The sequence below is a fragment of the Streptomyces sp. NBC_01497 genome (genome assembly GCF_036250695.1).
Taxonomy (GTDB): Bacteria; Actinomycetota; Actinomycetes; order Streptomycetales; family Streptomycetaceae; genus Streptomyces.
Window position 1 is genome coordinate 230,687 of the sequence record NZ_CP109427.1, and the last position, 115,343, is coordinate 346,029.

The 115,343-nt window shown below is 69.3% G+C and carries 96 protein-coding genes and 6 pseudogenes (2 of these 102 running past the window's edge); 50 read left to right on the forward strand and 52 right to left on the reverse strand.

What is annotated here, in order from left to right:
* Together OG310_RS01115 and OG310_RS01120 are read right to left on the reverse strand one after the other, a co-directional pair.
* Positions 1–780 carry the 5' portion of an esterase-like activity of phytase family protein gene (locus OG310_RS01115; protein WP_329453968.1) on the reverse strand. Its footprint begins 402 nt before the window's first position, so the window shows 780 of its 1,182 coding nt (coding positions 1–780); its start codon is at positions 778–780; the stop codon falls past the left edge of the window.
* Positions 781–1,222: 442 nt separating this feature from the next.
* Positions 1,223–1,690, reverse strand: a complete 468-nt coding sequence (locus OG310_RS01120) for a hypothetical protein (RefSeq protein WP_329453969.1) — start codon at positions 1,688–1,690, stop codon at positions 1,223–1,225.
* An 897-nt stretch (positions 1,691–2,587) separates the two neighbouring features.
* Here OG310_RS01120 and OG310_RS01125 point away from each other — a divergent pair.
* The 4 genes from OG310_RS01125 (at position 2,588) to OG310_RS01140 (ending at position 5,686) form a co-directional block, all read left to right on the forward strand.
* Positions 2,588–3,016 (forward strand): substrate-binding domain-containing protein, encoded by a 429-nt coding sequence (locus tag OG310_RS01125; protein ID WP_329453970.1) that lies wholly within the window; start codon positions 2,588–2,590, stop codon positions 3,014–3,016.
* A 209-nt stretch (positions 3,017–3,225) separates the two neighbouring features.
* Complete coding sequence (locus OG310_RS01130; RefSeq protein WP_329459981.1) at positions 3,226–3,894, forward strand: alpha/beta hydrolase; 669 nt, start codon at positions 3,226–3,228, stop codon at positions 3,892–3,894.
* A 239-nt stretch (positions 3,895–4,133) separates the two neighbouring features.
* Positions 4,134–4,664: a sigma factor gene (locus OG310_RS01135; RefSeq protein ID WP_329453971.1), complete on the forward strand. Its 531-nt coding sequence runs from the start codon at positions 4,134–4,136 to the stop codon at positions 4,662–4,664.
* Between the two features lie 68 nt (positions 4,665–4,732).
* Entirely contained in the window at positions 4,733–5,686 is a 954-nt protein-coding gene (locus OG310_RS01140; RefSeq protein WP_329453972.1) for a phosphotransferase family protein, read from the forward strand.
* Positions 5,687–6,125: 439 nt separating this feature from the next.
* Here the strand turns inward: OG310_RS01140 and OG310_RS01145 are convergent, their stop codons facing one another.
* The 4 genes and pseudogenes from OG310_RS01145 to OG310_RS01165 all read right to left on the reverse strand — a co-directional run bounded on the left by OG310_RS01145 (position 6,126) and on the right by OG310_RS01165 (position 10,447).
* Positions 6,126–6,380 (reverse strand): hypothetical protein, encoded by a 255-nt coding sequence (locus OG310_RS01145; protein WP_329453973.1) that lies wholly within the window; start codon positions 6,378–6,380, stop codon positions 6,126–6,128.
* Between the two features lie 686 nt (positions 6,381–7,066).
* Entirely contained in the window at positions 7,067–7,882 is an 816-nt protein-coding gene (locus tag OG310_RS01155) for an alpha/beta fold hydrolase (protein ID WP_329453974.1), read from the reverse strand.
* 494 nt (positions 7,883–8,376) lie between these two features.
* A pseudogene (locus OG310_RS01160) lies at positions 8,377–9,299 on the reverse strand (aldo/keto reductase).
* A gap of 140 nt (positions 9,300–9,439) precedes the next feature.
* On the reverse strand, positions 9,440–10,447 hold the full coding sequence (locus OG310_RS01165) for an aldo/keto reductase (RefSeq protein WP_443078518.1): 1,008 nt from the start codon (positions 10,445–10,447) through the stop codon (positions 9,440–9,442).
* A gap of 180 nt (positions 10,448–10,627) precedes the next feature.
* On the opposite strand from OG310_RS01165, the pseudogene OG310_RS01170 reads away from it, so the two are divergent.
* Positions 10,628–10,831: pseudogene (locus tag OG310_RS01170) on the forward strand (transcriptional regulator); the annotation flags it as partial.
* A gap of 186 nt (positions 10,832–11,017) precedes the next feature.
* Positions 11,018–11,425: a universal stress protein gene (locus tag OG310_RS01175; protein WP_329453976.1), complete on the forward strand. Its 408-nt coding sequence runs from the start codon at positions 11,018–11,020 to the stop codon at positions 11,423–11,425.
* A 335-nt stretch (positions 11,426–11,760) separates the two neighbouring features.
* Here OG310_RS01175 and OG310_RS01180 read toward each other — a convergent pair whose 3' ends face one another.
* The 5 genes from OG310_RS01180 to OG310_RS01200 all read right to left on the reverse strand — a co-directional run bounded on the left by OG310_RS01180 (position 11,761) and on the right by OG310_RS01200 (position 17,810).
* On the reverse strand, positions 11,761–12,705 hold the full coding sequence (locus tag OG310_RS01180; protein ID WP_329453977.1) for a C45 family peptidase: 945 nt from the start codon (positions 12,703–12,705) through the stop codon (positions 11,761–11,763).
* Positions 12,706–12,864: 159 nt separating this feature from the next.
* The gene (locus tag OG310_RS01185) at positions 12,865–13,854 is read right to left on the reverse strand and encodes a polysaccharide deacetylase family protein (RefSeq protein ID WP_329453978.1); all 990 of its coding nucleotides are present in this window, start codon (positions 13,852–13,854) and stop codon (positions 12,865–12,867) included.
* Positions 13,855–13,992: 138 nt separating this feature from the next.
* Complete coding sequence (locus OG310_RS01190; protein WP_329453979.1) at positions 13,993–14,988, reverse strand: glycoside hydrolase family 11 protein; 996 nt, start codon at positions 14,986–14,988, stop codon at positions 13,993–13,995.
* Between the two features lie 999 nt (positions 14,989–15,987).
* Entirely contained in the window at positions 15,988–17,253 is a 1,266-nt protein-coding gene (locus OG310_RS01195) for an MFS transporter (protein ID WP_329459982.1), read from the reverse strand.
* 17 nt (positions 17,254–17,270) lie between these two features.
* Complete coding sequence (locus tag OG310_RS01200; RefSeq protein WP_329453980.1) at positions 17,271–17,810, reverse strand: ArsR/SmtB family transcription factor; 540 nt, start codon at positions 17,808–17,810, stop codon at positions 17,271–17,273.
* 604 nt (positions 17,811–18,414) lie between these two features.
* Between OG310_RS01200 and OG310_RS01205 the strand changes: the two genes are divergently transcribed.
* The 3 genes from OG310_RS01205 (at position 18,415) to OG310_RS01215 (ending at position 21,080) form a co-directional block, all read left to right on the forward strand.
* On the forward strand, positions 18,415–19,053 hold the full coding sequence (locus OG310_RS01205; RefSeq protein WP_329453981.1) for a maleylpyruvate isomerase family mycothiol-dependent enzyme: 639 nt from the start codon (positions 18,415–18,417) through the stop codon (positions 19,051–19,053).
* A gap of 405 nt (positions 19,054–19,458) precedes the next feature.
* Positions 19,459–20,025 carry a hypothetical protein gene (locus tag OG310_RS01210; protein ID WP_329453982.1) on the forward strand — a complete coding sequence of 189 codons (567 nt, stop codon included), beginning with the start codon at positions 19,459–19,461 and terminating at the stop codon, positions 20,023–20,025.
* 284 nt (positions 20,026–20,309) lie between these two features.
* The gene (locus OG310_RS01215) at positions 20,310–21,080 is read left to right on the forward strand and encodes an SDR family oxidoreductase (RefSeq protein WP_329453983.1); all 771 of its coding nucleotides are present in this window, start codon (positions 20,310–20,312) and stop codon (positions 21,078–21,080) included.
* A 60-nt stretch (positions 21,081–21,140) separates the two neighbouring features.
* On the opposite strand, the pseudogene OG310_RS38440 reads toward OG310_RS01215, so the two are convergent.
* The 4 genes and pseudogenes from OG310_RS38440 to OG310_RS01230 all read right to left on the reverse strand — a co-directional run.
* Positions 21,141–21,671, reverse strand: a pseudogene (locus OG310_RS38440) (DUF5996 family protein); the annotation flags it as partial.
* A gap of 214 nt (positions 21,672–21,885) precedes the next feature.
* On the reverse strand, positions 21,886–22,983 hold the full coding sequence (locus OG310_RS01220; protein ID WP_329453984.1) for a CU044_5270 family protein: 1,098 nt from the start codon (positions 22,981–22,983) through the stop codon (positions 21,886–21,888).
* Entirely contained in the window at positions 22,980–23,594 is a 615-nt protein-coding gene (locus OG310_RS01225; protein ID WP_329453985.1) for an RNA polymerase sigma factor, read from the reverse strand. Before OG310_RS01225 ends, OG310_RS01220 begins: the two co-directional genes overlap by 4 nt.
* A gap of 245 nt (positions 23,595–23,839) precedes the next feature.
* Entirely contained in the window at positions 23,840–23,986 is a 147-nt protein-coding gene (locus tag OG310_RS01230; RefSeq protein ID WP_329453986.1) for a hypothetical protein, read from the reverse strand.
* A gap of 224 nt (positions 23,987–24,210) precedes the next feature.
* On the opposite strand from OG310_RS01230, the gene OG310_RS01235 reads away from it, so the two are divergent.
* A complete protein-coding gene (locus tag OG310_RS01235; RefSeq protein WP_329453987.1) occupies positions 24,211–25,308 on the forward strand; it encodes a hypothetical protein in 1,098 nt (365 codons plus the stop codon).
* A 297-nt stretch (positions 25,309–25,605) separates the two neighbouring features.
* Here the strand turns inward: OG310_RS01235 and OG310_RS01240 are convergent, their stop codons facing one another.
* Entirely contained in the window at positions 25,606–28,596 is a 2,991-nt protein-coding gene (locus tag OG310_RS01240) for a hypothetical protein (protein ID WP_329453988.1), read from the reverse strand.
* Between the two features lie 621 nt (positions 28,597–29,217).
* Here OG310_RS01240 and OG310_RS01245 point away from each other — a divergent pair.
* Together OG310_RS01245 and OG310_RS01250 are read left to right on the forward strand one after the other, a co-directional pair.
* Entirely contained in the window at positions 29,218–29,406 is a 189-nt protein-coding gene (locus OG310_RS01245) for a hypothetical protein (protein WP_329453989.1), read from the forward strand.
* Positions 29,407–29,878: 472 nt separating this feature from the next.
* Positions 29,879–31,981 (forward strand): SpoIIE family protein phosphatase, encoded by a 2,103-nt coding sequence (locus tag OG310_RS01250; protein ID WP_329453990.1) that lies wholly within the window; start codon positions 29,879–29,881, stop codon positions 31,979–31,981.
* An 896-nt stretch (positions 31,982–32,877) separates the two neighbouring features.
* Here OG310_RS01250 and OG310_RS01255 read toward each other — a convergent pair.
* A complete protein-coding gene (locus OG310_RS01255; RefSeq protein WP_329453991.1) occupies positions 32,878–34,647 on the reverse strand; it encodes a helix-turn-helix domain-containing protein in 1,770 nt (589 codons plus the stop codon).
* Between the two features lie 586 nt (positions 34,648–35,233).
* Between OG310_RS01255 and dnaK the strand changes: the two genes are divergently transcribed.
* The 9 genes from dnaK to OG310_RS01300 all read left to right on the forward strand — a co-directional run bounded on the left by dnaK (position 35,234) and on the right by OG310_RS01300 (position 45,983).
* Positions 35,234–37,144 (forward strand): molecular chaperone DnaK, encoded by a 1,911-nt coding sequence (dnaK, locus tag OG310_RS01260; RefSeq protein ID WP_329453992.1) that lies wholly within the window; start codon positions 35,234–35,236, stop codon positions 37,142–37,144.
* A gap of 9 nt (positions 37,145–37,153) precedes the next feature.
* Positions 37,154–37,747 (forward strand): nucleotide exchange factor GrpE, encoded by a 594-nt coding sequence (locus tag OG310_RS01265; protein ID WP_329453993.1) that lies wholly within the window; start codon positions 37,154–37,156, stop codon positions 37,745–37,747.
* 6 nt (positions 37,748–37,753) lie between these two features.
* Positions 37,754–38,707, forward strand: a complete 954-nt coding sequence (locus OG310_RS01270) for a J domain-containing protein (RefSeq protein WP_329453994.1) — start codon at positions 37,754–37,756, stop codon at positions 38,705–38,707.
* The gene (locus OG310_RS01275) at positions 38,704–39,078 is read left to right on the forward strand and encodes a chaperone modulator CbpM (protein ID WP_329453995.1); all 375 of its coding nucleotides are present in this window, start codon (positions 38,704–38,706) and stop codon (positions 39,076–39,078) included. Before OG310_RS01270 ends, OG310_RS01275 begins: the two co-directional genes overlap by 4 nt.
* Positions 39,069–41,708, forward strand: coding sequence for an ATP-dependent chaperone ClpB (gene clpB / locus OG310_RS01280; protein WP_329453996.1), 2,640 nt, complete (start codon positions 39,069–39,071; stop codon positions 41,706–41,708). The genes OG310_RS01275 and clpB overlap by 10 nt, the downstream gene beginning before the upstream one ends.
* Positions 41,705–42,163 (forward strand): thioredoxin, encoded by a 459-nt coding sequence (trxA, locus tag OG310_RS01285; protein WP_329453997.1) that lies wholly within the window; start codon positions 41,705–41,707, stop codon positions 42,161–42,163. Before clpB ends, trxA begins: the two co-directional genes overlap by 4 nt.
* A 285-nt stretch (positions 42,164–42,448) precedes the next feature.
* The gene (locus tag OG310_RS01290) at positions 42,449–42,712 is read left to right on the forward strand and encodes a UBP-type zinc finger domain-containing protein (protein WP_329453998.1); all 264 of its coding nucleotides are present in this window, start codon (positions 42,449–42,451) and stop codon (positions 42,710–42,712) included.
* Positions 42,712–44,466, forward strand: coding sequence for an FAD-dependent oxidoreductase (locus tag OG310_RS01295; RefSeq protein WP_329459983.1), 1,755 nt, complete (start codon positions 42,712–42,714; stop codon positions 44,464–44,466). Before OG310_RS01290 ends, OG310_RS01295 begins: the two co-directional genes overlap by 1 nt.
* Before the next feature lie 371 nt (positions 44,467–44,837).
* Complete coding sequence (locus OG310_RS01300; RefSeq protein WP_329453999.1) at positions 44,838–45,983, forward strand: acetate/propionate family kinase; 1,146 nt, start codon at positions 44,838–44,840, stop codon at positions 45,981–45,983.
* A 183-nt stretch (positions 45,984–46,166) separates the two neighbouring features.
* On the opposite strand, the gene OG310_RS01305 is transcribed toward OG310_RS01300, so the two are convergent.
* Together OG310_RS01305 and OG310_RS01310 are read right to left on the reverse strand one after the other, a co-directional pair.
* Entirely contained in the window at positions 46,167–46,787 is a 621-nt protein-coding gene (locus tag OG310_RS01305; RefSeq protein ID WP_329454000.1) for a hypothetical protein, read from the reverse strand.
* A gap of 1,122 nt (positions 46,788–47,909) precedes the next feature.
* Positions 47,910–48,359, reverse strand: coding sequence for a DUF1931 family protein (locus OG310_RS01310; RefSeq protein WP_329454001.1), 450 nt, complete (start codon positions 48,357–48,359; stop codon positions 47,910–47,912).
* A gap of 640 nt (positions 48,360–48,999) precedes the next feature.
* On the opposite strand from OG310_RS01310, the gene OG310_RS01315 reads away from it, so the two are divergent.
* The 5 genes and pseudogenes from OG310_RS01315 (at position 49,000) to OG310_RS01335 (ending at position 55,274) form a co-directional block, all read left to right on the forward strand.
* A complete protein-coding gene (locus tag OG310_RS01315; RefSeq protein WP_329454002.1) occupies positions 49,000–49,155 on the forward strand; it encodes a hypothetical protein in 156 nt (51 codons plus the stop codon).
* Positions 49,156–49,267: 112 nt separating this feature from the next.
* Positions 49,268–49,808, forward strand: a pseudogene (locus OG310_RS01320) (transposase); the annotation flags it as partial.
* Between the two features lie 410 nt (positions 49,809–50,218).
* Positions 50,219–51,160 (forward strand): ABC transporter ATP-binding protein, encoded by a 942-nt coding sequence (locus tag OG310_RS01325; RefSeq protein ID WP_329454003.1) that lies wholly within the window; start codon positions 50,219–50,221, stop codon positions 51,158–51,160.
* Positions 51,157–52,518, forward strand: coding sequence for an ABC transporter permease (locus OG310_RS01330; protein WP_329454004.1), 1,362 nt, complete (start codon positions 51,157–51,159; stop codon positions 52,516–52,518). Before OG310_RS01325 ends, OG310_RS01330 begins: the two co-directional genes overlap by 4 nt.
* A 2-nt stretch (positions 52,519–52,520) precedes the next feature.
* Positions 52,521–55,274 carry a phosphoesterase gene (locus tag OG310_RS01335; protein WP_329454005.1) on the forward strand — a complete coding sequence of 918 codons (2,754 nt, stop codon included), beginning with the start codon at positions 52,521–52,523 and terminating at the stop codon, positions 55,272–55,274.
* A gap of 660 nt (positions 55,275–55,934) precedes the next feature.
* Here OG310_RS01335 and rpsN read toward each other — a convergent pair.
* Together rpsN and rpmB are read right to left on the reverse strand one after the other, a co-directional pair.
* Positions 55,935–56,240, reverse strand: coding sequence for a 30S ribosomal protein S14 (gene rpsN / locus OG310_RS01340; protein WP_329454006.1), 306 nt, complete (start codon positions 56,238–56,240; stop codon positions 55,935–55,937).
* Positions 56,240–56,476, reverse strand: coding sequence for a 50S ribosomal protein L28 (rpmB, locus tag OG310_RS01345; protein ID WP_329454007.1), 237 nt, complete (start codon positions 56,474–56,476; stop codon positions 56,240–56,242). The genes rpsN and rpmB overlap by 1 nt, the downstream gene beginning before the upstream one ends.
* Before the next feature lie 66 nt (positions 56,477–56,542).
* On the opposite strand from rpmB, the gene rpmG reads away from it, so the two are divergent.
* From rpmG to OG310_RS01395, 9 genes are all read left to right on the forward strand, one after another.
* The gene (gene rpmG, locus OG310_RS01350; protein ID WP_329454008.1) at positions 56,543–56,707 is read left to right on the forward strand and encodes a 50S ribosomal protein L33; all 165 of its coding nucleotides are present in this window, start codon (positions 56,543–56,545) and stop codon (positions 56,705–56,707) included.
* A 68-nt stretch (positions 56,708–56,775) separates the two neighbouring features.
* Positions 56,776–57,033, forward strand: coding sequence for a type B 50S ribosomal protein L31 (locus OG310_RS01355; RefSeq protein ID WP_329454009.1), 258 nt, complete (start codon positions 56,776–56,778; stop codon positions 57,031–57,033).
* Complete coding sequence (locus OG310_RS01360) at positions 57,030–58,181, forward strand: GTP-binding protein (protein WP_329454010.1); 1,152 nt, start codon at positions 57,030–57,032, stop codon at positions 58,179–58,181. The genes OG310_RS01355 and OG310_RS01360 overlap by 4 nt, the downstream gene beginning before the upstream one ends.
* Positions 58,182–58,209: 28 nt before the next feature.
* Entirely contained in the window at positions 58,210–58,446 is a 237-nt protein-coding gene (gene rpsR, locus OG310_RS01365; RefSeq protein WP_329454011.1) for a 30S ribosomal protein S18, read from the forward strand.
* Between the two features lie 42 nt (positions 58,447–58,488).
* A complete protein-coding gene (gene rpmF / locus OG310_RS01370) occupies positions 58,489–58,659 on the forward strand; it encodes a 50S ribosomal protein L32 (RefSeq protein ID WP_329454012.1) in 171 nt (56 codons plus the stop codon).
* A gap of 6 nt (positions 58,660–58,665) precedes the next feature.
* Positions 58,666–58,869, forward strand: coding sequence for a GTP-binding protein (locus tag OG310_RS38445; RefSeq protein ID WP_443078520.1), 204 nt, complete (start codon positions 58,666–58,668; stop codon positions 58,867–58,869).
* A 577-nt stretch (positions 58,870–59,446) separates the two neighbouring features.
* Positions 59,447–60,019, forward strand: a complete 573-nt coding sequence (locus OG310_RS01380) for a GNAT family N-acetyltransferase (RefSeq protein ID WP_329454013.1) — start codon at positions 59,447–59,449, stop codon at positions 60,017–60,019.
* An 839-nt stretch (positions 60,020–60,858) separates the two neighbouring features.
* Positions 60,859–61,860, forward strand: a complete 1,002-nt coding sequence (locus tag OG310_RS01385; RefSeq protein WP_329454014.1) for an aldo/keto reductase family protein — start codon at positions 60,859–60,861, stop codon at positions 61,858–61,860.
* A gap of 268 nt (positions 61,861–62,128) precedes the next feature.
* Positions 62,129–62,530 carry a GNAT family N-acetyltransferase gene (locus OG310_RS01395; RefSeq protein ID WP_443078521.1) on the forward strand — a complete coding sequence of 134 codons (402 nt, stop codon included), beginning with the start codon at positions 62,129–62,131 and terminating at the stop codon, positions 62,528–62,530.
* Between the two features lie 332 nt (positions 62,531–62,862).
* Here the strand turns inward: OG310_RS01395 and OG310_RS01400 are convergent, their stop codons facing one another.
* Together OG310_RS01400 and OG310_RS01405 are read right to left on the reverse strand one after the other, a co-directional pair.
* Positions 62,863–63,345, reverse strand: a complete 483-nt coding sequence (locus OG310_RS01400; RefSeq protein WP_329454015.1) for a DUF6314 family protein — start codon at positions 63,343–63,345, stop codon at positions 62,863–62,865.
* Positions 63,346–63,745: 400 nt separating this feature from the next.
* Complete coding sequence (locus OG310_RS01405; protein WP_329454016.1) at positions 63,746–64,141, reverse strand: winged helix-turn-helix transcriptional regulator; 396 nt, start codon at positions 64,139–64,141, stop codon at positions 63,746–63,748.
* Between the two features lie 158 nt (positions 64,142–64,299).
* Between OG310_RS01405 and OG310_RS01410 the strand changes: the two genes are divergently transcribed.
* Complete coding sequence (locus OG310_RS01410) at positions 64,300–65,031, forward strand: alpha/beta hydrolase (RefSeq protein ID WP_329454017.1); 732 nt, start codon at positions 64,300–64,302, stop codon at positions 65,029–65,031.
* A gap of 302 nt (positions 65,032–65,333) precedes the next feature.
* Here OG310_RS01410 and OG310_RS01415 read toward each other — a convergent pair.
* A pseudogene (locus tag OG310_RS01415) lies at positions 65,334–65,593 on the reverse strand (transposase); the annotation flags it as partial.
* A gap of 253 nt (positions 65,594–65,846) precedes the next feature.
* A complete protein-coding gene (locus tag OG310_RS01420; RefSeq protein ID WP_329459986.1) occupies positions 65,847–68,003 on the reverse strand; it encodes a SpoIIE family protein phosphatase in 2,157 nt (718 codons plus the stop codon).
* A 318-nt stretch (positions 68,004–68,321) separates the two neighbouring features.
* On the opposite strand from OG310_RS01420, the gene OG310_RS01425 reads away from it, so the two are divergent.
* Entirely contained in the window at positions 68,322–68,807 is a 486-nt protein-coding gene (locus OG310_RS01425) for a MarR family winged helix-turn-helix transcriptional regulator (RefSeq protein WP_329454018.1), read from the forward strand.
* An 831-nt stretch (positions 68,808–69,638) separates the two neighbouring features.
* Positions 69,639–70,484, forward strand: coding sequence for an SAM-dependent methyltransferase (locus tag OG310_RS01430; protein ID WP_329454019.1), 846 nt, complete (start codon positions 69,639–69,641; stop codon positions 70,482–70,484).
* A 683-nt stretch (positions 70,485–71,167) separates the two neighbouring features.
* On the opposite strand, the gene OG310_RS01435 is transcribed toward OG310_RS01430, so the two are convergent.
* From OG310_RS01435 to OG310_RS38450, 3 genes are all read right to left on the reverse strand, one after another.
* Positions 71,168–71,719: a YciI family protein gene (locus OG310_RS01435; RefSeq protein WP_329454020.1), complete on the reverse strand. Its 552-nt coding sequence runs from the start codon at positions 71,717–71,719 to the stop codon at positions 71,168–71,170.
* Between the two features lie 42 nt (positions 71,720–71,761).
* Positions 71,762–71,947, reverse strand: coding sequence for a hypothetical protein (locus OG310_RS01440; RefSeq protein WP_329454021.1), 186 nt, complete (start codon positions 71,945–71,947; stop codon positions 71,762–71,764).
* Positions 71,948–72,340: 393 nt separating this feature from the next.
* Positions 72,341–73,861 carry a protein kinase domain-containing protein gene (locus OG310_RS38450; protein WP_443078522.1) on the reverse strand — a complete coding sequence of 507 codons (1,521 nt, stop codon included), beginning with the start codon at positions 73,859–73,861 and terminating at the stop codon, positions 72,341–72,343.
* A gap of 478 nt (positions 73,862–74,339) precedes the next feature.
* Here OG310_RS38450 and OG310_RS01445 point away from each other — a divergent pair, with 478 nt between their 5' ends.
* Positions 74,340–75,218 carry a SigB/SigF/SigG family RNA polymerase sigma factor gene (locus OG310_RS01445; protein ID WP_443078523.1) on the forward strand — a complete coding sequence of 293 codons (879 nt, stop codon included), beginning with the start codon at positions 74,340–74,342 and terminating at the stop codon, positions 75,216–75,218.
* A 382-nt stretch (positions 75,219–75,600) separates the two neighbouring features.
* Here OG310_RS01445 and OG310_RS01450 read toward each other — a convergent pair whose 3' ends face one another.
* A complete protein-coding gene (locus OG310_RS01450; RefSeq protein ID WP_329454023.1) occupies positions 75,601–75,774 on the reverse strand; it encodes a hydrophobic protein in 174 nt (57 codons plus the stop codon).
* A 167-nt stretch (positions 75,775–75,941) separates the two neighbouring features.
* Here OG310_RS01450 and OG310_RS01455 point away from each other — a divergent pair, with 167 nt between their 5' ends.
* Positions 75,942–76,598, forward strand: a complete 657-nt coding sequence (locus tag OG310_RS01455; RefSeq protein ID WP_329454024.1) for a hypothetical protein — start codon at positions 75,942–75,944, stop codon at positions 76,596–76,598.
* Positions 76,599–77,102: 504 nt separating this feature from the next.
* Here the strand turns inward: OG310_RS01455 and OG310_RS01460 are convergent.
* Entirely contained in the window at positions 77,103–77,525 is a 423-nt protein-coding gene (locus OG310_RS01460) for a hypothetical protein (protein ID WP_329454025.1), read from the reverse strand.
* 345 nt (positions 77,526–77,870) lie between these two features.
* Between OG310_RS01460 and OG310_RS01465 the strand changes: the two genes are divergently transcribed.
* Entirely contained in the window at positions 77,871–78,035 is a 165-nt protein-coding gene (locus tag OG310_RS01465) for an alpha/beta fold hydrolase (protein ID WP_329454026.1), read from the forward strand.
* A 739-nt stretch (positions 78,036–78,774) separates the two neighbouring features.
* The gene (locus OG310_RS01470; protein ID WP_329454027.1) at positions 78,775–79,059 is read left to right on the forward strand and encodes a hypothetical protein; all 285 of its coding nucleotides are present in this window, start codon (positions 78,775–78,777) and stop codon (positions 79,057–79,059) included.
* Positions 79,060–79,179: 120 nt separating this feature from the next.
* On the opposite strand, the gene OG310_RS38455 is transcribed toward OG310_RS01470, so the two are convergent.
* The gene (locus tag OG310_RS38455) at positions 79,180–79,665 is read right to left on the reverse strand and encodes an FAD:protein FMN transferase (RefSeq protein ID WP_443078524.1); all 486 of its coding nucleotides are present in this window, start codon (positions 79,663–79,665) and stop codon (positions 79,180–79,182) included.
* Positions 79,666–79,850: 185 nt separating this feature from the next.
* Between OG310_RS38455 and OG310_RS01475 the strand changes: the two are divergent.
* Positions 79,851–80,101, forward strand: a pseudogene (locus OG310_RS01475) (histidine kinase dimerization/phospho-acceptor domain-containing protein); the annotation flags it as partial.
* Between the two features lie 771 nt (positions 80,102–80,872).
* Here the strand turns inward: OG310_RS01475 and OG310_RS01480 are convergent.
* The 3 genes from OG310_RS01480 to OG310_RS01490 all read right to left on the reverse strand — a co-directional run bounded on the left by OG310_RS01480 (position 80,873) and on the right by OG310_RS01490 (position 86,056).
* Positions 80,873–82,192 (reverse strand): ammonium transporter, encoded by a 1,320-nt coding sequence (locus OG310_RS01480; protein WP_329454028.1) that lies wholly within the window; start codon positions 82,190–82,192, stop codon positions 80,873–80,875.
* 499 nt (positions 82,193–82,691) lie between these two features.
* Positions 82,692–84,029 carry an MFS transporter gene (locus OG310_RS01485; RefSeq protein ID WP_329454029.1) on the reverse strand — a complete coding sequence of 446 codons (1,338 nt, stop codon included), beginning with the start codon at positions 84,027–84,029 and terminating at the stop codon, positions 82,692–82,694.
* A 608-nt stretch (positions 84,030–84,637) separates the two neighbouring features.
* Positions 84,638–86,056 carry a DEAD/DEAH box helicase gene (locus OG310_RS01490; protein WP_329454030.1) on the reverse strand — a complete coding sequence of 473 codons (1,419 nt, stop codon included), beginning with the start codon at positions 86,054–86,056 and terminating at the stop codon, positions 84,638–84,640.
* A gap of 531 nt (positions 86,057–86,587) precedes the next feature.
* Here OG310_RS01490 and OG310_RS01495 point away from each other — a divergent pair.
* Positions 86,588–87,406 carry an SAM-dependent methyltransferase gene (locus tag OG310_RS01495; protein WP_329454031.1) on the forward strand — a complete coding sequence of 273 codons (819 nt, stop codon included), beginning with the start codon at positions 86,588–86,590 and terminating at the stop codon, positions 87,404–87,406.
* A gap of 259 nt (positions 87,407–87,665) precedes the next feature.
* Here OG310_RS01495 and OG310_RS01500 read toward each other — a convergent pair whose 3' ends face one another.
* Together OG310_RS01500 and OG310_RS01505 are read right to left on the reverse strand one after the other, a co-directional pair.
* Positions 87,666–88,484, reverse strand: coding sequence for a DUF3152 domain-containing protein (locus tag OG310_RS01500; protein ID WP_329454032.1), 819 nt, complete (start codon positions 88,482–88,484; stop codon positions 87,666–87,668).
* Between the two features lie 1,390 nt (positions 88,485–89,874).
* Positions 89,875–92,241: a glycoside hydrolase family 3 N-terminal domain-containing protein gene (locus OG310_RS01505; RefSeq protein ID WP_329454033.1), complete on the reverse strand. Its 2,367-nt coding sequence runs from the start codon at positions 92,239–92,241 to the stop codon at positions 89,875–89,877.
* 147 nt (positions 92,242–92,388) lie between these two features.
* On the opposite strand from OG310_RS01505, the gene OG310_RS01510 reads away from it, so the two are divergent.
* From OG310_RS01510 to OG310_RS01525, 4 genes are all read left to right on the forward strand, one after another.
* Positions 92,389–92,988, forward strand: coding sequence for a TetR/AcrR family transcriptional regulator (locus tag OG310_RS01510; RefSeq protein WP_329454034.1), 600 nt, complete (start codon positions 92,389–92,391; stop codon positions 92,986–92,988).
* Positions 92,989–93,420: 432 nt separating this feature from the next.
* Positions 93,421–93,954: a PadR family transcriptional regulator gene (locus OG310_RS01515; protein WP_329454035.1), complete on the forward strand. Its 534-nt coding sequence runs from the start codon at positions 93,421–93,423 to the stop codon at positions 93,952–93,954.
* Positions 93,951–94,652, forward strand: coding sequence for an ABC transporter ATP-binding protein (locus OG310_RS01520; protein WP_329454036.1), 702 nt, complete (start codon positions 93,951–93,953; stop codon positions 94,650–94,652). Before OG310_RS01515 ends, OG310_RS01520 begins: the two co-directional genes overlap by 4 nt.
* Positions 94,649–95,980 carry an ABC transporter permease gene (locus tag OG310_RS01525; RefSeq protein WP_329454037.1) on the forward strand — a complete coding sequence of 444 codons (1,332 nt, stop codon included), beginning with the start codon at positions 94,649–94,651 and terminating at the stop codon, positions 95,978–95,980. Before OG310_RS01520 ends, OG310_RS01525 begins: the two co-directional genes overlap by 4 nt.
* Positions 95,981–96,175: 195 nt before the next feature.
* Here OG310_RS01525 and OG310_RS01530 read toward each other — a convergent pair whose 3' ends face one another.
* The 15 genes from OG310_RS01530 to OG310_RS01600 form a co-directional block, all read right to left on the reverse strand.
* Positions 96,176–96,340 (reverse strand): hypothetical protein, encoded by a 165-nt coding sequence (locus OG310_RS01530; protein WP_329454038.1) that lies wholly within the window; start codon positions 96,338–96,340, stop codon positions 96,176–96,178.
* 3 nt (positions 96,341–96,343) lie between these two features.
* Positions 96,344–99,511: a discoidin domain-containing protein gene (locus OG310_RS01535; protein ID WP_329454039.1), complete on the reverse strand. Its 3,168-nt coding sequence runs from the start codon at positions 99,509–99,511 to the stop codon at positions 96,344–96,346.
* Between the two features lie 687 nt (positions 99,512–100,198).
* Positions 100,199–101,473, reverse strand: coding sequence for a sulfate adenylyltransferase subunit 1 (locus OG310_RS01540; protein ID WP_329454040.1), 1,275 nt, complete (start codon positions 101,471–101,473; stop codon positions 100,199–100,201).
* Positions 101,474–101,668: 195 nt separating this feature from the next.
* Positions 101,669–102,634, reverse strand: coding sequence for a sulfate adenylyltransferase subunit CysD (cysD, locus tag OG310_RS01545; RefSeq protein ID WP_329454041.1), 966 nt, complete (start codon positions 102,632–102,634; stop codon positions 101,669–101,671).
* Positions 102,631–103,209, reverse strand: a complete 579-nt coding sequence (cysC, locus tag OG310_RS01550; RefSeq protein WP_329454042.1) for an adenylyl-sulfate kinase — start codon at positions 103,207–103,209, stop codon at positions 102,631–102,633. The genes cysD and cysC overlap by 4 nt, the downstream gene beginning before the upstream one ends.
* On the reverse strand, positions 103,199–104,368 hold the full coding sequence (locus OG310_RS01555; protein WP_329454043.1) for a M20/M25/M40 family metallo-hydrolase: 1,170 nt from the start codon (positions 104,366–104,368) through the stop codon (positions 103,199–103,201). The genes cysC and OG310_RS01555 overlap by 11 nt, the downstream gene beginning before the upstream one ends.
* The gene (locus OG310_RS01560; RefSeq protein ID WP_329454044.1) at positions 104,365–105,402 is read right to left on the reverse strand and encodes a [LysW]-aminoadipate kinase; all 1,038 of its coding nucleotides are present in this window, start codon (positions 105,400–105,402) and stop codon (positions 104,365–104,367) included. Before OG310_RS01560 ends, OG310_RS01555 begins: the two co-directional genes overlap by 4 nt.
* Positions 105,403–105,496: 94 nt before the next feature.
* Positions 105,497–106,522: an N-acetyl-gamma-glutamyl-phosphate reductase gene (argC, locus tag OG310_RS01565; protein WP_329454045.1), complete on the reverse strand. Its 1,026-nt coding sequence runs from the start codon at positions 106,520–106,522 to the stop codon at positions 105,497–105,499.
* Positions 106,519–107,385: a RimK family alpha-L-glutamate ligase gene (locus tag OG310_RS01570; RefSeq protein ID WP_329454046.1), complete on the reverse strand. Its 867-nt coding sequence runs from the start codon at positions 107,383–107,385 to the stop codon at positions 106,519–106,521. Before OG310_RS01570 ends, argC begins: the two co-directional genes overlap by 4 nt.
* 4 nt (positions 107,386–107,389) lie before the next feature.
* On the reverse strand, positions 107,390–107,566 hold the full coding sequence (locus tag OG310_RS01575; protein ID WP_329454047.1) for a lysine biosynthesis protein LysW: 177 nt from the start codon (positions 107,564–107,566) through the stop codon (positions 107,390–107,392).
* A gap of 157 nt (positions 107,567–107,723) precedes the next feature.
* Positions 107,724–108,818, reverse strand: a complete 1,095-nt coding sequence (locus tag OG310_RS01580; protein ID WP_329454048.1) for a transketolase family protein — start codon at positions 108,816–108,818, stop codon at positions 107,724–107,726.
* A complete protein-coding gene (locus tag OG310_RS01585; RefSeq protein ID WP_329454049.1) occupies positions 108,815–109,717 on the reverse strand; it encodes a transketolase in 903 nt (300 codons plus the stop codon). Before OG310_RS01585 ends, OG310_RS01580 begins: the two co-directional genes overlap by 4 nt.
* A complete protein-coding gene (locus OG310_RS01590) occupies positions 109,714–111,048 on the reverse strand; it encodes a DegT/DnrJ/EryC1/StrS family aminotransferase (protein WP_329454050.1) in 1,335 nt (444 codons plus the stop codon). Before OG310_RS01590 ends, OG310_RS01585 begins: the two co-directional genes overlap by 4 nt.
* 58 nt (positions 111,049–111,106) lie before the next feature.
* A complete protein-coding gene (locus OG310_RS01595; RefSeq protein ID WP_329454051.1) occupies positions 111,107–112,144 on the reverse strand; it encodes a BtrH N-terminal domain-containing protein in 1,038 nt (345 codons plus the stop codon).
* On the reverse strand, positions 112,134–112,856 hold the full coding sequence (locus OG310_RS01600; protein ID WP_329454052.1) for a hypothetical protein: 723 nt from the start codon (positions 112,854–112,856) through the stop codon (positions 112,134–112,136). The genes OG310_RS01595 and OG310_RS01600 overlap by 11 nt, the downstream gene beginning before the upstream one ends.
* 432 nt (positions 112,857–113,288) lie before the next feature.
* Between OG310_RS01600 and OG310_RS01605 the strand changes: the two genes are divergently transcribed.
* Together OG310_RS01605 and OG310_RS01610 are read left to right on the forward strand one after the other, a co-directional pair.
* Positions 113,289–114,017 carry a sulfotransferase family protein gene (locus OG310_RS01605; protein ID WP_329454053.1) on the forward strand — a complete coding sequence of 243 codons (729 nt, stop codon included), beginning with the start codon at positions 113,289–113,291 and terminating at the stop codon, positions 114,015–114,017.
* A gap of 78 nt (positions 114,018–114,095) precedes the next feature.
* Positions 114,096–115,199: a DMT family transporter gene (locus OG310_RS01610; protein WP_329454054.1), complete on the forward strand. Its 1,104-nt coding sequence runs from the start codon at positions 114,096–114,098 to the stop codon at positions 115,197–115,199.
* 16 nt (positions 115,200–115,215) lie between these two features.
* Here the strand turns inward: OG310_RS01610 and OG310_RS01615 are convergent, their stop codons facing one another.
* Positions 115,216–115,343, reverse strand: partial view of a response regulator transcription factor gene (locus tag OG310_RS01615; RefSeq protein WP_329454055.1) — the 3' end only. It continues 526 nt past the right edge of the window; the window shows 128 of its 654 coding nt (coding positions 527–654); the start codon falls outside the window, past its right edge; the stop codon is at positions 115,216–115,218.

Consider the following 115,343-nt stretch of genomic DNA (forward strand, 5'->3'; position numbering starts at 1 on the left):
CAGCGGGTAGGCGAACTGCCCCAGGACGTCTCCCTTCCGGTTCTGCCGCGTCACGCGGACCAGCGCACCGTGTTCCACTGTGGGCTCCGGGCCGTCCTGGAGCAGCGGGCCCTCGACGGCGCTCGTCAGCACGCGGTTCTTGTCGCCGAACGTGATCGCCTCGACCGCCTTGTTCCGGCGGAGGCCCCGATCACCCGTGGTGTAGACGTAGTTGGGCGGCAGTGGCAGCTGGCCGTGGTACGCACCGGAGCGGCCGGCGAACTGGATCGACGGCTGAATCAGCGGCTGGCCGGGCGACGTCGGCCGGTCGCCCTCCTGCGCCCACCAGTACCGGCAGCTGAGCGGGTCCACCCGCACCTCCTCCGGGTCCACGACCTTGCCGTCGCCGGCACTTGCCGGTGGATAGACGGACCCGTCCGGCTGGAGGAACGGGTGGGTGCCGGTGAAGTCGACGGAGTGCACACCGGCGCCGTCCACCCTGATCTTCGCCGTGTAGAAGCGCGCGGGCTGGAGGTTCGAGCGGTCGTCGCTGATCACCACGTACTGGCCCGTGCACGGGTCACGGTCGATGCCGGACAGCCCGCCGACCGTGGTGTCCTGGAAGGTGAGGCCGCGCGGGACGATCTTCTCGCCCAGCAGCCGGACGTTCACGGCCGCGGACGACACGGCGGGGCCGGGCCGGGCGGGGGTACCGCTCGCCTGGGCCGCCACCGCGGGGGCCATCGCCGCCACCAGTGCCAGGGCCGCGACGGACGCCCGGGGGATCAAGGAGAGTTTCATGTAAGCGATCTTGGCCCGCGTACCCACCGAGCGCAGTCACCCACACGCGTGACGTCGTCACGCAACCGAGTGACCTGGGGGCGGAGCAACAAGGGGGCGGGCCTCTGCCACGCGCTCACAGGCCCCGACGGGAGGCACCGATGGTGTGGCTGTCGGCGGATGAATGGCCAGGTGTACGGCCTGACGCACCGTCGGCCTCCGCCCGCTCTCGTGACCCGAATCGTGGGCGAGAACGCTGCCAGGGAGCCGGCCGGCAGGCGCCGGCGGACGTTGCCCCGGCGGCCGGCAACCCCGCTCCGAAGGCTCCTCGGCCGCCGGAGCCCACGCGTTACTGGTCGAGCGTGGGCCGTCGGTGCCCTGCCATCAACGGGATCAGTGCACCCCGGAGCGGGCCACGGGAGCGACCCGGCCCCGGGGGGCACACGAACTTCCCGACCCTACGTCACAGGAATTTACCGGAGGCATTGTTGTTCTGCATTTTCGCATTCAAGTCGCCGAACCGCCCCGGGCCGAAGTCCTGGCATGCCACGGAGCAGCTGTAGCCGCTGTTGTAGTACACGCGATAGGTTTGGGTTTCGTTCCAGTTGTCCACGAAGGCGGCGTTGTTCTTGACGCTCAGCCCGGCTCCCTCGCCACCGTAGTATCCGGCGTAGAACTGCCATCCGGATCCGTAATTGGAGATGTTGGCGGCCGTTTCGAATTCCGCGCCGTAGTCCGCCCTGCCATTACTGGCGGTATGGGTCACGGCATATTCCTGGCTGTGATAGTAGATGCATACGAAGCCGGGGTCGCTGCACGCAGTCGAGTTCGCCGAGTTGGGCGCGGCGGAGGCGGAAGGGGCCGTCGCCAGAGCCGTCGCGACGAGGCCGGCCGCCGCGACGGCGATCGAAGTGATCCTTTTCATGCGCATGGCGCCATCCCCCGTTAGGTCCGTTGTGCGTCGAGCGTCTGCTTGACGCCGGATCGCGGTTCTCACGAACCGCTTCGCGCGCTCATACGCTAGAGGAGGTGCACGACCCGAAGTAACCCCCCGTACAGCTGAGTTCGCCGGTGATTGGCATGGCCGCGTCGACCGTTGCCGGGCCACGCTTCCGTCACCGCCCCGGGTCGACCGGCGAGGAGGCGGCCGTCCCGCCGCGTCGGACCGCCCGTCGCTCCGGGGGCGGGAGCGAGGAGTCGGTCGGTCGGTCGGTCGGTCGGTCGGTCGGTCGGTCGGTCGGTCGGTCGGTCGGTCGGTCGGTCGGTCGGTCGGTCGGTCGGTGCGGGTGTACCTCGCCCCGGCCGGCTGTCAAGCGCCTGACCGGTCTCGGACGCACCGGCATCGCCCCATGTCACGGGCCCGTGCCTCCGTGCGGCAGCCCCCCTCCCGGGACCTGCCGGACGAGGAACTGCTGACCCGGGCCGGGCACGCACTCTCGGGCGGGCACGTGCACTTCTGCGACCGGAGCGAGGCGTGGGGCCGCCGTGCCGCACACTCGGCGGCGCGGACGGCGCCCGGCACCGACACCTGCTTTGCCGCGACGGCCAGATCGCCCGGGGCTCTCGGACACCCGGCGCGAGGAGGGTGTCCGCGTGCCGGAGGACACCGCCGTCGTCGGCTACGGCAACTGGGACACCACGGCCCTCGCCTCCCGCCCGTCGCTGACCACGATCGTCGTCCGCGTCGAGCGATACGCGCTCCGGAGGAGTTCGTCGCCTGCCAGCACTTCAACGTCGAGGGGCAACCAGCAGGCCGCGGCCACGCTGCTCGGGCAGGGCGGGACCGGCAACGTGGCGTCGCTTGCCCTCGCCCAGGCCTGGACCGTAGTTGACGCGCCCCTGGTCCTCGACGACGAGCAGCAGCTCGCGGGACCATGCGACCGCGCCCACCCTGCCGCCGGTCGGGCCCGCGTGGCGGACTACACCGACGACGAGATCGGGGGCGGCGGCCCCTACGACTTGCGCGCCGCGGACCGGGAGCGACGAGATGGCCTTCGGCGCCTACCGTGCGGCGCGCCGCGCCGGGCTGAGCGTGCCGAAGGACCTCTCGGTCGTCGGCTACGACGACTCCCCCGTGCTCGACTTCATCGGACCAGCGTTCACGACGGTCCGGCAGCCGATCGAGCGCATCGCGGAGAACGTGGGACGGATCGTCACCTCGCTGATCGCGAACCGGCCCGTGAGCGCGGAGGAAACCCTCATCGAGCCCGAGTTGCGGCTCCGGGGCTCCACCGCTCCGGTGCCCGGCCGGGCCTGAGCCGGATCGGCGCGAACTCCGACTGCTCGCCCGATCCTCGCAAGGGTGCGTCAGGCTCCCTCGTGAGCATGGCCGAACCCCCACGATCAGCCGAACATGATGCTGTCCGTGCCAGTCGCTCGACGGCACGACACCGCCATGACCGATGATTCTCGTCGGTCATGGCGGTCTTCATGTTCCACCGACACAAGAGAATGCGAGGGGTGGCGATGTTCGTCCTGATTCCCGGGGCCGGGGGTGCGGCCTGGTACTGGCATCGCGTGGTGACCGAGCTGGAAGCCAGGGGGTACGAGGCGGTCGCCGTCGAACTGCCCGGCGCCGACAAGTCCGTGGGGCTGCCGCAATACACGGACGCTGTGGTGGACGCGATCGGCGACCGCGATGACGTGGTGCTGGTCGCCCAGTCGATGGGCGGCTTCACCGCGCCGATGGTCTGCGCCCGCGTGCACGTGGATCTTCTCGTGCTCGTCAACGCGATGATCCCGCTGCCGGGCGAAACCCCCGGGCAGTGGTGGGACAACACCGGATGGTCGGCAGCCCGCATCGCCGCAGCCGAAGCGGGCGGGTACAGCACGGAGTTCGATCTGCCCACCTATTTCCTCCACGACGTGCCGGCCGAGGTCGCCGCCGCCGGGGCCGCGCACGAATCTCCCGAGGCCGACCTCGCGTTCAGTCAGCCCTGCGGCATCGAACAGTGGCCGGAGCCGACCACCCGCGTGCTCACTGCGGCCGATGACCGCTTCTTCCCCGCGGAGTTCCAGCGCCGGGTGGCCCGTGACCGCCTCGGGATCAACGCCGACGCGATGCCCGGCGGTCACCTGGTCGCCCTGTCGCGGCCCGTCGACCTCGTCGACCGGCTGATCGCGTACACGCGCTGACGAACGCCGGATGATGCCTCCTGCCCGACGGCGCCCCAGCACCCCACTTCTCCCGGGCGGAGGACTTGCCGCGGGGCCCGGGGGTACCCCGGGCCGGTTCATCCGGCCCCGAGTGTGCCGAGCGGCGCCGCCCTTGGCCATGCGGACTTCGGTCGCGTGACCCTCCTCCTCCCACTGCGGGCGGGCAGCAGGTGTGCCCGCTTCCACCTCGGGGAGGGGCCACGGGAAGGGAGGAGCGAATGGGTCCGGATCTGGCGACCGAGCGCAGTCCGCGCGCTGAGAATGAGCGTGCCCGAGCCCGCCGGGGTCCGAAACGGCTGCCCCGGCTCCGTCCTCGCCGGTCGGCCGTACTGTCCCACGGCGCCCTCCTCCTCACGGGAAACCGCGAGGCGGCGGGAGACCCGGTGCAGGAGACCCCGGAGCGGGCCTGCCGCGAGTGGCGCAGCACAGCCGCCAAGAACGCACCCGACGCCTATGTGCGGCGCATCACGGTGAACCTGGCGAACGACCGGTGGAGAAGGCTCTGTCGCACGGTCCCCACCCAGGACGGGACGCCGGGCGACGACTACGGGCAGGTGTACGCCCGGGACCAGTTGGTCCGGGCCTTCCAGAGACTGCCGATACGCAGGCGGACGGGCGTGGTGCTGCGGTACTTCCACGACCTTTCGGACGACGGGATCACGGCCGCCCTCAGGCACGGCACCATCCGGCTGCCTGAACGGTGTGCGCGGCAGCTACGAGACGTGCCGTCGAAGGCGACCGAGGAATAGAGCAGGGTCGCTGTCACGCCGACGAAACCCTTTTGCGCGTGACGTCGTCCAGATGATGGGGTGGCACGGTGAGCAACCACGATGAGGCGGCCGCCCTCCGCCCGTTGACACTGGCGTGGGTGAACCGGCACCTGAAGCTCGGCGAACGGATCGTCGGGATCGAGGCGCTGCACGGCGGCATCACCGCCGAAATGCGGCGGCTCACCATCGGCACGCGGGACGGAGGCACCCGTAACCTGGTGCTGCGGACCTTCGTCAACGTGGAGCACGCCGAGGACTGGCTGAACAGGGAGGTCGGCGCCCTGACCCTGCTCCCGGGGACCGGCGTGCCGGCCCCTGGACTGGTCGCGGTGGATCCGACCGCCGCGCATTGCGAGTATCCGTCGCTCCTTATGACACATCTGGCGGGCCGGACAGTCCTCGACGATGAGGGATTGGAGGCACGCGTTCCACTGCTGGCCCGTCAACTCGCGGCGATTCACGCGGTGCTTCCCGCCGCACGACCCCGGAAGTACGTGGCGTTGACGACCGCCGATACGGTCGTGGTCCCGCAGGGCGCCGACGCGGCGGCGTGGGCCGCGGCGATCGATGTGATCCGCGAGCCCGCGCCGCCCTTTGAGGGGCGGTTCCTGCACCGGGACTTCCAGCCCGGCAACGTGCTGTTCGACGTGCCGCCTTCAAGGCCGGCAGGTGCCCGGATCACCGGCGTCGTCGACTGGGCGGCGGCCTCCTGGGGCCCTGCGGATCTCGATGTGGCGCACTGCTCCGTCAATCTCGCGCTACTGCACGGCCCGGAGTGGGGTCTGCGGTTCCCTGAGGCGTATGAGGAGGCCGGCGGGGTGCTGGCCGCGACCGCGAACGAGCGGCTGTACTGGCAGGTGCGCGACGGGCTGGCGTCCTCAGAAGAAGTGCGACAGGTATCGCAGCCATGGCGGGAGGCGGGCAGGACGGACTTGACGACGCGAGCCGTGGAGGGGCGACTGGATGACTACGTCTCCGCCCTGATGAACACGCTGGGCTGAGCAGGCAGCCTGGTGCACGGCCCCGGCCGCGAACCGCCATTGCCTGTGCCCATCCTCGATCGGAACAGCCCATCCCCCGCCGTGGCTGCTCCCCAAGATCCTTGCCAGAACCGAGTTACGGTCCTGGTCCAACTTCTGTGGAACTCTCGCTATCTATAACTAGTGGGGCGTTATGCCCCTTTTTTGCGAGTCGTTGACAGGCAGGTCTATCTGGGATCATGCCCGCTTGGACTTCGACCTCACTCCACCGAGACCGGCATTGGTCCGTTGCGGATCGGTATGCCTCACCACGGGGCCAACACGGCAGTGGATTCACTACGCGATCTCTCTGCCGCTGTGAGCCGGTGCGGCCCTCGTGCCCCGCGCCCCGTCCACGTCCCTGCCCCTGCCCCTGCCCCTGCCCCTACCTCCGTCCCCCGTCCCCCGTCCCCGCACAGCGTTACCGCCATCCCGTCTTCGGGATCACATCACCGGCCTCTGGGCTCCGTGGACGTACCAGACGCCGCAGCTCGGACCGCGCCGTCGGTGCCGACGAAACGGTCGTCCAGTACGGGTGCCACCACAGCCGTGCGGACAGGAGCAGCAGGCGCCGGCGCAGGCCCGTGGGGTCGATGGGGAGTGGCGCAGCGAGCGCCTCGTAGGTGGCGTTGAAGGCGTACTGCGTCTGCACCAGGTCGTCGGGGAAGTTGTCCATCACTGCATTAGATCGCTTGTTCGAATTTTCTGTCACCTCGGACACGCAACCGCCCGACCAGCCCTGCTCTGCTCCGCCCGACTGCGACCGACGTCGGGCCAGATCCTGATCACGGCGCAGGTTCGTGATCCGATGGGGGCGCGGGAGCTGCAGGGCAGCGAGGTTCACGACTGTCGCGCCGGACCAGACGGCCCCTCGGGACCGCGACGCACGAGCCCCGACCGCCGGCCACACCGACCTGAGCCGGCGCCGCTCAGCGGCCTCCCGGGAACCAGTGCCTAGGTCTGCGTGGAAGGCCGGTACCGCCCACCGGTGCCGCCGCTCCCTTGAGGCCATGCCGGGCTCCAAGTCGCGCCGGTTTCCGGGGCGCCGGCCCGGCCCCGGGGCCGGGGCTGTGTTGCGGCCCTGCCTTGCTGACCCGCTCGAACATCGCTTTCCGCGACACTGCCCCGGCGCCCCGCTGCCGGGCCGCTACGGCATACCCGGCCCCGCCCGCCTCGGCCTCGATCTCCCGCAGCATGTGCGAGAACACCCGCCATCGAAGGCCCACCTGCCAAAACGCGTGTACAAGGTCTGCCACGAGCCGTACCGGTCCGGCGCATCCCGCCAGGCTGTTCCCTACGCAGCTTCCACACGATCCCGTTCGGGACCAGCCGGTCACCCGATCGCGGCCGACCAGCGCTGAGCTACGACGTGGCCGGGCCGCGTCCTGGGGCGGCATTCGCCGCGGCGCGCCGAACGGGCAGCATCGTCTCGGCCGCGTGGTCTCCCAGGTGTTCCAGGATCAACTGATTGACCAGCGCGGGCTTCTCCAACGGAACCAGGTGCGAGGCTCCCGGCACCACGGCCAGCCGGGCGTCCGGGATCGCGTCATAGAGGTCGGCCGTGTGCCGCAGCGTCATCATGTCGTCGTCTCCGACCATGACGAGGGTGGGGCAGCCGACACGAGCCAACTCATCAACGGACAAGGTGGGTTGCGTGCGCCACATGTCGAGGATCTTCCCCGCCACCACGGGCCAGTGGTCCGGACCGTCAGGAGTCACCGCCTCGTACATCTCGCGGAACAAGGCGAGGTCCGTGCTCTCCGGAGCCATGTCGTCGAGCATGGACGGCTCCACCCAGGACTCCGCCGCAGGACGGAAGTTGGTCCCGACGACCACGCTCTTCCGCACGAGGTCGTGCCGGGCGATCGCGACCAGCAGGGCAACGATCGCCCCATCGCTCCATCCCACCAGGTGGGCGGGCCCGCCGACCACCGATTCGAGGAAGTCCACGGTGTCCTGCGCCATGTCCTCGTAAGAGAGAGGCCCTTGGACGTCGGGCGTGTGCCCGTGCCCGCGACGCTCCGGCAGGAACACGCGGTGATCCACGGCGAGATCGCCCCGCTGGGCCCCCCACGTCTCGTTCGTGCAGAACCCGCCGTGCAGCAGAACGACCGGCTCCCCAGCCCCCGCACTCTCATACCAGGTCGTGACGCCCGGTAGTGCCACGTAGTCGCCCATGCCGCCAGGCCCTTCCGTCGCGCCCGTCCGTCCTCAGTTTCCACCCCCGCCCGACGCCCTGCAATGCGACGGGACCCGCGCCGGCGGGTGCCGCGGCGTCCCACCCAACGGACAGCCTGTCCGGCGGCGGCACCGACCCTGGGCGGACACGGTGAATGCGTCCTTGCCGTACCGGACACCGCCACCTCGCCCCCGATCCAGGGCGCCGGCCTCCCACGCCTTCGTCGAGGAGCCACCCTTGGCCGGCCGCGCGGCCTCCATCTGGTGCGCGCACAGGTGACGGCCCCGCTCGCCGGACCGGTTGCGCGGTTGCTGCTCGGCGATTTCCCTCACCCGCCCTCAGACCCCGCACGGCAAGTCCGCGGCCCATCCATCGACCGACTGGGCCACCGGCCTCCTCCCGCACGTGAGCGCCGCGAAGATCGGCGACGTCTGGCACCTCGCCCGTCCGACGTGGCATCGGACAGCGGAAGGTTCCGGGCGGGAAGAGACCCTCAGAAATATGTCGGCATGCGCGGGACGTACGGCTCTTCCAACGAACGGACCCTCTTCGTCGGTGAGCGTGATGTCGAGCGCGGCGGCGGCATCGGCCAGGTGGTGGGGTTTCGTGGCGCCCACGATCGGCGCCGAGACGACGGGGTTGTTGAGGACCCGGGCCATCGCGACCTGGGCCATCGGCACGCCTCGGGCTTCGCCGATGCGCTGGACGGTGTCGACGATGGCCCGGTCACTGTCGAGGAACAGCGGCCTCCCCTTGGCGTCGGTCGTCGGGCTGCCCTGGGCCCGGTTCGTGGCTCTCTCGCCCCACGGGCGCGCGACAGGTCCCGCCGCGAGTGGGCTCCAGGGGATGCTGCCGACGCCGTGGGCGGCGAGCAGGCCGAACATCTCCCGCTCTTCCTCGCGGTGGACCAGGCTGTACTGGTCCTGCATGGAGACGAACCGGGTCCAGCCGCCTGCGTGCGCGGTGTGCTGCATGGTGGCGAACTGCCATGCCCACATGGACGACGCGCCGAGGTAGCGGACCTTGCCCGCCTTCACCACGTCGTGCAGCGCCTCCATCGTCTCCTCGACGGGCGTCCCCGGGTCGAAGCGGTGGATCCGGTACAGGTCGATGTAGTCGGTGTCCAGACGCTTGAGCGACGCGTCGACCTGCTCCATGACGGCCCTGCGCGACAGCCCCGAGCCACCGGGGCCCTCACCCATCGGCATGGAACAGCTTGGTCGCGAGCACGACCTCGTCGCGCCGCACATACGTCTTCAGGACGCGGCCGACGATCTCCTCGGAGGTGCCCAGGCCGTAGATGTTCGCGGTGTCCCAGAAGGTGATGCCCAGGTCGACGGCCTGCTGGAAGATCGGTCCGGCCTTCTCGTCGTCGGGCACCCACGGCATCCGCTTGGCCGGATCTCCGAAGCTCATGCAGCCAAGAGCGATGCGGCTGACTTTCCATCCGGACGATCACAGAGGCGTGTACTCCGCGGTGTTCGTTCCTTTCGAACGTGCGGGTGTGCCCTGCGAACCCCTGTGGTGCGGCGGGGCGCCAAGCCGGGAGACGGGTGTCAGCGTTCCATGGCGCGCATACCGGCCTCGTCGTGCGTGTTGCCGGCCGCGGGCGTGAGGTTGTCGAGGCGTTCGATCTGTTCGGGGGCCAGTTGCACGGCGTCGGCGGCGGCGTTCTCCTCGACGCGGACGACGCGCTTGGTGCCAGGGATCGGCGCGATGTGGTTGCCTCGCGTGAGCAGCCAGGCGAGGGCGACCTGCGCGGGGGTGACGCCCGCGTCCGCGGCGACCGCCCGGACCTCGTCGGCTCCGCGCAGGTTCCGCTCGAAGTTCTCGCCGGCGAAGCGGGGATTGTTCCGGCGGAAGTCGTCGGCGGCGAAGTCGTCGGTGGAGCGGATCGTGCCGGTGAGCAAGCCGCGGCCCAGCGGGGAGAAGGGCACGAAGCCGATGTTCAACTCGCGTAGCACGGGCAGCACGCGCGCCTCGGGGTCGCGGGTCCACAGCGAGTACTCCGACTGGACCGCGGTGACCGGGTGGACTGCGTGGGCCCGGCGGATCGTGTCCGGGCCGGCCTCCGACAGGCCGATGTGGCGGATCTTGCCCTCGGCGACCAGTTCCGCGAGCGCACCGACGGTGTCCTCGATCGGCACCTGCCGGTCGACGCGGTGCTGGTAGTACAGGTCGATGCGGTCGGTGTCGAGCCGTTTCAGGGAGCCCTCGACGGCGGTCCGGATGCTGGCCGGGCTGCTGTCGAGCTGCCCGGACGGCCGCCCGGCGTGGGAGATCATGCCGAACTTCGTGGCGAGCACGACCTCGTCGCGGCGGCCCTTCAGCGCACGGCCGAGCAGTTCCTCGTTGGTGTAGGGACCGTAGACCTCGGCGGTGTCGACAAATGTCACCCCCAGCTCCAAGGCCCGGTGGAGGGCCCGGACCGACTCCGCGTCGTCCGTCCCGGCACCGGTGTAACCGTGGGACATGCCCATTGCCCCCAGGCCGATCCGCGAAACCTCCAGGCCACCGAGCGTTACATGCTGCACAGCGTTACTCCCTGTCTGTGATCGGAACATCCGGCTCCCGCCTCTTCCCCCGTTACCCCGTACGGGGCCGGCGAGTGCGCGCAGAGCGGATGGTTCCACCCTGGCGCCGCTGCGGTACGGGTGCCAGGAGGGCCGTTCGGTGTGGACGGCAGGACCCCCACTCTGCCACCGCGCACGACCGGCGGCGGCGTGGGGCTGGGCGTATGACCGCTGAAAGGCCCCTCGGCGGCGAGAGCGGCGGGCGGAGCTGGTCCCGGAGCTGGGCCCGGATCGGCCTCACCGCGGGCCCGGGCCGACGCACGCCGCACCCCGGGACTATGCCGGGAGGAACTGGCGACCCTGTCCGGCTTCAGCGTCGACTACCAGATCCGTCCGGAACGCGGCAAGGAGACCCGCCCCAGCCCGTCCGCCCTCGCCCCGCCCTGTTGACTACTCAACGACAAGGACCGCAACACGTTGCGCGCAGCAACTTCCTGGACTGCACGCTCTCGCTGACAGGTGCACGGTGGAGGTATGGATGAACGAACAGGCACCGATCCTCTGTGAAGCGTTGGCTGCCGATCCTTCGGTCCCGTAACCGCAAACTGCTGGGAGTACGCGATGTTCAGGCGGATCCTCGTCACGGTGGACGGAACAGAACGCAACCAGAAGGAACTCAAGACCGCTGCAGAGCTGGCGGCTGCGTTGGGAGCGTCCGTTCACGTGGTCCACGTAGAGGGCCTCGTGCCGAGCGCCTGGGACGACGAAATCAATAGCCCAGAGACTTCCCGCGCACTGCAGGAGGGGGCCGACCAGATCGCGGCAGCGGGCGTCTCGGTCACCAAGGAGTTCGTACACGCACCTGAGTCGACCTTCTCAGCGATGATCATCGAGGCCGCGGACAGGTTCGGCGCGGATCTCATTGTCGCCGCACCACGTCAGCACTCCCTCCTGAGAAGCGTGCTCGAACCGAGCGTGTCGGTGGGGCTGGCGCGCCATTCGAAAGTGGCAGTGTTGCTTGTCCCCTGACCGTCGGCCGGACCGCTCGGCATCAAGACCGTGTCCTCCATGGTCCAGGGGGAGTTGGTGAGCGCGATCAGGTCGCAGACGTCACGGAGAAGTGCCGGGGGCCACGGCTCCCTGAGTATGGTCAAGGCCTGTCGATGGGTGACCACGTGGCGGGAGACGCCTTGTCGGGTGGATCGGGCGCGGCGCCCGTCCGACCGGTGGAGCGGTGCCGAGCCCCTGCCGGTCCACCGTGCGGCGGGTGGCAGGGCCGACCGAGGGAGGGCCCGTCGACGGCGGATGACATCACGTTCTTGCAAGACCTTCGTGCGGGGGTGAGCAGGAGTCCGGAAAGCCCCTCAGCCGGCCCGGCCCAAGGTCACCGTGCGGGATCCGGGTGCGAAGTCACCGAAGGACTGCTGCCAGGACCCACCGGGCCAGTAGTACGTCACACGCCCCTCGGCCGGCCGGTAGTGGGCCGTGTAGAGCGTTCCCGACCCCTGCTCATCGACGGATCGATACAACGGCGGCTTCAGCATCGCCGCCACGTCCGCACCCGCGGCGCGAATGGCCCGCAGCCGCTCCTTCGTCCGCGAGGCCCGCTCCTGCTCGTCGGTCACCGGCAGGTGCTGATGATTGGCGGCGCAGGCATCCGGTGCAGGCGTCGGCGACATGTCCGGCCCCACGAACACCGTCACCGCCTTCCCGGGATCGACAAGGGTGAGGTTCTGGGGGACGGCGACGGGCAGGGACCGCAGCCTGCCGACCGCCTCGTCGACGGTGTCGCACGTCTCCAGCAGGTAGCGCACCACGATGAGAATGGCGAAGCCCCGTCCGTAGACGGAACGTCCGCCCCAGGTGAGCGAGACCGCGAGACCGGCGTCGTTCATCCCGTCCAGCAAGCCCCACAGCACGTCCTGCATCCCGATCACGGGGCGCAGGAAGCAGGAGGAGACGATGGTCCCTTCACACTGATCGGGGGGCAGGTCGTAGTTGCGCAGCAGAGTGCCGTTCTGGCCGATCTGGGTGCAGGCCGGGGAGAACGGCCGCAGTGCCGCGTGGGTGAGGAAGGCCTCCGCCTCGGGCCGGTCGAGTTGGCCGGCCAAGCGGTCGAGAACCGGGACCAGTTCTGGCATGTGTGCACGGAACAGCGCCCGAACACGGTCCGCGCCCTCCGCAGTCCTGCCCTCCGCGGTCAGCAGGCCCTCCATGTCCTGCCACAGGGCCCGGGCGTGGGCGGCCCACCGCCCGTCGCCGCCGTCGCCGACCTCGATCGCCTGGAAGGTCTTGTGCTGTTGCCGCATAACTGACACTCCCACGTGTGAGAATCGGACGAGGTGAGGGCAACTTAGCTCATTTTGCGCGGAATTCACCAGGTGTCCACCCTCGGCGAGGCCGTGTGGCGTGGTGGGTTCCGCGTCACCACGCCACGTCGGTCGCACAGGACACACCTCTCGCGCTGGTCAGCTGGTGCTGCAGCTGACCGTCGGCCATGTGGTGCTGCCGTTCTTCATGATCGTCATGCCCCAGTTGTTGCCACTGCCGTTGGGTGTGGCGACGAGGGTCCGGGCAACCGGATACGAGGCGTTGACGTTCCAGGTGGAACTGACCTGCTCCGGCGAGGGGACCTTCACGGTCACTTTCCAGGTGCTGGAGCCGGAGACCGCTACGTTGAGGTTGTAGCGGTCGCTCCACGAGGTACCGGCCGAGAGCGTCGCGGTGCAGCCGCCACCGCCGCCTCCCGGAGGCGGGGTCGTACCACCACTGTCGGGGGCCACGGCGCGGCCGGTCGACGGCGAGATCATGCCCGCGCACAGTCCCTTGCTCGACAGGGTCTGCGCGATGCGCGGTACGGCCGCGAGGGTGTTGGCCGGCCAGTCATGCATGAGGATGACCTGCCCGTTGGTCAGTCGGCCCACGGCCTGGACGATGGCGTCGGTACTGGCACCGTTCCAGTCCTGGGAGTCGACGTCCCAGATGATCTCGGTCAGACCGTACTTGCCCTCGACCGACTTGAGCGTCGAGTTGGTCTCGCCGTAGGGCGGGCGGAACAGCTTCGGTGTGCCCCCGCCGGCGTTGGCGATGGCCTGCTGGGTCCGCGAGATCTGCGAGTCCATGTCGGCCTGGCTCAGCTGCGTCATGTGCGGGTGGTCCCACGTGTGGTTCCCCACCCACATGCCGGCGGCGACCTGGGCGCGCACCTGGGCGGTGTAGGTCGCGGCGTACTGCCCCTCGTTGAACATGGTGGCCCGCAGCCCGTTCTGTGTCAGGGCGCCGAGCAGGGAATTCGTCTGGCCGGAGGGGCCATCGTCGAAGGTGAGTCCGACATAACCGCTGCAGGAGGCGGCCTGGGAGGATCCGGTGCCGAGTGTGACGGTGCCCGCCGCGGCCAGCGCGGCGACGCCGAGCGCGCTCACGAACGCACTACGCGAGGGAATGCGTCTTGTACGCATGGGGAGGGTCCCTTCTCTTCATGGAGTGGTGCCGCAGGGCAGAGCGTGGGGGTGGGGCCGCGGTTCGCGGTGCCCGGGGTGTCCCGGGCACCGCACCAGCCCCGCCGGGAGGCGGCGAGGTGGTCCATGTCGCACTGGTCAGCTGGTGCTGCAGCTGACCGTCGGCCATGTGGTGCTGCCGTTCTTCATGATCGTCATGCCCCAGTTGTTGCCACTGCCGTTGGGTGTGGCGACGAGGGTCCGGGCATCCGGATACGAGGCGTTGATGTTCCAGGTGGAACTGACCTGCTCCGGCGAGGGGACCTTCACGGTCACTTTCCAGGTGCTGGAGCCGGAGACCGCTACGTTGAGGTTGTAGCGGTCGCTCCACGAGGTACCGGCCGAGAGCGTCGCGGTGCAGCCACCGCCCCCGCCTCCCGTGGGCGGGGTCGTACCACCACCGGTACTGCCCAGTGTGATGTTGGAGCTGCCGCTGCTCTGGTAGCCCTCGGTGGCCAGGATCTCGTAGTTCATGGTTCCGAGCGACATGCCGTGGCTGGCCCACGCGTCGAAGTGGTTGGCGACGGTGATGGTGCCGCCGGTCCGCTTCGTCTGACGGACGCTCCAGTACTGGTTGAACGTCCTGGTGCCCTCGATGGAGGGTTCGTTCACCCGCTGGGTCTCGTAGATGTCGTACGTGCCGCCGTCACTCGTGACGGTGCCCTTGTAGGTGCCCGTGGGACGGTACGAACCCCAGTTGTCGACGATGTAGTACTCGACGAGCGGGTTCTGGCTCCATCCGTAGAGGGACAGGTAGGCGTTCCCGGAGGTGTTGAACGTCCCCGAGTAGGTGACGGGGTTGCGGTTTCCGGGCATCCAGCCCTTGCCGGCGACGAAGTTCGCCACGCCGTTGAACGTGGTGCTGTACTGACCTCCCGACCCCATGGTCATGGAGGCCTGGCCGCTGTTCTGGCTCCAGAACGAGTAGAAGTAGCCGTTGTCGGTGCCGGTCGAGTTCGTGTTGATGGTCGTGTCGGCCTGGGCGGCGCCCTGTGCCGCGAAGGCGATCACCGTCGCCGCGACCACGGAGATGAGGCCGCGGAGGACGGTCGGGAAACTGCGTCGGTGACGCAGTCCGATGGACGGGGTTCTCATCAGGTTTCCTCCTTGTGCCGGGGTGGAGATCCACTCAGCGGTACGCGATGCCGTCGCGGTGCTTTCAGTGCCTTCGGTGCCCCGAGGTGAGAGACGTGCCCATGACAAACCAGCGCTTGGGAACCACTGCCATGGCGTGGTGCGTACCGGATCGCCGACAGCTGAGCGTGAGCGAATAATGTTGACCGGACCCTGATACTGTCAATACTTTCGGTAGATTTTTCGAGAATATCGAACCTCCCCTATAGTGCCACTCCATTGTTTTACCTGGTTGAACACGGTGTCGTGAGCAAGAGTCTCGATGGATTGGACGATGTCGAGCATCACTCCCGAGTCAGTCGTTCGAAACTTTCGAGACGTGATCCTTTGGCTTGATGCCGTTCGGTGACGCGCCGCCGGCCGGGCCCCGGCCGGCGATCAGCACTTCGGCCGGGCCGGTCCGCGAAGAGGTGCGGCTCCTGGCCGGGAGTGCGAAGGGCGCACCCGCAGCCCTGCGCAGGAACCGGTGTGTCCCGCACGCCGGTTCCGGGGCGGATGGGCTTTTCGGCCAGAGGCGCGTCCGCGGGCACGCGGCGGTGCCTGTGCGGCACCCGGAAAGAGGACGGGCGAGGCTGCGAGCGTCGTCCGGTCCGGCCGGCTGTTCTGGTCGAGGCGACGGGGCGGATCGTGAGCCGGATCGGCCGCGGCGACGGGCGCTGCGCCCGGTGCGCCCGCCACGACGGGCCGACGGGCACCGACTGGCACTCGGTCCGGCTCAACGCGGCGAAGACGCTGGGGAGTTGCCCACTGTGCCGGATGGCCCCTCGGTGTGGAGAAGACGGCCGGGGCGGGTCCCGGGCCCCGCCGCATCCCTGCGCCCTCCCCCGGCCGCGTCGTAGTGAACCATCGCCTCCGTCGCCGTGCGCGTGCGCTGAGCTGTGGGCACCCGACGCTCCCGGGCCAGGGCGAGGAACACCGAGCTGGGCCTGCCGTGCGCCGGTTCAACGACCTCGCGGAGCCCTAAAGGGCATGCTCCTGAACGGAATCCCGGGATTCCGGGTGCTGTGAATCATCAGCCGGGGCGGCGGCACGCAGTGCTGCCTCAACCCGACGGTTGCTGGTCATGGTCGCGGTGATGGCGGTCATGGTGAGGAGGAGGCCGGCGGCGACGTAGAGCGGGGTGCGTACGTCGTAGGCAGTGGCCAGCCAGCCGCCGAGGAAGGCACCGAACGGGGCAGCGCACATGGCCAGCATGCGGGAGGTGGAGGCGACCCGGCCCATCACATGGGCGGGGACGATCGCCTGTCGAAGAGAGGGGCCGAGCACCATCGTGGCGCCCATACCCGCTCCGCAGACGGCGAGCGCGAGGCCGGCGACGTACGGATTCGGTGCGGCGGCAAGGCCCAGGATGGCAAGTCCCTCGACTGCGGCCGTGCAGGTCAGCGCGGTGCCGGTGCCGAGTCGTCGGCCGAGGTAGGAGGCGATGCCCGCGCCGAGCAGACCGCCGGTGGCCTCCGCCGTCAGGAGCAGACCGAAGCCGAAGGTGTCGATGCCGAGACGATCGTGCGCGAAGAGGGCGAGCACGGTCTCCACGGCGAGGAAGGCGATGTTCCCCACCGCCGGACGGAGCGCGAGCCCGAGCAGCAACTGGTCCCGCAATACGTACGAGGCGCCGGCCCGCGCCTGCCGAAACAGTGACTCGTGGGCCTGCGGCACGGGCCGGGGTGCGGCAGGCAGCGACCGTATGAGCAGCGCGGAGAGGGCGAACGAGACCGCGTCGGCGAGCAGCGGAGCCGCCCGCCCGAGCGCGAGCAGGGCGCTGCCCGCGGGCGGCCCGGCGAAGCCGGACGCGGCGGTCTGGGCGCCGCGCATGCGGGAGTTGGCGCGCTCCAGGAGTGCGGGGTCGCGGCCGAGCAGATCCGGCAGAAAGGCCGTGGCGGCCGTGTCGAAGAAAAGTCCGCCCAGGCCGAGGAGGAAGGCGACAGCAGCGAGCAGTGGAATGCTCAGCACGTTGAGCGCGGCCGCTGCCGCCGGTATCCCGAGCAGCACCGCACGCGCCGCGTCCGTGACCCACATCGTGCGCCGGCGGTCCCAGCGGTCCACCAGCGCACCGCCGATCACCCCGAAGAGCAGCCACGGCACCGTTCCCGCGGCCGTGACGACGGCGAGCGCCATCGGATCCCGCGTCAACGCCAACGCGAGCAGCGGCAGCGCGGCATGCGACACCCCGTCACCGAGCGAGGACACCGTCTGCGCAGTCCACAGCCGTCCGAACCCGGTCGGCAACTTTCTCACGCCTGAGGTCACTTGGCGTCCCCTTCGGCTTGCTCGCGCGGCGACGGGTGGAACAGTGCGAAGACGAGTGACGTGTCCGGCAGCGACGGATCGGACAGCTCCCGGTACTCGTCCGCCAGTGCCTGCAGCCGCGCCCCCAGCTCCGCGAACTGGTCCTCGGTGAGCCGCAGATGCGCCATCCGTACGTGCCGCTCGCCATCGACCGGCGATGCCTCCAGGTCCGCCACCGCATGCCGCATCAGCACATCCGGCCCTCCCTCGCCCGGATCCGGCAGCACGATCGCCCGCGCGGCCATCGCGTAGTACCGCTCAGTGACCCCCCGGACCTTCCGCGTTCGTACCACCTGCACCAGGCCGGCCCGTTCGAGCAGCCGCACGTGGTAGCTGGAACTCCCCTTCGCGAGGCCCATCCGCTCGGCGATCTGCGTAATCGTCGCGGGCTCGAAGCGGAGCACGGCCATGATCCGGTGACGTGTGAGGTTGGAGACGGCGCGTAGTTGCTCGTCAGTGGTGACGTGGAAGGTCTCAGGGAGTTCATCGGTGGGCATGTGAGCAATAGTCAACGATTCTTGACCATTGAGCAAGGGGATTTACACGGACTTCCAGAATCTGCAGTCCGGCGCGCGAGATCTTCTGCCGAAGCCCCCCGCCCGCCGCCCGTCCGGGGGAGCCCTCCAGAAGCCCCGGCGAGCTCAAGTAGTCAGCTCATCGCCGCTGTTCGGGAGGCCGGCGTGGACCTCTGCCTGGGCGCCACAGCCGTGGTCCTCGCGCAAACGATGACGCTGTGCCGTCTCCGCCTGCAGCGCCCGTAGCGTGCGGGACAAGGCGCCGCCCAACACCCGCCTGCGGCAACGCGTGTACATCGCCTGACGGGAGCCGGGTCCGTCCTGCACCTCCCGCCGGACGGACCCGGCGCGAAACTCCACACCAGCCGTCAGCACCACTCGGTCATTCGACCGCAGCCACCCCGGCCGGACCCGAAGCTCAACGGACCGGGGCCCCACCGCATCACCCACGCCGTCGTCCTCCACCAACTGGCATCCACCTGACCCGACTCATAGCCACTGCCCCACGCCGGTCGCATATCATGGAATAGAATCCTGAAATCGTGAATCGTTCCGCCAAGATACTCGAATATGTGAGGCGACTCGGATGGATCTTACATTTTCTCACAGCACGTCGATTCGGCAGATGGTGGCCGCTGAACGCGGCGACCTCGTCGCCCTCCTGAAAACACTCTCATTCGACGAGTGGGAGATGCCATCGCTCTGCGAGGGATGGAGAGTTCGAGACGTGGTCGCACACCTGTGCTACGACTCCGTTCCGCCCGCCAAATACCTGGCCGCATTCGCACGAAACGGATTCTCTGGACGCCGCCTCAATAATGAGCTGATCGACAGGGCCAGAGACCTCACCCCCACAGAACTCATCGGCACCCTTACCTCAACGATCGGCCGGGGCACGAGCACCGTACTGGCTCCGACCGTTGCGCTGTCCGACACTTTCGTTCATCAGCAGGACATCCGACGTCCGCTGGGTCGTCCCCGCACCATCCCAACTGATCGGCTGCTGACGATCCTCAACCATCCCGATCCGTTCGCGTCGTCCCGGCACCGAACACGCGATCTGCGTTTCGTGGCGACCGACGCGCCATGGTCTCGCGGCCACGGACCCGAGGTTCGGGGACCCGGGGAGGCGATTTGCCTCGCCGTTATGGGCCGCCCGGCCGCGCTGGATCAGCTTGAGGGGAAAGGCCTGCAGGCATTCAGAGAGCAATTCACCGCGAATTGATCACCTGCCAGGTCAACGCATTCCCCCGCCGTAGTGGCGTCGGGGACACCTCGACTCGGGGGAACTCAAGCCCGGCCGCTGCGACAGAGGCGAGGGCATCGCCCACTGAGTGGCGTGAGGCGAGCACACTCGTTGAGACGGAACCGGTTCTCGCGCACACAGCACTGCGGCCTCGACTGTGGCGGCCACCGGTCGCATTGCAGGTGCTCGTTGTGTGTGGAGCGGACCCACCTCCAGGGTGCGGGCGCGGCGACCGCCGGACGGTCTCGCTCCGGACGACGGACTGCAGGAGCGCGTCCCGCCTACGGCACACACGGCCGGTGGTCCTGGGGTGAGGACGACGGCGGGTTGCCCGCGGGACGACGCCAACTTCCCGGCAGCGCACAGAGCTTCTACCATGACGGGGTGTCCGGTACGGGGAGTGGGAGACGTTCGGCGCAGACGCTGGGCCTCGTCGTCCTGACCCTTCTCCTGGTCGGGTTGTATCTCGTCTCCGCGTTCGCGGATGTCCACGCGCGGGCGAGAACCGACCTGTCCGTGGCCATCGCCGTCCTGACGAGCCTGCTGGTGCTGCTGAACCGGCCTGCTCTGCGCCCGTCGGCCTCCGAGGCGGTGCGGCGCTCCTCCTTCGTCGCCTTCACGGGACGGCTTGTGATCGTGGTGGTCTGGATCGTCCAGGCGCTCCTCTTCGGTTTCTCGGGATACTTCGTCTCCAGCGGCTTCCAGCAGCCGGGGTTCCACGGCCGGGTCGCTCTGCTCGCGGCCGTCGGCCAGGCTCTCGCCGTGCTGGCACTGTGCGCCAGGAGCATGGCCGCTTTCCGTCCCGACTGGGGCTTCTCCCCCAGTGCCGGGAAGCCGGCGCCAGGCGGCCGGTTCGACACGTTCACCGTCCGAGTGCGGCCACGAGCCGGCACCGGACCCCGCGCACTGCCACGGCATCCACCACTACCGCCCCCGTGCCGGCGAGTCTGACAAGGCGCCATGGGTGACGATCGGCACCGCGGGTCACACGCCCCGGGCCCACGTGGCGAGGCTCGACGGCGGGTCAATGGCGCCGGCACCTCGGCGCCGCACGGACCTCCGCCCGCCGCCATCACCGAACGGGAGCCGGTCAGCCCGCGGTGACCCGTACCTCTCCGTTCCTGACGGCCCGGGCCTTTGGGACGTGCCTTAACGGTCAGGCCGGGTAGGAGTGGGCGAGAATCGCCGCGGGTCGTTGCGAACCTGCGGCCCGGTGAATCGGGAGAGGAAACCGCATGCCCTCCGAGAGTTCGAAGAAGCTGCCGCTGTCCGGGACCGTCGCCCTGGTGACCGGAGCATCCAGCGGTATCGGTGCGGAGGTGGCAGCGCAGATCGCGCGGCACGGTGGAGCCGTCGCCGTAGTGGCGCGCCGGGCCGACCGTCTGGAAGACCTCGCCCGCCGGGTGGACGACGACGGCGGCACATCGTTCATGATTCCCGCCGAACTGGGCGGCGCCGAGTCCGCACAAACCGTGGTGGACGCCGTGATCAGTCGTTTCGGCAGGCTCGACGTACTGGTCAACAACGCCGGGTACGGCGTACGCGCCGACGTCGAGGACAGCGATCCTGCCGACTGGGACACCATGGTGGACGTCAATCTGCGCGCCGTGGTGCACCTCTCCCGCTGCGCGCTGCCGCATCTGCTGAGCGCGGCGTCGCAGGGCCCCCGCGGCGTCGGGGACCTGGTGACGATCGGCTCCGTGGCCGGCCGCATCCCCCGGCCGCACAACAGCGTCTACTCGGCGACCAAGCACGCCGTCAGCGCGTTCACCGAAGCGCTTCGCGCCGAGGTGACCGGCCGGGGCGTACGGGTCGGCATCGTGGAACCCGGGATGGTGCGTACCGAGATGACCGCGGGCGGACAGTCGAAGGCCGGCGGCAGCATGCCACCGCAGAAATGGCTCGCACCCGAGGACATCGCGAGGTCCGTGCTGTTCATGGTGGAGCAGCCGCCGCACACCGCCGTCAACGAGATCATGATCCGTCCCACCGCGCAGGAGCACTGAACGGGGAAGGAGGAACCGGCGTCCCGGAGGGACCGGCGTTCCCGTCACACCCTGCCCCTCGTCGGGTGCGCTTGCGTGGTGTGGGGGCGCGGGGCGGCCCGAGAAGCGGGAGGTGGCCAGATCCATCGCCCCCGCCAGGCGGACCGGGCTGCTCTTGCCCAGGAAGCGGCTACGGAACTCCTCCAGCACACAGTCCCGTTCGACCAGACTGACCAGTGTCGACGCGCTTGTCCGGCATCGTGGGAGGCGGGCGTGTCGTCCCCGGGGAAGAGGATCGCGCCCTCGATCTCCATCTCCACGGGCATCGGCCAGATAGGGTGTCCGGGCCGAAGGTGACCATCTCGTGCAGCACGGGTGTGGAGAAGTCACCGACGAACCGCGGCTCCCTCGCCACGGTGGGATGTTCCCGTCCGAGGTCATGCACCGGCGTCCGTTGATCGGCTTCACCGACCATCCCCCATGTGCGGCCCACGGCAACGAGCCTGGCCCGCGGGCCCGTCGAGCACCGGCGGGGAGGCCCTGGCATGAACCCATACATCGCCGCCGAGGCGTCCCCCTGGGCCGTGGGCTGGGACACACTCGTCTCCCCATGCCCCGGTGGACTGCCGGGACCGGCCTCAAAGGTCCGTGACCGGAGTGGCCACATACCGAGCCGTTCCCCGGCGGGAGGCCCGCCGGGGAACAGACGGCCTGCCACGACGGCCGGGCCAGGGGCGCGGCGGGAGGGAGGCGGGAGCGCCAGAGCCGCTCTCCCGTCCCGCCTTTTCGATCGGCACCGCCGCAGGCCGACTCGTGTGCCGGCGGGTCAGCCGGCTGCGGAGTTGTCGCCGTCCTTCTCCGGCACCATGCCGTGCTGGTCGACGACTCCGCTCTGGAGGATGGCGGCGGAGCCGGCCAGGGCGCTCGCCTCACCGGGCTTCTTGAGGTACCAGCGGGCGCCGAGGAGCGTCAGGCTGTGCTTGTCGAAGATCCACACGTCGCGGCTCGCGGAGGAATCGTCCTCGCGGGTGATGCCGATGCCGTGGCGGCCGGCCGTGTCCACCGCGTCGGGAACCTCCCGCACACCGGGGATCTCGGCCATCGCGCGGTAGAAGGCCGCGGCGTTCTGGGCCGGCATGAGGTTGGTACTCAGAATGTCCCCGATCATCTCGAAGACGGCCTGGTCCTTGGACTCGTGTTCGCCTACCTGGCTGTGGGCGGCGAGCAGCTTCAACAGCTCGCCGGGGTCGGTCGGCAGGGACGCCAGCCACCGGTAGGTGGGCCGATCGAACCCGGGGGCCTCGGCGCCGCTGCTGTCCGAACCGTCGGGGACGCCGACTTCGATCGGGAGGTCCTCACCGGCCATCTGGGCGTCCTTGCCCGTGTCGCGCGTCCAGCCGACGACGGTGACAGGGATGGGATCCTGCGACATCCAACGCTCGCTCTTGTGCGACTTGCCCAACTTCACAGGGCCGGTGAAGGTCCCCGTGTTCTCCTGGACGAGGCTGCGGATGTAGACGTACTGACTGTCCTTGACCGGCGTGACATCGGTCTTCAGGGAGGCGTCGGCGATCCGGTGGAGTGCGGTGACGGCCCGCGGCGTGCTCTCCAGCGAGGATGCGGGGGTGTTTCCGGCGCCGCCGGTCAGTGTGAGGACCAGGGTCCCGGCCAGGGCCAGCGAGGCGGCCGGCACCAGCACAACGGGCCGCAGCAGCCTGCGCCGGAGCGACGGGGCGGGCGGCGCGGTGGCATGCGGGGCGGTGGCGTCGCGGTCGTGGTCGATCTGCTGCATCAGGATGTCCTTGTAGTGGAGGTGACGCCCGGCGGGCAGGTCGAACTCCATGGGCTGCGGCAGCAGTCGGGCCAGTTCCTCCACGTCGTTCGGCTGGGGGCGGCCGGAACTGGACGATTGGGCGGCGTTCATGAGTTCTCCTCCCGGAGGGGCAGGGCCGCGAAGGCGGCTTCACTTCTTCCCTCTCCGCGGACCTTCCGCGGTTCCAGCCGTTCCTGATGTTCTTCGCTGAGCCTGCCGAGGCGGGCGCGGGCACGAGAGAGACGCGAGCGCACGGTGCCCACCGGCACCCCGAGCGCCTCGGCGGCCTGCGCGTAATCCAGACCCGACCACACGCACAAGGCGATCACCTCCCGTTCCTGGCGGCGCAGCCCGCTCAGTGCGGCGTGGACCGCCTCCAGTCGGCGGGAGTCGTCGAGGCGGCCGACCGCCTCCTCCGCGAAGTCGGGCACCGGGGGCAGGGGCGGCCGGTGGGCCAGGAAGGTGAGACGCCGCCGCAGGCCGCGGTTGGCGTTGTACGCCTTGTGCGTCGCGATCCCCAGCAGCCAGGGCACGGGCGAACCGCCCTCGGGTTCAAGCCGATCCCGGCGCGACCAGGCGGCCAGGAAGGTCTCGGACAGCACCTCCTCCGCGGTCGACCAGTTGCCGGTCAGCCGCAGGGCGTGGTTGTAGACCAGCTGCGCGTGTTCCTCGTAGAGATCGGCGAACGCCTGGCGGTCTCCCGCCCGGATGCGCACGCGCACGCCGTCTCCGTCGTCGTCTTTGTTCCTCACACCCGTTATCTCTCCGCGAGCCGTCAGGGGTTCCTGTGGCATGTCTCACGTCGTCGCGCCGGAGCGGTGGGACGGTCGGGGCAGTCCGGCCGCGTACGTGAAGACGGTACGGAAAGCCCCACGGTATTGCGGCCGGATCAGCCGTCACCGGCAATGCGGGCTTGCCCAGGGCCCTTTGGGTTTCCCCGCGCTGTCGGCATGAGGCTCGTTCCCGGTCAGGTGCGGCGCGAGAACCAGCGGCCGGCCTTCTGCTCGGGCACGGCCTGGTCCCGTGCCTCTCGTACGGTAGTCGCAGCCAGGTGATCGCAGTCGTCGCGGAGTTGCGGGTGGATGTCCTTCCCGGTGCTCCAGCCGTCGCTCACTCGGGCCGCCTTCCGCCGTGCCCCGGTGAACTTCCCACCACAGACGGCGCAGCCGGGACAGAGGGCCTTGCGGGCACTGTCCGTTTCTCTGATCAAGACCTGGACGGCCTCACACGCGAGAGCCTGACGCCAGGGGCCCCGTCGCTCGGGAACGCCCCGCGCTTCTGCGGCGTCTCACCTGATGTCGGCTCACCTGGGCTGACGGGGCCCGGGGGGCGGCACGTATGCGGGATCGGATCGGCCGCCGGCGTACTCGGAACGGCGTCCTCACGGTGGCGTTGGCCCTGGTCGCGCTGACCGGTACAGCAGGCTGCGGCGGCAGCAATACGCCGCACAGGGGCCAGACGGCCGAGCTGTTCCGGTGGGACGTGGACGACACCGCGGCGATGCGCAAGCTGCCCTCCCACGTCGTCAGTGCCCTCTACGCCCTGAATACGGACGCCACCGGCATCGCCTACGGCTCCGACGGACGGCTGCGCGTCATGACCGCCTACCTGCTGCGGTTCGACACCGACCGCACGCTGCACGCCACCGACATCAGCGGAGGCAAGTCGGTGGACTGGCAGAACTACGGCTTGGTCGCCGAGCCCGGTGGGACCTTCCTGACCGTCCGCGGCGCCGAGGTCCTGCGGTGGCGGCCCGACGGCACGTCCCAGGTGGTGGCCGCCTTCGCTGCGGCAGACCGCAGGACGGGCGCCGCCGTTCCGGCCTCCGCACCGGTCGGGACCGTCCACGCAAGCTCCACCCCGCGGCTCGCCGGCGTCCGTCCCGACGGCTCCCTCGTGCTCGTCGACAGCGACGTCGTGTGGGCCCTCAAGGACGGCCGGCTGACCCGTCTCCTCCAACTCCCGGCCTCCGGCCACAAGGAGAATTCCAACACGCTGATGGAGGGCGGCGCCGTGAACCGGTCAGGCACCGTATGGACGGCCTCCGGCCCTCTCCACGCCCAGACGCTGGCCGGCCTGCGCACCGTCGCCCCCGACGGCACCGTCAGCCGCCCGGCACTGCCCACGAGAGTCGAGGGCGTGTCCGAGAAGCCGGCCTCGCTGCAGGTGGGATGGCTCACCGACGACGGCGCGAACGGCGTCTACGCCCACGTCTACAGCACCAGCGACGAGTACGTCCTCCATGTCCGCCCCGGCAGCGCACGAGCCGTCGCCAGGGACACCCACTACCCGTCAGTGAACCGCTGCACGCTGCCCCACCACCCTGTGGACGCCATGTCGATGCCGTGCGCGATCCCCGGGGAGCTCACCTACCACGCAGGCCACTTGGTGGCGGCGGGCGGCACGAACTACGTACTGACCCTGCCGCTCGCTTAGTACTGCGGCCGGGCTTCTTCATCGACCCCGGTCAACGGCTTGAGTAGGGGGAGTGAAGAAGCCCGGCTGGATTACCAGGGGCCACCGCAACGCTCAAAGCGTAGCGACGGCCCCTGGGATCCGCCTTCCGCCGTGGGGGCGTTCCGTCGCTTTCGTTCACCAGGTCGGAAGTTGACGCACTCTCGCGCACTCCCCCGGGCGCGTGCATCGCCCGTGTGGGACTGCGGGGAAACACGGCCCGCTGGTGTCCGGGTTCGCCGATGGCCCACGGAGGCGCGAGAACACGCCACCTGCGGTCTAGTTGTTGTCGACCTCGATCCCGTCGAAGGTCATGTAGGTACCGTCGACCTTGGTCAGTACGAGGGTGTGCAGACCGGCGGGCAGTCCGGTCTTCGACCAGACGACGACGTTCGAGCGACGCTGTCCGTCAGTGGGTACGGTGTCGACGCCGGCCGGCGTGCCCGCGTCCAGCACCGCCGAGAAGTGGCCTTCGTCGCTGCTCTGCTCGCCGTACACCTTGATACCCGTACCGACGAACGTGTAGGTGACCGTGGAGCCGTTGTCCGACGCGTAGTGCACGTCGTCCTGGTAGTCGCCGAGCCCTCGGCTCTGCTGGTAACTGAATCCGGAGTACTGGACGTCCGGGTCCGAGTCGTTGAGCCGGACGGCAGCGGGTGCCGTGCCGACCACGAAGACGGTGGTGGCGGGTGGCGAGGAGACGCCACGCGCGTTCGACTGTACGGCCAGGAGTGTGTGCTGTCCCTCGGCCTCCGTCGCGGTGCAGGACCACGCCGAGCCGGTGACCGTCACACGGCACAGGGTGGTACCGCCGTCCGTCACGGTGACGGTGTCCCCCGTGGCCCCGGACCCGTGAACGGTGAACGTGCCGGCCACACCGGTCGCGCCTGGCGCCGGTGCGGAGATCCGGGGCGCGGCGACGAGACCGCCGACCGACACCTGCGACGTGTCCGCGCCCGGTGGGAGCGACGCGACCAGGAAGCCGGGTGAGAGCACCTGCACCTTCGGGGCGGCGTGACCGGAGAAGTAGACCGGGGTCCCCGGCACGAACCCGGCGCCACCGATCAGCACCCGCATGGTCGTGGTGCCGTGGGAGAACGTCGCCTGTGGCGTCGAGACGTAGTCGGCCTCCAGGTCGGTCGCCTCGGCGAAGCCTCGCCCCGACGCGTCCGTGCCGGCGCTCCGCAGTGCCGTCAGCTGGATGTCGTTCGGTCCCGGTGAGGCCGGAATGGAGGTGTTGCTGCCGACGTGGCTGTCGACCGCGCCGGCACAGATGTACTGACCGGCGGGCGCGGAGAAGTAGTTGCCCTCGACGAGGAAGTGCCCGGTCGCCGCGCAGCCTCCCTGCGCGTTGGCGCCACTGTTGTGGAACTGCACGTTGCCGACGTAGTGAATCCACTCGGAACCGGCATCGTCGTAGAAGGACGCGAAGCCGGGCCCCTGGTTGTAGGTGACGTTGCCGATCACCTGCAGGCCGTGCGCCATCGTGGCGTCGAAGTCGATCGTCCTGCCGTCGGCCTTGTAGTGGTAGGCGCCCTGGTGTCCCTCCATGTACACACCGCCCCCGTCACCGAGCACCTTGAGGTGGTCGTGGATGAGGTTGTAGCTGATCGTGTTGTCGGCGTTGATGTTGAGCGAGTTCGACGGGTGGTCCGCCGAGTCGACGTGGCCCTGGATGACACCGGCGGTGATGCCGGTGTAGGGCAGGTCGTAGAGCTCGTTGTGGGTGACCAGCGTGTGTCGGGTGTACAGCAGTGTGATGCCGCTTGCCGAGGGGTAGTCGGTGCCCACGTGGTGGATGACGTTGTCGGAGATCGTGTTACCGGTGGCGATCTCGTTTGTTCCGATCGTGTCGCCGGTCACGGCGGAGGGATCCGGGGTGCAATTGTCCTTGATCGTCTTTGGTGCGTCGGGGTTCGTGGTCAGGTAGTCCGGGAAGTGGGCCGGATCGGGGTTGACCGGCGTGGGGTCGGCAGTGCAGCCGAGCAGGATCGAGGTCGACGCGATGTCGGTGAACTCGTTGCCCTGGACGAGGTTGTGTGACGAGCCGTAGGCGATGCTCAGGCCCGCCCCGCCGAGTCCTGCGAACCGATTGCCGCTCAGTGTGATGTGGTCGGCGGCACTGAAGGAGACATTGGCGTGCGGCTCGGTCAGCAAGCCCCACGGGCAACTGCCGGCCGGGTTCGAGAACGAGCACATGCCTTGGTTGTTCGCCCCTGTCATGCGCAGGTTGCTCTGCACGTCGGCGAAACCCGCGGGTTCGGAGGGCGCGTTCCATGTGGCGTAGGAGAACGTGAGCCCGGTGAAGGTCAGGTCGTGGACAGGATGGGCCAGACTACCCGCGCCCTGCAGGAGAGTCTCCAGGTGCGGCAGTTCGACATCGAGACTGTCCGGCTTGGCCCCGTTCAGTGGGGAGAAGTACAGCGTGTGGGCCGCCTGGTCGAGGAACCACTGTCCCGGATGCAGCAGGCTCCTCGCGTTCTGGATCGAGGCCGGCATCTGCGAGGTGCTCATCGCAGGCAGTGTGCCGCTGGCCTGCGAGTAGTCGGCGCGGTCGGTGACGTCCTTCCAGCACGGTTCGTCCATGGTCAGCGAAGTGCCGGACATCGACTGTACGCGGCACTTGGAGTCGGTCCACTGCCCGTTCCCGCCCGGGTAGTCGAACTCGACCTGTCGCAACTGGGTCGGGGTCATCGCCGAGAAGAAGGCGAGCCCGGCCGGGTCACCCGTGAGGTCGTACCCCTTGGCCGAGCCTTTCCAGCCGCCGGTGAAGTGCAGTTGGGACGGTGTGGCCTGCGCGACGGGGGCCTTGGTGGCGTCTACGTAGAGCTGGCGGCTGGCGCTCGCGACCGGAACGGATGTCGACCAGACACCTGACGGGGAGGAAGTCCAGTCACGCACGCGGCGCGCACCGGAGAGGATCGGGTGGGCACCGCGTGCCGCCGTCCACACGACCGGATGCCCGGGGCTGCCCGAGTCTGCCGCGTCGAAATCGAGGGGCTCCGCCAGATGGTAGGTGCCGTCGTCCAGGATGACCTGAACGGCCTCGGTGTGCCCGGCACGTGCGTGACGGGCAGTCTGGTGAGCCGTGGTGATCGAGCAAGGCGCGGCTGACGAGCACCGGGTGCCGGAGCCGTCGGGTGCTGTGTAGAGGGACGTTACGGGGCTTGCCACCGCGGCGGCCGCCGACACGAGACCTGTCGCGAAAAGGGCTGTCACCGCCGTCCCCGCCAGCAGCAGGACGGGGCGTCTACGTTTGAACGGCCACACTGTGAGTCTCCTTCAGAGAAGGGGGTGTTCGCCAGCAATTCATCCGACCTATGGCGCGAAACGTCACGGTAATCTTGGGCCAAGTCCGCGTCAAGGCAGAACGCATCCGATGAATAAAGGTCTCTACACGCGGCGCGCCGGACACACCCCGGGGGTATCTGACGCCGTCGGGATCGATCCTGAAAGTCTCAAGCCCGGTTGTCGGCTTTGGCCTGGCAGCTGCCGCGTCAGTGTGCGCGCCGGCCCGCGCCGTCAGGATACGGTCCGCCCTCTTCTCGTCGACGTGGACCGTGGGGCCCGGCCGTCGGGCACGGGATCTTCACCGGCTGGAGGTCGGCTTCACCATCCGGTCGATGAATCGGCTTTGTCTCATGCTGAGTTGGGCCAGGATTTCGCTGACGGCCGTCGGCTGATCGGTGTTTCCGGCCTGCCCGCCGCTCATGCCACGGGAGGTGTCCGCGGCGGAGTCCTGCCATCTCGCACGGCGTACTCGACCTCCGGGCCCACGCCGGTCGCCAGGGAGTCGAGTCCACTCTGGGCAGGGTCGGTGCCGGCCGCGCGCTGATTCTCGGTCCTGCGGGCTGTGATCTCGCCACCGCACTGGAGGCCCACCGGGCAGCAGTGGACGAGCGTCGCCCCGTACCGCTGTGGACCCAGGACACCCCGCACGACCCGATGCCGCGTCCCCTGCGCCGCACCGCACAGTCGGCGAGCAGGACGGCCGAGCCCATGGACCCGCACACCGAACGACCGCAAGTCGCCAGTGCGCTGCCGCGCCGCCCGCACCTGTGGGCATCGGCAGCACGGTGACGTTCACCAGCCGGCCGCAGCCGAGGTCGCCGGAGGGGGCGTCGGCTGCCGGCCCGGGTTCGAGTTGACGGTCCCCCCGGGGGCGATCAGTGCGCCGGCTCCACGGAAGACATCGCCGCGAAGGGACGTGCCACGTAGGCCCTACGAGTGAAGAACAGCGACTTCGGTGCCCCGGGACGGAGCGTCAGCCGAGTCGTCGCAGTCTCCCGGTGACACTGCAATCGGGTTCGCTCGACGGGCCTCATAGGTGGGAAGAACCAGAAGAAGGCGTACGGCATGAACCAGGGGCTGCTGGAACAGCTGACCGGCGCACGTGAGCCGATCTCGCGCACCGAGGATGCGGCGGACGACGGCGAGACGCAGGCCCCCTGGACACAAGGCCGGGCAGCCTCACCATGTGCGCCCCCGACGGATGCGTGTCTGCGCCGCTCCCTGGAGATGAGCCGTCGGAAGAGTGACGGGCGAGGTGCGAGTGACCCCGAACCACAGCGGTGAACTCGGCGGCGAGATCGGTGCGGCGCTGTTGGACGTGCTTTTCACGCAGGCACCGGTCGCATTGTTGATAGTGGACACAGCGCTGCGCGTCGAACGTGTCAACACCGCCTCCGGCGGCATGCATGGCGCCACCGTCGAAGGTCTGGTCGGTCAACCGGTGGCCGAGGCCATCAACGCGACCCATCCCGAAGGCGTAGAGGCGATGGTGCGCGCCGTGCTGAACACTGGCGTACCCGTCTTCGACCGTCTTGTGCCAGGCCGTCCGACCGCTGAGCCAGACACCGAGCACGTCTACTCGGTGTCCGTGTTCCGCCTCCAGGACGGCGACGGTGACGTTCTGGGCGCTGTGGTCTCCTTGATCGACGTCACCGAACGCGAGCAAGGGCAGGCGCGCGGGGCTGTTCGCGATGCGGCTCGGAAGAAGATCGGCAGTTCTCTCGACGTGATCACGACCTGCCGCCAACTCACGGATGTGGCCGTACCGGACTTCGCGGACACGGCGATGGTGGATGTCCTTGACACCGTGGTTCGCGGGAACGAACCTCCTCTCGGCCCGCTCTTCGGTGACGAGCCGATGCAGCGCACCGCCTTCAAGTCGGCCACGGACCTGGCACAGGTGTACGCGTTGGGTGACACAAGCAAGTTCCCCTACCCCACGCCGTATACACAAAGCCTCAATGACCTCGAGCCCCGCCTGATCACTCTGGACGAGACCACGTCGTGGCTGGCTGCGGATCCGGAACGAGGACGCGCGCTGCGCGAGGCAGGCGTCCACGGCATGATCGTCGCCCCCGTCGTACTGCGCGGAGCCGTGCTCGGTATCGCCGGCTTCTACCGCTCCACCCGACCCGCCCCTTTCACCGCCGACGACCTCGTTCTGGCCGGCGAACTGGCGGCGTTCACTGCCGTGTGCCTGGACAACGCCCGCCGGTTCACCCGTGAGCACACCATCGCCCTCACCCTGCAACGCCACCTTCTGCCCCAGGGCCACGCCTCCCAGGGGGCGGCCGAGGTCGTCCACTTCCACCGGCCCGGTGAGGTGAGCGGTGGGTGGTTCGATGCCATTCCGCTGTCCAGTGCCCGGCTTGCTCTCACCGTGGGCGACGTGGCCGGACGCGGTATCCATGCCGCCACCACCATGGGACAACTCCGCGCCGCGATCAACGCGTTGGCCGCGCTGGATCTGGAGCCTGACGAACTCCTCGCCCGCCTTAACGACACAGTGACCCGTCTGGCGGCGGAACGATCCGCTTTGCCGCTTGCGGACCCGATGCGCAACGAACCGCTGACAGCGGCGTGTACCTACGTGGTGTATGACCCGACCACCGGTGACTGCACCATCGCGTGCGCCGACCACCCTCCTCCGGTATACATCCGTCCGAACGGCACCAGCGAGAATCCTGAGGTCCCTCGTGGCCCGTCCCTGGGCGACGAACACGAGCCTTTTGCAGCCGCACACATGCGGCTACCCGCAGGCAGCATCCTCGCGCTGTACAACGATGGATTGTTGAAGGCGTACGGCGGCACCTCACTCGAAACGGCTCAAGACCGGCTCCGTCAGGTTCTGTCCCATCCTGACCGCTCCCTGAATGAACTGCGTGACGACGCCGTCTACTCCGTCCAGGCCGCCCCGCGCCCCGAGGACGAGGCCGTCCTCCTGCTGGCCCGTACACGGATTCTCCGCGAAGACCAAGTCAACACCTGGACCATCCCCCCACATCCCGAGGAGGTGGCCCGGGCCCGTGACCGCGCGGTGCGGCAACTCGAGGACTGGAACCTGACCGGCAATGCTCTCGCCACCGAGATCATCGTCAGCGAACTCGTCACCAACGCCATTCGTCACGGCGGCCCGCCCGTGCAACTGCGCCTCATCAAAGACCGGTTCCTGACCTGCGAGGTCTCGGACGCCAGCCCTGCCGCGCCCCACCTCCGCCACGCCCGGACCTTGGACGAAAGCGGCCGTGGACTGTTCATCGTCGCCCAACTCGCGCAGCAGTGGGGCACCCGGTACACCAGTTCCGGCAAGACCATCTGGACCGAACAGCCTCTCTCGCCGGGCTCCGTGCAGCAGCCCATGTAACAAGCGCGACCGGCAGGGTTCTCCCGAGGGGGGAACGTGATCACCGGGCATGACGACAAGATGCTTGCCTGAGCGGAGCCCGAGTCTCCTTCAGGGGCTCGACGGGCCCGCCGCGTCGCTCCCCGGCCCGATCCCAGGGCGCCACCCACCGTGGCAACCGAGACGACGAGACCGGACAACGTCAAGTACTGCGTGGGGTCTGACCTGCTGAGGGTGGGCTGGCTGTCGTGGACGGGGAACTGTGGCATCGACCGTCAGAGAGCTCGCGGGAGACGAGGCAGGAGGCGCCGCTCCACAAAGCCTCGACGGTCGTGAGGTTGTTACTGGTGTGCTTGTTCGCCAGGGGGCCTGGTCCAGAGGCAGCGCACTCAGGGCCTCGACCAGATTTCCAGACAGTCGAGTTCGCGGTGGCGGCGGCTCCTGTGGCGCGTGCGGTCGCGAGGGCTTTCGACAAGCCCGGCACCCGTCGCCACGGCCGGCTGGCGCGGACCATACCGACGGCATCCTGGGACAGCCCTCGGGCAGACGAAGGTATTCAGCGCCGAGCCGTGTTCACGACGCACATCGACAGCAAGCTCGTGCCCGTGTGAGCGCAACGGAAGATCGGTCGGCGTGGTCGCGGCGCCGGGTCGACGTCAGCGGCACCTCTCACCGTTCGGCACGGGTGACGGCTCAAAATCACGAGTGTCTCAACGACCGCCATCGTCCGCCCGTGCCGGGCGTCGGATCTCATCCGTCATCCCTTGGTGCCGGGAGACCAGGACGGATGGCTTTGGCAAGGTAGACGCACCCCGTTCGTCCTCCGGGACATCGAACAGCCCTCCCCCGCCCATACACATCACACCGTACTCCTGGAATCATGGAGGTGAGTTTCGACTCGGAGAACACGTCCCGGATCAGCCGGGTCCGCCCAGTACGATCTTCCACACCCGGGTAGCCACCTGGAGGTTGAGTCGATCCTCGACGTTCGCGAGGTCCTTGCCGCCGATGTCACGGATGCGTTGGAGCCGATAGCGCAACGTGCTGCGATGGATCACGAGGGATTCGGCCGTCTCGTTGTAGTTGCCGCCGCAGTCGAAGTAGCGGGAGAGGGTCTCCACCATGGCAGTGTGGTGCCGGGAGTCGTAGTCGATGAGCTGCCCGAGCCACTCGTGAACGAATGTCTCCAGTTCCCCGTAGCCGTTGCCAGGTCCCAGGATGCGGTAGAGGCCGAGTTCGTCGAAGAACGTCGTGCCGAAGCTGTCACGGGACTGGCGGCGCACTTCCAGGGCGCGCCGTGCCTCCTGGTAGTGGTGGGGGATGCCGTCCAGTGCGTCGCAACGGCTGCTCACTCCGATCGTCCCGGCGGGTGTTCCGGTTTCCCGGGCGATCGCCTCGTGCAGCGCGTCGGCGTGCGGCCTTTCGTCGGTGACGAGGACCACGTGATCGGAACGTCGGGTCAGCAGAGAGCGCATGCCCAAGGCGGAGGCCGTCCGGCCCACGGTCTGCGCGAAGGAATCGTCCGTAGTCCGGTTCGACCACTGCACCACGACGATGTAGTGGCTGCGGTGCAGATCGTGTCCGACCGCCCCGGACCGGGCGTAGGCGCTTGCCTCGTCCGTCCCTTCCAGGAGGTCGTCGACCAGTTCGCCGTGCAACCTCAGCTCCACCTCGGCCAGGTGCCGCAGGTGGGCCAGCTCCAGGGCGAGCGACGTGGCGGCGTGCTCCAGCGCAAGCGTGGTGTGCTCGTCGGCCTCGTGCCGGACATCCACCAGGGCCAGCACACCCAGGATCTCCCCGTGCGGGCGGACGAGGGTGGTCAACCGGTCCTTCACCCGCACGGGCCCGGCCTCCCGGGCGACGGCGTGCAGCATCTCGTCCTGGCGCACGGGGTCCGGTTCCGGGTAGGGGTCGGGACAGCTGGGACCGGTCCAGGACCTCAGCCGACCGAAACGGTCCTCGACCAGCGCGGGAAGCCCGGTGAGCCTGTACAGGGCGCGCGTGATGGCCTCCTCGCCACCGCCCGAGGCGGCGACCTCGGCCGTGAGCGCGTGAAGGGCCCGCTCGTATCCCAGGTCCGCCACCACGGAGATCAGCTGCCACTGGAGGTCTCCCCGTTCCTCCCGGAGCCGGTTCAGCTCCAGCGCGTCCTCGCGTCGACGACGCTGCGCGAAGGCCAGTGACAGAGCGCAGGCGGTGTCCCGAACGAGCATGGCGAGCACGGAGCACTCCGCCTCGGTGGGTCGGGCGCGGGCTGTGACCACCAGATAACCGTGGAGTTCCTCGAATCCGCGCAATCCGAGGGCCCAGGCCCAGGGCCGGCCGGGCACGGCCACGGGACCGTCCCGCCCGTCCAGCTCCCGCACGCTCCGGTCCAGGGCCACGGCGTGGCTCTTCCCGCTCCTAGAGCTGGGGACCAGGTCGCCGTCCACCTGGAGATAGCCGACCTCGGCGCTGTAAGGCCCCGCGACGACGATGTGGTCCATGGCCAGACGCAGGATCTCGCCCTCGTCCCGGGTGTCGAACAGGGCACGGGAGAGCGCCGTCAGTCCGGCCATGACGCCGTCGGCCACAGGCGGGCCGGCGCCTCCCCACCAAGCCGCTGCGCGCTGCCCGGCACTGCCCGGCAGAATCCGGCCCTCCCGGCCGAAGCGGCGGTACAGTTCGTGCGCCCGGCTGCCACCCATGGCACCACTCCGTTCTCTCCGAGCCCTGAGGGGACACGAAGCGGTCGGGTACCCACTCGCGTGGCAGCTCATCCGCGTCATGAGGCTTGTTCTTCTCGTACTCGGAGGGCGAACGGACTCGGGCATTTCTGACTCACCAGGCGCAGGCACGGATCGCTTCGGATCGCCACCTTGGTAAGTGTTCGGGCGACGAAGGACTGGCCCGCGGATGCTCGCGAGGAAGGACCGCACGATGGCCGCCCGCGTAGCAGTGCGCTTGTCCGGCACACGACGCGTCGGGAAGCGTACTGACGGGCCGGGTCCCCGGCCCTGTGAAGCGACCCCGTCCTGTCGTCCCAGCCCGTCGCCCGCCCGGCGCCGGCTCATGGCCGGTGCAGTCGGCGGCGCCGAATCAGGGGCCGGTGCGCGCCTCGCGGGGAGACTCAGGGGATCTCGTCCCGCTCCGCTCGATGCGGTCGAGCCAGTTCCGGCCGTCCGCCGACGAGGCTGATCGTGGGCCGCAGAACAACGGCGGACGCCTTACACGTCCCTGAACAGAACCGGTACGCAATGTCGGCGCAGGCCGCCGCATCGGGAGGAGTTCCTCATGGCCAGGGCAGTGGGCATCGACCTGGGCACCACCAACTCGGTGATCGCCGTGTGGGAGGGTGGCGAACCGACCGTCGTGCCCAACACCGAAGGCAATCGGACGACACCGTCCGTGGTGGCCTTCACCGACACCGGTGAACGACTGGTGGGCCAGTTGGCCCGGCGCCAGGCGATCCTCAATCCCAAAGACACCATCTACTCGGCGAAGCGATTCATCGGCCGGCATTTCGACGAGATCTCCGACGAAGCCAAGGCCGTGGCCTACGACGTCGTCGAGGGCGACGGCGGAACGGCACGCTTCAAGGCACGCGACAAGCTGTACGCGCCCGAGGAGATCAGCGCACAGGTGCTGCGCAAACTCGCCGACGACGCCTCCAAGCAGCTGGGTGAACGGGTCACGGAGGCCGTCATCACGGTTCCCGCCTACTTCAACGACGCTCAACGCACCGCCACCAAGGACGCCGGACGGATCGCGGGGCTGGAGGTGCTGCGGATCATCAACGAGCCGACGGCGGCGGCCCTTGCGTACGGCATGGACAAGAAGGAGCACGAGACCGTCCTCGTCTTCGACCTCGGCGGCGGCACCTTCGACGTGAGCATCCTCGACGTCGGCGACGGCGTAGTGGAGGTACGTTCCACCGCCGGCGACAGCCACCTGGGCGGCGACGACTTCGACAGGCGTCTGGTCGATTACCTCGCGGACGACTTCCAGAAGGAGAACGGCATAGACCTGCGCAACGACCCGCAGGCGCTACAACGGCTGTTCGAGGCGGCGGAGAAGGCCAAGACCGAGCTCAGTTCGGTGACACAGACGCAGGTCAGCCTGCCGTTCATCACCGCCGACGCCTCGGGGCCCAAGCACCTGACCGACTCGATCATGCGGTCCACGTTCGAGCAGATCACCAGCGACCTGGTGGAGCGCTGCCTGGGACCCGTCGAGCAGGCAATGGCCGACGCCAAGGTCGGCGACAGCGACATCGACGAGGTCATCCTCGTAGGCGGCTCCACCCGTATCCCGGCGGTCCAGGCCCTGGTCCGGCGGCTGACCGGCGGCAAGGAACCCAACATGAGTGTCAACCCGGACGAGGTCGTGGCCCTGGGTGCCGCGATCCAGGCCGGGGTACTCAAGGGCGAGGTCAAGGACGTCCTGCTGCTCGATGTCACTCCCTTGTCGCTGGGCGTGGAGACGCGCGGCGGAGTGATGACGAAGATCATCGAGCGGAACACGACCATCCCGGTGCGCCGCACCGAGACCTTCTCCACCGCCGAGGACAACCAGCCGGCCGTCGATGTGGTGGTGCTCCAGGGCGAGCGCGAGCGGGCCGCGGACAACCGGGTGCTTGGCCGGTTCCAGCTCACCGACATCCGGCCGGCGCCCCGGGGTGAACCACAGATCGAGGTCACCTTCGACATTGACGCCAACGGCATCCTCAACGTCACCGCCCGCGACGGGAGCACCGGCAAGGAACAGGGCATCACCATCAGCGAGAGCTCGAACCTCGACCGCGGCGAGGTCGAACGCATGGTCCAGGAGGCCGAGCGCAATCAGGGCCAGGACCAGGCACTCCGCGAGGCCGTCGACGCCCGAAACGAGCTCGACGCCGTCGCGTACCAGGTCGAGAAGCGCCTTGACGAGCTCGGCGACGCAGCACCCGCACACGAGAAGGCACGCGCCGAAATGCTGGTGGCGGATGCGCGGGCGGCGGTCAAGGAGGAGGCAGGTGTGGAGCGGGCACGGCCCCTGACCTCCGAACTCCAGCAGTTGCTGGCAGGGCTGGCGGCGCATCAGGGCGACTCCGCCACGGGCGCTCCCGGCCAGGACACCACCGCGGGCGGCGCGACCGGCGGCGGCCCGACCGGCGGCGGCGGTGACGACGACGTCATCGACGCCGAGTTCGACAAGGACTGAGGGGCCACCATGCCGAACGACCCCAGGGAACCCGACCCGCCTCCGGAGGGCGCCGTAAGCCCTCCGCTCGGGGATCTGCCGCGCTCGGACCCGCCGACCGGGGCCGGCGACGGCCCGAACGAGGAACCCGGGCCCGACGCGGCCGGAGGTCCCGAACCGGCCGAGGACGCGTACACGGCCGAACTCCGAGAACTCGAGGACCGCTGGCGGCGCGCTCTGGCCGACCTCGACAACCTGCGCAAGCGCCACGCCAGGGAACTGGACCGGGAGCGGATGCTCGAGCGTTCCCGTACTGCGGCCGCCTTCCTGCCCGTGCTGGACAATCTCGAACTCGCACTGACCCACTCCGGCTCCGACCCGGGTGCGATCGTGGAGGGCGTCCAGGCCGTACGCGACCAAGCAGTGAACGTTCTCGAACTGCTCGGCTACCCGCGGCACGCTGAGACCGGCGTGGTCTTCGATCCGGCCAGGCACGAGGCGGTCAGCGTCGTCCAGGATCCCGATGCTGAACCGGGCACGGTCGTCGAGGTGCTGCGCCCGGGCTACGGGGACGGGGAACGGCAGCTCAGGCCCGCCACCGTGACTGTCGCGAAGCGGGAGTGACCGGTCATGGCACGGGACTTCTACGAGGTGCTGGGCGTGTCGCGGACCGCGAGCCAGGACGAGATCCAGCAGGCGTACCGCAAGCTCGCGCGCAGGCACCACCCCGACGTCAACAAGGACCCGGGGGCGGAGGAACGCTTCAAGGACCTCAACGAGGCGTACAGCGTCCTGTCGGACCCGAAGACCCGGGCCCGCTACGACCGCTTCGGCGAGGACTTCCGCAAGATTCCCGAGGACTTCGACGAACGGGTCGCGGCTGGAGCGGGCGGCGGCTTCCGCGCGCGCGGGACCGCGGGCACGGGCGGCCCCCGCACCCGGTACACCACGGGTTTCGGCGACGACTTCACAGCTGAGGGCATCGACATCGAGGACCTGTTCGGCTCGATCTTCGGAGGAGGTGCCGGCTCCGCCGGCGTACCGGGAGCGGACCAGGAGGCCGAACTGTCGCTCAGCGTCGAGGAGGCGTACCGGGGCGGCCGTCGCACGGTGACACTCGCCGGCCCCACGGGTCAGCCGCGGCGGTACGAGGTCGACGTGCCGCCCGGTGTCGTCGACGGTCAGCGCATCCGGCTGGCGGGCGAGGGCGGCCGGGGCAGTGGTGACGCCCTCGCGGGCGACCTGTACCTGCGGGTGCGTGTCCAGCCCCACCCCGAGTTCCGGCTGGACGGCCGCGACGTGCACGTCCAGGCCCCGGTCGCCGCCTGGGAGGCGGCCCTGGGTGCCACCGTACCGGTGCCCACTCCCGGCGGTGGCACGGCCAAGGTCACGGTGCCCGCGGGCTCGTCCAGTGGCCGCCGGCTGCGGTTGCGGGGCGAGGGCATGCCGAACCCGCGTGGCAAGAACGGCGACCTGTACGCAGAACTCCGAGTCATGGTGCCGCCCACTCTCAGCGACCGCGAGCGTGAACTGTTCGAGGAGCTCGCCGCCGCCTCCTCGTTCGACCCCAGGAGGACGCGATGAACGACCGACCTTTGGGAGCGGAAGGCATGGGCCGCGCCGACGTCACCGCCTCGGCGGTTGTCCGGTATGCACTGGTGCCCGCTCCCAGGCTCTCCCTGGGTGTCGTGGCCCGTCGCTCGGGCCTCCACCCCGACCTGATCCGCCGGTTCGTCACCCTCGGCCTGGTCGAGGCCGAGCGCGACGCCGCGGGGCGCCTTGTCTTCGACCGCACGGCGCCGGTTGTCCTCGCCCGCATCCAGCGGCTGCGTTCCGGCCTGTGCCTCAACTACGCATCCATCGGTCTGGTGCTCGACCTGCTCGACCGCATCAGCCTGCTCGAAGCCGCCCTGCGCGGCCGCGGCACGAGGAGTGAATCATCCACATGGACATGAACCGTCTCACCCAGAAGTCCCAGGAAGCCCTTCAGGAAGCCCAGACCGCGGCTGTCCGCTTGGGGCAGACCGAGGTCGACGGCGAACACCTGCTGCTCGCACTCCTCGATCAGGAGGACGGTCTGATCCCGCGATTGCTGCAAGAGGCCGGCGGCGAGCCGAAGGAACTGCGCACAGCCGTGAATGAGGAGATCTCCCGACGCCCGAAGGTCACAGGCCCCGGCGCGACACCCGGCCAGGTCTTCGTCACCCAGCGCCTCGCCCGCCTGCTCGACGCCGCCGAAGGGGAGGCCAAACGCCTCAAGGACGAGTACGTATCGGTGGAGCACCTCCTGCTCGCCCTGGCCGACGAGGGCTCCTCGACCGTCGCCGGGCGGCTCCTCAAGCAGGCCGGCATCACCAAGGACTCCTTCCTGAGCGCGCTCACCCAGGTCCGCGGCAACCAGCGCGTCACGTCCGCCAACCCCGAAGTGGCCTACGAGGCTCTGGAGAAGTACGGTCGCGATCTCGTCACCGAGGCCAGGAGCGGCACGCTCGATCCTGTCATCGGGCGGGACGCCGAGATCCGCCGCGTGACCCAGATCCTCAGCCGTAAATCGAAGAACAACCCGGTTCTCATCGGCGATCCCGGCGTCGGCAAGACCGCCATTGTCGAGGGCCTCGCACAGCGCATCGTCCGCGGCGACGTGCCCGAAGGACTCCGCGACAAGACGGTGTTCGCCCTCGACATGGGTTCCCTGGTCGCCGGCGCGAAGTACCGGGGCGAGTTCGAAGAACGCCTCAAGGCCGTGCTCAGCGAGGTCAAGGCCGCGCAGGGGCGCATCCTCCTCTTCGTCGACGAACTGCACACTGTGGTCGGCGCAGGCGCCGCCGAAGGAGCCATGGACGCGGGCAACATGCTCAAGCCGATGCTGGCTCGAGGCGAACTCCACATGGTCGGCGCCACCACCCTCGACGAGTACCGCAAGCACATCGAGAAGGACGCCGCTCTCGAACGCCGCTTCCAGCAGGTCATGGTCGACGAGCCCAGCGTGGAGGACACCATCTCCATCCTGCGCGGACTGCGCGAACGCCTGGAGGTCTTCCACGGCGTGAAGATCCAGGACACCGCACTGGTGTCCGCGGCCACCCTCAGCCACCGCTACATCACCGACCGGTTCCTGCCCGACAAGGCCATCGACCTCGTCGACGAAGCGTGCGCGCGGCTGCGCACCGAGATCGACTCGATGCCCGCCGAACTCGATGAGATCACCCGCCGCGTCACCCGCCTGGAGATCGAGGAAGCCGCCCTCTCCAAGGAGACCGACCCTGCCAGCGGGACCCGCCTCGAGGAACTGCGCAAGGAACTCGCCGACCTGCGGGGCGAGGCCGACGCCAAACGCGCCCAGTGGGAGGCCGAGCGGCAAGCGATCCGCCGTGTGCAGGAACTGCGCCAGGAACTGGAACAGGTCCGCCACGAGGCGGAGGAGGCCGAACGCGCCTACGACCTCAACCGAGCCGCGGAACTCCGCTACGGCCGCCTCCAGGAACTGGAACGCCGGCTCGCCTCGGCGGAGGAGCAACTGGCCGCCAAACAAGGGCAGGACCGGCTCTTGCACGAAGTTGTCACCGAGGAGGAGATCGCTGACATCGTCGCCACCTGGACCGGCATCCCCGTCGCCCGCCTGAAGGAGGGCGAACGCGAGAAGCTGCTGCGCCTCGACGAGATCCTGCGCGAGCGCGTCATCGGCCAGGACGAGGCCGTCAAGCTCGTCGCCGACGCCATCATCCGCGCCCGCTCCGGCATCCGGGACCCGCGCCGCCCCATCGGCTCGTTCATCTTCCTCGGCCCCACCGGCGTCGGTAAGACCGAGCTGGCCAAAACCCTCGCCCGGTCTCTGTTCGACTCCGAGGAGAACATGGTCCGCCTCGACATGAGCGAGTACCAGGAGCGGCACACCGTCAGCCGGCTCATGGGCGCGCCACCCGGATACGTCGGCTACGAGGAAGGCGGTCAACTCACCGAGGCCGTGCGCCGCAAGCCGTACTCGGTTGTGCTGTTCGACGAGATCGAGAAGGCGCACACCGATGTGTTCAACACCCTGCTGCAGATTCTCGACGACGGCCGCATCACGGATGCTCAGGGCCGTACCGTCGACTTTCGCAACACGGTGATCATCATGACGTCCAACATCGGCTCCGAGCACCTCCTCGACGGCGCCACCGCAGAGGGCGAGATCAAGCCGGACGCCCGCGCCCTGGTCATGGGCGAACTGCGCGGGCACTTCCGCCCGGAGTTCCTCAACCGCGTCGACGACATCGTGCTGTTCAAGCCACTCGGTGAGCGGCAGATCGAGCGGATCGTGGAGCTGCAGTTCGACGAGCTGCGGCAGCGAATCGCCGAACGCCGCATCACCGTCGAACTAAGCGATGCGGCTCGCGAGTTGATCGCCCACCAGGGCTACGACCCGGTGTACGGAGCCCGGCCGCTGCGGCGCTACATCTCCCACGAGGTCGAAACACTCGTCGGACGGGCCCTGCTGCGCGGCGACGTCCAGGACGGCGCGACGGTACGCGTCGACGCAGAGCACGGAGAACTACTGGTCACCTACGACCAGCAGACGGGGGACCGGGAAGCGAGGGCGGCGTGAACACCACCCGGACGACGACGGTGACCTGCCCGAACTGCGGGCGCGGGAACCGGATTCCCGTGGCAGCACAGGGCCGCCCCAAGTGCGGCCACTGCGGGCAGCCCCTGCCCTGGATCGTCGACGCAGGCGACGACGACTTCGTCGACATCGCCGAAAACGCCACCACGCCCGTCGTGGTCGACCTCTGGGCCACCTGGTGCGGCCCGTGCCGCATGGTCAGCCCTGCCCTCGAAGAGGTCGCCCGGGACCTCGCCGGCCGGATCAAGCTCGTCAAGGTCGACATCGACCGCAACCCGTCGCTCAGCCGACGATTCGAAGTGCAGGCGGTGCCGACGCTGCTCGTCATGGACCAGGGCGAGACGGTCGCCCGGCAGGCGGGGGCGGCACCCGCGCCCGCCCTCCGCTCGTGGGTCGAGCGGGCGATGGCGGCCCGGCAAACGTCTGCGGGAGGATGAACAAGATGGGCAGGCTGCCGCGAAAGTCCCCGGCCGGAGGAGATCAGCACGCTGGTGCTGGAAAAGCTCACCGACCACCCGGGAAACGCGTGACGGAGGGGATCCGCACCGCGCCGCCGTACCGACCCGGGACCAGCGTGCGCACCGGGCCTTGCCGACGCTGGTCCCGCTCGGCACTGGAACGGGGATGTCCCACCGGGCTGGTGCCCGGAACTGCACCGCTGCGCGGAGGAAACCATCGCGGGCCGCGGCCGAGGCGGCCCCACCCCGTGGGAGGAGATCTCAATGGCTACGATTCCTGACCCGCACCTGACCATGGTGCGCCCGGTCACGCCGCGTACCCCGGAGGGCTGCGAGGAGTGCCTCAAGGAGCATTCCCCGTGGGTGCACCTGCGGCTCTGCCTCACCTGCGGACACGTTGGCTGCTGCGACTCCTCCCCCCTCAAACACGCCAGGCGCCATGCGGGCACCGTCGGCCACCCCATCGTGCAGTCCTTCCAGCCGGGAGAGGACTGGCGCTGGTGCTACGTTCACGAGAGCCCGGTCTGATGGGCACGGCCGAGCGCAAGCAGAGTTCATTCCGCGAGACACCGGACCCATACGGGGTGTTTCCGCGCCTGCCACCGGAGCGGCTCGAGGATCTGACCGCGCACGGTGAACGTCGCAGGACCACCGAGGGCGAGGTCTTGTACCGCGAGGGCGATCCGTCCCGGGAGTTCCTCGCGATCCTCAGTGGGACCGTCGAGATCCTCCACGACCACGGCGGGCCGGACGAGCGCACGCTGGGGGTGCAGGGGCCCGGCGGGTTTCTGGGTGAGCTCGGGCTGCTGGAGGGACAGGCGGCCTTCGACACGGCCGTGGTGCGCCAGGCCGGTGAGATCCTGGTCGTGCCGGTGGAGCGGCAACGCGCCCTGGTCGGCCGCGACTCCGCCCTCGGGGACCTGATCCTCCGGGCCTACCTGGGCCGCCGCTATCTGCTCATCGGCCTCGGTGCCGGCTTCCGCATCCTGGGGTCGTGCTACTCACCCGACACGCTGCGGCTGCGTGAGTTCGCCGCCCGTAACCGGCTGCCCCACCGCTGGGTGGATCTGGAGAAGGACAAGGAGGCCGAGGCACTGCTGCGTCGGTTCTCCATCCGTCCCGAGGAGACTCCGGTGGTCATCTGGAAGGGCGAGCAGGTGCTGCGCAATCCGAGCAACGCCGAACTCGCCCGCCTCATCGGGCTGCCCGCACCCTCGCCGGAGGATGGGCGGTGCGACGTGCTGGTGGTCGGTGCGGGCCCCGCGGGACTCGCCGCCTCCGTATACGGTGCCTCCGACGGCCTCTCCACGGTCACCGTCGACGCCGTGGCCACCGGAGGCCAGGCCGGTACCTCGTCCCGCATCGAGAACTACCTCGGCTTCCCGTCGGGCATCTCCGGGGGCGAGCTCATCGAACGCGCCGTGCTCCAGGCCCACAAATTCGGCGCCCGCCTCATGGTACCGGCCGAGGTCAGCGGACTCACGCCGCAAGACGACGAATACATCGTCGCCTTTGCAGACGGATCGCGGGCCCGAGCGGGCGCCGTGGTGCTCGCCTCGGGTGTGTGGTACCGCAGGCTGGAGGTGCCCGGCATCGACCGCTTCGAGGGCACCAGCGTCTACTACGCGGCGACGGTCCACGAGGCCAGTCTCTGCCGGGCGGACCCGGTCGCCGTGGTCGGCGGCGGGAACTCCGCCGGACAGGCGGCACTGTTCCTCGCCAGTCACGCGTCCAGGGTCCACCTCCTCGTCCGGGGCGGTGACCTCAACGCGGACATGTCGCGCTACCTCGTGGACCAGGTGGAACGACACCCGAAGATCGAGGTGCTGCGCCACACCGAGGTCCGGGGCGTCGCCGGGGAGGAGAAGCTGGACTCCCTGACGGTGGAGGACAGCGCAAGGAGTACGCGCCGGGAGCTGAAGGCGTCGGCCCTGTTCGTCTTCATCGGGGCCCGCCCGCGCACGGAATGGCTCAGGGGCGTGCTGGCCCTGGACGAAAAGGGCTTCGTCCTCACCGGAGCTGACGCCCGGCCGGCCGCCGACGCGGCCCGGTGGGCCTCGCTCGGCCGTGATCCGTTGCTGCTGGAAACCACCCTTCCCGGCGTCTTCGCCGCCGGTGACATCAGGAGCGGCTCCGTCAAACGGGTTGCTTCGGCAACCGGTGAGGGCGCCATGGCGATCAGCCTCCTGCACGAGCACCGGGAGCAGACCGGCAACCTGGTCCGCACCGCGGGCCCGGAGGGGCGTCGACCGGTGGCGAATCAGTCCGCGTCGAGAGCCTGAGCCTCCCCTGACGGGCCACCACACGCGGCTCCCCCCGCACGGTGGAAGCGCGGAATCGGCATGGTCCCTTGCTCCCGGCGCCGGCCGGGAGCAAGAACAGGGCAAGCATCCCATCAGCGGGTAGCGTGAGAAAAGGGAACAGGGCTGGACGGCTGCTTGAGCGCAGCGGCGCCCCCTGGGCACACACCAGATACGCACGCGCTCGTACGTCCGGGCAGCGAAAGGGCTGATCTACCAGGGGAGGTCCCATCCTCAGGTGGGTCGTACTACCTGGAGCTGTTCGGCGTAATCTCAGCGTCAGGCCGGTCCAAGAGCGCTGTCGGCGACGACTGAGACAACGGGACCGGTGGCCGGCCGGCCAGGAGGCGGACATGGCAGACATGGAATTCAGCGGGTCTCCGGGGGAGTGTGTTCTGGTGCTCGACGCCGGCTCCTCAAGTTTGCACATCGCCCTGTTCGCGGCGGACGGCACACAGCTCGCCGGCCGTGATGCCGAGACCCCACCGGGGCCCGAAACTGCCGAGGAGTTGCGCGACTTCCTGGCCACTGTGCCCACGCCGTCCGCTGTAGGACATCGCCTCGTTCACGGCGGCACGCGTCTGACGGAGCACACTCTGATTGACGGACCCGTGCGCGCGTTGCTGGAGGAAAGCGCGACTCTGTCACCCCTGCACATGTCCCCCGCCCTTGCCGTGTTGGACGCTGCCGGTGAGCTACTGCCCGACGTTCCCCACGTCGCCTGTTTCGATACCGTGTTCCACAGGGAGCTGCCTGCCGCCGCCTATCAGTACGCGGTCCCTGAGCAGTGGCGCGTTCAGTTCGGGTTGCGGCGCTACGGCTTTCACGGTCTCTCCTACGCCTGGTCCCTGGCGCGCACTGCCGACGTGCTGGACCGCCCAGCCGACGCCCTCCACGTCGTCATCGTCCACCTGGGCGGTGGCTGCTCGGCCTGCGCCGTGCGCAACGGCCGCAGCGTGGACACGACCATGGGGCTGACCCCGTTGGAGGGGCTGGTGATGAGCCGTCGTAGCGGCAGCATCGATCCGGGAGCGCTCGTGTGGCTGCAACGCCAACACGGATTGAGCGCAGGCCAGATCGAGGAGACGCTCCACTGGCATTCTGGGCTTCTGGGCCTCTCGGGTACCTCAGGTGACACGCGCGATCTCGTGCGCGCGCGTGCGGACGGGGACGCGTCCGCCGAGGGCGCTCTGGCCGCCTTCGTCCACAGCTGCTGCCGCGGCATCGCAGCCATGGCTGCCTCGTTGGACCGCCTCGACGCCTTGGTCTTCACCGGCGAGATCGGCGAGGACCAGCCCGAAGTACGCGAGGAAATCTGCTCGCGTCTCTCCATCCTGGGAGTAGGAGGCGGGCTGTCCATGCCCTCGGAGAAGGAGCTACGCGAAGAGGGAGCCCGCAGGATCGACGCACGGGGCACGGACGTCCCGGTTATCGTCGTCGCCACCGGGGAGACTCAGCAGATCGCCGCTGAAACGCGCCGCGCCCTCATCAGCCGTTAAAGAGTCGTATGTCCGCATCAGTGAGGCGAACGGGTGCGTCCGTGTCGCCGGACGGCACTCACCGGCCCGGCAAATCCCCAGCGACGCGGGCCTTGCGTCTTCGCACGGTTGGTGTCCGGGTGAACACGCTCGCGACGGTGGAGCCGGCTGAGGTCCGTTCCGTAGTCCCTGCCGAGTCATCCCTCAGTGGAGGATGCTCACCGCGCGGGCGATGACGAGGAGTGAGGTCACCAGGGCGGCGACACCCTGCACGCTCATCATCACCTTGGCGCGAGTGGACAGCGGCATGGTGTCCGTAGGACTGAAGGCGGTCGAGTTCGTCACGGAGACGTACAGGTAATCGATCAGGGTGGGCATCCAGTCCGATGTGGCGCTGGCACCGTCCGCGACTTCCTGAACCGCGTCGTCGTCCTCGTCCTGGGGAAACCGGAAGTCCGCCAACGGCAGATCGGCACGCCGGGCCTGGGTCCGGGTGACGGGGCCGCCCCGGTCCAGTTCCCAGTACGCCAGGCCGAAGACGATGATGTTGGTGAGCCAGACCTGCAATGCGGCCACCAGCAAGGAACGCCCATCCTTCACTCCGGCGTAGACGAGGTCGTGGATCAAGATGCCAAGGGCGACCAGATTGCTCGCGGCGATGACCACCACGAGAGCCAGCGACAGGATGCGGAACGCCGCGCTCTGCCGTGTCAGCCGCTTCGGATTGGCCGCGACGAGCGGCACAAGCAGCAACAGTTCCAGAACTGGCAGCACATAGCGCGGCGCGATCAGCAGCCGTTGCGGCAGGCCCACGTAGAGCGCCATCGCAGAAAGCGTCGCGATCACCCCGGGCAACCGCGCCTCTCCACGCCGCTCATGCCGAGGACGCCTGGTCCGCGCATAAGCGAGCCTGCGCCTCATCGCCTGCGTTCCCCTTCGTCAGCCGTTGCCCGCCATAGCTCGACCTCACTGGAATATAAACACCGGCGACGCATAGACCCCGACGAAACCGGCCGGTCTTCCTCCCGAATCCGGTTCCCCGCTCAGCAGGGTGGTCGAGCAGCCCCCTCCGGATGGCTGACATGGAGATGTTCACTGAGCGCTCGACAGCGATCTGGCTCTGGCCCGCGCGGGTCAACAGGTCCGGGAGAGCAACAGCAGCCGTGTGGATCCAGCCCCACGAGCGGACGCGGGTCGCTCCGTACGGTGCCCGCGGTGTTGCGCGGGCGGTGGGGACACTTCCTGGTCGAAGACGTGAAGGGACAGCCGCCGTGACGATGGCAGGCCATAGGTCACTCCGTTCCCCTCCGGCCATCGGAGACGAACGAGCGAGTCGCGGGATCACACCTGGGCGAGCCCTGAGTACGCAACGAGGCAAGGTCACCGACTCGTCGCGATCGAGTCTTGTCCTCGTCGGACCGACCGACCGCCTCGATTTATGACCTGCCGGGTGCAGGCGGAGCGCGCTGGTTGCTTGACATCCCGGGCTTGTGGGGGAAATCGCCGGGCGCACGCTGGCCGCAGCAGGAAGCACAGGCTGACGAACGAGCAGACCCGTCGGACCATCGCCTCCCATCAGAAGGCGGAACGCGCCATTGATCACCTTTCCGATCAAGGTTTCCCAACCAAGTGTGTGGCCCTCACCTGGCAGGACGTGCGCCTGGTCGAGCCAGGGCCCGGCCGCATGCGCATGGGACTTGGCCCGGCCAGCGGCGCCGTGCCCGTCGCACTGAGCGGGTCGATCTTCGGACGAGGAGGCCGCCGGTCCCGTCGTCGTCCGCCCGTGGGCCACCTGGTACGTGGCCCCTGCCGCATGGTGGGCCCCGCGCTGGAGGAGGCCGCAGCCGCTCGCAGGAACGATCAAGCTGGTGGTGCCCGACATCGACGGGAACCCGTACCTGGCTCTGCTGTGTGACCGTGGCCTGCACCGCCTGGTCTGGTCGCCACTCAGAGCAGGAGATCGAAGACCGCTCGGGCCTCGTGCCAGTGCTGGGTCTGGGGGTTCTTCAGGTCAGGGTGGATGATCTTGAAACTCTGGGCAAGGGCCAGACTGAGGCCACCGATGATGTCCGGATAGGCCGCCTCGGTCTCCTCGTCGGGCGTGCGGTCCAGAGGGGGGTGGGCCGCGAGCTGTTCCAGGATGGGCTTCAGTTCTACTTCCTGGTCGATCCTCCGGAAGTGGTGAATGCTCTCCTGCAGGCCTTTCGTGATCGGCAGGTCAGAGGTCTGGATGATGTCGCGACCGTTGGCTTTGGCGGTGGCCTGGGCGACGATCAGCAGATCGTAAAGCTTGGCGTCGACGAATTCGCTGTAGCGCTTGAGATCGTTCTTGTCGACGTCCAGCCCCGCGGCCGCGCGGAAGAACCTTTCGAACCTGGCGATGGACATCACGGTCATGACGGCAACCTCCGAAGGGGGGCGCCGGGGTCTCCCGGCATCCTGGGCTTTACGGTCAGGCTGGCCGACGGGGCGCGCGAACGCATGCACTCCCCGGGCCCAATTCAGCCTTCCAGTATTGCCCTACCAGGCCCAGGCATCCGGCTGCCCGCGCAGTCGAACGGGCGCGCGGTGAGACAGCGGGTTGAACCAGGTCGCGATGTGGCCCTACGGGTGAAACGAGGCTGCCACGTCCTGGGCAGAACGGCTTGGACGAGTTCGCCCCGCGTGCCCGGTCCTGGTTCGTTCAGGCCGTTCGAGGATCATGCGGATGTGGCGGCAGAGCACAAGAGACGCGCTGTGGGCTGCGGGAAATCTTGCCTCTGCGGTCCTGCCGGTGACATGAGCCTTCGTGGCGCGGTCGAGCCTCATACGGACGGGGTGATGTATGCATGGCCCCGTTGAGCTGCCGATCTTTCGCTGCGGTTGAGCCGGTGCCGGTCGGCGACCCGATCGGAGAAGTCTGCGAAGGACCGGAGCTGCTTCCCCAGCGGACCCTGCCCTGGTTGGGCGCAGGATCGGCGTAACTCCCGGTCGTGGAACATACGTCGATGACCGGCGGGAAGGGTCCGAGCCAGAGGCTGTCGAGTCCACGGAGGCCGTGTCGGCGAAGGCTATGTCGGCGAAGGCAGCCGTGGACGACCGGTTGATCGAGCAGCTGGTGAGTCGGGCCCAGTCCGAGCCCCTCACGATCTCCGACACGACCGACCGCCCACCGCGTTGGATGAGGCTGTGTGTGGTGGGGCTGGCGGTGTGACAGACGGGGCGGGTGTCTGCTTGCGCCTGTCTCCGCCCGGGCCTGTTCCGTGCTTCGACGCGGTAGGTTGCACGCCGGGGTGCACGCCCCCGCAGGGCGGCATCCCGAGGTCATGACGGAACGTCGGGCGTATCCAAGTGATCTGTCCGATGCACGCTGGGAGTGGATCGAGCCGTCGCTGTCCGCCTGACGCTTCGAACGCCGCGGTCGGGCCCTGGACTTCGGCCGGCCTCCACGACACGACCTGCGCGAGATCATCAACGCGATCCTACGTGGACCGCACCGGCTGCCAGTGGGCCGATCTCCCGCACGACTTCCCGCCACACCAGAGCGTCTACGGCTACTTCGCCAGGTGGCAAAAGGACGGTTTCTTCGCTCAGCTCAAGGGACTCCTGCGAGATTTGGTGCGCCGGCAAGAAGGCAAGAGCCCCAACTCCTCGGCCTGCGTGATCGACGCGCGCAGCGTCAAGACCTCCGCCTCCGTCCCTGCCACGAGCCAGGGCATCGAGCGGACCTACGGCCGGCTCATGCTCCACCGCCGCCTGGCCCGCGACTACGAAACCCACCCACACCGCTCCATAGCCATGATTCAGCCAGCCATGACCGACCTCATGGCCCGCCGCCTCACCGGCGAGAACACCATCTCCTGGCGCGACCCCGACACCAGCCCGTCAAAGCCACATCCAAGGATGAAGCAACGGGACGAAACGACCCCTCAAACAACAACGGTGAGGCAGCGTTTGCCGGCGTCTGCTGCTGGCTGGATCCAGGTTCTCGGGTGGATTCTTCGCGAAATGCCGCTCACCGCTACCCGACGGCCCGTTCGGGTCCGCAGCCGGCCGAGGGGTCGACTTGGGTGGACTTCGCCGTTCACGGTCCGGCCCCGGCGGGCTCGGGCATCGTGAACACTCGCGCGCTGCCACCCCAAAGGGAGCAAACGGTAGATAGCTGTCCGGGCGGCGGGCTGCGGTCGTCTCCTGTTCTGTGATCGTTCAACTCCCCGCCCCTGGCTTGGGTGTATGCCACACCTAGGGTCTCTAAGAGTTTCGTAAGGAAGGCACTCATGGACGCTCTCCCCGCAATCCGGGCGCGTGGGATAACCAAGTCATTCGGAGACGTCATCGCACTCGACGGCGTCGACCTTGATGTGACACAGGGTCAGATCCACGGCTTGGTCGGACCGAACGGCGCGGGCAAGACGACACTGCTCGGCCTCCTGCTGGGCCTGGCCGTTGCCGACAGCGGCGAACTGGAGATACTGCGCACGCCGGTGGGGCGGGCGCTCGCCGCTCCCGACGGTGTGGCGGGCTTCGTGGACGGGCCTGGTCTCTACCCCTCGCTCACCGCTCGGCAGAACCTCGCGGCCCTTGCCGCTCTGCGCGGCCACGACGGCCGCACCGCGGGAATCGACGACGTGCTCGACCAGGTCGGACTCACCGACGTCGCGGACGACCGGGCGCGCGGCTTCTCTCTCGGTATGCGCCAGCGGCTCGGCCTCGGCGCCGCGCTGCTCATGAAGCCGAGGCTGCTCGTGCTCGACGAACCGTCCAACGGCCTCGACCCATCCGGCAAGAAGCACGTGCACGGCGTCCTCAACCGGCTCGCGGCGGACGGAACCAGCGTCGTCCTGTCCAGCCATCGCATGGACGACCTCGAAGCACTGTGCTCCGAAGTCACCATCCTCGCCACCGGACGCGTGGTGTTCTCCGGCCCGCTGGGCAAGCTGGCCGCCGAGAACCGCGAACTCGACTACCGGCTGATCACTTCGGACGCGGAGGCGACGCGCCGGGTGGCCGTCGGCTCCGACGGGATCCGGGTCGTCGACGACGCCGGGAAGCGGTACGAAGCCGAGGCGCTCGTCGTCCGGGCCCTGGTACCGGCCCTCGACGAACTGGTGGTCAGGCTCGTGAACGCCGGCATCGCGCTGCGCGAACTGGCCCCGGTCGTCTCCCCCCTCGAGGCCGCGTTCCTCGCACTCACCGAGCCCCAGGAGGACGGCCGATGACGGCGACCCTCGCCCCCACGCAGGACACGCCGGCCGCCACGCGTCCCGCCTCCGTCGCGCGCGGCTACCGCTTCGAGCTGGTCAAACTGGTCTCGCAGTGGCGGATCCGCCTGGTGGTCCTCGCCTGCTGGATCGCTCCGGCGCTCTTCGTCGCGGCGGTGAGCCAGCAGGATTCGCTGCCCGTCGACACCCTCTTCGGCCGCTGGATGCACGCCACCGGGTGGGCGGGACCGCTGGTGGTCCTCGGCTTCTCGGGCCAGTGGGCCCTTCCGCTGCTGACCTCGCTGGTAGCCGGTGACGTCTTCGCCGCCGAGGACCGCCTCGGCACCTGGCGCCATCTGCTCGTGGCGATCCGTTCGCCACGGCGGATCTTCGCGGCCAAGGCACTGGCCAGCCTCACCGTCATCGTGCTGCTCGTGGCGGGACTGGTCGCTTCCAGCGTCATCGGCGGCGTCGTCGCCGTAGGGAACCGGCCGCTGGTCGGCCTGGACGGCGACCTGCTGTCGGCGGGCGACGCCGCGGGCAAGGTCCTGCTCGCCTGGGCCTGCGTGCTCGCTCCGACGCTGGCCCTCGCGGGAATCGGTCTACTCGGTTCGGTCACGCTCGGACGGTCCCCGATGGGGCTTCTGCTGCCCGCGCTCGTGGCGCTGGCGATGCAGCTCGCCCAGATGCTGCCGCTTCCCGTCCCCGTGCGCCTGGCCCTGCCGGGCTACGCCTTCATCGGCTGGAAGGGGCTGTTCACCGGTCCCGAGCAGCTCGGCCCGCTGCTCATTGGCATCGTGGTCGGCCTCGTCTGGGCCTTCGTCGCCACGGCCCTGGCCTACTTCCTCTTCCTGCGGCGCGACTTCACCAACCAGACGGACGGCGGCTCCCCGCGACGCGCCCTCATCGCCGGAGCGCTGCCGCTCGTCGCCCTGCTGGCCGTGTCGGCCGCGACGGTCGCCGTCGCCGTGCCGACCTCGGGTTCGGGGATCCAGCAGGCCAAGGTGGAGACGTCGCTCGCCGGCGCCTTCGGCCACCTCTACCGCCAGCAGACCGACGAGCTCCACCGTCCCGCGGTGACCGAAGCACAGCTGAAGTCCTCCGCGGCCTGCACCAAGGGCGACGTCTCGCGCGGCGCCGAAGGCGCGGGCAACGACTGGCGCTGCGTCGTCTCCTGGCAGCTGCCCGGCGCCTCGGCCACCGGCCAGGCCATCTACCAACTCGACCTCACTCCGGACGGGCGGTACGTCGCCGACGGCGACGGACCGAAGGAAGTGAACGGTTACTTCCTGTTGCGCACTTCGAACGGTGACGCACCGAACCCGCTCTGGCAGTTCGACGGCAATGTCGATCTGCTCGGCACCACGAAGGGATAACCATGCAGGTAACACGCCGCAGGCGCGACCAGGAGGGTCTGTCTTCCTCCGCGAACAGACGCCTCGGACGCCGCGTCCCCCTGATGACGGCGGGCATCACTGTCCTCGCCGTCGCCGCGGCGGGCACCGCGTTCGCCCAGACGGACCAGTTCGGCATGCAGCAGGTCGGCCAGACGACCGCCAAGGGCCAGGTCATCTCGAGCGACCAGTACCTCGCACCGTACGGCAAGCGCTCGGTCATCAGCGACGGCAAGATCATGTCGTCCACCGTCAGCCCGGACGGCACCCACATGGCTGCCGCGGTCACCGACGGCGGCGCGGCACTGAACATCATCGACCTGCAGACCAAGCAGGTCCAACAGGTCATAGGCAGCGGCGCGAGCGCCGACCTGAAGATCACCGGCGCTGACGTGGGCCAGGAAGGCCCCACCTACTCGCCCGACGGCAAGCAGCTGTGGCTGGGCCGCACCGACGGCTACACCAGGTTCACCGTGAACGCGGACGGCAGCCTGTCCAACCCGACCACCATCGCGATCCCGGCGGACGGCGCCAAGCACGCCCTGTCGGCCGCGGCGGTCTTCTCCGCCGACGGGTCGACCGTGTACGCGGCGGTCAACGGCCAGAACCGGGTCGTGGCCATCAACGCGTCGACCGGTGCCATCCAGCAGAGCTGGAACACCGGCATCGCCCCGCGCGGCATGGTCCAGGTCGGTGGCAAGCTCTACGTCAGCAACGAGGGCGGCCGCACGGCGAGGCCCGGCGAGACCACGATCAACTCGTACGGCACCGACGTGCCGTCCAACCCGGTCACCGGCGCCAGCACGACCGGCACGGTCAGCGTCATCAACGTGAAGAAGCCGCAGGCCGCCCCGACCAGCATCGAAGTCGGTCTGCACCCCACCGCGGTGTACGCGAAGAACGGCGCGGTGTTCGTCACGAACACCGCGGACAACACCGTCTCGGTCATCAACTCCAAGAACGACAAGGTCGTCCAGACCATCTCCACCCAGCCGTGGGCGGAGGCGTCGGTGGGCTACGAGCCCAACGCGGTGACACTCACCGACGACGGCCACCTGCTCGTGACGCTCGGCCGCGCCAACGCCGTCGCCGTCTACGACTACAAGACCCCGCAGGAGCCGGTCAGCTACGTCGGCCTGCTCCCGACGGACTACTTCCCCGCCGAGATCACCACGGTCGGCGACCATGTCGTGGTCTCCAACACCCGCGGTGTCGACGCCCGTCGCGTGAGCGACAGCGACAAGCACGGGACCCACGACACCACCTCCAGCCTGACGTACTTCACACTGCCGAGCGACAAGACGATCAAGGCCCAGACGGACAAGGTCTTCCAGCAGAACGGCTGGACCAAGAACGCGGCGCAGGTGGCCAAGGGCAAGAGCAAGGCCAAGCCCGTGCCGGTCCCGAAGAAGATCGGCGACCCCTCGACGATCAAGCACGTCTTCCTGATCGTCAAGGAGAACCGGACCTACGACCAGCTCTTCGGCGACATGCCGCAGGGCAACGGCGACCCGGCGTTCGCGGACTTCGGCGAGAACGTGACGCCGAACCAGCACGCGCTGGCCTCGCAGTTCGGGCTGTACGACAACACGTACGACATCGGCACGAACTCCGCCGAGGGCCACAACTGGCTGATGCAGGCCGACAACCCGGAGTACACCGAGTCGTCGGCGGGTGAGTACCTGCGCAGCTACGACACCGAGGACGACTCCCTCGGCCACCAGAAGAGCGGGTTCCTGTGGACCGGCGCGCAGGCGGCCGGCAAGTCCGTGCGGGACTTCGGCGAGTTCCAGCAGTTCCTGACGAAGCCGACGGGATCCAGCTGGCAGAACCTGTACTGCGACAGCAAGAACATGGAGGCCACCGGCAACGGCAGCGCTTACCAGATGGACTCCTCCTCGCCGATCCCGTCGCTCAACGACGTGTCGCTGCCGAGCTTCCCGAAGTTCGACACCAGCGTCCCGGACGTCTACCGCGAGCAGATCTGGCAGCAGGACTTCGAGAAGAACGGCCCCTCGAACCTGAACATGTTCTGGCTCTCCAGCGATCACACCGGCGGCCCGGCGAGCCCGGCGGCCCAGGTCGCCGACAACGACCTCGCGGTCGGCAAGATGGTCGACGAGATCTCGCACAGCACGTACTGGAAGGACTCGGCGATCTTCGTCGTCGAGGACGACTCCCAGGCGGGCCTCGACCACGTCGACGGCCACCGTGCCCCCGTCCAGATCATCAGCCCGTACGCGCAGCACGGCGTGGTGGACAACCACTACTACTCGCAGATCACGATGATCCGGACCATCGAGCAGATCCTCGGGATCAAGCCGATGAACCAGAAGGACACCGCGGCCACGCCGATGGCCGGCGCGTTCACCTCGAAGCCGAACCTCAAGCCCTTCAACGCGGTCACCAACAAGACCTCGCTGACCGACGGCCTGGCGACCGCGCCCTCCTGCGGTCTGGACACCCCGGCCCCGCAGGACCCGAAGGCGCAGGCCGTGCCGGCGTCGAAGGTGCCGGCGAGCATGAAGTCCATGGCGTCGACGTGGGACGCGTGGAAGTCGCACCAGCGGACCACCGGAACCCACGCGGTGGCCGACTTCGCGAACCCGGAGCAGATGAACCACTTCACCTGGTACCAGCGCTACAACTGGTCCAAGCCGTACCCGGGCGAGAAGAAGATCTACGCGCCCAACGACGTCCCGGGCGCGTTCATCCCGTCGACGGACACCGACGGCTGACGCTGCCGGAGCAGCTCACGAAGGGGCCCCGGCCCGCGCCCGCGCCGGGCCGGTCCGGGGCCCTCCCCCTTCGGCGCCGCGAACATGGCCGGCCGATATCCTCGCACCGCATCCCAGCCCTCTCATCCCGGCGTGGACCCACCGGGCGGGGGACTTGAAGGACGTCTGACAGTCCCTGTGGGGGCCGGGCGTGAGCCCTGCCGGCCGCGGCGCGGCAGGTACATCTGGTCCACCGCGGCCGGATCGTGTCGGCGTCTGCGGCGGTCGGGTCCCGCGCGCACGACCGGTCGGACGCCGCTGTCGAAGCCCCATGATGACGATGCGGTCGCGTGCGGGAGGCCGAAACGGTCACCAGGCTCGGCCGCCAAGCGGGGCACCCTCGCCGACCACGCTGTGGAGATCCTCAGCCGGGACTCCCGCGCAATCCCGAACGTGGCCGACTCTGCTGACCACGCGGCGAAGTGACGCGGCAAGCGGACGCGGCACGGCGAACCTGACCGGACACCCAGGTAGCCCACCCAGCAGACGAAGAACCTGTTCGTACCGGTTCCTGCACCTCGGTAAGGCCGCTTGATGGTGCGAAGTTCCCAGCGCACGAGCGAGGCGCAGTACGCACCCGGGTGGGAGGCGCGACAGGTACGTCGCCCCCCACCCGAGCCGTTACCAGGAGGACTTCGTCACTCCTGGCAGGTGTCCGGCATGGGCCTGCTTGCGCATGTTCACCCGGGAGAGGCCGAACTTGCGCAGGTGGCCACGTGGGCGGCCGTCCACACTGTCGCGGTTGCGCACGCGGGTGGCGCTCGCGTCCCGGGGCTGTCGACGAAGTTCCGCCCGCGCGGCGGCCTTCTCGTCATCCGTGGTTCGCGGGGACAGGATGGCGGCCTTGAGTTCGGCCCGGCGTTGTGCGTAGCGGTCCACGATCCGCTTGCGTTTCTCGTTCTTCGCCACCTTGCTCTTCTTGGCCATCAGACACGCTCCCCACGGGCGCGGATACGGGTCACGACGGCCTCGACCCCGCTGACGTCCACGGACTTGACGGCACGCGCACTGAGCTTCAGACGGACATACCGCCCTTCACTCGGCAGCCAGTAGCGCTTGTTCTGGATGTTCGGGTCGAACCGGCGCGAGGTGCGCCGGTGGGAGCGGGAGATCTTCTTGCCGAAGACCGGCTGGGCGCCGGTCAGCTGGCAGTGGGCGGACATACAGGACTCCGCCTCTCTCTTGATCGGCCTATCGATAATGGAAATCATTGTCGTATGCTACCCGCCATGGCCCGCAACGAGGTACGCCCGATCATCAAGCTCCGCTCCACCGCTGGAACCGGCTACACGTACGTGACCCGCAAGAACCGTCGGAACGACCCGGACCGGATGGTCCTCCGCAAGTTCGACCCCGTGGCGCGCCGCCATGTCGAGTTCCGCGAGGAGCGCTGAAGACACCGGCCGACGTCCGTCCGCCCCCACCCAGCCAGACCCAGACCCAGACCCAGAGAAGAATTCCCATGAAGCCAGCAATCCACCCCGCCTACCGCCTGGTCGTCTTCCGCGACAAGGCCGGCGACTTCGCCATCCTGACCCGTTCGACGATGACCAGCGAGAAGACGACCGAGTGGGAGGACGGCCACACCTACCCGGTGGTCGACGTCGAGATCTCCTCGGCGAGCCACCCCTTCTACACAGGAACCGCCCGTGTCCTGGACACCGCCGGTCGCGTCGAGCGGTTCGAGCGCCGCTACGGACGCGCCGGAGACCGGCGATGACTCTCGCAGGACCCATGCCGGTGGTGATTGTCTGCGGACTGCACGGCGACGCCCGACGCGACACGGTTGAACAGCTCCTTCGCGAGGTGCCCGGCAGCGTCGCGCTGCACCACGACCTGTCCGCCGGCCCGGCGCGCAACGTACGACGAAGCGTCCGCGACGTCACTGGTGAGACCGCCTGGGACGAGACCCCCCTGGTCAACGACTGCGCCTGCTGCGCCCTGCGGGAGGACCTCGTTCCCGAGCTGACACGGCTGGCCGACGACGGGGTCACCTCTCTCGCGGTCGTCGAACTGTGGGACTCCGTCGAGCCCCGTGGCATGGCCGAGGTCGTCGCCGCCCACGGCAACGGCGTCTTCCGGCTCACCGGTGTGATGACCGCCGTGGACCCCGCCCTCGTCCTGGACTGCCTGTCCAACAGCGACGACCTCGCGGAGGCCGGACTGGCCGCGGCCACCGGAGACCAGCGCACCGTCGGCGACACCTTCGCGCGGCAACTGGAGTACGCCCCCGTCCTCGCCGTGGCCGACAGTCCGGACACCGGCCTCGACGATCTCGCACTCCTGCGGCAGTTGCACCCGACCGCAAGTCAGGTCCGCATCGGCTCAACGCGGTTGGGCGCGGCGGCTGTCGCCGGATTCGACGTGGCGGCCGCAGCAGCCGCACAGCATCCGGCCTGTGCCAGGCTCCCCCACGACTGCGACGAGCAGGGAGTCAGCACGCTCGTCTGGCGGCGGCTCCGCCCCTTCCACGCAGGCCGCCTCTACGCGGCGCTGGAGGACCTGTGCTGCGCCGCGCCCCGTAGCCGGGGGAGGTTCTGGCTGGCGGACCGGCCGGACAGCCTGCTCGCCTGGGACGCCGCCGGCGGCGCGCTGTGGCTGGAGAACTCCGGGCCCTGGATGGCCTCACTCCCGGACGCCGCCTGGGAGTTGATGCCCGCCGAGCGCCGCACCGCCGCTGCGATCGACTGGCATCCCGAGCACGGCGACCGCTGCCAGCACCTCGTCTTCACCTCGCCCGACCTTGATCGGCCGGGGTTGGTCTCGTTGCTCGACGCCTGCCTGCTCACCGACGACGAGCTGGCGTCGGGGCCGGAAGCCTGGTCCGACGCCAGCGGCTTCGACCAGCTGCTCGCCCCCGCCGCCTGACACGTCCACCCATGCCCGAGGAACCCCCATGCGCCACCCGATCAGGAACGCCACCGCACGCAAGACCCGGCCGAACCCGCTCGACGCCGCCGGCATCACGTACATCGACTACAAGGACACCGACCTGCTGCGGAAGTTCATCTCCGACCGCGGCAAGATCCGTAGCCGTCGCGTCACCCGCGTCACCCGGCAACAGCAGCGCCGGCTCGCCTCAGCCATCAAGAACGCCCGTGAGATGTCCCTGCTCCCCTACTCCAGCCGCTGACCCCCACGCACCAGCCGACTCCCCTGCGACGAAAGGACCGTCATGGCTGTCCCCAAACACAAGATGTCCCGCAGCAACACCCGCCACCGCCGCGCCCAGTGGCGGGCGCGCACCCCGGCGCTCATCCCCCTCACCATCAACGGCAGCACCCATCTGGTGCCCCAGCACCTGAGGAAAGCGTACGAGCGCGGCCTCCTCCGTCCGCAGGACTGACACCTCGTGCCGCACGACCGCGTGCCGGTGAGCGTCCTGACCGGCTTCCTGGAAGCGGGCAAGGCCACCTCGCTCAACCACCTGCTGTTCAACCGCGAGGAACTTCGGGTCACAGTCCTGGTCAACGGCACGGCGACATCAACATCGCCGCAGGGCGGAAGTGGCCGAGGCGTATGCCGTACGGGTCGACCCGCCGCGCCCACCAGCTGACAACGCCACCGGATCCCCCAGTCAGGCGGGAGGCCCTTCGCGACTCGCCAAGTCGATGCCTACGCCAACCCCCGGCCGTTCGACGCCGACGGCCGCTGGGCCCCAGGCCATGCGACCGAACGGAATCGCGCACTCGCCATCCGGTTCCGACCTCGCTCAGAATCACCTTCGCCCCTGTCCTCACGGGACAGGGGCGAAGGAACGCTTGGCCGCGATCGTGAGCTGGGCTTGTCTTCGCTCCCAGGCGCCGAGGACGGCCTTGTCCGCGTCCGGTTGCGGGTGGGGTGGGCGTAGCGCCGGGTGGTCTGGACTCCCAAGGCCGCGGAGATGCTCGCTTGATCGTGTGACGGTCGAATGTATCGACAACGTCCGTGTCAGACCGAAGCGCCTGACCGGGCGCGGGATCTTCGATGAGACCGAGCCGGGACTGTTTCACCGAGCCGCGACCGTGACCGCCCGGCGATCCCAGCACCGGCCCACTCACGTCGTTCTGCCGGCCCGCCGAGAAAACCCATTGCGAGTGACCGGCATCGGATGTCTGATCAATCGGCCACCGATGACGGGATGGAACATGAGCATGTCGCTGCCCACCCCCTCGTTGCACACCGCTCGCCTTCGACTGCGTGCCTTCGAAGACGCGGATGCCAACGACCTCTTCGCGCTGCACAGCAGCGCCTGCGTGCTGCGCTACTGGGACGCGCCACCGTGGAGCGAACCCGTGCGCGCCGAGCAGTTCATCACGGCTTGCGGGCAGATGGCTCGGGAGGGCAGCGGGGCGCGGCTGGCCGTCGATCGTGTCTGCGACGGGGCGTTCATCGGCTGGTGCAGCCTGAAAAGGTGGAATCCGGACTACCGCAGCGCGTCGCTGGGCTACTGCTTCGACGATGCGGCGTGGGGCCACGGCTACGCGACCGAGGCCGCGCGCGCTGTGCTGCGGTGGGCATTCGACACGCTGGACCTCAATCGCGTCCAAGCTGAGACCGATACGCGCAACCTGGCATCCGCCCGCGTGCTGGAGAAGCTCGGCTTCCTGCGTGAAGGGACGTTGCGGGAAGACTGCGTCGTCAACGGCGAGGTCTCTGATTCGTGGGTCTACGGGCTGATCAGGCGGGAGTGGCGGCCGTCGTCCGAGCGGGCTCCCGCCCGCTGAGTCCCATCTCCCCGCACCTGGTATCGACCCCGCGGCCGCCGATGAAGGTCCGCCACGCTCAAGAGCCGCCCGCCGCCCGCCCACATACTCTCCGAACAGACCGGGCCGGTTGCGGCTCGCCGTGCTCGGTCGGCCACTTACTCCTGGTGAAGCCGCCGACGTCGACCTCGGTGAGGACTTCGAGCTCGACCAGGCATCTCAGCTTGGGGCTGTCCCCCTGGAAGTCCGGTGGCCCGCGCACCGACGACCCGTAGGCCTGCGCGACCCCCGGCGCGCAGCCCGTCCCCGTTGCTCCGACGCGCCGCACCGCTGCGCGCCGTCGCCCCACTGTCGCAGCGCGTTCCCGCCCTGCCCGACGCACTCCCCTGCTTCACGTTCGGCTGTCGCTCCCTGGCACCGGCCTTCAAGAGCGCGGGGCCGGCAACCCGAGATGGGGAGCTACCCAGACAACCGACTACGCCTTCCAGCAGCCTGCCGGAGAGGAGATCGTGTCCTTCCTGGCCCCGCTCGCGACGGACAGGGACCGCGAGCCCTCCTCGTCGACCAACGCGGCATCGCCGTTCGGCCGGCAGACACGGTTCCTCCTGGGGCTCGCTCACCGGTGAACGGCGGCCGGGGCCACCGTCTCTGCAATCTTGATCTCAAACGCCGGAGTCCCATAAGCGGTCCTCCGACAACGGAAGAGGGCACGCACGCGAACCCGGATGAGGGGTGAAGTCCTCTGCCGACTGCACAATTGAGGATCAAAGGGTCCATCATCTGGCCGATGATCCACATAGGGGGCGGTGGCCCGCGACGCAGTCTTCTGCGGTGAGCCTGGCGGATTTAGGGTGATCATCATGGAATACCGTCACCTCGGGCGCAGCGGCATGCGCATCAGCGAAATCTCCTACGGCAACTGGCTCACCCACGGCTCGCAGGTCGAGGAGGACGCGGCGCTCGCATGCGTCCGCACCGCCCTGGACTCGGGCATCACCACCTTCGACACCGCGGACGTGTACGCGAAGACGCAGGCCGAATCGGTGCTCGGCAGGGCGCTGAAAGGCGAGCGCCGTGAAGGCCTGGAGGTCTTCACGAAGGTCTTCGCACCCACAGGCCCCGGCCAGAACGACCGCGGGCTGTCCCGCAAGCACATCATGGAGTCGATTCACAACTCCCTGCGGCGGCTGCAGACGGACTACGTGGACCTGTACCAGGCCCACCGCTTCGACGTGTTCACACCGCTGGAGGAGACCATGGCGGCCTTCGCCGACGTCGTCCACTCCGGCAAGGCCCACTACATCGGCGTCTCGGAGTGGACCGCCGACCAGATCCGCCGGGCGCATTCCCTCGCCCGGGAAATGCACATCCCGCTCGTCTCCAGCCAGCCGCAGTACTCCATCCTGTGGCGCGTCATCGAGGGCGAGGTCGTGCCGACCTGCGAGGAGCTCGGTCTCGGCCAGATCGTCTGGTCACCGATCGCGCAGGGCGTACTGACCGGCAAGTACGAGCCGGGCAAGCAGCCGCCGACCGGGTCGCGTGCCACCGACGAAAAGGGCGGCGCCAACACCATCAAGCGCTTCATGCGGGACGAGGTGCTGGAGCGGGTGCGGCAACTGCGTCCACTCGCGGACGAGGCCGGGCTGTCGCTCGCGCAGCTCGCCGTGGCCTGGGTCCTGCAGAACCCGAACGTCTCCTCCGCGATCGTCGGTGCCTCCCGGCCTGAACAGGTCACGGAGAACGTGAAGGCCGCAGGCGTCAGGCTGGACGCCGGCCTCATGGAGAAGATCGAGGCCATCACGGGCCCCGTCGCCGTGACCGACCCCGCTCTGACGCGCGAGCAGACGCCCACCACCCGCTGACGAGCATTCCGCTCACACCGTTCCGCGGCCGGCAGGTCCGCGTCGGCCGTTCCGCGGCCGGCGGGTCCACGTCGCCGGACACGAGCGGATGTGCAGCGTTCCGCGCCCCGGGGCCGCGCCACGCGCGTGAATGTCCCGGGGCCCGGCGTGCCGGCCCGCGTCATGCCGGGCCCGGGACGGTGGTGGGGCACACGCCACACGGCCCCGTCTGCCCCCGCCGCCCCTTCCCCATGCCGCCGGCTCGTTTGGGGCGACCCGATGGGCTCAGGTGCGCGGCGGCAAGATCTTCACTGGGGATTTTTCGCCGCCCGGGCCCGGTGAGCCGCGACCGTCGTCCGGCTCCCGCAGGCGTTGGAGCAGAACCGGCGCACCGGCAGCGCACGGACAGTTCTCGATCGGGATTCTGCGCGAACAGCGCCTTCTGGGCGCCGTCGGCCTCATCCCGGACAGTCCCGGAAGCATCGAGCCGGCGTACTGGATCCGGCCGGAAGAACGGCGCCGCGGCATCGCCTCGCGGGCCGTGCCCGCGATCACCTCATGGGCACACCGCGCCCTCGACGTTCCCCGGATCTGGCTGGAGATCGATCCGCTCAACGAGCCCTCGCTCCGCCTGGCCCAGCAGGTCGGCTACCACTTCGAACAACGCCTCCCCCGGCACTGCCGCGACTGATCGTCCGGCGCCGCCGAGCAGGACCCTTGGCACGACTGCATCATCTGGACCCATACCGGCGGACAAACAACCACCACCCCAGACCCTTGACCAACAGCTCCGGCTCCCGCACACAACAGGGCCATACCCGGCACTGAACACCCAACCGGCAGTGCGGAGGGAACCCGGGTCGGCATCCGGCCGGACCGAAGGGGGCCACCCGGCTCACAGTGCGGACGCCCGCTACACGGCTACGCCTGAGCCCTCCTCGTCAAGGGGTGTCCGATATCAGCGCGTGATGGACCACCTGCGCGGGTCCCGGAAGATCGGCGGCACCGGCTGCTCCGGCGGTCTCAGATCCGGTGGTGCAAGGTCACCAGCCGCAGATCCTTGGCCGGGCCGCGTACCGTCCACACCACCCGCCAGCGATTCGCGGCGAGCACACTGAACTCGCCCTGATAGACGTCCTCGGCACACGGATGGTCGGCAACGCAGTGGCCCTCGCGCAGGTCCAACGGGTGGAACGGACGGCCGTCGGCGAACCGCACGAAGGCCGCCCCCTCACCGGCCGGCTCGAAGAGATGCCCACGGGAGGCGGGCCGGGCCACGCCTCCCCAGATGAACTCGCCCCGCTCGACGTGCCGGAGTCCTGCGCCGGGCTCCTCGCACGCGAAGTCGGCCGTACCGCTGAACGTGCCCTGCCGGTCCCGCGACAGGTCGTACACGATGCGCTCAACCCGCCATCGTCCGGCGAGATAGCCGAGGGTGTCCGCCACGTGGTGAAGCCCGCCAGGGGGGAGGGCGCCCTCGACCGCCGTCATGTCCTGTCGTGCCACCGCCCCACACCTCCATCTCGCCGTTCGTCTCTCAACGATGCTAGGCCCCGTATCGACCCGCCCCGGAACTCGGGCCCGGGACAGAGGCGCAGGCCGGCGGCCCGGCCGGAAAGCCCGGCCTGGACGTCGGCGCGGTTCACCCGCTCCAGCGCGAACCGCGGAGATCTCCTCCACCCGCTCCATGGCCCGCGCCATCGCGATCCCCGTCGTCTGCGTCGGCGGCGTACGCGGTAGCTCCCGCTCCTGGCCCGTGTGCGGTCGTGATCAGTATCCGTATCTCGCTGCCCTGGTGAGGCTGGTCGCGGTAGACGCAGGGTGTGACATGGCGACGGTTCACCGATGGCCAGGGGAAACTCATCGAGCCGTACCTGCCGATCGGCGAGTTCAGCCGGGGCGGGGGTCAGGCGGGTGGGGTGTCGGGGCGAGCGTCGTACACGGCGCGGGCGGCGTCGATGTGCGTCAGGTGCGTGATGCTCCACTCCAACAGGGGTGCGGTGGCCTCGCGGAGGGTCCTACCCATCGGAGTGAGTTCGTAACTGACGTGCGGTGGCATGACGTTGCGGACGGTCCTTGTGAGGATCCCATCGCGTTCCAGGCCGCGCAGGGTGACGGTGAGCATGCGCTGGCTGATCCCGTCGACGGCCCGCTTGAGCTCGGTGAAGCGGCGTGGCCCCTGGCTGAGGTTACGCACGATCAGCAGCGACCACTTGTCGCCGACGATGCCGAGCACTTCACGGGCCTGGCACGGGTCCTCCGGGCGTGCCGGCAGCGACTCGCCGCCCGCTGTGCCGCTCATGGTTACCTCCAGAGAACCGTGGCACCTAAATGTGCCTTATTGATCGGGTGCGGCAGGTGCAGCACGATGATTTCGGTTCCCGAAGAGTACCGAGGCACAAACAGGAACTGTAACCGTCTTCGTGCCTCCACGCCCCGAAGAGGAAGAAGATCCCCCTCATGTCAACGTTTCTGCTGGTACACGGTGCCTGGCACAGCGGCCGGTGCTGGGAGCGGTTGGTCCCGCTGCTGGAGTCGGCCGGACACCGGGTGTTCGCGCCCTCGCTGACCGGATACGGCGACAAGGCGCACCTGCTCGGCCCCGAGGTGGGGCTCGACACGCACGTCGAGGACGTCGTGAAGCTGCTCCGGGAGGAGGACCTGACCGACGTGGTGCTCGTGGGTCACAGCTACGCGGGGCTGGTCGTCTCGTCCGTGGCCAACGAGGTACCGGACCGGATCGCGCATCTCGTGTACCTGGACGCGATGGTCCCGGAGCACGGCGAGACCGCAGTCGACGTACAGCCCATGACCCAGAACCTGATCGACCTGGCCGCCACATCCGACAACGGCTGGCGCATCCCGCCGCTGCCCGAGATGCCTCCGCCCCTCGGTCTGTTCGGGGTCACCGACCCGGCGGACATAGCATGGCTGCGTGCGACGCTCTCCGACCAGCCAGTGCGCTGCCTGAGGCAACCGGTCCGGCTGGACAACCCTGCCTTGGACTCGGTTCCGCGCACGCACATCCACTGTGTCGGCGCAGAGCCGGAAGGCGTCGTGCGGCGGCCCGTCCCCGCGACACAGCCCAACGGCTCCCCGGCACGGATACGGGAACTGCCGACCGGACACGACTGCATGATCACCATGCCGTCGGACCTGAGCGAACTGCTGCTTGAATCCACCCTTCAGTAGCGTCCGCACCGTGACTGTGGCAGCGAGCCGGAGAAGACCCGCCATCGTCGGACAGCGAACCCGGCCCACGCAGCCGCCCGCTTCGCGAAAGAAGCGCCACACGGCCGTTGTGAGGTCGTGATCACTTTGCCTTCGGCAGAGGCAGGTGGCCGTTGATCCAGATCGTCGAGGGTCGTGGATGGAGGCCGGTGTCGTGACGTGCGGGGGTCTTGTCGTATCAAGTGGCGATGCCGCGCCAAGCTTTCAGCCTGTTGATCAGGCGTTGCCGGTGTTGCGGTCCGTCCACGTCCCTCTGCCGGGCGGCCTGGACAAATCACCCCCTCCAGTAGCGCGGTGAGGACACGCGCATCGCGCCGCACACGGAAGCGCCCGTAGACAGTCAGTCAGTCAGTCAGAGGCCGAACTCCTCGGGCATCTCCCGCCACTGGCCACCGGACCGGAAGCGCCGGATCACTCCCTCGAACTGGCCGCGCGGCCGGACCGGGTAGGGCCCGTACTCGCCGATCGGCAGGTACGGCCCAATGTGCTTCCCCTGGTCATCGGTGAACTGCCGCCATGTCACACCCCGCGCTCCACTGCGACCAGCCTCACCAGGGCAGCGACATACGCATACTGATCACGACCGCGCACGGGCCCGAGACCCGCTTGCCCAACTCTGGCAACCACCAGCCGTCCGGCAGGCGCCGGCGCGGGATCGGGCCGGCGCGTGGCACGGGCCACCGACGCGTACAGGCGCTGCTCGGCCACGTCCGCCGATGCGGCGCCCGACCGTTTCCAGCCCTCCGACGGGTACCCTCGCCGTCCGCCCTGGCCGATCAGTGACCCGCCCGGCGGGTCCCCGCAGCGGTCGGCGAACCCCCGCTCGCCCCGCCGTATCTCAGCAGCAGGAGCGCGATGTCGTCACTGCTCTGCGGGACGACGCTCTCCCGGGCGCGTGTGACGATCGTGTCGGCGAGCGTCTCCAACGACTCGTCCCCTACCCCGGCGAGCTGCTCGGCCAAGAGGTCGATGGAGGTGCCGATATCGATGCCCGGCCGTTCCACGAGACCGTCGGTGTAAAAGGCCAGCAGCGCGCCCGGCGGCAGGGCCACCTCGACGGCCTGGAAGCGGGCTTCCTCCTCCACGCCCAGGAGCAGCCCCGGCGGCAGATCCAGTACCTCCGTGCGGTGATCGCCGTGGCACAGGATCGGCGGCGGGTGGCCGGCGGAGGCAAGCAGGACGCGATGCGCTGACACGTCGAGGTGCGCGTAGAGGCAGCTGCAGAACAAGGGGCTGTCCAGCTCCAGCAGCAGTCGGTTGGTCCGGGCGAGGATCTCTTCGGGCGGCGCGCCCGTCTTGGCGTAACTGTGCACGGCAGTGCGGATCTGCCCCATCAGGGCTGCGGCCTGGACGCTGTGGCCCTGGACGTCGCCGATCACGGCGGCCGCCGAGTGGGAACCGAAGTCGATCAGGTCGTAGAAGTCGCCACCCACCTCCAGGGCGTGCGTAGCCGGGAGGTAGCGTGCGGCGACCTCAAGGCCGGGCACCTGCGGCAGGTGGCGCGGCAGCAGTCCGTCCTGGAGGCCCCGTGCCACCTGCGCGTTGGCATCGTAGAGCCGGGCGCGCTCCAGTGCCTGAGCGATCATCCCGGCCAGCGAGGTGAGTTCCGCGCGTTCCTCATGGGTGAAGTTGCGCGGCCTGTCGTAGCCCAGCACAAGGCAGCCGAAGGTGCCGTCGGAGACCGTCAACGGCAGGAAGGCGAAGGCACCCATCTCCCGGTAGTGCCGGTACTGGGGGAAGCTGCGCACCAGTTCCGCGTTGGTCGAGTGGAAGCGCGGGACACCGGTCTCCATGGACCGTGTGCCCTCGGTCCGGCTCGCCATCGGCAGGGCGTTAAAGTTCTCCGTCTCCGAGGGGAACCCGCGTGAGGCCACCACCCGAATCCTGCCCTCGTCGGCGACCACGACGGCCAGCCCCTCGGCGCCGAGGACGGGCCGCATCTGCTCCATGAGCGATTCGGCCACCTCGCTGACCCCCGCCGCCTCGGTGAGCGCCGAGGCCAGGTGCAGGAGGTGGAAGAAGGCGCCCGCGCGGGCGGGCACGGTGGGCCCGGTGTCCTCGGCGGGCTCCTGCCCGCTGCCGGGTGCGTGCAGAGGCTTGACGCGCACACTGACCCCGGTGTCATCTCCGTAGAAGGTGAACGACAGCCATGCGCCGTCCGGCCGGTGGGCAGCGAAACCCGTGGGCCGGCGGCTGAAGAGTGCGGAGACAAAGGCGTTCTCGTAGGCCGGGTCGTCCAGCCAGGGCAGCACGTCCCACGGCTCGGCGTCCAGCAGCTCGGCACGGTCCTGGCCCAGCAGCCGGGCCGCCCGGTCGGTGAGGAAGATGATGCGGCCGTGCAGATCGAGCGCGATCAGGCCCTCGGTGAGGCGCTCCACGAGATCGGCAGTGGGTTCGGCGTGCCGCTGCCGGACCGGCGACGGCTCCCTGACGAACGGCTCATCCCTCGGCCGTACCGGCCGGCCGCAGGCGTCGGCGTCGCGCAACACCTCGGCCATCCGATCAGCGGCCTCACCGATCTGTGCCCGCCGGCCGGTGGACAGCCCCTCGGGACGGCTTCCCGGCCACATCAGCAGCACAGCACCCCAGCAGACTCCGGCGCCCATCAACGGGACGCTGTAGCTCGCGACGGAGTACGGGAAGGCCAGAGCGGCGCGGGGAAACCGGTCGGCCAGCTCCTGCTGGCCGGAGACCCACACGGGGCTCTGCGACCGGACCGCCTCGGGCATCGGCGCCGGCGCCGCAAGCGCCTGCCGGAACCACGGCAGGGCCATCCTGCGGGGAGCGCCGACCCCTGTCGTCATCTGCAGGACCTGTCGGCTCGCGACCAGGAGGAACAGGCCCCCGATATGGGCATCGGCTTCCTTCACGGTGCGATCAAGCAACCGGTCGAGGTACGCGTGTACTGCGACGCCGTCGTCGTCCTCGGACATGCTCACCGGCCATCCCCACCTGATCACGCGAATTGCACCGTATTGCACCATTTTATATTCCCGAGTCGATCAGCCCGCCCCGACATCCGGCCCGGGAGCGCCGGAGCGGCGCAGAGTCCTGTCAATGCGACGGATTCTGGCGACGTCCGGGAGCTCGCACTGGGACTGAGCAGAGGTGTCAGCGCGGAAGGCGTTCTCGCTCCCTGCGACCCTCGTCGCAGATGTCACATCGACGGTCGCGGGACTCTTGCAACCCCGGACTGTTTCATTTCAATCGATACCGTATCGATCGACTCTTAAAGCTGCTAAAGTCGCCCCATGACCCCCGACCCCCCGGAGCCGACGCACACTCCGCGCGCGACCGACCGGCCAGGTGACACTTCGCCGTTCGCGCTCGGACTGCTGCTGCGCCGGGCGCACCGCCACGCCGCCGCAGTGATGGCGGGGGCCCTTCGGCCGCTCGGCATCGAGTTGCGGCACTTCGCCGTCTTGATCGTATTGGCCGACCGCGGTCCCACCCCGCAACGGGACCTGGCCGAGGCGACGGGTTCGGACAAGGCCGGAATCATGCGGGTCGTGGACGACCTGGAACACAAGGGGCTGGCCGTGCGCAAGGCCGTCCCCGGGAATCGGCGGGTGCGGGAGGTGGAGATCACCTCCCTGGGGCTGGACCTCTTCGACGCCGCGCACCTGGCGGCGAAGCCACTGGCCGAGGGGCTGGTGGCCGACCTGCGTCCAGGTGAGTCCGAGCAGTTGACGGAACTGCTCACCCGGTTCACCCACCCCTCTGTCAGCGAGGCGTGAGCGCGCCGTCATCACGGTCACCCCGCCCGCACGGGCGTGCGGCATCTCGCGCCGCTCTCGCGGCGAGACCGGCCCCCAGGGCCACAACCGGCGTCACCACCCGCCGGCCCCGGCTCCTACTCCGACTCCGAGTCCGGGCAGCGGCCGGTGTCACGCTCGGAATTCCGCCGCCGACAGGTCGGAACCGTCCTCGCCGGCCATGACCCCGGCGGCGTACAGCTTCCGCGGCCGTCGACCACGTACGCCGCACCCGGGCGGGGCCGGCCACCTGACCGAAGCGGTAGGCGGAGTCGCCCAGCGCCAACGGGGTCGCCCCCGGACGTCGCAGTGCGAGCCGGTCGACATGAAACCGCCGTGGCCCTCGTCCGCGAGCAAGCCCTGGCACGAAGCGTCGACATGACGACACAGAACCTCTGTAGGTGGGTGGCGACATTGCCGAACAGGGGGGCACGACCACGACGACCGCGTCCGCCCGCAGCAGGCCCTCATGGGCCACACGGACATGCCTTTCGTGGGACGAATCTCCCTTCATGCAGGGGCCGTTGCGTGCGACCACCTGCGTGTTGCATTCGACCCTGGTGGGCTTCGCCCGTCGACGCCCTCCGCGTCCACCGGGTTGAAGATCATCCCCTGCGTCCGCGCGGTGGTACGACCGCGACGTCCACGGTCGATTTCGGCACCGGCCATCGCGCTCACCGCGCGGAGAGCCTACGCACTTCCATGAAAGGTATTGAGTGATACCGTCGCGAACGTAACGGTTGTTTGGCGTTGCGGAACGGGCCGGCCACGCCGTGCTCGTCCCTCGCCCTGTGAATCCGCGAGGTGGTTCCCATGCATCGGGATGTTTCCGGGATCGACGCCATCGGGCGTACCGCGTTCGCTGTCGCCGCCCTGCGCGCGGCCGAACACCGCTCCCCCGACGGTCTGTTCACCGACCCCTATGCCGCACACTTCCTCCGCGCCGCGGGGATGGGTCCGCAGTGGGAAGCGGGTGCGGACTTCGCGGCGGTGATGCGGACGCAGGCCGTGGTGCGCACCCGGTTCTTCGACGAAGGCCTCCTCGCCGCAGCGGACCAGGGGTGTCGACAGGTGGTCCTGGTGGCGTCGGGGATGGACAGCCGCCCCTGGCGCCTCACCTGGCCGGCGGACACCGAGGTGTTCGAGATCGACCAGGACCCGGTGCTCCGGTTCAAGAACGCCGTGATGGACGAGCATGCGGGCCCCACCGTGGTCGCCCGGCACCCGGTCGCGGTGGATCTGCGCGAGGACTGGGCCGCTGCCCTGCACGCGCGGGGCTTCGACGAAAACAGTCCGACGGCCTGGCTGGTCGAGGGCTTGCTGTACTCCCTTGACGCGCCGGCCGCCGACCGTCTCCTGTCGACGTTGACCCGGATCAGCGCGCCGGGCAGCACCCTCGCCTTCGACCACTTCGAGATCGGACCGACCCTGCGCGCCGCCACGGATCGGATCGACCCAGGCCTCACCGGGCTGTGGCAATCCGGTCCGGCCGATCCCGCCGCATGGCTCAAAAGCCACGACTGGCTGGCCGACGTACACGAACTGGCCCACATCGCGGCCGAGTTCGATCGGACGGTGCACCCCGCCTATGTCCCGGGCCCCGCCGCCGAGGGTCACTCCTGGCTGGTCACTGCCGTCCGCCCCAACCCCGCCGCCTGAACTGTCCTCGACCGACCTCAAAACCTCCGGACGTGTCGGCATCGCCCTTGACACTGCTTGCCGACGGGTTCGAGGCCCCGGCGACTCCGCGGTTCGGGAACCTACGGACACTCTGGTACCGACCGGCCGAACCGACCGACGTCGTCGAGGTCACCGTGTTCCTGGCGCGATACGACGGACGTGCGCGTGTACAGGCCGTTGCGGGGACAAACAGGTGCCGCAGCAGCCTGCCGGCACGCTGAAGGTGGCCACCAAACACGCCCATGCCCGTACTGCCCCTCGAAGTGGACACGTCCCGGTCGCCTCGGACCGCAGGATCCCGGTCGGCCAGGGGACGCGCACACGGATCGAGCGGTCTCCCTCGATCCGGCCGACCGCGGGAGACCGCACCGCCGCACTCATCCCCAGTCCCGCCCCCACAGCACCGAGCCAGCCGGCCCCGTGCACCCAAGCGCTCTCTGGAGTGGAGGAACCCCAGCAAGAGCAAGCACGCCAGCATTTTTCCGTACTTCAGCTACCCACACCCGGTGAGGCCCGCGAATTCACGGGCACTGAAAGTTCTTCAGCGCGGATCGACGGGTCCCGCGGCGTGCGTCAGGCTGATGCATCGGTGGGTTCGGGTGGAATACGAGGATGCTGAGCGTTTCGCGGGCTTGGGAGGTGACGTCGGGAGATGACCTCGGCTAGGACGGGCGACCGCCGAACTGCCAGCTGTGCACCTCAATTCCGGCGTATCGGTCCGGGGTCAGGATGACGCGTGCCGTGTCCGGGTCAGGGGCTCGGATCAGCGCAGCGGTGCCCAGCCAGGTAGCGCCCCTGTCGGACAACAGGGGTCCATAGGCGATCAGCTCGTTCCGGTAGGGCGGCACCGCGAGGTCGGCGGCCTGTCCAGTGCCGAGGCCGATCACCAGATACCGGTTGCCTCCGGTCCGGCCGTCGGGGAAGTCCCACATGGTGCGGCCCAGCGTGTTGCGCCACCGTCGTAGCAGCACATCCCGGTAAACACCGGCCTGGTAGTTCGGCTCGTCGAAGGCGAATGTGCGGGCAGCAGCAGGATCGGGCAGGTCGACGATGTGCACGCTTCCCGTGGGTGTGAGGCCGTCATCGGCGAGAGTCGGGCCCCGGGCGATCATCTCCTCCGCGTACTGATCCATGTATGACCAATGCGCGTCCCCCAACTCGGCGCGTAGTGGCAGGGAGGCGGGCCGGTCGCGGTGGTAGCAGAAAAACTCCATGCCTAAAGATCTCTGCAAGGAGGTAACCAGGTCGAGCGGGTTTCACTGCGAAGGCTGCTCGGCGGCCTGATCCAACAGAACTCGTGCGGAGTCCGCGTAGCCCATTGCGGTCTTCTCGTCGAGTCCGAACACGTCCGCGAGATGGAGCGGGTCGGGGCCTTTGGCCATGGCTTCTTCGAGCTGCCGGTTGACGCGGAGTCCCTCCAGGGTTGCGTCCCGCCCTCGCATCGCAGCACTGATCCCGTGGTTGCCGACCCGGCAGGTGGTGTTGGCGGTCTGGTTGTTGATCAGTAGGTGGTTCGCGGTGTTCGGCCACCGGTTTCGCCGGCGAGCCAGTCCAGCAGCAGCTTCAGGCTGGGGGCGACTGCGGCCCGCAGACCGGCGGTGAAGCCGGAACGTTCACCGCGAGCAGTGAACACCCTGCCGAGCACCGCGACCGTCGCCGCCCGTGCCCCGTCGGCGGATCACCTTGCGGCGACCGCTTGGAGAATCGGGAAAATCGGATAGGTCCCACCCGACACGGCTCGACGCGCGTTGATGTGTACGGCCGTCTGCCCGGCACTCTCCCCAGCGGGACGCGACCCCGCGCGTTCGGCCGCGACTCAGCAGCAGGAAATGACGCTACTTATCCTTTTTATCGTCTTTAGGCGGCGCCCCTTTGCCCTCTCCCTTTCCTGGGGCGGAGGAAGGGGGCGCGAGCGATGAGGGTGGCGCCGACAATGAAGGGGTGTCGGTCGGGGGCGCGGAGGGGTCAGGCGAGGTCGAAGGGAGTGACGTCGGCCTGTCGGGTGAGGGGGGTGAGGGCTTCGCATGCGTGCCGCGTCCGACGGGTGGGTGGGGTTTCGCCACAGACGAGCCGGATACGGCCACCCCCTCTGACGTGGGCCTCTCCCGTGGAGTGCCTGCGGGGGCGGATCGGAGCGCCGCGGGAGGGGCAGCGGTTGTGGTGGGGGCCGGGGCCTGGGCCGTGTGTGCGGGCGGCTCCGCCGAGGGCGCGGGTGCTCCCGGCCCGTAGGCCGTGGCGGAGAGCCCGAGGATCGCCGTTCCCACCAGCGCCGCACCACCCAGGAGAAGCGGCCTGAGCCGATGGGCTCCATGGGCGGGCTGCTCCTCCTGGGCCGCCTCGCGGAGAACAGCTTCTTCAGGTGCGGGAGGCCTCGGCACGCCGAGCATGGACGACGCGGTGACGCTCTCCACCGCTGCCAGCGCGAGGGGGTCGGCGAGGAATGCAGCAGCCTCCCTCGCCGTGGGGCGCTCATCGGGGCTTTTGGACAGCAGACGCATGATGAATACGTCCAAGGCCGTGGGAACACCGGCGCCCCGGTGCCGGTGCGGAGGGTCGGGAGCGACGTCGACATGCTGGTAGATCACCGCTGCCGCGTTGTCGGCCTGAAAAGGCGGCCTGCCGACAAGGAGTTCATACAGGACGCAACCTAGCGCGTACATGTCAGACTGTGGATCCACGGTTCGGCCGAGAGCCCGTTCAGGCGAGAGATAGGCACACGTTCCCAGGACCTCACCGGCCCCCGTAAGGCCTGCGGTTGTCTCGTCGGCAAAGCGTGCGATGCCGAAGTCCGCGATCTTGATCGTGCCGTCCGCCCCCCGCAGTAGGTTCGCGGGCTTCACATCTCGATGTATCACCCCACGGGCGTGAGCCACGGCCAGCCCTTCGGCCACCTGACGGCCCGCTTCAGCTGTTTCCCCAGGTGAGAACGGCCCGTCGGCTACGAGCTCCTCGGCAAGATTGCGGCCGTCGAGAAATTCGGTGACCAGGTACGGGCGCCCTCGTTCCACCCCGGTGTCGTAAACGGCCACCACATGCGGGCTGCTCAACTGGGCCGAGGTTCTGGCCTCCAGGATGAACCGGTGCGTCGCCGCCCCCTCGGGCTGCCAACGCAGGAGGAACTTCAGCGCGACCCGCCGCCCCAACGACTCGTCGACCCCCTCCCACACCTCACCCATCCCACCGTGGCCGACGCGGGCAACCAAGCGGTAGCGGCCCGCCACCAACTCCGGCGAGAGGCTTGAGGATTCGCGCTGGAGGGATTCGCCGCCCCGCCAAGAAGGCGTCGACCTCGCAACGTGCTGTCGCGAGGGCTGCGAGAGCCCGTGCTCCGGCAAGCGCCGGGAGAGGTCCACCATGAGCTCCGAGTGCCCGCCTCATGTGAGGTCATTCGCTTTCCTTGCGCACACCTGAGGCGAATCCTCGTCGAGTGCGACGAGGTCCGGCTGCCAACGCAAGCGGGCGTCAGACCAATCCGCCCAGCGACAGCCCGACCACCCCTTCACTTCGTGCCCTTGCGACACGTGAGTGCGGCGAGAGCAGGTCCATGTGCGCGTCGTAGTACGAGTGCGCTGGGTCGCGGATCCGGCATGCCGGTCGCGTGCAGGGGCCCGGCCAGCCACGCGATGCTCGACATCTTCCACACCCGCCCAGGCCGTAGCGAGGGGGACCCGCTTCGATGATCCGGTGCCACATAAGGGCGAGCGTGGGGACGAGGCACGCAGCGGCGTTCCTGCGTACTCCGTCGATAGGAAAAGCGTTCGACAGGCGGGGTTGGTCAGTCCGTTCGGGGGCAACCGGGGTACTACCGACGTTCGGCGCTTGGAGGTTCACCGTATGTCTGCTGGCCCCGTATTCACCAGTTCCCCCGCCATATCTGCCCCGGCACCGGCGGAACAGCGGGTGAGTGAATTGCCGTGGGTCGATGATCCGCAGGCGGTGGCACCCAAGGACGCACGGGCGTTGTCGAAGGTGTTCTTCGACCGGTTGCAGAGCGTGGAGGAGGGGACGCGTGAGTACGCGTACACGCGCAACACCCTCGTCGAGATGAACATGTCCCTGGTCCACTTCGCGGCGCGTCGCTTCCACCGCAGGGACCAGATGGAGGACGTGATCCAGGTCGGCATGATCGGCCTGATCAAGGCCATCGACCGCTTCGACCTCTCCCGCGAGAACGAGTTCGCCACCTTCGCGATCCCCTACATCGTCGGGGAGATCAAGCGGTTCTTCCGTGACACCAGCTGGGACGTCCATGTCCCCCGCCGTCTGCAGGAACTGCGCGTCGAACTGGCCAAGGCCCGCGACGCCCTCCACGCACGTCTGGACCGGGACCCGACCGTCGCCGAACTGGCTGCTTACCTGAACCGGCCCGAGAGGGAGATCCTCGACGGGATCATCGCCGCGAACGGATACAGCACCGACTCCCTCGACATGTCCGTCGACGCCGGGGACGGCGGGCGCGGGACGGGCTCGACCCTCAATGACTTCACTGGTTCCGTCGACCCCGGCATGGAGCTTGTGGAAGACCTCACCTCGCTCGCACCGCTCGTCGCCGACCTGAGCGAGCGCGACCGGCGGATCCTGCAGATGCGCTTCGGCCAGGAGATGACCCAGTCGGAGATCGGCGAGGCGCTCGGTGTCTCGCAGATGCACGTCTCGCGGCTCCTTGCTCGCGCGGTCAGTACGCTACGCGCCGGCCTGCTCACCGAAAACTGACCCACACCGCGACGGGGCAATTCCCTTCGCCTCAAGGTTTGTTCACAGCGGAGGCCGCACGCCGGCCTCCGCTTCTGTGTGCGCCGCAAGCGGAGAACCCTACAGGCAACGAAACACGCGCGCTCGTACGGAGAGAGGCTGAGCCGGAAAATACGTTCTGCTCCGTCGGGAAGATATCTGACGCCCTTTCCGGCACAGCCCGCATGCACCGGAGCGGCCCCCGCATTGGGGAGCGGTTCCCTATCGCTGTTACCAGGACCCTCCCGACTCTTCTCCACCACCCGGCACGGAAATTCTCACCCCCATGGTGAGGGGTGGCACGCGGCGAGGGCGGCCACCGAGGAGATCCGGGGCCGCCCTCACCATGTGCGCGTGCATGCTTCTACCAGCGGTACCAGCGGCTTCGCTTGCCGCCACTGTGTGCGGCCGGGCGGATCAGGAAGCCCAGAGCCCACACGACGAGAACGATGATCGCGATCCACCACAACAGGTGGAGTGCGAAACCCGCGCCGAAGAGAATGAGCGCGAGAAGAAGAACGAGCAGAATGGGAACCATGATTATTACCTCCGAAAAGGCGTGTTCCCCTGTTGGACTGCGCCATGTGCGCCGAACCCCGATCTCGTTTATCCGATGCGCACGGGTCCGGTCCGAGCATCCCCGTCACGTTCTTGGGCAGACGGACATCATTCGCGCGTGCCACACGCGTAGGGTGAGGAGACGTCATGAGCGAGACGGTGCGTTACACGATCGGAGCCGGGGTACGGTGCGCGGACGGGCAGTGCGGAAGCCTCAAACGCGTCGTGATCGACCCGCTCGCGCGCATCGTCACGCATCTGGTTGTCGATCCGGGCAAGGGGGACGACAAGCTCGTGCCCGTCTCTCTTCTCGCCCCGGGCACCGAGGACATGGTCCTGCACTGCGGGGAGCGGGAGTTCGAAGCGCTTGAGAGTGCCGAGGAGGAGCGATTCCTTTCCGGTGATGACACCTTCGGCTACGACGCCCGGCAGACCATGGTGTGGCCCTACTTCGGCCCGGCTGTCGCGATCGCCGGCCTCAGTCCCTCTCCTCTCCGATTGGGGGCGGGGACGCGCACGACGACACAGGAGCGGATCCCCGCCGGCGAAGTGCAGATCCGCCGTGGCGAACATGTGGCGTCCCAGGACGGGGAGGCCGGACGAGTACACGGCCTGGTGATCGATGACGTGGACCACACGGTCACCCACGTACTGCTCAGCGAAGGTCATCTCTGGGGCAAGAAGACCATCGCCGTGCCCGTCGCCGACATCGACCGGACCGGCACGAGCATCCACGTCAACTACACGAAGGACGAGCTCAAGGGATTCCCCGAAATCGACCTCACCCCGACCACGCCGGCCTGACCTCCGCAGGATCCGCCGGGATGAAACGGACCGTCAGGCGATCGGGTCCCGCCGGCCTCGCTCCGGCGGGCGTTCCCGCTGGTGTCGCCCGGGCCCGGGGCATGGCGACACGGGCGAACCCCTTCTCGGGACCCCGCCCGGTCGACCGATGACGACCCATTCGGCGTCTGACGCCTGGCTGGCCGCCACATACACGCACCCCGCACAGCCTTCGACAGGTTCGGCAACGGGTGGTCGTAGTCATGAGCGACTCTGCGATTTCTGCGCAACCCATGCAGAACCCAGAATAAACACGATCCCCATTACTGCGGGAATGGCCGCCGCAGGCGCATGTCCCATGAATATAGCCGAGACGCCGAGAGAAATGAGGACAGCTCCTGCAATCGCGGAAATGACAAGAAGGACCTTAATCATCTTTCTCCTCTTCAGGGTCGGGCGCCGCGGACGCTCGCCCCAAATATCACGCCTACTATGCTGCTTCGGTCCTGGCTGCCGATGCGGCGCTCAGCCCCGTGCCCAGTACCGTGCCACCAGCGATACCGGCTCCCATGCTCGCCCCCAATGTGGGCGCAGCACCGGCAACTGCGCCCGCGCCGTCGGGGGGGTGGTCGCAGGGCGGGCACTGCCGGTGGGTCCGTAGTCCCAGCGGTCCTGCGGGGTCCCGGTGTTGTCGACGAGGACGGACGGGGCGCCCTGGTTGTCGGTGACGTAGTAGTACGGGTTCCCGCCGTTTGTCATGCCGATGAGGGTTCCCGCGGGATCGCGGACGATTCCTGTGCTCTGCCCGTCGGTTGTCGTGCTGGAAATGCCCACCGGGCCCTGGTCGATGCGGGTCGAGTCGGCGGTGAGGCGGTTGGAGCTGTCGGTGCCGGCGTAGGTGTAGTGACTGGTGGTGTTGTTCGCCGTGAGGGCGGCCGACTCCCGCACTGCTGCTGGCCCTGGTCTCGAACTCGTCGAGCCCAATTCCGCGCATCCCGAAATCGTCCGCGCGCTCGTGCTCATCGAGGCCGGCCCCGGGGGCAATCCGAACGGTCCCGCAAAGATCCGCCGATGGCTCGACTCATGCCTGCACCGTTTCCCTCGCGCGAAGGTGCGGCCGCCTTCCTGGGTGGCGGAGCACGTGGCGCGGGCTGGGCCGCCGGGCTGGGGCAACACGATGACGGATGGTGGCGTCGCCACGACCGGGACCTGATGGTTCGCTTGCTCGCGGGAAATGCCCAGCGGTCGTTCCGGCACGAGTGGAGGCAGGTCGCCTGCCCCACCTTGGTCATTTTGGCCCGATCCAGCTTCATCCCCCCGCGGGAAGCCGAGGAGATGCTCCGGCAGCGACCCACCACGGTGGCCCTGAGCGTCCCCGGCACCGGACACGACTTGCACCTGGAACACCCTGACGCCCTGCACACCGCGCTCTCCGACGTCCTGGAGCGACGTGCGTGAGAGCTCCTGCGCGCTGACTGCGTCGAAGTCGGACCTCAAGCAGAGGGCTGACACGACGAAGCTCCCCGAGGCGAGGAGGACCACCTCGCAGCGGTCTGTCACCAGGGCTCCTACGAGGATGCGACCGCGCTGCGCCACTCCTTCGAGGGCGCCCAGCAGATCCTGCTCGCCCCCTCCCCCAACCCGCACGCCGTCACGGGAGCCCGGCATCGCGTCGGCGACGAGGTCGTCTTCGCAGCGGGAGCCCGGGACACCCTCTGCACCAGCCACCAGGGCGCCGGCGAACCGGAAGCGGGACCGCCGCCGGGGCGACGAGCGTGACGTGGGGGCCTCCGTAGCGTCGACGGTGACGAATGCGCCTACACGTCACCTGCCCTACGCGTTTGGCCCGCCGCCGGTCCACGGCCGAGACGGGGACGGACTCCGCAGTCGTCGGGTGCCGGGACAAGCGCCCCCGCAGCTTCGGTGACCCACAGGATCCAGGAAACGTCGATGCACAGGTCCAGCAGGCCGGGGGCGTAGTACACGGACTCGACAACCAGGGTGACGCCAAAGCGGCTGCCGCACCCGTGCACGGCTTCGTCCCGACGTCAATTCGAACGCCCCCTCCCATGAGCGGCCATTGGCTTCACTGGGGGCGGCCTTTCCGGTGATTACCGCCCCCCTCATGAGCGGGATGGCTGCCGAGCGGGTACGGCGTCCCAACGAAGGATCACCCCCCGAACCTGCGAGGAGCACCATGTACGCAGCAGTCCGCCGGTACGAAGGAGTGACCGATCCTGCCGAGGTGGGCCGCCTCGTGACCGAGGGGTTCCTGCCCCTCGTTCGCCAGATCCCCGGTTTCGTGGCCTTCTACTGGATCAATCCCGGAAACGGAGTCGTCGTCTCGACCAGCGTCTTCCGGGACCAGGCTGGCAGCGACGAGTCGATCTTGCGGGCGTCGGACTTTGTACGGGAGAACCTCGCGTCACTTCTTCCCAACGCTCCCCAGGTCATGGCCGGGGAGGTTGAGGCTTCCGCCTAGCGTCTCGCTGTGGTGGACCGCTGATCCCGGCATGGCGCGGGCCGAGACCCGCGCGTTCGACTGCGGCGCCGTGCTCGGGCTCCCGCCCTTTCCCTGCGCGCGGCAATGAGTCCGCCTGTCTCATGCCCGTATCGGTTGAAGCCGGACGTTCGCCATTCGTCGCCGTCGGCCAGGACAGCCAGTGCTTCGTAGCCGTTCAGTGTTTCCACCCAGTCCTTCGCGCCGTCTACTGGAGAATGCGGCGGTGGCGAAGGTGTCGATCAGTGTCAGGCGTGGCCCGATCAGCGTAAGTGAGGCGAAGGCGGTGGCGGGTGAAGCGTTGTGCTGGTCGAAGATGTGCGCGCCGCGTTCGGCAGTGCCAGAGGTGGCGACGGCCAGATCGTGGCGGGCGGTCACGACGGTGGCCACTGCACCGGGGTGTAGAGGGTGAGCGATGCCGATGCGCCAGGGGGCGCCGGGGCCGGTTGGCCGCGGAGCTGGAGCTCGCCGCCGCCGTTGACCCAGGTGTCGTGCGTCCGCTTCGTGGAGGAGCTGGGATGAGGCTTCGGTGGCCCAGCCTTGGACGAGACCGGACGGGTCGAGGCGGCCGGGATGACGCTGAACCAACCGCCACTTTCGTGGATGGGCCTGCGCGCACGGGACGGGACTTCGTGGACTTCGGGCGGGCAGTCCTGAAATCTGGATCTCGCTGCGGTCGAGCGGCTGATCTGGCTGTCGGGCCGGTGGAGAGCACGGCGTCGACCTGGTGGAGATGGTGCACGGCCTGGGCGAGCCTGTCCCGGATGTCGTCGTCCACCGACGCCGGCCACGAACTGCGCACCCCCGTGGCCAACATCCGCGCTCACGCCGAACTCGCCCTGCGCCATGCGAGTTCCGTCCCTTGCCGAAGTCCACCACGCCCTTGGGCGCATCGACAAAGAGTCCCGGCGCATGAGCCGCCTCGTCGACGACCTACTGCTTCTCGCCCGCTTGGACGCCGGGTGCCCCCTCCGAACAGGAACCGATCGACCTGACGCTGGTCTCTGCGGCACAATCCGAGCGAGGCCGCCCAGCGGAGTGTTGCCCAGCACCATCGCTGCTTGGACGTCCTGACGCCCGCTGCGCCTCAGCCCGAACCCGACAACGTCCCCGCCCCGCACTGGGCCGCATCGCCATTGCCGACAGGCCACCGCTGTGCCGACCGGAATCGGATTCTTCGCCCCGGCACGTGTGTTGCCCTTGTTCAGCTGTGCCACATCCAGATGTTGAGCTCGCGATACACACCGTGATCGACAGGTCGGTCGACGTGAAGCAGGCTCAATCCTTTGGAATCACGTAGGCGCCCGACTCGGGGAAAGCCATTCCCCTCCACTGTTCCCACTCAGCAACCGTGCCGGTCATCGCCTGCGAAGCGGGAGTCGCCGAAAGGCTGAGGACCCGTCTCCGGCGCGTTCGGCCCGCTCGTCTGCCCTGCTGCGAGGGCTGCCCCCGCGCAGTCACGGCGCTAACCCCCCTCCAGTGAGGGCTCGTTGGCCTTCCACATGGGGTGCTCGATGTCGGCCCTGCTTCCGGTTCGGTCACTGCGCCGGCCTGGCGGAGGCCGGCCTTCGCGCCGAGGGAGAAGGCGTGTACGAGGTGGATGCGTAGGCGCCGTTGGCGTATGGGCGGCAGGGGTCGCTCATCCCGGACATCGGCCCCCGAATCGGCTCCGGGAGCCCGCAGCGCCGAACGTTGGAGGCACGGCAACGGTCCCGTAGACGGCCCGTGTTGTCTCCGGAAAGATCGACGAGGCCGCTCGGTGACGCGATCCGGAGGCGCTGGGCTCCTCGGCCGTTCAGCGGTCGGCGTCGAGGCGCTCGGCGGTGGCCGATGGGCGGCTCGCCGACGGCCTGAGAACATGTGCCGTGCCCTGGCCGAGCACGCCGTGGTCGTATGCCGTCTCCGCGTGCACGGCCAGGTCCAGGCCGTCGCGCTCGTGCTCGGGCGAGGCCCGGAAACCCATCACACGGTCGATCGCCTTACCGATGCCGTAAGTGACGGCGAAGGCGTACGCGCCGACGGTCAGCACCGCTACCGCCTGGCGGCCCAGTTGCCCGAACCCTCCGCCGTGTACGAGCCCCGTGACGCCACCGGTCATGGCGGCGGTGGCGAAGACACCGATCAGCACGGTTCCGACGACACCCGCGACGAGGTGCACACCGACGACGTCCAGCGAGTCGTCATAGCCGAGCCGGAACTTCCATCCGACGGCGAAGGAACACAGGACACCCGCCGCGAGGCCGATGACCAGGGCTCCGCCGATGCCGACGGAGCCGCACGACGGGGTGATCGCGACCAGACCCGCCACCGAGCCCGACGCGGCGCCCAGCGTGGTGGCGTGGCCGTTCCTGCGCTTCTCCACGGCGAGCCAGCCCAGGAGGCCAGCGCACCCGGCCGCCTGCGTGTTGATGAACGCGGCCGCGGCGAGCCCGTCCGCCGCGCCCGCCGAGCCCGCGTTGAAGCCGAACCAGCCGAACCAGAGGAGACCCGCGCCGAGCAGGACCAGCGGCAGGTTGTGGGGGCGCGTGGCTTCCTTCCTGAAGCCCAGCCGCTCGCCGAGCACCAGCGCGAGCGCGAGACCGGACGCCCCGCAGTCGACCTCCACGACGGTGCCGCCCGCGAAGTCCAGTGCGTGCAACTTGGCGACGATCCAGCCCGCGGGCGAGAACACCCAGTGCGCGACGGGCACGTACACGGCCAGCGTCCATACGGCGACGAAGACGACCCATGCGCCGAATTTGGCACGGTCCGCGATGGCGCCGCTGATCAGCGCGGCGGTGATCACGGCGAAGCTGAGCTGGAACGTGGCGTAGAGGAGGGTCGGCACATGGCCGGTGAGCGAGGCCGGTCCGATGCCGCGCATCCCGGCGTGCTCAAGGCCGCCCAGCAGGCCGGCGCCGCCGAGGTCGTGGCCGAACGCCAGACTGTAGCCGGCCACCAGCCACACCACGGTCACCACCGCGATGGAGACGAAGCTCATCATGATCATGTTGAGCACGCTCTTGGTGCTCACCATGCCGCCGTAGAAGAGTGCGAGCCCGGGCGTCATCAGCAGGACGAGAGCGGTGCTCGCGAGGAGCCAGGCCGTGTCACCGGTGTCGAAGCCCGTAGGCATGTCGCTGGATCACCCTCCGAGTCGGCGCGACTCGACGGCGCGGGGCCGAGCCGGGATTCGCAAGAGCCTCGCCTTCTCGCATTACGACAGGAGGTCGACCGTGTTACCCCGTTGTTTCATATTGCGGGGGCGTATCGTGAGGAACGGATCCTGCCGGTCCGCCTCACCGTCCGCTCCCCCGCCGTGAGCGGCTCGGCAAGAGTGTGATCGCGACCTGGACAGCGGCGGACGCGAACGCCGAACCCATCATGGCCGGCCGGCCGAAGGTGACCCTGCGACATCGCCCACGGTCTGCCCCACCTGATGTTCGCGCTGGACCGCCCGAGGTGCAAGTTCCCCTGCACCCCCCGTACATGACCTACCGCAAGCTCGAGGTGCTCCGCGGATCGGCGCCCGCCGCCCACCGGACGTCGTGGTCGTCCCCCGGGTTGTGGTGGCGGTCGAGGACACGCGGCCGTTGCCTGTCACGGCATGACGGGCACGACGCCCCGCCCGGCCCTCAGACCCCGGCAGCACCGCCGTCCGGGCTCGCACCGGCAGTGCGCGGGGTGCGGGCGCGCGGCATGAGCACCAGCGCGATCATGGCGATAACGCAGCATCCCAGCATGTACCAGCTGATCCCGACGCTGGAGTCGGTGTTCTCCAGTATCGCGGCCGCGACGAGCGGCGCCGGGCCACCCGCGATGACCGAGGCCAGTTGGTAGCCGAGGCCGGCGCCGCTGTAGCGGACGTTCGCGTCAAATCCCTCGGCTATCAGCGCCGCCTGCGGCCCGTACTGCATATCGTGGAAGAAGAGCGAGAGCACGATCGCCAGCAGCACGAGTCCTGAGTCGGCGGTGTCCAGCAACGCGAAGTAGGGAAAGGCGAACGCCCCGACGCAGACGATACCGATCCCGTACGTCAGGCGACGGCCGATGAGGTCCGAGACGTACCCCCACAGCGGGACGGTGACCAGTCCGATCGCCGCGGCCACCATGGTGTCGTCGAGCAGGTCCTGACGGGGCAGGCCCACCTTCTGCGTGCCGTACGTGAGGACGAACGTGATGAAGAGGTAGAACGGGGCCTGTTCGGAAAGTCGGACGAAGGCGGAGGTCAGCACCTCGCGCGGCTGCTCGCGCAGTACGTGCAGGACCGGCTGACGCACCACTCGCCGGGTCCGCTTGACCTCGTCGAAGACCGGGCTCTCCAGCACCCTCAACCGCACGTAGAGACCGATCCCCACGAGCACGATGCTGGCGAGGAACGGAACCCGCCAGCCCCAGCTGTCGAAGTCGTCGCCGGCCGTGGAGTCCATGAGGTTGACCATGCCGGTCGAGGCGAGCAGGCCGAGCGGCACGCCCAGTTGCGGCCAACTGGTCATGAACCCACGTCGGCGGCGCGAGCCCCACTCCATGGAGAGCAGGACGGAACCGCCCCACTCGCCGCCCACACCGATCCCCTGGACGATGCGCAGCAGCACCAGCAGCAGCGGGGCGGCGAAGCCGATCGACGCATAGCCGGGAAGCACGCCCATGAGAAAAGTACTGAGGCCCATCATGAGCAACGTGACGACCAGGGTCGACTTGCGGCCGACCCGGTCGCCGAAGTGACCGAAGATCGCCGCGCCCACGGGGCGAGCCGCGAAACCGACGGCCTGGGTCCCGAAGGAGGCGAGGGCGCCGACATACGGGGAGGAGCCGGGGAAGAAAAGGTGCGGGAAGACCAGGGCGGCGGCCGTACCGTAGAGGAAGAAGTCGTACCACTCGATGGCCGTACCCACTGTGCTGGCGATCACCGCGCGGGAGCGCCGGCCGCCTGACGACTCAGCCGGGATGTCGGTGGGGGCGTGCGTGGTCATGACGGCTCCTCTGCTGGGCAGGCGGACCATTGATCCACAAACGGGATGCCGTGAGGTTCACGTCACGAAGGCCTGCTGTCAAGGGAGTTGACACAGGGGAACCGGATGCGCGCGTGATCGCGCGGTGTGGGCAGCCCCGCCGCAACGGCACATCGCAGCGTTCAGACGGTCACCTCACGACAGCCGGGGTTGGTAGCAGCCGCATGCCTCCGACCGTAAGGAATGAGGCCATGGTGCTGTCGCCACGTCCTTGGTGTCCGCGTGGGCAGCCATACGGCGGCACCCGGCAACCGGCGTACCGCAGAAGCACGTCGTGCCCGGACCTGTACGACAGGCGGCCCAGGGAGCGACCCAACCGGGCTCCCCCGCACCTCCCTCTAACACCCGGGCAACCCGACTGACACTTCTCCTGTCCACCGGCAATGGTCCTCCGTGCCTGCGGCCTGTGGTCCTGGCGGTGGTCAGCGCGCTGGAGAACGGCACAGGAGACGCGGGAAGGTGCCGAAGGTGTGTTGCAGGTGGGATGGTTACCCGGGCCGTGGGGCTGACAGGGGAAGCGGTCCTGCGGTGTACCCGTTCAGTCAGCGGGACGACGTGCGGTCGCCCCGTCAGCGGGACTTGCGCGTCTGGGCTGCCTTCCGGGCCTCCGCGAGCTGCCGGGCTTCGGCGGCCTTGCGGCTCTCCTTCACCGGACGACCCGGGCGGGTGCCCATGCCTCGGAAGGCGGCGTTGGTGTTTTTCGCGGGCGCCGTGGCCGGTGCGCGTCTGGCACCAGTGATACCGGACAGCTTCGCGTCGCCGGACCGCACCGGTGTGATCGTGGGGCGGATGCGGGCCTCCGACATCATCCGGTTCACCTCGCGGCGCTCTCCGGGTGTGACCAGAGTGACCACGCTGCCCGACTCTCCCGCGCGGGCCGTACGCCCGCCTCGGTGGAGGTAGTCCTTGGAATCGGCGGGCGGATCCACGTTGACGACGAGGTCGAGGTCGTCGATGTGGATACCGCGAGCTGCCACATTGGTGGCCACCAGCACCATGATCCCGCCGTCCTTGAACCGGGCCAGCGTGTGGGTGCGCTGCGGCTGCGACTTTCCGCTGTGCAGGGCGGCGGCCTGAATTCCGCTGTCCCGCAGGTGGCGTGTGAAGCGGTCCACGGCCACTTTCGTGTCCAGGAACATCAGGACCCGGCCGTCACGGGCCGCGATCTCGGTTGCGGTGGCGACTTTGTCGGCCGGATGGACGAGCAGTACGTGATGCTCCATCGTGGTCACCGATCCCGACGATCGGTCGACGGAGGCCGACACCGGATCGTGCAGGTGTCGCTTGACCAGACGGTCGACGTCGCGGTCGAGCGTGGCGGAGAAGAGCATCCGCTGCCCGTCGGGGCGCACCTGGTCCAAGAACTCCGAGACCTGGGGCAGGAACCCCAGGTCACACATCTGGTCCGCCTCGTCCAGAACGGTGATCTCCACACGGTCCAGATGACAGTAACGGCGGGAGACCAGGTCGGCCAGCCGTCCCGGGGTGGCGACGACGACCTCGGCCCCGTTCCGCAGCGAGGCGGCCTGCCGCCCGATCGACAGGCCGCCGACCACGGTCGCCAACCGGACGCCGAGGACCTGCGCGTACGGCGCCAGGGCGTCACTCACCTGCTGCGCGAGCTCCCTGGTCGGTACGAGGACCAGGCCGAGGGGCCGCTTCGCGTCGGCGCGTCGGCCCGCGATACGGACGAGTAGCGGGAGACCGAAGGCGAGTGTCTTGCCCGAGCCGGTGCGCGCCCGGCCGAGCACGTCGCGGCCGACGAGAGCGTTCGGCAGGGTGACTGCCTGGATCGGGAAAGGGTCCCGCACCGCCAGGCCGGCCATGGTGCGGACCAGCTCAGGCGGCAGATCCAGCTCGGCGAACGTCTCGATCGGCGGCAGGCCCGGTGTCATCGCCCTGGGTGCCGAGTCCTCGCCCTCCGGCTCGTCGGAGTGCTCGTTGTTGCCGGAACCGGAGTTTCCGGAACCAGACGTCTTCGCGTTCATGGGGCCCTTCCTCGACTGGTGACCCCGAACGAGACAGAGCCCGTGCCGTGGTGGCACGGGCCCCTTGTGTTTCGAAGCGCACGATGATTTTACCAGCGTCCGGCTCGTCACGGCCGGCCACCACGACAGCACCGGAGGCCACCCCGGCACCCCGGCACCCCGGTGGCACCGTGCGGGTCATCGTGCGGAGGATCCTGGCAGTTGACGGCCTGGATACAGCGCCGGCCTCGGCGGTCACCGTGCTGGGTGCCGCCCCGTGCACCGTGGGCAGAGTCGATGGCCGAGGTAACAACTCCTGCCCGTTCCTGGCTCGACGCCCACGGGACGGAGCAGGTGCCGGCGCGCACGTCGGGCCGAACCGGTATCGGTCCGTCCCTGGTGATGGGTATCCTCGCCGCCAGAATCTCACCCAAGTCCGCAGGCCCACCGCACGGATGTCGACGCACCGGCTGCACGCTCACCTACGGGCACCTGCGCCACGCGGCCCCGACGACGACCATTGCAGGCACTGGGAGAAACGGGAGGACGACGTTGACTGACCAAGGATTCTCCGTCGAGGACATCGACACCAGCAGACCCCATCCCGCCCGCATGTACGACTACTACCTCGGCGGCCGGGACAACTACGAGATCGACCGCGAGGCCGCGCAGCGCGTGATCGACCTGTTCCCGGACATCGTGCCCATGGCACGAGGAAACCGGAGGTTCATGCACCGGGCGGTGCGGTACATGGTGCAGAGCGGTATCCGGCAGATCATCGACATCGGCACCGGCATTCCCACGGCGCCCAACACCCACCAGGTGGCGCACGAGGTGTCGCCCGAGGTCCGTGTGGCGTATGTGGACAACGACCCGATCGTGGCGACGTATGCGGGGGCGCATCTGCTGGGTGCGACGCACACCGGCCTGTTCCTCGGTGACCTGCGCGACCCGGACGGCATCCTGAAGCATCCGATCATCAGCAAGCTGATCGACTTCGGCCAGCCGGTCGGGCTGATGCTGGTGGCCGTCCTGCACTTCATCCGGGACGATGAGGATCCGGCGGGGCTGGTGGCCGCCTACCGCGACGCGCTGCCCGCCGGCAGCCACCTGGTCCTCAGCCATACGACCGGCGACTTCCACCGGCTCGACGGCGATGCCGGAGAAGCCCGGGACGTCTACCGGGACAGGGGGGCCACCGCCACTCTCACCCTGCGGTCGCACGACCAGGTGCTGGGCTTCTTCGACGGATTCGAGCTGGTCGAGCCCGGACTGGTCCAACCGCCGCTCTGGCGTCCTGACGGTCCGGTCCCCACGGAGCGGGACATGGCGCATGTCGGCTTCTACGGCGGCGTCGGCATCAAACTCTGACTCACGGGCCGCACCCCGCCCAGCCCACGCGCTTCGGAGCCACGCGCCACCGCGCCGCGCGCCTGCGGCCGGACAACGTGCCACGCCGGAGCGCTTGAACTGCCCTTCGGCACACCCTGGCCGCGCGAGAACCGCTTCCGCGCCTGGGGGGTCCGCATCGGGAAGAAGGCGCGCACCGCGCCTCCCGGCGGTTCGTGCCGGTCGGCCGTGTCCGGTGGGGCGTGGTGCGGGCGTGGTGCGGGGGCGGCGCGCGGGCCGCTCACGGCATGGGCGGCCCGGCGAGGTAGGTGCCGTGGGAGTCGTACGGCCAGGCATTGGCGACGCAGCCGTGCAGGCCGTCGATCTGCTGCATCATCGCGGGCGCGGGCCTGCCGGGACCCGGGCAGCCCTCGTGGCCGTGGCCGATGCGGTGCCCGACCTCGTGGTTGATGATCAGCGCACGGTAGTCGTGCAGCGGGCCCGGGAACTCCGGCGAACCCGTCTCCCACCGCTTCAGGTTGACCACCACCTGACTGCCCACATCACAGTTCACCTCACCATGGGTGTGCAGCCCGGCAGCTCCGCAGATCCGGTCCACCGTCGCGGGGCTCGCGATCTTGATCTCGAAGTCGGCGACCCCGCCGGACACCAGCTGGAAGCCGTCATGCCCGTCGTCGGTCCAGCCGCGCGGATCGGCCAGCACCGTCTCGATCTCCCGCGCGGCGTCCTTCGCCGAGACACCCGTACCGCCTTCGACCTCGACCTTGTAGCGGCGGATGGTGCCCTGGCCGACAGCTTTCCCGGACGCGGCGGCGGTGGTGAACACACCACTGCCGGGCCCGGAGAAGTCCGTGCCGCCCGACGGTTCGCCGGACCCGCCCGGCGTACCCGAGGAGGAGGCCGACGGCTTCTGCGAGGGGGAGGCCGACGGCTTCCCGGACGCCTTTCCCGGGCCGGCACCGGTGTGCCTGGCGGCGGGCGGCGCCGCCGGAGACGTACGGGGCGGTGATGCCGCCGCCGACCCGGTCCCACCACCCCCACTGTTCAGCACGGTGAGGGCAGCGCCGACCACACCCGCGACGACCACGACCGCGATCATGAGGGCGGGGCGCCGTCTTCGGGGTCCCTTCCCCCGGCGCGCACCGCCCCGCCGCCGGGGCCGGCCGTGGGCGGACCGGGAGCCGGCGGTGGCTCTCCCGTGCGCCCTCTTCGCGGTGGACGGGGCTGCTGTCGGCTGTCGCATGTCACCCCGCACCGACGTGCGTGCTCGGTGCTTGATCATGCTCATTCTTTTCATCCTGCCTTTGTCGGGGCTGCGCGACGCTCTCTCGGATGACGACTTCCGGAGTCATGAGGACGGACAGGTCGTCCCCCTTGTTGGTCACGCGCGGGAACCCGGTGGCGAGCTCTCGTCGTCGTGTGTGACCGTCCCGCCCCGGTACGTACGACGTTAGAGCGGCCACAGCTCTCCGAGAGTGTCACCGGCCCACCGCCACTCCCGCGCCGACTGTGTGATTCGGCCACCTCGCGGTGTGCTCTGCGGCCAACCGGGTCGTGTCTGCGGCGCTCGACAATGCGAATACCCTCGCCAGGGTGTGAAACCGGTCCGCCGGCGCGCTCGCCGAGTGCCGTCGCCTTGCCCTCCGTCGTGCGTACGGGGGGTTCGCGGCACGCCTCTCTCCTCGTCCTGTCACGGTCGGAGGTGTTGTTTCCATCCACACTGCATGTGGCCGCGCGGCGTGTGAGCCGGGCGGCCTCCAGGTGGTCCAGGCAGAGGTCGGGGCCGATGACGGGCGTGCCGCCCGCACCGGCGAGGCCGTTCCACGAAGCGTGCTCCGACGGCCCCCGGGGGCTGCTCGACGGGGAGCCCGCCCCCGCCTTCGCCGGCGCCGTCGACCGGGTCGACCTCGGGGCCCCTGCGGTACCCACCGGACGGCCCCGCAAGCGAGTCAGCAGAACTCCCTCAACCGTCCTGCTCGCACGCCACCACGACGACCTTGCCCCACCTACTGCTCGATCTCGCGCCGGGGCACCTGAAAGAGGCCGAGCCGGTGCGCGAGCGCGCCGCGCAACGCAGCGATTCCCATCATGTACTCGCCGTGCGCCCGCCACCGTGCGCGATGCGACCCGCGCCGCCCGCCGACGCCGGAAAGCTCACGCGGACGGCGTCCCGGGGCGCACCGGATCTCCGGCCGGGGCACGCCCGAAGTACGTCCGCGGCCATGCGGTCCGTCGCATGCCCCCCGGAGCACCGCAGGTGGCGGTGCAGTTTCCGGCTCTCTCGCAGCGAGGAAGCCGGGCCCCGTCCCGTGCGGATCCGGCGTTCTCCCACGCGCAGGCCGATGGACCGCCACCCGTTCGTCGAGGCGGAGAACGCACAGGCCACCGCGGCACCGGGCGTGTGAGCACGAAGACCCCCCGGGCCGCCTACTGCACGGGGCTTTCCGAGCGATGCGGTAGGCAGCCAGGGTCTTCGCGTGCGCCGGCCCTCATCCCCCGATGGTGAACCCCGCACGCAGCAGCAGCTCGTCACGCGACGACGGACCGACCAGGAGCTCGAAGGCGCCGGGCTCGACGACACGTTCGCCTTCGGCGTCGACCAGCGTGCACGAGGCGACCGGCAGATCGATCAGGACCTCACGCGACTCGCCCGGCGCGAGCCGCACCTGCTGATAGGCCTTCAGTTCCTTCTCCGCCCATGTCACCGAGGTGACGGTGTCGCTGACGTACACCTGCACCGTCTCCAGGACGGGACGCGTGCCCGTGTTGGAGACCGTGACCCGTGCGTGGACCGCGTCGCCCGCTCCGAGTTCCGCGGCGGGGATCTCCAGGTCCGTGTACTCGACGGTCGTATAACTCAGGCCGTCGCCGAAGGCGAAGGACGGGCTCTGCGTCAGATCCGCGTAGCGCCTGCCGTGCTGGCCACGTACCTGGTTGTAGTACGTCGGCTGTTGCCCTGCGTGACGGGCGAAGGAGATGGGCAGGCGACCGGCCGGCTCGATGAGGCCGAGGACCAGCTCGGCGATCGCCTGTCCGCCGAGCATGCCGGGGTTGAAGGCGTGCACGATCGCTGCGGCGTCGTGCGCGGACGGCGGCAGGACCAGTGGCTTGGAACTGATGACCACGACCACCAGTGGTTTGCCGGTCGCGGCGAGCGCGTCGAGGAGGTCGGCCTGCCCTCCGACCAGCTCCAGAGTCGCCGTCGACTTGCCCTCCCCCACCAGCTCGATCCGGTCGCCCACGACGGCGACGACGTAGTCCGCGGCCTGCGCGCGTGCTACGGCTTCGGCGATCAGTGTCTCCGAGGGCTTCGCGGGCACGACGACCTCGGGGCGGGGCTGCCCGTCCGGGAAGAACGCGCCCTCCGGGTCGGTGTCGACACTCAGGATGTCCGCGCCCCGGGCATGCGACACGCTCCAGCCCTCGGGCACGTGCGCGCGAAGCCCGTCGAGCACGGTGGTGATCATCACGCGCGGCTGGCCCTCGGGGAGCCAGTCGGCCTGGCCGGAGGAGCCGGCCCAGTCGCCGAGCTGAGTCTGGGCGTCGTCGGCGTTGGGGCCGATGACGGCGATCGTGCGCGCCGCGATCTCCGGGCCGGCGACGGCCCGGCCCTCGGCGTCCGCCTCGAATCCCCCCGCGAGGGGAAGGGTGCCGTCGTTGGTGAGCAGGACGAGTGAGCGGCGTGCCGTCTCCAGGTTCAGGACGGCGTGCTCCGCGCTGCCGATCACCTCGGCCTGGCGGGCAGGGTCCGGGCGGCGCGGGTTCTCGAACAGCCCGAGTTCGAACTTGAGCGCAAGGATGCGGCGGACCGCCTTGTCGATCTCCGCCTCGTCGAGGACGCCGCCCTCGACCGCTTCCCTTGCCCCGTCGAAGAACTTCGGCGTCGTCATCACCATGTCGTTGCCCGCGCGGACCGCCGCCGCTGCCGCCTGTGCGTAGTCGCTGTGGATCCGCTGCTCCCACACCATGCGGCCGACGTTGTCCCAGTCGGTCACGAGCGTGCCGGTGTAACCCCACTCGCCGCGCAGTACGTCGTTGAGCAGCCAGTTGTTGACCGTGATCGGGACACCGTCCATGGACTGGTATCCGAGCATGAAAGTACGGCAGCCTTCGCGGGCCACACGTTCGAAGGGAGGCAGGAACCAGGAGCGCAGTTTGCGCCGCGAGATGTCAGCCTCGCTGGCGTCCCGGCCGCCCTGGGTCTCCGAATATCCTGCGAAGTGCTTGGCGCAGGCGAGGATCGCCGTCGGGTCGGAGAGTCCGTCGCCCTGGTAGCCGCGGACCATGGCGGAGGCCAGCTCACCGATGAGGAAGGGGTCCTCGCCGAAGGTCTCGCCGACTCGGCCCCACCGCAGGTCCCGTGCGATGCACAGAACCGGTGAGAACGTCCAGTGCACACCGGTCGCCGCGACCTCCACCGCCGTCGCCCTGGCGACCCGCTCGACGAGGGCGGGGTCCCAGGTCGCAGCCATGCCCAGTTGAGTGGGATAGATCGTCGCGCCCTCCCAGAAGGAGTGCCCGTGGATACAGTCCTCAGCCACCAGGAGCGGGATGCGCAACCGGGACCGATCGGTGAGTTCGGCCGCCTGAAGGACGTTCTCGGACGAGGCGTGGAGGATGGAACCCGCGTGCATGTCGGCGACGACATGCACCCCCTCCTTCGCGTTCAACTGCAGCATCTGGCCGATCTTCTCGGGCAGCGTCATACGGCCGACAAGGTCGTCCACCCGTTCCGTCACGCTCAGAGCAGGGTCGAGATAGCGCGGGGACGACGGAACAGGATGGTCTTTCCCCCCGGACGAACCACTCCCGGCGTCGGCTTGCGGCGTGTTCTCTCCGGCGGCGGTGGTCGTCATCGTCGATGGTCTCCTGTGTCGGAACGGCCCGGTCAGCCATACGGGTCCACCGTATCCTCAATACCGACCTGGTGGTAGGTATTGGCTCTGAGGAACGACCCAGTGGTGCCGTCCGGCACCGCAGGACAAGACCCGGGAGGGTGGCCAGTGACCGCCGAACCAAGAGGCAACTACGCCAAGGGCCGCGCCAAGCGGCTGGAGATCATCGAGCACGCCGTGACCGTGTTCGGAGAGGTCGGCTACCGGGGAGCCTCGTTGCGGGTGATCGCGAACCGCGGAGGCATCTCCCACACCGGTCTGCTTCACCACTTCCCGACCAAGGGGTCCTTGCTGATCGCGGTCCTGGAGCACCGCGACCAGGTGGACGACGTGTGGCTGACCCGCGACGGCGCCACCGGTGTCGAGCAGTTGCGCGGGCTCACGGAACTCGCCGAACTGAACACCACACGCAAAGCGATCGTCGAACTGTTCTCGGTCCTCGCCGCAGAGGCCACATCGCCCGAACACCCCGCTCACAGCTACTTTGTGCGGCGCTACGAGAATTCCGTGTCGTCCATGGCGCTCACCTACACCCTGGCCCGCGAGGAGGGAGTCCTGCGGGCCGGAGTCGACCCGGACACAGCGGCGCAGCAGTTGGTCGCCCTGATGGACGGCCTTCAGGTCCAATGGCTCCTCAGCGGGTGTGTCACCGACATGGCCGGCGTGCTGCGTGCCCACATCGCGGCACAGCTCACTGTGCCCTTCTGAACCCTCAGGAGCCCGGTCGGCAGCGCCTCGGCGTCGAAGAACGACTCTGCGACGCAGGGCACCCCCGCAGCGTCCACCCACAGTGGATACGGCATCCCTTCTGAAGGACGATCAGGGGCGGCCCCCGGGCGTCCAGGCAAGGTCCGCTGCGACGTCGGGGCTCTCGGCAACGACGCGTGAGCGGCCCCGGGCAAGGGCTCGGGGACACAGTGGCACGGCTGCCGGCTGGGGCCCTGCCCTGTTCCATGAGGCCCGGCCCCTGCTCAGCGGGGTGGTCCGAGCAGGCGGCAGACGGTCAACTCGGCCGGCGGCATGCGTGCCGGCGAGGTCCCACCTCACCCCCTTCAGGATGAGATCCAGATCACATTACTCAGCGCCTAGCAAGTCCCCAACTATTCACTGAATACATGTACTTGGTGAATACTGCTGTCCATGAGTACCCGTCACATCGTCCTTGGCTTGCTCGCCACCGGCTCCAGGCATGGATACGACCTCAAGCGCCGGCATGACGAACGCTTCCCGCAGGCCAGGCCACTTGCCTACGGGCAGGTCTACACGACACTGCAGCGGCTGGTGCGGGACGGACTCGCCGAGATCGAGGAGACGAGTTCCGACGGTGGTCCAGAGCGGACGATGTACCGTCGCACGGACGCCGGAGCGCGTGAACTCGCCGATTGGGCAGGGTCCATCACACCGCCCGCACCGTTTGTCGCGAACGAGATCTTCACGAAAGTCATCGTCGCGATCCTGTCCCGCGGTGACCCGGCGGCCTATCTCGCGGCGCAGCGGGCCTCGCACATGCAGCGGATGCGAGAGCTCACGGCAGTGAAATCCACCAAAGGCGCCGATCTCGCCACCGTGCTCTCGGCGGACTACGCCCTCACCCACCTCAACGCCGATCTGCGCTGGATGACGACCACCGCCGACCGGCTCGCCACTCTGACCGCGGAGGTCGAAACAACGTGAATGCCACAGAGCCCGCACCTGGGCAACCGCTCCTCGCCGCCCGGGAACTGTACAAGGCCTACGGCTCGACCCCCGCACTGCGCGGCATGTCGGCAGACCTCCACGCCGGAGAGATCCTCGCTCTGACAGGCCCCAGCGGTAGCGGCAAGTCCACCCTGCTGCACTGCATGGCAGGGATTGTCCGCCCCGATCGCGGGCCGGTGACATACCGCGAAGAGCGCCTCGATCGTGTGCCGGAGAAGCGCCTGAGCGAGCTGCGACGCACCGAGTTCGCGGTGCTGTTCCAGTTCGGGCAGTTGATCCCCGAACTCACCGCGATGGACAACGTCTCCCTGCCGCTGATCCTCAACAAAACAGACCGTCGCGCCGCCCAGGAGCAGGCACGTACGTGGCTGGAGCGATTCGGGGTGCTGGACCGGGCCGAGGCACGCCCCGGTGAACTCAGCGGCGGCCAAGCGCAGCGCGTCGCGCTGGCCCGCGCGCTGGTCACCGGCCCGAAGGTCGTCTTCGCGGACGAGCCGACAGGCGCCCTCGACTCGCTCGCGGGTGAGCAGGTGATGACCGAGCTGACCTCGGCTGCACGGGAGCTGAACGCAGCAGTGCTTCTGGTCACGCACGACGCCACGGTCGCCGCGTACGCAGACCGTGAGATCCGGCTGGCAGACGGCCGCAACGCCGCACTGGAGGTGTCCGCGTGAGGGCGGAACTGCGACTGGCCTGGCTTCTCACCAGTGGTTCTGACCGACGTGAATGGTGGCGGATCGGCCTCACCGGCGTGGGCGCGGCCGGCCTCGCCGCCTGCGGCGGAATGGCCGCAGCCGTTGCGTCCATACGCGGATACGCGAACCTTCCGGTCGCCCACGGCCTGCTGGACAATCCGGGTGAGCGCCGCGGCGTGCTCCTGGCGCTGCTGCTTTTACTGATCCCGGCTCTCGGCTTTCTCGGGCAGTGCGCACGGCTGGGTGCCGTGCATCGCGATCACCGTATGGCGCGGCTGCGGCTGGCAGGCGCCGCTCCGGGGCGAGTGCGGTGGATCGCCGCGCTGGAGTCCGGGTTTGCCTGCCTGGTGGGCTCGGTCCTGGGCGCCGTGGTGGTGGCCGAATGCGTGCTTGGCACGGGCCGGACTCCGGCTCGGCTGTGGTGGGTGATCACTGCTGTCATGCTCGCGGTCCCGGTCATAGGCGTGGTGGTCAGCCTGACCGCCCTGCGCCGGGTGGTCGCCTCACCTCTCGGCGAGGTGCGACGGGTGCCGCGCGGACCGGGCGGGGGTCGAGCCCTCATGTTGGGCGCGATCCTCGTCGCGGCAGCCGTGACCGGTGCCATCCTCATGCTCGCGTACGGCCCTGCGGGGCTCGTGTCCCCGGTCCTGTTCGGCGCGTTGCTCCTGGTCGGCGCGGGGGCCGTGTGCGTAAGCGGTGGCCTGGCCCGGCTGACGGGACGCCGGTACGCGGCGCGCGCCGAGAGTGCGGCCTTGCTGATCGCCGCCGAGCGGCTGTGCGCCGATCCCTGGGCGGCGGCCCGCACCCATGCGGCCGTCCTGCTCGTGACGGTGGTGGCCACCGGCTTGACGGGCGTGCGCGAGGCACTGCTCGATACGCTGAACCACAGCGAGTACGACCACACCAACCTTGACTTCTACACCAGCGGGATCAACCTGGCAGGTGCGGCGGTCCTGGCCGGTCTCCTCATCGTGCTCGTCTCGGTCGCCGTGAGCGCCGCCGAGTCACTGGCGGCCCGGCGCGGGGCACTGGCCCAACAGGTCGCCGCAGGTGTGCCGCGGACGGTTCTCAGCCGCGCAGTGCTCCTCGAAACCGCCCTGCCGTTGGCACCGGCCCTGCTTCTCTCTGGGGCCGCCGGGCTGGCCGTCGGCATCTGGTACATGTCGGTCGCCGAACACGGACTCACCGTGCCGTACTGGGCCCTGGCTGTCCCGCCCCTGTCGCTCACCGCCTGTCTGCTGGCCGCGGCCACGTCGCTGCCCCTGCTACGCCGCGAGACCGATCCGACCGAGCTGAGGCACACCTGACCAGCCGCTGAAGCGTGGCGGCCCAGCAGAAGGGTCGCCGGAGCGTCCGTTGTGCCCGGTCGCTCCGGCGACGACTCCCTCGGCAGTTCTGTATGCGCCTCATTTCGACGACCTGCTCTCTTGCGGTCGATGCGAGCCTGCCGCCGGCTTCACGACCACTCCCTCGCTGCCCGCCTCGCCCCACGCCGGACCGAATCAGCCGAGGGCCACCTGGCCATCTCCCAGGTACGGCAGGAGCGTCCGCGGCGCGTGTACCGCGTACCGCTCGGAGTCTTCCCCGTGCAGGTCCCGCCTCTCGCCCGGCGGCAGATGCGTCAGGTCCCGGCCGCGCTGCCGCTGGACGTCGAGGGCACCGAGCACGGATCACACGTCCCAGATCTGGAACTCCGAGACCTGTCCGGCCGGCCAGCCCGTATTGGCTGTGATGTTCAGACGGAAGTAGCGCTGGGTGGTGGCGGGGAAGGCGATGGTCACGGTGTTGTTGCTGGAGGGGGCGAAGGTGTAGGTCGCGGAGGGCTTCACCGTGGTGAAGTCCGAGCCGTCAGTACTGCCCAGCACCGACACGGTCTGGGCGCGGGTGCCCCACGCAGCGGGGAGCTGGAGGACGACACGGGACGCGCTGCGGGCGGAGCCGAGGTCGACCTGGACCCACTGCGGTAGCTGGTTGTTGCCGCTCTCCCAGTATGTGGACTGGTTGCCGTCGGTCACGTTCGACGAGGGGTAGACGTCGGAGTGACTGGACTCGCTGGTGGCCTTGCCGGCCGCAAGATCGGTGCCGGTGGCGGCGGTGCCATTGCCGGTGAGGGTGATGCGGGTCGGGGTGTTCGAGGCGTTGCTGTTCAGCGTGATCTCGCCGGTACGGGTGCCCGAGCCGGTCGGGGTGAAGGTGACACGGACCGAGCAGGACGAACCGGCGGGGATGGACGAACCGCAGGTGTTGGACTGCCCGAAGTCACCGGATGCGGAGACGCCGGACACGGCGGCCGCTCCCGTACCGGAGTTGGTCACCGTGACGGTCTGTGCGGCGCTGGTGGTGTGTACCGTCTGGCCGGTGAACGCCAGTGCCGCCGGGGAAGCCGACAGCGTAGGCGACTGCGAGCCGCTCGCCGCGGTGAAGCCCAGGTAGTTGATGTTGTAGCCGCCGGTGTCCTCGTTGAGAGTCAGGACCTGTTGACCGGCGGGGAGGGTGACGCGGCTGGTGACGGTGGTCCAGTTCTGCCAGTCGCCAGTGGCCGGGAGGTCGACAGCCCCGGTGAGGTCGGTGCCCGAGGTGTCGGACAGGTGCAGAGCGCCTGTCACAGCGGCAGGCGCTGCGACGCGCAGGCCGAGTGTGTAGGTGCCGGCCCTGGCGACGTTCACGGTGTAGCGGAACCACTGCCCGTCTCCGGTCCAGCCGAGGTCGTAGGCGCCCGCGGAGTCCGAGGTCGCTTCCAGGTCGACGCCGTCGGCTCGGTATCCGTTGGCGTTGCCGTTGACGGCGGTGACGCTGTAGCCCGCACCTTGGCCGCCGGTGTCGTAGTCCTCCGCCTGTACCGTCCCCGGCACCGTGGGGGACGTTCCGCCGTAGGGGCCCTCGGGAGCGGACGGGGGCCAGTTGTTGTCGCTCAGCGTCGCGGTGAACCCGCTGGAGTTGTTGACGAACGCGGAGGCCCCGGAGTGCAGCCCGGTGACGGTGTTGCCGCTGATCGTGGCGGAGCCGGTGGGCGCGGGATAGAACGGTGGCGCGATCGCGATGCCGTTGCGGCCGGGGTTGGTGACGGTGTTGTCCCGCAGCTGGGTGCCGGTGGAGGTGGAGAAGCCGATCCCGTCGTAAAGCGAGTCGGTGACGGTGTTCCCCGTAACGGTGACCTTGTCGACCGTGCCGGTGTTCTGGCCGTCGCCGCCGTTGCCGATGTGGAGGGCGGGCTGGCCCTGGCTGTAGGCGTTGCCTCCGGCGCGGACCACGGTGTTGCCCGACACCGTCGCCGACAGGAGGTCGCTGCCGTTGACCCCGAACCGGCCGGCTCCCAGCCCGATGTAGCGCGCGGTGTCGCTGATGTAGTTGTCGGTGACCTGTTGCCCACTGCCGCCGTAGATTCCGACGCCCTTGCCGCCCCACGGCGCGATCGACGTGTTGTGGCTCACCGTGATGCCGGTCATCGGGTGGTAGTTGGTCTTGGAGCCGTCGCTGTTGGTGTTGTAGTCCACCGAGTTGATGGCGATGGCGTCGTCGCCCGTCCCTCGGACGAAGTTGTTGGTGACGGTCAGGTTGTTCCCGGTGTCGGCCCCCAGGGATACGTTGTTGACGTTGATGCCGTCCGCCCAGACCGCGGTGAGGCGGCTGTTGCGAACGGTGCCCCCGGTGCCCGAGGCCCAGAAGCCGGACATGGTGTGCTGGGTCCAGATTCCGTCGGCCACCCAGTTCGTTCCGGTGGTGTCCATGGCACCACCATCACCCCCTACAGTGCTGCGGCTGACCGCGCTGGCATCGATGTGGAAGTTCTCCACGATGCAGGAGGTCACGCTGAACAGTGCCGCCAACGGAGTGCTGTTGGGTACCGGCACGTCACGGTATATGGTGCTGTACCACATGCCCGCGCCCGCGATCGTGATCCCTCGGGCGTTCAGGCCCGCGGTCCCCTTGACATAGAAGGTGCCCTGCGGGATCCAGAGGGCCTTGCCCTGCGACTGGGCCTGGTCGATGCAGTTCTGGATCGCGGACCGGCTGTCCACCGCCTGGGCGTCCGCGGCTCCGTTTGTCGGATTGTTGTCCGCCACCGCCCCGCAGCTGGTGATCGAGATCGAATTCGCGGGCTGCGTCTGCGGCGCGGGCGGGTTCTCCACGTCGATCGCGTCCACGTCGTAGAAGGACGCACTGTTGGAGGAGTCCTTCCGCAGCGAGAACGTGGCCCCCGGCGGGATCGGCGCTCCGGCGACGAAGGTGTGCGACTCGTCCCAGAAGACCCTCGGATCGCCGTCACCCGGGTTCTGGTCGTCACTGGTGTTGTAGTTGTCGCCGCCCTCGTACACCCAGGTCTGGCGCGAGTTCAGGTCCAGGGCCTGCCGGAACACTCCGTTGACGTACAGGTCCAGCGTCCCGGTGACACCGCCTCCCGACGCCGAATCCGGAATGCTGGCGCGTACGTTGAGGAAGCTGATCGGTTGTCCGGTGGCGTTCGTCCATCCCACCGACTGCCCCGTGCCACCCAGGTGTACGTAGCCGTGACCCGATGCTTCGAGGGCGGCACTCGAGTACTGCGTCGTGGGCGCCGACGTCAACGACGTGACAGCGGCACCCCCGCCCACCGATCCCGCCTCGGCCTCGTAGGTGGAGAACGGCGTCGTCGCACCGACCGCGGCGCTCGCGGCCGGCTCGGGCTTCGCAGCGGGCGCCGTACGGACTGCCCGGGACGCACCGGTCGGTGCCGCCTGCGCCGAGGCGCCCGCCGGCAGGACGGACACGCACAGCGCGCCGAGCGCGGTGGCGGCGATCACCGCCAGCCGTCGTCGGGCGTGGTCCATGCCACGTGGAAATCTGAGGATCTCCCGCATCGGATGCTCCTTCGAGGAACGTGGGAACCGGCGCCCCGACCGTACTGAGCACTCTCGATTCTCGCAATACATGGATCAAGCAAAGAATAAATTACGCAGACGAACGAAAGAACTTGCGTTGAGGTACCGCCCATGCCACCAGCCGAGCCCTCGGATCGCCGGGTGGGACAAGGGGCTCGACACGGGGGTCACCCAGAGGGTCGTCGGCAATGCCCTTCGCCCCGCCAGTTCATGACTGTCGACCACGGACAGGCCGACGTCTCCATCCACACGTGCCCCGACGGCGAGGTGACGTTCGCCCTGTCCGTCGATGCATTCGGGGACGACCCGAACGCACGCGATCCACCCACTCCGCGGTGAACTGATCGTCCAACCCCTGTGGCGGCTGGGGTTCGGCGGCCCCACCGACTCGACCTCACGCACGCGGTCGCTGGTCAACGACGCGTTTTCCCCGATCCGGAGTTACGCGGATCGGCGTACGGTCGGATCGGCGTACGGTCCCCCGTCGCCGTGTCGGACGGCACCGCGGCCCCGATCGGGGCCGGGATCGCCGTCGAACCCCCGTCCACCGGCTGGCGTCCCTCGAAACGCGGCCGCCTCTGCGGATCCCGACGTGGGGAGGGCCGGAGCCGGGGCCGCGTGTGCGGTCCGGACTCCGGCCCTCCCCGGTGCCCGCCGGGGCCGGCGTCACGTGCTCATGCCCGCGGTGAGGATGTCGCCGTCGGACGGGTCGATGAGGATGAAGGAGCCGGTGAGACGCGAGTCGGCGTACCGGTCCATCGGGAGCGGCTCCGAGGTGCGCAGGACGACGGTGCCGATGTCGTTCGCGACCAGCTCGCCGGGGTCGTCCTGGCGCGTCAGGCCCCTGGTGAGGTCGGCGCGGTACGGGATGGCCTCGACGGTGGCCCGCACGGTCCTGGTGCCGTGTTTGAGCAGGACCCGGGCCCCCACGGTGAGCGGACGCCCGTGCAGGTGGCAGGCGGTCGCCTCGAAGCGGCGCGTGGTCGGCGGAGCTGACGCGACCGGGGCGATCACGTCCCCCCGTGAGACGTCCAGTTCGTCGTCGAGGCAGACGGTGACCGACTGCGGCGCCCAGGCGGTGTCCACCGCGCGGCCCAGCACGTCGATGGAGCTGATGGTGCTGGTCGGGCCCGTGGGGAGCACGGAGACCTCGTCGCCGACGTGCAGCACACCGGATGCGACCCGGCCCGCGTAGCCCCGGTAGTCGGGCCGTTCGGCGGTGTGCGGCCGGATGACGTACTGCACCGGGAGACGGCCGGGAGCGCGGGCCGGGTCGTCGCCCGCCTCCACGGTCTCCAGGTGCTCCAGCACGGTGCGGCCGCTGTACCAGTCCATGCGCGCGGACGGCTCGACCACGTTGTCCCCTGCGAGCGCCGAGATGGGGATCGCGGTGGCCTCCGCGACTCCGAGGGAGTCCGTGTACGCCGTGAACTCCTGGGCGATCGTGGCGAAGACGGACTCCGCGTAGCCGACCAGGTCCATCTTGTTCACGGCGAGCACCACGCGCGGGACGCGCAGCAGCGCGGCGATGGCGGCGTGCCTGCGGGTCTGCTCGACGACACCGTGCCGGGCGTCGACGAGGATGACGGCGAGGTCGGCCGTGGAGGCGCCGGTCACCATGTTCCGGGTGTACTGCACGTGTCCGGGGGTGTCGGCGAGGATGAACCGGCGCCGGGCGGTGGCGAAGTAGCGGTAGGCGACGTCGATGGTGATGCCCTGCTCGCGTTCGGCCCGCAGGCCGTCGGTGAGCAGCGCGAGGTCGGGCGCGTCCTGCCCCCGGTCGCGGGAGACGTGCTCGACGGCCTCCAACTGGTCGGACAGGACCGACTTCGAGTCGTACAGGAGACGGCCGACCAGGGTCGACTTGCCGTCGTCCACGGATCCTGCCGTGGCGAAGCGCAGCAGTGAGGCCGCCCTGGGAGGTGCGGCGGTGGTCGTCATGGGGGATGTCACTCTCCTCGTCGTTGGGTGGCTGGGAGGGTCGACCGGGCGCAGGCCGGGCGCCCGGGGACGGCGTGCGGGGAGCAGTGCGAGGCGGGCCGTCGGCGCGGTGGCCGGGCCGTCCGGCCAGGCAGCCCCGATCGTGCGGGCCCCGAGGCGGACCCCGCCACGTCACGCCTGCTCGGGTACGCGGGGTCAGAAGTAGCCCTCGCGCTTGCGGTCCTCCATGGCCGCCTCCGACAGCTTGTCGTCCGCACGGGTCGCGCCGCGCTCCGTCAGCCGCGATGCCGCGACCTCCGCGATGACCTCTTCCGTGGTGGTGGCCTCCGATTCGACGGCACCGGTGCAGGACATGTCCCCGACGGTCCGGTAGCGGACCTGCCGCTGTTCGACGGTCTCGTCCTCCTCGGGACCGCCCCAGTCCCCCGGTGCCAGCCACATGCCGGACCGTTGGAAGACGTCACGGTCGTGGGCGTAGTAGATCGCCGGCAGGTCGATGTCCTGGTGGTCGATGTACTGCCACACGTCCAGCTCCGTCCAGTTGGACAGCGGGAAGACACGGACGTGTTCGCCGGGCGCGTGGTGGCCGTTGTAGAGCTGCCACAGCTCCGGACGCTGGCGGCGGGGGTCCCAGCCGCCGAACTCGTCGCGCAGTGAGAAGATCCGCTCCTTGGCGCGCGCCTTCTCCTCGTCCCTGCGTCCGCCGCCGAACACCGCGTCGAAGCGGCCCTCGTTGATCGCGTCCAGCAGGGGCACGGTCTGCAGGGGGTTGCGCGTTCCGTCGGGGCGCTCGCGCAGCCGCCCGTCATCGATGTAGTCCTGCACGGACGCGACGTGCAGCCGCAGACCGTACTCCTCGACCGTGCGGTCCCGGTGGTCGAGGACCTCCGGGAAGTTGTGACCGGTGTCGACGTGCAGCAGGCCGAACGGCAGCGGGGCCGGCGCGAACGCCTTGCGCGCGAGGTGCAGCATGACGATGGAGTCCTTGCCGCCGGAGAAGAGGATCACCGGCCGTTCGAACTCGCCGGCGACCTCTCGGAAGATGTGCACCGCCTCCGATTCGAGCGCGTCGAGGTGCGACAGCGCGTACGGGTCTTCCGTGCGTTCGGCGTCCTGGGCGTGCCGGCCGTCCCTGGTGAGGCGGGCCTCGACAGTGGTCATGCCAACTCCTTCCGTATCAGCAGTTCGTGCAGCGCGTCGACCGAGTCGGCCGCATTCTCGGCCTGGGTCTCGATCCGCAAGTCGGGTGCCTCGGGTGCTTCGTAGGGGTCGTCCACTCCTGTCAGGCCCGTGACCCGGCCGACCGCCTGCCCGGCGTACAGGCCCTTCACGTCACGCTGTGAGCAGACCTCGACGGGGGTGGCGACATGCACCTCCAGATAGGGGGTCGCCGTCGTCTCGTGGCGGCCACGCACCTCCTGCCGGGAGTCCGCGTAGGGCGCGATCACCGGGACGAGTACCAGCACGCCGTTGCGTGCCAGTGTCTGCGCGACCAGACCGATGCGCTGGACGTTGAGATGGCGGTCCTCGCGGGAGAAGCCGAGGCCGGCGGACAGGAACCGGCGGATCTCGTCGCCGTCGAGTACTTCCACCCGACGCCCTTCGTGCCTGAGCCGCTCGGCCAGTGCGTGGGCGATGGTGCTCTTTCCCGCGCTCGGCAGGCCGGTGAGCCATACGGTCGCGCCGGGCCAGCAGGTGCAGAACGGGGGTGCTGTCACCGCCTGGTCATTCTTCACGGCGGCCTCCGGCAGTGGGCGCCTCTTCGTCGCCCGGTCCTTCTGTGCCCACGGCGGATCCTTCTCCTGCGGGCAGGTCCGACAGTTCGCTCAGCGCCTTCGTCAGTACGGCGATCCCGCGCAGGTACTCGTTCACGAGGGCGTACTCGTTGTCACTGTGGTCCAGGGCGCTGTCCCCGGGGCCGTAGGTCGCCATGGGGATGTCCCAGGCCTCGGCAAGTGTGTTCATGTCGGACGTGGCCGTCTTCACAGCCGGACGCGGTGTGCCGCCGAGCGAGCGGATGCCCGCGCTGAGGGCGCGGACGACCGGGCCCCTGCGATCCGTCCGCACCGCCCGTACGCCGTTGACGACCTGCAGTTCCCCGCCCCTGGCGCGCTCGCGCAGGGCGGCCACGAAGGCGCCCTGGTCGAAGCCGGTGGGGGTGCGGACACTGATGTCCAGTTCGGCGTCCTCGGCGTCGCCCCGCATGCCGACGAGCGTGGCGCCGGGCGTCGAGAACGAGCCGTGGCCCTGGTCGGGGCCGAGCAGTTCCAGGACGTCCTGCCAGAGCGCGGCGGCGCATTCGGACGCCTTCTCCACGGGGTTGCTGGGGTGCGTGGCCGGGCGGTGGACCCGGTAGGCCAGGTCGAGTTTGCCCTTGTAGCCGATGACGATGCCGGGCCAGCCGCTGGGTTCGCCGACGACGAGAGCGTCGGGCCGCGGCAGCGTACGGCCGATGTGCACTGCTCCGCGGGAGCACGGGGTCTCCTCCTCGACCACTCCCACGACCGTCAGGCGGCCGGGGAAGTCGCGGTGTGCGGCGACCGCGCGGATCATTGCGGCAAGGGGGCCCTTGGCGTCCACGGAGCCACGCCCGTAGAGGCGATCGCCCTCGCGGCGCACGGGCACCGCGCCGGGGACGGTGTCCATGTGTCCGAGCAGCATGATGTGCGGTCCGGGGCGCGCGGGGGTCTCGCCGATGGCGTTGCCCGCTTCGTCGATCCGGGCACAGAGGCCGAGTCCGGTCATGACGCCGGTCAGATGGCGCGCGATCCTGTGCTCCTCGCCGGAGGGCGAGGGGATGTCCAGCATGGACCGCAGCATGTCCACGGCCTCGTCGGGGTCCGTGCCGAGGAGCGCCGGGGCCGGCTCCGTGGACGGGGAGATGTCGGTGGTCATCGGTTGCTCCCGTCGCTGTGCGCTCGGGTACGGGTTTCCCGCGCCGGTTCGGGGCGCCCGTCGGAGCCCGGTTCCGGTGCGAGATGCACCGTCGTACCGGCTCCGTCGAGCGCGTCGCCGACCGGCCGCTCGCCCCTGCCGTCGGCCACGGTCACCTCGTCGACTCCTCCGGTCAGTGCCTCGCGCGCCGCCACGAGCTTGATCGCCATGCCGCCCTTGGCGAACTTCCCCGGCCGGCCTGCCGCGTTGACGTCGTAGTCGGTCAGCACGCTGTCCTCGTCGTGCGGATCGGCGAGCACACCGGAGGCGCCGGTGAGCAGCACCAGCCGGTCGGCGCCGAGAGCGGCGGCGAGCGCCGCGGCGACCCGGTCGGCGTCGGCGTTGACGGTCACGCCCTGTTCGTCCACCGCGGGGGGTGAGACGACGGGCACGTAGCCCTGCGTGAGCAGCGCCGAGACGAGTTCGCCGCGTACCGCCTGGATACGCCCGCTGCGGTCGTCACGCACGACCACGGTGCGGCCGTCGACCACCGCCTTCTGCCCGGTCCTGCGGCGGGTGCGTATCAGGCTGCCGTCCACGCCGGTCAGGCCGACCGCCTCGACGCCGTTGCGGATGAGTTCGCTGACGAGCCTGGGTTTGACCGAGCCGGCCAGTGCGAGCGTCACCACTTCCAGGGTGGCATCGTCGGTCCGGCGTGTGGAGACGCCGTCCGGCGAGACGAGGCGGCGCTGCGGTACGCCGAGTTCGTCGGCGAGCCGGTCGATCTCGGCGGAGCCGCCGTGCACCAGCACGAGGCGGTGGCCGGCGCGGACCAGTTCGGCGACGTCCGCGCACACGCTGTCGGCGTCCACTTCGCTGTTGCCCCCGCACTTGACGACGAGCAGCTTCGACGCGTCGTCCGAGCCGCTCCTGTCCTGTGCCTCCTCCTCGTCCTCGGGCTCCTTCTCCGGTTCGTCCGGTGAGATGTGCCGCCACGTACCCCGCGGATTCCCGTGTGTGGTTCCCGGCACGTCCGTGCCACTGATCGTGGTCATGTCCCTCTCCCAGTTCACGTCCTTGTGTCCTTCGGAAGGTGTGTCCGGCGGATGTGCGCGCCGGACGGCGCCGTGTCCGCCCGGGCGGTCCGGCTCACACCGGGTGCAGCCCCGGGAAGCCAAGCCCGTGGTTCTCGGGCCAGCCCATCCGCAGGTTGAGGCACTGCACGGCGTTGCCCGCGCCGCCCTTGACGAGGTTGTCCAGCGCGGCGGCGGCGACCAGCCGGCCCGAGCCGGGGTCGAAGGCGTGCCCGACGTCGCAGAAGTTGGAACCGAGCAGGATCTTGGGTTCCGGATAGCGATAGGTGCCCCGCTTGTGGGCCACCAGCCGTACGAACGGCTCGTCGGCGTACGCCTCGCGGTACGCGGCCCGTACCGCCTTCTCCTCGGTGCCCTCGCGGAGGGTGGTGTGGCACAGGACCTGCACGCCCCGCACCGCCTCCACTCCGGTCGCCGTCATATGGGCGTCAAGACCCGTGTGCTGAGTCACCTCTGCCTCATGACGATGCGTCAGCGGCGCGAACAGCCGCATGGCGCCGCTGCGTTCGGCGTGGAGATTGGCGTTCCCGGCGCCGGTGCCGGACCCGCTGGATCCGGTACGGCCGTCCACCAGTACGGACGACTCGGCCAGTTTCGCCTGGGCGAGCGGGTGCAGTGCGAGGATCGCGGCGTTGGCCATGCAGCCGGGGACGCTGATCATGCGCGCGGTGCGCAGCCGCTCCCGGTGCAGCTCGGGGATGCCGGGGACGAAGTCGTCGAGCAGGCCGGGCGCCTCGTGGGCGAGACCGTAGTGACGCTCGTAGACGTCGCCGTCGCGCAGCCGGAAGTCGCCCGACAGGTCGATCAAGGTGTCCGCGCGCCCGGCCCAGGTGCGCACCAGTTCCATCGTGGAGCGGTGCGGTGTGGCCAGGAGGACCACGTCGCAGTCGGCCGCCCGCTCGGCGTCGCAGAAGGTGAGGTCGGTGACCGAGCGGAGATTGGGATGCACACTGTCAACGCGTTTGCCCGGGAAGCGCGAGGACACCGCGGCCGCCACCTCTGTTTCCGGGTGGCCGAGGAGCAGCCGCAGCAGCTCGCCGCCGATATAGCCGGCCGCGCCGAACACCGCTGCCCTGATCATGTGTTCACCTCCAGCACGAGTCGGTCGACGATCTCCTGGGCCACGTCGGTCCGGTCACCGTGCGCGTGCTGGAAGCCCTTGAACTCGACTCCGTGATTGACCTCCAGCACGTACGGGCGGCCGTCGCGGTCCTCGACGAGGTCGACGCCGGCGATCTGCGCGCCGGTCTCCTTCGCGGCGGCCGCGGCGGGTGCGGCGATGTCCGGGGTCAGCTCGCATGGTTCCGTTGTGCTGCCGCGCGCCACGTTGGTGCGCCATTCGTCCGACCTGCGGTAGACGGCGCCGATGGGGGTGCCTCCGACGACGATCACCCGGATGTCCCGGTCCGGCTTGTCCACGTAGCTCTGCAGGTAGACCAGCTTGGCCTGGGGCGAGGGCAGCGCGTCGCAGTACTCCAGCACCGTGCGCAGCGCTGCCGCGTCGGGCAGGAGCGCCACGCGCCGGCCCCACGAGCCGACCAGGGGCTTGAGCACCACCGGGTAGCCGAGCCGCTCCGCCGCCTCCTCGCCGGCCTCCGCGGTCAGGGCGAGGGCGGCGGGCGGGGTGGGTATGCCGGCCGCGCGCAACGCGAGCGACGTACGCCACTTGTCGCCGCAGGTCTCCACGGCGGCGGCCGAGTCGAGGACGGGAACGCCCATGGCTTCGAAGGTCAGGGCCGCGTAGAGCGCGCGGGTCGCGGAGATCTCCCGGTTGAGCACCAGGTCCCACGGCGGGCGGCCGTCGTCCAGGTGCTGGTGCACCGTCCGCGCGTCGATGAGTGTACGAGGGATTCCCCGGCGGTCCAGGGCCTCCAGGATCCGCTTCTCCTCGAAGCGGACCCGGGAGGCCAGCAACGCCGTCCGGGGCGCTGGGGTGGGCCTCACGTCGTTACTCTCCCCAGTCCTCTTCGACCTCGGGGGCCACGGCGAGCAGCAGGGGCCGCGTGGTGACGACCTCCAGTTCGCTACGGCACTCGGGGCACTCGATGACCTCGCTCGCGGAGACGGAATCGTCGACCTTGAGCGGGCCGTCGCACTCGGGGCAGGTCTGGGTCGCGGTCGTCATGAGATGTCCTTCCGTTGGGTTGGTCGGTGCTGTGTTGTCCTGCGCGTGAATGGTGCGGTGAGTGGTACCGCCGTCGTGGGCGGTGGAGGGGGCTCCCCGGGGCTTCCCCGTGGGCGTTGCGGACGGTGGCGTGCGCGGGACCGGTGGTGCCGGTCTCTCACGTCCCGGCGGGTGCCCGGCCGGCCGCCGGTCCTTCGAGCGCTTCCATGACGGTCGCCGCGGTCCGCTCCGCGGTGATCCCGTAGCGGTCGAGCAGGTACTGCTGGCTGCCGGCGGTGTCGCTGAACCGGTCCGGCATCCCGATGCGCAGCACCCGCGTCGGGCGTGTCTCGGCCAGCGCCTCGCACACGGCGCCGCCGAGGCCGCCGCTGCGCCAGTGCTCCTCCACCGTGACCACCAGGGAAGCGTCCGCGCTCGCGCCGAGCAGCGTCTCGGTGTCGAGCGGCCGCAGGGTGTGCATGTTCAGCACGCACGCGGAGACTCCGCGTGCGGCCAGCAGCTCCGCGGCCTCGGTGCAGGCCGTCACGGGATGGGGTCCGCAGCCCACGAGCACGACGTCCGTTCCGGGGCGCAGCAGTTGGGCGCGGCCGATGACCGCGGGCTCGTCGCAGGGGACGGCCGGTGTCGCCTTGCGGCCGAGCCGCACGTACATCGGGCCCGGCAGGTCGCGGCTCTGCTCGACCACCCCGGCGGTGGCGGCCGCGTCGGCGGGGACGACGACGGTCATGGTGGGCAGCGCCCGCATGACGGTCAGGTCTTCCAACGCCTGGTGCGTGGGGCCGAGATGGCCGGCCGCGAGCCCGCCGTGTGTGGCCATGATCCGTACCGGCAGCTCCGGGTAGGCGATGTCGACCTTCACGGCCTCCAGCGCCCGCGCGCTCGCGAATCCGGCCATCGTGTTGACGAACGGCATCCGGCCGAGGGATGCGAGTCCCGCGGCGATGCCCATCAGGTTGTGCTCGGCGATGCCGAGGTTGACGTAGCGCTCACCGGCCGCCTCGGTGTGGCGCGGGCCGAACAGCCCGGTGTCGGTGTCCAGGCACATCAGCCGCGGGTCGTCGGGAAGCAGCTCCATCAGACGGTCGCGGTAGGCCTCGCGGGTCACCCCGGGAGCCCCGGCCTCGCGCTCCTGATGCGCGGCGAGCCCGCGTCCGGCCGCCCGGCCGGTCCTCCTCGTGCTCTGTGTGCTCCGCGCGCGGCCGGTGTCGGCGTCGCCCGCGGTATGCGTGTCGCGCTCGGTGGTCGTGGTCATTTCTCGTCCTCCTTTCCGGTCGTTCGGTCCTCTTCCGTGCTCCTGACGCCCTCCCCGGAACGGCGCAGCACAGCGCGCGCCTTGGCGAGGTTGCGTTCGGAGAAGGTCACGTAGTGGCAGGCCGGGCGGCCCTCCAGGAACGGCAGGCCGTGTCCCTTGGTGGTCCTCGCGATGACGACGCTGGGCCGGCCCGGCTCCCACGGCGCACTGCCGAGTGCCTCGGTCAGCTCGCCCAGGTCGTGGCCGTCGAACTCGCGCACCGCCCAGCCGAAGCTGCGCCAGCGGTCCGCGAGCGGTTCCATCGCGGCGATCCCGTCCGTGGGCCCCGTCAGCTGCAGGCTGTTGCGGTCCACCACCGCGACCAGCCGGTCGAGGCCCAGTGACGCGGCGCCGATGGCTGCCTCCCAGACCGAGCCCTCCTGGAGTTCGCCGTCGCCCATGAGCACGAACGTCCTGCTGTCCCTGCCCTCCAGCCGGGTCCCCAGCGCGAAGCCGCAGCCCAGCGCGAGTCCGTGACCGAGTGATCCGGTGGCCGCCTCGACTCCCTCCACCGCCCGTACCGGGTGGCCGAGCAGCCGGCTTCCGGGGCGCGCGTAGGTGTCCAGCTCACCGACGGGGAAGTAACCGCGCTCGGCGAGCGTCGCGTACAGCCCGACGGCCGCGTGTCCCTTGCTGAGGACGAAGCGGTCGCGCTCGGGCGCGTCGGGCCGGTCCGGGTACACGTTCATCACGTCGAAGTACAGGGCGGTCATGATCTCCGTCGCGGAGTACGCGCCGCCGAGGTGTCCGCCCTCGGGTCCCGCGCACATGTCCGCGACGTGTTCCCTGATGCGGGTGGCCCTCTCCCGCAGGGCGTCCAGGTCCGTCGTCCGCCGTGCCCGGGGCAGGGTCGTCGTCATGCCGTCACCCCCGCGAAGCTGCCCACGGTGTCCAGGTGCTGCCAGGTCTTCTCGAACGCGTCCGCGTACCGGTCCAGGAGCGCGCCGCTGCCGGGGTTGAGGTGGCGTTTCTGGATGGTCAGGGAATCCCGTACGACCTCGTGGCTCACGGGGTACTGCGCGTGCGAGTGGACCGAGTGCTGCGAGCCGTACGAGCCGGCGGGCGGCCGTTCCTCGCCCGCGTCCAGCGCCGCCCAGGGGTAGCCGCGACCGAAGCCGGCGCGCTCGCGGAAGACCGTCTGGTCGGGCAGCGGCATCAGCTGGTACCGGGACATCGGCACGCCCTCCGCGCGCAGCACCCGGCGCAGCGCGTCCCTGAAACGTTCCGGGGTGACGCCGTGAAGACCGGCGGCTGCCGGGTCGAACCGGAAGCGCAGGATGTGCCACACGTGGGTGGTGCCGGCCAGTGGCCGTGGCACGGTGAGGCCGGGCAGGTCGCGCAGACGGCCGAGGAACCGGCCGATGTTGGTCTGGCGTGCCTGCTCATACTCCTCGAAGCGGCTCAGCTGCGCGGTGGCGAAGGCGGCCTGGATACCGTTCATCTTCTGGTTCCAGCCGAGTTGGTGGGAGACGTAGTCGCGCTCCTTGCCGCTCTCCATCACCTCGCCGAACTGGCGGGCGCGGCGGGCCGATTCGGCAAGCGTGTCGTCGTTGGTCACCAGCAGCCCGCCCTCGCCGCAGGTCGGGATGTTCTTGGTGACCTGGAGGCTGAAGGCGCCCATGTCCCCGAGGCCGCCCACCGGGCTGCCGTGGTGGGTCGCTCCCGGTGCCTGTGCGGCGTCCTCGACCACCGCGATGCCGTGGCGGCGGGCGATGTCGTTGATGCGGTCCATGTCCGCCGGCGCGCCGTGCAGGTGAACGGGGATGATCGCGCGGGTCCTCGAAGTGATGCGGCGCTCGACGTCCGCCGGGTCCAGGTTGAAGGTGACGGGGTCGACGTCGGCGAAGACGGGCACGGCCATGTTGTGCAGCGGGGCGAGCCCGGTCGCGATGAACGTCAGTGCCGGCACGATCACTTCACTGCCGGGTCCCACGCCGAGCGCGGACAGCGCGAGCGAGAGCGCCGCGGTACCGTTCGCGACAGCCACGCAGTGGCCGAAGCCGAACCGTTCGGCCCACTGCCGCTCCAGCGAACTGACCGGTGTCTCGCCGTCCGCGTCGGACACGAACCGTCCGCCGTCCAGGGCGTCGAGCACCGCCTTGCGGTCCTCGTCCTCGATCACCGGCCACTCCACGTGGCGTTCGGTCTTCGCCACGGCGGGTGTACCGCCGAGTACTGCGAGCTTGTTCATGTCGTCCTCTCTGGCGGCGAGGGACTCCCGCGCCGCCGGTACGGTCACAACGCCCCGGTCACAACGCCCCGACGGCGCGTCGGACGGCCTCGATCGCGTCGGTGTAGCGCCACCGCAGCACCTCCGCGTGCCGGCGCAGGTCTGCCGCCGCTCCGGCCGGGTCGTCCAGGGAATGTGCCCCGGTGATCCGCAGCGGGGTCCACGCGTGCGCGACGCTCTCCACGGCACGGCCGGCTCCGGCGAGTGCCGGCAGCCGCCAGGCGGTCCCCCGCTCTCGCAGGAGTTCGCCGTGGAGTGCCGCTTGCGCCTGCATGCCCCAGCCGAACGGGTAGAGCTCCTGCAGCGGGCGGGTCTCGCCGGCCCGTGCGCCGGCTGCCAACTCCCTTGCGTAGCGGTCGAGTCCGGCCAGCCCGGCGTACCCCTCCCCCTCCCCCGGCTCCTCGAACTGCTCCAGGTTCGCGCGCAGCCAGCCGGCGAGGCGGCCGGGGTCGGGAACCGCCTGGGCCTCTCCCGCCGAGACGGCGAGGCACCGCCGGCTGATCTCCGAGTCGCTGAAGAAGGCGTCCTGATGGTCCTGCGGGTTCGCCGACCCCCAGCTGCGCAGGAAGTCGTCGACCGGGAGCGGCCCCTGGAACGCCGGGGGCATCGCGTCGGACACGTGGACCAGGCCCCTGCGTTCGTCGAGGCCGTACACGACGAGCAGATGCGCGGCGTGCACGTCGCCGAAGGCCGGCCGGAAGGGGAGGTAGTAGTTGTCCACGGCGGCGATGACGAGTCGGCGTTCCGCCAGCGACTCCCGGATCTCACGCAGTGGATCGTCCTGGTTTTCGGGGCGCCACCAGGAGGACGTCACGTCGTGGTGGGGGAACAGGCTGCGGCCGAGGTCTCCCCGGTACCTGCACGGGTAGTAGAACTCCTCCGACCGTACGTCACCCGGGACGTGACGGAACTCCCAGCCCGCGCCGAGCGCGGGCAGCGGCTCGGTACCCGTGTGGGCCAGCACGGAGGCGAACGTGGACTGGAGGCAGCTGACGGGGTCCCGGTACCAGAGCAGGGGCGTCTCGGTCCGTGCGGGAGCGAGCGGTTCACTGGTCATGGCCGGCCTCCGGGTTCTCGGTGGACGTGTGCGGGGCGACGGACCCATCCCGTACGACGGGCCGCTGCGGCGGTGTCGCCGACTCCTGCAATGTGGCGGCGAAGACGTGGACGGCCGCGTTGGGGGGCAGCCGGAATCCCGTCAGGACCGAGCGGCGCGTCACCGGGATCCGCTGCGACCACATCGCGGCCTGTACGTGTCGCTGGACGTGGTGCGGATAGTGCATCACCGGCGTCCGGTAGGCCTCCGTCTCGCCGAACCATGCCGGCGCCACCCAGAAGTCGGAGACACGCAGCCACTCGGCGTCGACGCCGCCGTCCTCGAAGTGCATCTCCACGACGTCCTCGGCGCGCCTCTCGGACGCCGCGAGCACATGCAGCCAGTCGTAGCGACCGGGCGGGACCGGCACGAACTGCCCGTCACAGCGCACGTTGTCGTCGCCTGCCGCGATCCTCGGGAACACGTACGGGACACCGCCGACACTCACCGGCTCACGCCCCGCGGGGCCGCCGGGCAGGAACTCCGCCGGGAACGAGTTGCCCCAGACGTTGAACGATCCGCGGGAGGTGTCGTCCGCCGTGGAGACGCCGATGTTGTTGACGTACGGCGCCAGGTCCACGGTTCGGCACGGCGCGCTCCCCCCGGCCGTACCGGAGGCGCTCCCCGTGTCGACGGGGCCCGTGGCGGTGATGGATGCGAATAGGTCGGTCACGATCACTCCCCTGGTCTCCCACCTGCAACAGGGCTGCGATGGGGATTCCTTCTCCATCGGGCTTCTCCATCAAGACAAACACCGGGGAACGCGTGCGTCCTCCGTCACACGCTTACACGTGCGAGCCGATTTCTCATCCACGCGCCGTAATCCGGGCATCATCGCGATGATTTTCGCGTAGTCGCCTGTATGGCCGCGCCCGGAACCGGAGGCCGACATACGGCATGAAATGAGGAATGCCGCAGTTCGCGATGTCATCACCACGATTACCCCGGGAGCAACGGCGCGTCCAGGAAGGTCGGTTCGCCGCGACGCAGGGCCCCGCCCCGGGTGTACCGTCCAGGAAAACGGAAACGGAGAATTCAAGCGATTCCAGAGATTCGAGCGAAGGCGGTTATGGTGAGCGAGAATTCGGATACGGAGACCACGGGCGTGACCACGCGGCCACGCGTCATCGCCCTGTGGAGCGCGCCACGTTCACGCTCCACGGCTTTTCTCCGCATGATGATGGAGCGCGGTGATCTCACGACGCTCCACGAGCCGTTCTCCCACCGATCGGACTTCGGCTCCACGGAGGTGGCGGGACGCACGGTGACCACGGAGCCCGATCTCATCGAGGCGATTCGCGAACTGGCGCTCACGGCCCCCGTCTTCTTCAAGGACACGACGGACTTCCGCTTCCCCGGGGTGCTCGCGGACCCGCGCTTCCTCGCGGAGGTCCGGCACACCTTCATCATCCGCAGGCCGGACGAGGTCATCGCCTCGCACTACGCGCTCGATCCGGAGGTCACCGCCGACGGCATCGGCTTCGGCAGGCTGCACGAGTTGTTCGAGGCCGTCCGCACGGCAACCGGGACCACGCCCGCGGTGGTGGACTCCGACGATCTGCTCGACGACCCGGCGGCCACCGTGCGGCTCTACTGCGAGAGCGTGGGGCTGCCCTTCCGGGCCGACACCCTGACCTGGGCGAGCGGCATGCGCGAGGAATGGCAGAAGGCCTCAAAGTGGCATGCGGACGCCGGCAGGAGCGGCGGATTCACCCGCACGGAGCGCACTTACGAGTTCACGGTGGACAACCATCCCGTGCTCGCGGAGCACCACCGCAGGCAGAAGCCGTACTACGACGATCTGTACCGGCACCGGTTGCCCGTCCACGCGTGACCCGCACGCACCCGGCGACCGCCCGTGGCCCCCGCGCCCGGCGGGTCCGGTGGCCGCCCGGCGAACGGAAGGACTGTGATGAACGCACGCCCCTGGCCACGTCCGACACGCGGCAACCTGCGGTTGGCCGCCGTGCTCGGTCTGCTGACCGTCACCGCGATCTGGGGCGCCACGTTCCTGGTCGTCAAGGACGCCACCGCGCACATGTCCGTATGGGGCTTCCTGGCATGGCGGTTCGGGATCGCCGCGGTGGCGATGGCCGCGCTGCGGCCGGCCGCCGTCCTGCGCATCCGGCGCGACACGCTGGGCCCGGGGGCGGGCGCGGGACTGCTGCTGGGCGCCTCGTACATCCTGCAGACCTTCGGGCTGCAGCACACCTCGGCCGCCATCAGCGGGTTCCTGACCGGTCTCTTCGTCGTCTTCACACCGGTGCTCGCGCTGCTCCTGCTGCGCGAACGGCTCTCGCCGCCGGCATGGGCGGCCGTTGTGACCGCCGCTGTCGGCCTCGGCCTGATCACCATCACCGGCGTGGCGTTCGGCGCCGGTGAGGTGCTCACCCTGCTGTGCGCCGTCTGCTTCGCGCTGCACCTGCTGGCCCTCGGACGCTGGTCGCCGGGGCGTGACGCCTACGCACTGACCGTCGTACAGCTCGGGACGGCCTGTCTGATGAGCGTTCTCGGTGGGCTCGTCCAGGGGCCCTCCGGGCTGCGGCCGCCGGAGAACTGGAGTGCGTGGACGGGTGTCCTCGTCACCGCACTGCTGGCCTCCGCCTTCGCCTACATGGTGCAGACGTGGGCCCAGACGCACATGACACCCACACAGGCGGCGGTGGTGCTGACCATGGAACCGGTCTTCGCGGGGGTCTTCGCCGTCCTGGTCGGCGGCGAGCGCCTGACGATCGCCACCCTCGTGGGAGGCGCACTGGTCGTGGCGGCGATGTTCCTGGTGGAGGTCCCCGGCGCGTCGTCCGGGAAGGACCCGCAGACCGTCGATTCCGCACCGCCCGCCTCAGGAGGCGGGCCCGGCGGGACCGACGCGACCGGCAAGGCGGACAGGGGGGCCGGAGGAAGGTCCGGCGACGCGGAAACCGGAGGAAGCACCGGCAAGTCCGATGATGCCCGCGCGTCCGGCGCGACAGCCGGTGCGCGCCGGAGGGACACGCCGGACGAGGCGACGCGATGAGCGGCCGGCAGCAACGTCAGAGCAGGCCGGAGCTGAAGACGAACGAGACGAGCTGAGCCCGGTCGCGCACACCCAGCTTGTGCCGTAAGCGGTAGATGTGGGTCCGTACGGTCGCCACGCCGATCACGAGATACGTGGCGATCT

What these genes read in the sequence shown, in the direction of transcription:
- OG310_RS01120 (WP_329453969.1), bottom strand. Translation starts at nt 1,690, where the DNA reads ATGCGCATGAAAAGGATCACTTCGATCGCCGTCGCGGCGGCCGGCCTC.
- OG310_RS01130 (WP_329459981.1), top strand. Translation starts at nt 3,226, where the DNA reads ATGTTCGTCCTGATTCCCGGGGCCGGGGGTGCGGCCTGGTACTGGCAT.
- OG310_RS01135 (WP_329453971.1), top strand. Translation starts at nt 4,134, where the DNA reads ATGGGTCCGGATCTGGCGACCGAGCGCAGTCCGCGCGCTGAGAATGAG.
- OG310_RS01145 (WP_329453973.1), bottom strand. Translation starts at nt 6,380, where the DNA reads ATGGACAACTTCCCCGACGACCTGGTGCAGACGCAGTACGCCTTCAAC.
- OG310_RS01155 (WP_329453974.1), bottom strand. Translation starts at nt 7,882, where the DNA reads ATGGGCGACTACGTGGCACTACCGGGCGTCACGACCTGGTATGAGAGT.
- OG310_RS01165 (WP_443078518.1), bottom strand. Translation starts at nt 10,447, where the DNA reads ATGTTCCGATCACAGACAGGGAGTAACGCTGTGCAGCATGTAACGCTC.
- OG310_RS01175 (WP_329453976.1), top strand. Translation starts at nt 11,018, where the DNA reads ATGTTCAGGCGGATCCTCGTCACGGTGGACGGAACAGAACGCAACCAG.
- OG310_RS01180 (WP_329453977.1), bottom strand. Translation starts at nt 12,705, where the DNA reads ATGCGGCAACAGCACAAGACCTTCCAGGCGATCGAGGTCGGCGACGGC.
- OG310_RS01185 (WP_329453978.1), bottom strand. Translation starts at nt 13,854, where the DNA reads ATGCGTACAAGACGCATTCCCTCGCGTAGTGCGTTCGTGAGCGCGCTC.
- OG310_RS01190 (WP_329453979.1), bottom strand. Translation starts at nt 14,988, where the DNA reads ATGAGAACCCCGTCCATCGGACTGCGTCACCGACGCAGTTTCCCGACC.
- OG310_RS01200 (WP_329453980.1), bottom strand. Translation starts at nt 17,810, where the DNA reads ATGCCCACCGATGAACTCCCTGAGACCTTCCACGTCACCACTGACGAG.
- OG310_RS01205 (WP_329453981.1), top strand. Translation starts at nt 18,415, where the DNA reads ATGGATCTTACATTTTCTCACAGCACGTCGATTCGGCAGATGGTGGCC.
- OG310_RS01215 (WP_329453983.1), top strand. Translation starts at nt 20,310, where the DNA reads ATGCCCTCCGAGAGTTCGAAGAAGCTGCCGCTGTCCGGGACCGTCGCC.
- OG310_RS01220 (WP_329453984.1), bottom strand. Translation starts at nt 22,983, where the DNA reads ATGAACGCCGCCCAATCGTCCAGTTCCGGCCGCCCCCAGCCGAACGAC.
- OG310_RS01235 (WP_329453987.1), top strand. Translation starts at nt 24,211, where the DNA reads ATGCGGGATCGGATCGGCCGCCGGCGTACTCGGAACGGCGTCCTCACG.
- OG310_RS01255 (WP_329453991.1), bottom strand. Translation starts at nt 34,647, where the DNA reads ATGGGTGGCAGCCGGGCGCACGAACTGTACCGCCGCTTCGGCCGGGAG.
- dnaK (WP_329453992.1), top strand. Translation starts at nt 35,234, where the DNA reads ATGGCCAGGGCAGTGGGCATCGACCTGGGCACCACCAACTCGGTGATC.
- OG310_RS01265 (WP_329453993.1), top strand. Translation starts at nt 37,154, where the DNA reads ATGCCGAACGACCCCAGGGAACCCGACCCGCCTCCGGAGGGCGCCGTA.
- OG310_RS01270 (WP_329453994.1), top strand. Translation starts at nt 37,754, where the DNA reads ATGGCACGGGACTTCTACGAGGTGCTGGGCGTGTCGCGGACCGCGAGC.
- OG310_RS01275 (WP_329453995.1), top strand. Translation starts at nt 38,704, where the DNA reads ATGAACGACCGACCTTTGGGAGCGGAAGGCATGGGCCGCGCCGACGTC.
- clpB (WP_329453996.1), top strand. Translation starts at nt 39,069, where the DNA reads ATGGACATGAACCGTCTCACCCAGAAGTCCCAGGAAGCCCTTCAGGAA.
- OG310_RS01290 (WP_329453998.1), top strand. Translation starts at nt 42,449, where the DNA reads ATGGCTACGATTCCTGACCCGCACCTGACCATGGTGCGCCCGGTCACG.
- OG310_RS01295 (WP_329459983.1), top strand. Translation starts at nt 42,712, where the DNA reads ATGGGCACGGCCGAGCGCAAGCAGAGTTCATTCCGCGAGACACCGGAC.
- OG310_RS01300 (WP_329453999.1), top strand. Translation starts at nt 44,838, where the DNA reads ATGGCAGACATGGAATTCAGCGGGTCTCCGGGGGAGTGTGTTCTGGTG.
- OG310_RS01305 (WP_329454000.1), bottom strand. Translation starts at nt 46,787, where the DNA reads ATGGCGCTCTACGTGGGCCTGCCGCAACGGCTGCTGATCGCGCCGCGC.
- OG310_RS01310 (WP_329454001.1), bottom strand. Translation starts at nt 48,359, where the DNA reads ATGACCGTGATGTCCATCGCCAGGTTCGAAAGGTTCTTCCGCGCGGCC.
- OG310_RS01325 (WP_329454003.1), top strand. Translation starts at nt 50,219, where the DNA reads ATGGACGCTCTCCCCGCAATCCGGGCGCGTGGGATAACCAAGTCATTC.
- OG310_RS01330 (WP_329454004.1), top strand. Translation starts at nt 51,157, where the DNA reads ATGACGGCGACCCTCGCCCCCACGCAGGACACGCCGGCCGCCACGCGT.
- OG310_RS01335 (WP_329454005.1), top strand. Translation starts at nt 52,521, where the DNA reads ATGCAGGTAACACGCCGCAGGCGCGACCAGGAGGGTCTGTCTTCCTCC.
- rpsN (WP_329454006.1), bottom strand. Translation starts at nt 56,240, where the DNA reads ATGGCCAAGAAGAGCAAGGTGGCGAAGAACGAGAAACGCAAGCGGATC.
- rpmB (WP_329454007.1), bottom strand. Translation starts at nt 56,476, where the DNA reads ATGTCCGCCCACTGCCAGCTGACCGGCGCCCAGCCGGTCTTCGGCAAG.
- rpmG (WP_329454008.1), top strand. Translation starts at nt 56,543, where the DNA reads ATGGCCCGCAACGAGGTACGCCCGATCATCAAGCTCCGCTCCACCGCT.
- OG310_RS01355 (WP_329454009.1), top strand. Translation starts at nt 56,776, where the DNA reads ATGAAGCCAGCAATCCACCCCGCCTACCGCCTGGTCGTCTTCCGCGAC.
- OG310_RS01360 (WP_329454010.1), top strand. Translation starts at nt 57,030, where the DNA reads ATGACTCTCGCAGGACCCATGCCGGTGGTGATTGTCTGCGGACTGCAC.
- rpsR (WP_329454011.1), top strand. Translation starts at nt 58,210, where the DNA reads ATGCGCCACCCGATCAGGAACGCCACCGCACGCAAGACCCGGCCGAAC.
- rpmF (WP_329454012.1), top strand. Translation starts at nt 58,489, where the DNA reads ATGGCTGTCCCCAAACACAAGATGTCCCGCAGCAACACCCGCCACCGC.
- OG310_RS01380 (WP_329454013.1), top strand. Translation starts at nt 59,447, where the DNA reads ATGTCGCTGCCCACCCCCTCGTTGCACACCGCTCGCCTTCGACTGCGT.
- OG310_RS01385 (WP_329454014.1), top strand. Translation starts at nt 60,859, where the DNA reads ATGGAATACCGTCACCTCGGGCGCAGCGGCATGCGCATCAGCGAAATC.
- OG310_RS01405 (WP_329454016.1), bottom strand. Translation starts at nt 64,141, where the DNA reads ATGAGCGGCACAGCGGGCGGCGAGTCGCTGCCGGCACGCCCGGAGGAC.
- OG310_RS01410 (WP_329454017.1), top strand. Translation starts at nt 64,300, where the DNA reads ATGTCAACGTTTCTGCTGGTACACGGTGCCTGGCACAGCGGCCGGTGC.
- OG310_RS01420 (WP_329459986.1), bottom strand. Translation starts at nt 68,003, where the DNA reads ATGTCCGAGGACGACGACGGCGTCGCAGTACACGCGTACCTCGACCGG.
- OG310_RS01425 (WP_329454018.1), top strand. Translation starts at nt 68,322, where the DNA reads ATGACCCCCGACCCCCCGGAGCCGACGCACACTCCGCGCGCGACCGAC.
- OG310_RS01430 (WP_329454019.1), top strand. Translation starts at nt 69,639, where the DNA reads ATGCATCGGGATGTTTCCGGGATCGACGCCATCGGGCGTACCGCGTTC.
- OG310_RS01435 (WP_329454020.1), bottom strand. Translation starts at nt 71,719, where the DNA reads ATGGAGTTTTTCTGCTACCACCGCGACCGGCCCGCCTCCCTGCCACTA.
- OG310_RS01440 (WP_329454021.1), bottom strand. Translation starts at nt 71,947, where the DNA reads ATGCGAGGGCGGGACGCAACCCTGGAGGGACTCCGCGTCAACCGGCAG.
- OG310_RS38450 (WP_443078522.1), bottom strand. Translation starts at nt 73,861, where the DNA reads ATGGTGGACCTCTCCCGGCGCTTGCCGGAGCACGGGCTCTCGCAGCCC.
- OG310_RS01445 (WP_443078523.1), top strand. Translation starts at nt 74,340, where the DNA reads ATGTCTGCTGGCCCCGTATTCACCAGTTCCCCCGCCATATCTGCCCCG.
- OG310_RS01450 (WP_329454023.1), bottom strand. Translation starts at nt 75,774, where the DNA reads ATGGTTCCCATTCTGCTCGTTCTTCTTCTCGCGCTCATTCTCTTCGGC.
- OG310_RS01455 (WP_329454024.1), top strand. Translation starts at nt 75,942, where the DNA reads ATGAGCGAGACGGTGCGTTACACGATCGGAGCCGGGGTACGGTGCGCG.
- OG310_RS01470 (WP_329454027.1), top strand. Translation starts at nt 78,775, where the DNA reads ATGTACGCAGCAGTCCGCCGGTACGAAGGAGTGACCGATCCTGCCGAG.
- OG310_RS01480 (WP_329454028.1), bottom strand. Translation starts at nt 82,192, where the DNA reads ATGCCTACGGGCTTCGACACCGGTGACACGGCCTGGCTCCTCGCGAGC.
- OG310_RS01485 (WP_329454029.1), bottom strand. Translation starts at nt 84,029, where the DNA reads ATGACCACGCACGCCCCCACCGACATCCCGGCTGAGTCGTCAGGCGGC.
- OG310_RS01490 (WP_329454030.1), bottom strand. Translation starts at nt 86,056, where the DNA reads ATGAACGCGAAGACGTCTGGTTCCGGAAACTCCGGTTCCGGCAACAAC.
- OG310_RS01500 (WP_329454032.1), bottom strand. Translation starts at nt 88,484, where the DNA reads ATGATCGCGGTCGTGGTCGTCGCGGGTGTGGTCGGCGCTGCCCTCACC.
- OG310_RS01505 (WP_329454033.1), bottom strand. Translation starts at nt 92,241, where the DNA reads ATGACGACCACCGCCGCCGGAGAGAACACGCCGCAAGCCGACGCCGGG.
- OG310_RS01515 (WP_329454035.1), top strand. Translation starts at nt 93,421, where the DNA reads ATGAGTACCCGTCACATCGTCCTTGGCTTGCTCGCCACCGGCTCCAGG.
- OG310_RS01535 (WP_329454039.1), bottom strand. Translation starts at nt 99,511, where the DNA reads ATGCGGGAGATCCTCAGATTTCCACGTGGCATGGACCACGCCCGACGA.
- OG310_RS01540 (WP_329454040.1), bottom strand. Translation starts at nt 101,473, where the DNA reads ATGACGACCACCGCCGCACCTCCCAGGGCGGCCTCACTGCTGCGCTTC.
- cysD (WP_329454041.1), bottom strand. Translation starts at nt 102,634, where the DNA reads ATGACCACTGTCGAGGCCCGCCTCACCAGGGACGGCCGGCACGCCCAG.
- OG310_RS01555 (WP_329454043.1), bottom strand. Translation starts at nt 104,368, where the DNA reads ATGACCACCGACATCTCCCCGTCCACGGAGCCGGCCCCGGCGCTCCTC.
- OG310_RS01560 (WP_329454044.1), bottom strand. Translation starts at nt 105,402, where the DNA reads ATGACCACGATCAGTGGCACGGACGTGCCGGGAACCACACACGGGAAT.
- argC (WP_329454045.1), bottom strand. Translation starts at nt 106,522, where the DNA reads ATGATCAGGGCAGCGGTGTTCGGCGCGGCCGGCTATATCGGCGGCGAG.
- OG310_RS01575 (WP_329454047.1), bottom strand. Translation starts at nt 107,566, where the DNA reads ATGACGACCGCGACCCAGACCTGCCCCGAGTGCGACGGCCCGCTCAAG.
- OG310_RS01580 (WP_329454048.1), bottom strand. Translation starts at nt 108,818, where the DNA reads ATGACCACGACCACCGAGCGCGACACGCATACCGCGGGCGACGCCGAC.
- OG310_RS01585 (WP_329454049.1), bottom strand. Translation starts at nt 109,717, where the DNA reads ATGACGACGACCCTGCCCCGGGCACGGCGGACGACGGACCTGGACGCC.
- OG310_RS01590 (WP_329454050.1), bottom strand. Translation starts at nt 111,048, where the DNA reads ATGAACAAGCTCGCAGTACTCGGCGGTACACCCGCCGTGGCGAAGACC.
- OG310_RS01595 (WP_329454051.1), bottom strand. Translation starts at nt 112,144, where the DNA reads ATGACCAGTGAACCGCTCGCTCCCGCACGGACCGAGACGCCCCTGCTC.
- OG310_RS01610 (WP_329454054.1), top strand. Translation starts at nt 114,096, where the DNA reads ATGAACGCACGCCCCTGGCCACGTCCGACACGCGGCAACCTGCGGTTG.